General features: G+C 70.4%; 98 protein-coding genes. 24 read left to right on the top strand and 74 right to left on the bottom strand.

Features of this window, described 5'->3' with window-relative positions; translation table 11 throughout:
* The coding region (locus tag CIK71_RS17970; protein WP_245857326.1) for a hypothetical protein at positions 1-191 on the bottom strand (191 nt) is incomplete at its 3' end.
* Positions 192-303: 112 nt separating this feature from the next.
* Here CIK71_RS17970 and CIK71_RS05535 point away from each other — a divergent pair.
* The 4 genes from CIK71_RS05535 (at position 304) to CIK71_RS05520 (ending at position 4,837) form a co-directional block, all read left to right on the top strand.
* Positions 304-966, top strand: coding sequence for a TetR/AcrR family transcriptional regulator (locus CIK71_RS05535; protein WP_096164141.1), 663 nt, complete (start codon positions 304-306; stop codon positions 964-966).
* Positions 967-1,025: 59 nt separating this feature from the next.
* Entirely contained in the window at positions 1,026-1,247 is a 222-nt protein-coding gene (locus tag CIK71_RS05530) for a DUF3107 domain-containing protein (protein WP_096164140.1), read from the top strand.
* Between the two features lie 15 nt (positions 1,248-1,262).
* A complete protein-coding gene (locus CIK71_RS05525) occupies positions 1,263-2,912 on the top strand; it encodes a metallophosphoesterase (protein WP_158542070.1) in 1,650 nt (549 codons plus the stop codon).
* Positions 2,913-2,977: 65 nt separating this feature from the next.
* Positions 2,978-4,837: a DEAD/DEAH box helicase gene (locus CIK71_RS05520; RefSeq protein ID WP_096164139.1), complete on the top strand. Its 1,860-nt coding sequence runs from the start codon at positions 2,978-2,980 to the stop codon at positions 4,835-4,837.
* Positions 4,838-4,948: 111 nt separating this feature from the next.
* Here CIK71_RS05520 and CIK71_RS05515 read toward each other — a convergent pair whose 3' ends face one another.
* The gene (locus tag CIK71_RS05515) at positions 4,949-5,578 is read right to left on the bottom strand and encodes a MarC family protein (protein WP_096164138.1); all 630 of its coding nucleotides are present in this window, start codon (positions 5,576-5,578) and stop codon (positions 4,949-4,951) included.
* Positions 5,579-6,460: a PHP domain-containing protein gene (locus tag CIK71_RS05510; RefSeq protein WP_096164137.1), complete on the bottom strand. Its 882-nt coding sequence runs from the start codon at positions 6,458-6,460 to the stop codon at positions 5,579-5,581.
* 37 nt (positions 6,461-6,497) lie between these two features.
* On the opposite strand from CIK71_RS05510, the gene CIK71_RS05505 reads away from it, so the two are divergent.
* The 4 genes from CIK71_RS05505 (at position 6,498) to CIK71_RS05490 (ending at position 11,219) form a co-directional block, all read left to right on the top strand.
* Positions 6,498-8,063 (top strand): aminopeptidase P family protein, encoded by a 1,566-nt coding sequence (locus tag CIK71_RS05505; protein WP_096164136.1) that lies wholly within the window; start codon positions 6,498-6,500, stop codon positions 8,061-8,063.
* Entirely contained in the window at positions 8,060-9,385 is a 1,326-nt protein-coding gene (locus CIK71_RS05500; protein ID WP_176485550.1) for a magnesium transporter MgtE N-terminal domain-containing protein, read from the top strand. Before CIK71_RS05505 ends, CIK71_RS05500 begins: the two co-directional genes overlap by 4 nt.
* A gap of 2 nt (positions 9,386-9,387) precedes the next feature.
* A complete protein-coding gene (locus tag CIK71_RS05495; protein WP_096164135.1) occupies positions 9,388-10,026 on the top strand; it encodes a DUF1003 domain-containing protein in 639 nt (212 codons plus the stop codon).
* A gap of 80 nt (positions 10,027-10,106) precedes the next feature.
* Positions 10,107-11,219, top strand: a complete 1,113-nt coding sequence (locus CIK71_RS05490; protein WP_245857324.1) for a P-loop NTPase — start codon at positions 10,107-10,109, stop codon at positions 11,217-11,219.
* Between the two features lie 113 nt (positions 11,220-11,332).
* Here the strand turns inward: CIK71_RS05490 and CIK71_RS05485 are convergent, their stop codons facing one another.
* Complete coding sequence (locus tag CIK71_RS05485; protein WP_096164133.1) at positions 11,333-11,740, bottom strand: twin-arginine translocase TatA/TatE family subunit; 408 nt, start codon at positions 11,738-11,740, stop codon at positions 11,333-11,335.
* Positions 11,741-11,873: 133 nt separating this feature from the next.
* Between CIK71_RS05485 and CIK71_RS05480 the strand changes: the two genes are divergently transcribed.
* The gene (locus tag CIK71_RS05480; protein ID WP_096164132.1) at positions 11,874-12,524 is read left to right on the top strand and encodes an O-methyltransferase; all 651 of its coding nucleotides are present in this window, start codon (positions 11,874-11,876) and stop codon (positions 12,522-12,524) included.
* A 115-nt stretch (positions 12,525-12,639) separates the two neighbouring features.
* Here CIK71_RS05480 and CIK71_RS05475 read toward each other — a convergent pair whose 3' ends face one another.
* From CIK71_RS05475 to CIK71_RS05455, 5 genes are all read right to left on the bottom strand, one after another.
* Positions 12,640-12,810, bottom strand: a complete 171-nt coding sequence (locus tag CIK71_RS05475) for a DUF3117 domain-containing protein (protein WP_096164131.1) — start codon at positions 12,808-12,810, stop codon at positions 12,640-12,642.
* 78 nt (positions 12,811-12,888) lie between these two features.
* Positions 12,889-13,050 carry a hypothetical protein gene (locus tag CIK71_RS17660; protein ID WP_096164130.1) on the bottom strand — a complete coding sequence of 54 codons (162 nt, stop codon included), beginning with the start codon at positions 13,048-13,050 and terminating at the stop codon, positions 12,889-12,891.
* Complete coding sequence (locus CIK71_RS05465) at positions 13,047-13,784, bottom strand: LOG family protein (protein WP_096164261.1); 738 nt, start codon at positions 13,782-13,784, stop codon at positions 13,047-13,049. The genes CIK71_RS17660 and CIK71_RS05465 overlap by 4 nt, the downstream gene beginning before the upstream one ends.
* A gap of 75 nt (positions 13,785-13,859) precedes the next feature.
* Complete coding sequence (gene dapE, locus CIK71_RS05460; RefSeq protein WP_096164129.1) at positions 13,860-14,969, bottom strand: succinyl-diaminopimelate desuccinylase; 1,110 nt, start codon at positions 14,967-14,969, stop codon at positions 13,860-13,862.
* Positions 14,970-15,006: 37 nt separating this feature from the next.
* Positions 15,007-16,767: an FAD/NAD(P)-binding protein gene (locus tag CIK71_RS05455; protein ID WP_096164128.1), complete on the bottom strand. Its 1,761-nt coding sequence runs from the start codon at positions 16,765-16,767 to the stop codon at positions 15,007-15,009.
* Between the two features lie 63 nt (positions 16,768-16,830).
* Here CIK71_RS05455 and CIK71_RS05450 point away from each other — a divergent pair, with 63 nt between their 5' ends.
* The gene (locus CIK71_RS05450; RefSeq protein ID WP_176485549.1) at positions 16,831-17,778 is read left to right on the top strand and encodes a hypothetical protein; all 948 of its coding nucleotides are present in this window, start codon (positions 16,831-16,833) and stop codon (positions 17,776-17,778) included.
* Between the two features lie 42 nt (positions 17,779-17,820).
* Here CIK71_RS05450 and CIK71_RS05445 read toward each other — a convergent pair whose 3' ends face one another.
* Positions 17,821-19,092 carry an MFS transporter gene (locus CIK71_RS05445; RefSeq protein ID WP_096164127.1) on the bottom strand — a complete coding sequence of 424 codons (1,272 nt, stop codon included), beginning with the start codon at positions 19,090-19,092 and terminating at the stop codon, positions 17,821-17,823.
* A 103-nt stretch (positions 19,093-19,195) separates the two neighbouring features.
* Between CIK71_RS05445 and CIK71_RS05440 the strand changes: the two genes are divergently transcribed.
* The 4 genes from CIK71_RS05440 (at position 19,196) to CIK71_RS05425 (ending at position 22,817) form a co-directional block, all read left to right on the top strand.
* The gene (locus tag CIK71_RS05440) at positions 19,196-19,876 is read left to right on the top strand and encodes a winged helix-turn-helix domain-containing protein (RefSeq protein ID WP_096164126.1); all 681 of its coding nucleotides are present in this window, start codon (positions 19,196-19,198) and stop codon (positions 19,874-19,876) included.
* Positions 19,877-20,037: 161 nt separating this feature from the next.
* Positions 20,038-21,030 (top strand): 2,3,4,5-tetrahydropyridine-2,6-dicarboxylate N-succinyltransferase, encoded by a 993-nt coding sequence (dapD, locus tag CIK71_RS05435; protein WP_096164125.1) that lies wholly within the window; start codon positions 20,038-20,040, stop codon positions 21,028-21,030.
* Positions 21,031-21,048: 18 nt separating this feature from the next.
* Positions 21,049-21,984 carry a hypothetical protein gene (locus CIK71_RS05430; RefSeq protein WP_096164124.1) on the top strand — a complete coding sequence of 312 codons (936 nt, stop codon included), beginning with the start codon at positions 21,049-21,051 and terminating at the stop codon, positions 21,982-21,984.
* A 131-nt stretch (positions 21,985-22,115) separates the two neighbouring features.
* Complete coding sequence (locus CIK71_RS05425) at positions 22,116-22,817, top strand: glycerophosphodiester phosphodiesterase (protein WP_096164123.1); 702 nt, start codon at positions 22,116-22,118, stop codon at positions 22,815-22,817.
* Positions 22,818-22,898: 81 nt separating this feature from the next.
* Here the strand turns inward: CIK71_RS05425 and CIK71_RS05420 are convergent, their stop codons facing one another.
* Genes CIK71_RS05420 through fdxA form a run of 3 tightly spaced genes read right to left on the bottom strand, consistent with a single transcriptional unit; the run spans position 22,899 to position 25,845 of the window.
* Complete coding sequence (locus CIK71_RS05420; RefSeq protein ID WP_096164122.1) at positions 22,899-24,248, bottom strand: citrate synthase; 1,350 nt, start codon at positions 24,246-24,248, stop codon at positions 22,899-22,901.
* 52 nt (positions 24,249-24,300) lie between these two features.
* Positions 24,301-25,512: a succinyldiaminopimelate transaminase gene (dapC, locus tag CIK71_RS05415; RefSeq protein ID WP_096164121.1), complete on the bottom strand. Its 1,212-nt coding sequence runs from the start codon at positions 25,510-25,512 to the stop codon at positions 24,301-24,303.
* Between the two features lie 3 nt (positions 25,513-25,515).
* On the bottom strand, positions 25,516-25,845 hold the full coding sequence (gene fdxA / locus CIK71_RS05410; RefSeq protein ID WP_096164120.1) for a ferredoxin: 330 nt from the start codon (positions 25,843-25,845) through the stop codon (positions 25,516-25,518).
* Positions 25,846-25,994: 149 nt separating this feature from the next.
* Between fdxA and CIK71_RS05405 the strand changes: the two genes are divergently transcribed.
* Positions 25,995-26,267, top strand: a complete 273-nt coding sequence (locus tag CIK71_RS05405; RefSeq protein WP_096164119.1) for a putative acetyltransferase — start codon at positions 25,995-25,997, stop codon at positions 26,265-26,267.
* Here CIK71_RS05405 and CIK71_RS05400 read toward each other — a convergent pair.
* From CIK71_RS05400 to CIK71_RS05370, 7 genes are all read right to left on the bottom strand, one after another.
* Positions 26,206-26,787, bottom strand: coding sequence for a CDP-alcohol phosphatidyltransferase family protein (locus CIK71_RS05400; RefSeq protein WP_096164118.1), 582 nt, complete (start codon positions 26,785-26,787; stop codon positions 26,206-26,208). The genes CIK71_RS05405 and CIK71_RS05400 overlap by 62 nt on opposite strands.
* Entirely contained in the window at positions 26,784-27,266 is a 483-nt protein-coding gene (locus CIK71_RS05395) for a hypothetical protein (RefSeq protein WP_241964213.1), read from the bottom strand. Before CIK71_RS05395 ends, CIK71_RS05400 begins: the two co-directional genes overlap by 4 nt.
* Before the next feature lie 4 nt (positions 27,267-27,270).
* Complete coding sequence (gene typA, locus CIK71_RS05390) at positions 27,271-29,193, bottom strand: translational GTPase TypA (protein WP_096164117.1); 1,923 nt, start codon at positions 29,191-29,193, stop codon at positions 27,271-27,273.
* A gap of 286 nt (positions 29,194-29,479) precedes the next feature.
* Positions 29,480-31,369: a dipeptide ABC transporter ATP-binding protein gene (locus tag CIK71_RS05385; RefSeq protein WP_096164116.1), complete on the bottom strand. Its 1,890-nt coding sequence runs from the start codon at positions 31,367-31,369 to the stop codon at positions 29,480-29,482.
* Complete coding sequence (locus CIK71_RS05380) at positions 31,366-32,328, bottom strand: ABC transporter permease (RefSeq protein WP_096164115.1); 963 nt, start codon at positions 32,326-32,328, stop codon at positions 31,366-31,368. Before CIK71_RS05380 ends, CIK71_RS05385 begins: the two co-directional genes overlap by 4 nt.
* Positions 32,318-33,247 (bottom strand): ABC transporter permease, encoded by a 930-nt coding sequence (locus CIK71_RS05375; protein WP_096164259.1) that lies wholly within the window; start codon positions 33,245-33,247, stop codon positions 32,318-32,320. Before CIK71_RS05375 ends, CIK71_RS05380 begins: the two co-directional genes overlap by 11 nt.
* Before the next feature lie 132 nt (positions 33,248-33,379).
* On the bottom strand, positions 33,380-35,026 hold the full coding sequence (locus CIK71_RS05370) for a peptide ABC transporter substrate-binding protein (RefSeq protein WP_096164114.1): 1,647 nt from the start codon (positions 35,024-35,026) through the stop codon (positions 33,380-33,382).
* 203 nt (positions 35,027-35,229) lie between these two features.
* On the opposite strand from CIK71_RS05370, the gene pgi reads away from it, so the two are divergent.
* Entirely contained in the window at positions 35,230-36,924 is a 1,695-nt protein-coding gene (gene pgi / locus CIK71_RS05365; RefSeq protein WP_096164113.1) for a glucose-6-phosphate isomerase, read from the top strand.
* A gap of 106 nt (positions 36,925-37,030) precedes the next feature.
* Here the strand turns inward: pgi and CIK71_RS05360 are convergent, their stop codons facing one another.
* Positions 37,031-38,452 (bottom strand): MFS transporter, encoded by a 1,422-nt coding sequence (locus tag CIK71_RS05360; RefSeq protein ID WP_096164112.1) that lies wholly within the window; start codon positions 38,450-38,452, stop codon positions 37,031-37,033.
* Positions 38,453-38,627: 175 nt separating this feature from the next.
* Between CIK71_RS05360 and CIK71_RS05355 the strand changes: the two genes are divergently transcribed.
* Positions 38,628-40,187 (top strand): flotillin family protein, encoded by a 1,560-nt coding sequence (locus tag CIK71_RS05355; RefSeq protein ID WP_096164111.1) that lies wholly within the window; start codon positions 38,628-38,630, stop codon positions 40,185-40,187.
* A gap of 113 nt (positions 40,188-40,300) precedes the next feature.
* On the opposite strand, the gene CIK71_RS05350 is transcribed toward CIK71_RS05355, so the two are convergent.
* The 27 genes from CIK71_RS05350 to CIK71_RS05220 all read right to left on the bottom strand — a co-directional run bounded on the left by CIK71_RS05350 (position 40,301) and on the right by CIK71_RS05220 (position 72,046).
* The gene (locus tag CIK71_RS05350) at positions 40,301-41,575 is read right to left on the bottom strand and encodes an acyl-CoA dehydrogenase family protein (protein WP_096164110.1); all 1,275 of its coding nucleotides are present in this window, start codon (positions 41,573-41,575) and stop codon (positions 40,301-40,303) included.
* Between the two features lie 22 nt (positions 41,576-41,597).
* Positions 41,598-42,431, bottom strand: coding sequence for an endonuclease/exonuclease/phosphatase family protein (locus CIK71_RS05345; protein WP_245857299.1), 834 nt, complete (start codon positions 42,429-42,431; stop codon positions 41,598-41,600).
* Between the two features lies 1 nt (position 42,432).
* Complete coding sequence (dnaE, locus tag CIK71_RS05340) at positions 42,433-45,999, bottom strand: DNA polymerase III subunit alpha (RefSeq protein ID WP_096164109.1); 3,567 nt, start codon at positions 45,997-45,999, stop codon at positions 42,433-42,435.
* A 263-nt stretch (positions 46,000-46,262) separates the two neighbouring features.
* Entirely contained in the window at positions 46,263-47,315 is a 1,053-nt protein-coding gene (locus tag CIK71_RS05335) for a hypothetical protein (protein WP_096164108.1), read from the bottom strand.
* A gap of 42 nt (positions 47,316-47,357) precedes the next feature.
* Positions 47,358-48,140: a hypothetical protein gene (locus CIK71_RS05330; protein WP_245857298.1), complete on the bottom strand. Its 783-nt coding sequence runs from the start codon at positions 48,138-48,140 to the stop codon at positions 47,358-47,360.
* A 56-nt stretch (positions 48,141-48,196) separates the two neighbouring features.
* The gene (locus CIK71_RS05325) at positions 48,197-49,123 is read right to left on the bottom strand and encodes an RluA family pseudouridine synthase (RefSeq protein WP_096164107.1); all 927 of its coding nucleotides are present in this window, start codon (positions 49,121-49,123) and stop codon (positions 48,197-48,199) included.
* A complete protein-coding gene (lspA, locus tag CIK71_RS05320; protein WP_245857297.1) occupies positions 49,120-49,773 on the bottom strand; it encodes a signal peptidase II in 654 nt (217 codons plus the stop codon). The genes CIK71_RS05325 and lspA overlap by 4 nt, the downstream gene beginning before the upstream one ends.
* Entirely contained in the window at positions 49,770-50,474 is a 705-nt protein-coding gene (locus tag CIK71_RS05315) for a DivIVA domain-containing protein (protein WP_096164106.1), read from the bottom strand. Before CIK71_RS05315 ends, lspA begins: the two co-directional genes overlap by 4 nt.
* Positions 50,475-50,596: 122 nt before the next feature.
* Positions 50,597-50,887: a YggT family protein gene (locus CIK71_RS05310; RefSeq protein ID WP_096164105.1), complete on the bottom strand. Its 291-nt coding sequence runs from the start codon at positions 50,885-50,887 to the stop codon at positions 50,597-50,599.
* A gap of 6 nt (positions 50,888-50,893) precedes the next feature.
* Positions 50,894-51,382 carry a cell division protein SepF gene (locus CIK71_RS05305; protein WP_096164104.1) on the bottom strand — a complete coding sequence of 163 codons (489 nt, stop codon included), beginning with the start codon at positions 51,380-51,382 and terminating at the stop codon, positions 50,894-50,896.
* 145 nt (positions 51,383-51,527) lie between these two features.
* Positions 51,528-52,262, bottom strand: coding sequence for a peptidoglycan editing factor PgeF (gene pgeF / locus CIK71_RS05300; RefSeq protein WP_096164103.1), 735 nt, complete (start codon positions 52,260-52,262; stop codon positions 51,528-51,530).
* Positions 52,259-53,608 carry a cell division protein FtsZ gene (ftsZ, locus tag CIK71_RS05295; RefSeq protein WP_096164102.1) on the bottom strand — a complete coding sequence of 450 codons (1,350 nt, stop codon included), beginning with the start codon at positions 53,606-53,608 and terminating at the stop codon, positions 52,259-52,261. Before ftsZ ends, pgeF begins: the two co-directional genes overlap by 4 nt.
* Before the next feature lie 239 nt (positions 53,609-53,847).
* Positions 53,848-54,699: a cell division protein FtsQ/DivIB gene (locus tag CIK71_RS05290; protein WP_245857296.1), complete on the bottom strand. Its 852-nt coding sequence runs from the start codon at positions 54,697-54,699 to the stop codon at positions 53,848-53,850.
* Positions 54,700-55,019: 320 nt separating this feature from the next.
* Positions 55,020-56,567, bottom strand: a complete 1,548-nt coding sequence (gene murC / locus CIK71_RS05285) for a UDP-N-acetylmuramate--L-alanine ligase (protein ID WP_096164100.1) — start codon at positions 56,565-56,567, stop codon at positions 55,020-55,022.
* Between the two features lie 35 nt (positions 56,568-56,602).
* Positions 56,603-57,694, bottom strand: coding sequence for an undecaprenyldiphospho-muramoylpentapeptide beta-N-acetylglucosaminyltransferase (gene murG, locus CIK71_RS05280; RefSeq protein ID WP_096164099.1), 1,092 nt, complete (start codon positions 57,692-57,694; stop codon positions 56,603-56,605).
* A complete protein-coding gene (ftsW, locus tag CIK71_RS05275; protein WP_096164098.1) occupies positions 57,691-59,139 on the bottom strand; it encodes a putative lipid II flippase FtsW in 1,449 nt (482 codons plus the stop codon). Before ftsW ends, murG begins: the two co-directional genes overlap by 4 nt.
* Positions 59,136-60,656, bottom strand: coding sequence for a UDP-N-acetylmuramoyl-L-alanine--D-glutamate ligase (gene murD / locus CIK71_RS05270; protein WP_096164097.1), 1,521 nt, complete (start codon positions 60,654-60,656; stop codon positions 59,136-59,138). Before murD ends, ftsW begins: the two co-directional genes overlap by 4 nt.
* A complete protein-coding gene (gene mraY / locus CIK71_RS05265) occupies positions 60,653-61,753 on the bottom strand; it encodes a phospho-N-acetylmuramoyl-pentapeptide-transferase (RefSeq protein WP_096164096.1) in 1,101 nt (366 codons plus the stop codon). Before mraY ends, murD begins: the two co-directional genes overlap by 4 nt.
* The gene (locus CIK71_RS05260) at positions 61,750-63,228 is read right to left on the bottom strand and encodes a UDP-N-acetylmuramoyl-tripeptide--D-alanyl-D-alanine ligase (RefSeq protein ID WP_096164095.1); all 1,479 of its coding nucleotides are present in this window, start codon (positions 63,226-63,228) and stop codon (positions 61,750-61,752) included. The genes mraY and CIK71_RS05260 overlap by 4 nt, the downstream gene beginning before the upstream one ends.
* A 2-nt stretch (positions 63,229-63,230) precedes the next feature.
* Positions 63,231-64,745: a UDP-N-acetylmuramoyl-L-alanyl-D-glutamate--2,6-diaminopimelate ligase gene (locus CIK71_RS05255; RefSeq protein WP_245857295.1), complete on the bottom strand. Its 1,515-nt coding sequence runs from the start codon at positions 64,743-64,745 to the stop codon at positions 63,231-63,233.
* Positions 64,746-64,810: 65 nt separating this feature from the next.
* Complete coding sequence (locus tag CIK71_RS05250) at positions 64,811-66,496, bottom strand: peptidoglycan D,D-transpeptidase FtsI family protein (RefSeq protein ID WP_245857294.1); 1,686 nt, start codon at positions 66,494-66,496, stop codon at positions 64,811-64,813.
* A gap of 125 nt (positions 66,497-66,621) precedes the next feature.
* Positions 66,622-67,140, bottom strand: a complete 519-nt coding sequence (gene ftsL / locus CIK71_RS05245) for a cell division protein FtsL (protein ID WP_096164093.1) — start codon at positions 67,138-67,140, stop codon at positions 66,622-66,624.
* 1 nt (position 67,141) lies between these two features.
* On the bottom strand, positions 67,142-68,137 hold the full coding sequence (gene rsmH / locus CIK71_RS05240) for a 16S rRNA (cytosine(1402)-N(4))-methyltransferase RsmH (RefSeq protein WP_096164092.1): 996 nt from the start codon (positions 68,135-68,137) through the stop codon (positions 67,142-67,144).
* Positions 68,138-68,332: 195 nt separating this feature from the next.
* Positions 68,333-68,764: a division/cell wall cluster transcriptional repressor MraZ gene (gene mraZ / locus CIK71_RS05235; RefSeq protein ID WP_076810555.1), complete on the bottom strand. Its 432-nt coding sequence runs from the start codon at positions 68,762-68,764 to the stop codon at positions 68,333-68,335.
* Positions 68,765-69,456: 692 nt separating this feature from the next.
* Positions 69,457-69,855 (bottom strand): DUF3040 domain-containing protein, encoded by a 399-nt coding sequence (locus tag CIK71_RS05230; RefSeq protein WP_096164091.1) that lies wholly within the window; start codon positions 69,853-69,855, stop codon positions 69,457-69,459.
* 259 nt (positions 69,856-70,114) lie between these two features.
* Complete coding sequence (gene dinB, locus CIK71_RS05225; RefSeq protein WP_096164090.1) at positions 70,115-71,350, bottom strand: DNA polymerase IV; 1,236 nt, start codon at positions 71,348-71,350, stop codon at positions 70,115-70,117.
* A 213-nt stretch (positions 71,351-71,563) separates the two neighbouring features.
* Positions 71,564-72,046, bottom strand: coding sequence for an SAV_6107 family HEPN domain-containing protein (locus CIK71_RS05220; protein ID WP_096164089.1), 483 nt, complete (start codon positions 72,044-72,046; stop codon positions 71,564-71,566).
* Positions 72,047-72,283: 237 nt separating this feature from the next.
* Between CIK71_RS05220 and CIK71_RS05215 the strand changes: the two genes are divergently transcribed.
* Complete coding sequence (locus CIK71_RS05215) at positions 72,284-73,132, top strand: spermidine synthase (protein ID WP_096164088.1); 849 nt, start codon at positions 72,284-72,286, stop codon at positions 73,130-73,132.
* A 151-nt stretch (positions 73,133-73,283) separates the two neighbouring features.
* Here the strand turns inward: CIK71_RS05215 and CIK71_RS05210 are convergent, their stop codons facing one another.
* The gene (locus CIK71_RS05210) at positions 73,284-73,487 is read right to left on the bottom strand and encodes a cold-shock protein (RefSeq protein ID WP_096164087.1); all 204 of its coding nucleotides are present in this window, start codon (positions 73,485-73,487) and stop codon (positions 73,284-73,286) included.
* Positions 73,488-73,796: 309 nt separating this feature from the next.
* Entirely contained in the window at positions 73,797-74,777 is a 981-nt protein-coding gene (locus CIK71_RS05205) for a proteasome assembly chaperone family protein (protein WP_096164086.1), read from the bottom strand.
* Positions 74,778-74,930: 153 nt separating this feature from the next.
* Here CIK71_RS05205 and CIK71_RS05200 point away from each other — a divergent pair, with 153 nt between their 5' ends.
* The gene (locus tag CIK71_RS05200) at positions 74,931-77,177 is read left to right on the top strand and encodes a HelD family protein (protein WP_096164085.1); all 2,247 of its coding nucleotides are present in this window, start codon (positions 74,931-74,933) and stop codon (positions 77,175-77,177) included.
* A 191-nt stretch (positions 77,178-77,368) separates the two neighbouring features.
* Here the strand turns inward: CIK71_RS05200 and nrdR are convergent, their stop codons facing one another.
* Positions 77,369-77,827: a transcriptional regulator NrdR gene (gene nrdR / locus CIK71_RS05195; protein ID WP_096164084.1), complete on the bottom strand. Its 459-nt coding sequence runs from the start codon at positions 77,825-77,827 to the stop codon at positions 77,369-77,371.
* Between the two features lie 28 nt (positions 77,828-77,855).
* On the bottom strand, positions 77,856-78,251 hold the full coding sequence (locus CIK71_RS05190; RefSeq protein ID WP_096164083.1) for a LysM peptidoglycan-binding domain-containing protein: 396 nt from the start codon (positions 78,249-78,251) through the stop codon (positions 77,856-77,858).
* Positions 78,252-78,421: 170 nt separating this feature from the next.
* On the opposite strand from CIK71_RS05190, the gene lexA reads away from it, so the two are divergent.
* Complete coding sequence (gene lexA / locus CIK71_RS05185) at positions 78,422-79,117, top strand: transcriptional repressor LexA (protein WP_096164082.1); 696 nt, start codon at positions 78,422-78,424, stop codon at positions 79,115-79,117.
* A 39-nt stretch (positions 79,118-79,156) separates the two neighbouring features.
* On the opposite strand, the gene CIK71_RS05180 is transcribed toward lexA, so the two are convergent.
* A complete protein-coding gene (locus CIK71_RS05180; protein WP_096164081.1) occupies positions 79,157-81,187 on the bottom strand; it encodes an ATP-dependent DNA helicase in 2,031 nt (676 codons plus the stop codon).
* 35 nt (positions 81,188-81,222) lie between these two features.
* A complete protein-coding gene (gene hflX, locus CIK71_RS05175) occupies positions 81,223-82,806 on the bottom strand; it encodes a GTPase HflX (RefSeq protein ID WP_096164254.1) in 1,584 nt (527 codons plus the stop codon).
* Positions 82,807-82,998: 192 nt separating this feature from the next.
* On the opposite strand from hflX, the gene CIK71_RS05170 reads away from it, so the two are divergent.
* Entirely contained in the window at positions 82,999-83,613 is a 615-nt protein-coding gene (locus CIK71_RS05170; protein WP_096164253.1) for a class I SAM-dependent methyltransferase, read from the top strand.
* A 48-nt stretch (positions 83,614-83,661) separates the two neighbouring features.
* On the opposite strand, the gene dapF is transcribed toward CIK71_RS05170, so the two are convergent.
* Together dapF and miaA are read right to left on the bottom strand one after the other, a co-directional pair.
* Complete coding sequence (dapF, locus tag CIK71_RS05165) at positions 83,662-84,510, bottom strand: diaminopimelate epimerase (RefSeq protein ID WP_096164080.1); 849 nt, start codon at positions 84,508-84,510, stop codon at positions 83,662-83,664.
* A gap of 9 nt (positions 84,511-84,519) precedes the next feature.
* The gene (gene miaA, locus CIK71_RS05160; protein WP_096164079.1) at positions 84,520-85,539 is read right to left on the bottom strand and encodes a tRNA (adenosine(37)-N6)-dimethylallyltransferase MiaA; all 1,020 of its coding nucleotides are present in this window, start codon (positions 85,537-85,539) and stop codon (positions 84,520-84,522) included.
* Between the two features lie 177 nt (positions 85,540-85,716).
* On the opposite strand from miaA, the gene CIK71_RS05155 reads away from it, so the two are divergent.
* Entirely contained in the window at positions 85,717-86,202 is a 486-nt protein-coding gene (locus CIK71_RS05155; RefSeq protein ID WP_241964202.1) for a YbjN domain-containing protein, read from the top strand.
* A gap of 98 nt (positions 86,203-86,300) precedes the next feature.
* On the opposite strand, the gene miaB is transcribed toward CIK71_RS05155, so the two are convergent.
* The 12 genes from miaB to CIK71_RS05095 all read right to left on the bottom strand — a co-directional run bounded on the left by miaB (position 86,301) and on the right by CIK71_RS05095 (position 101,629).
* Positions 86,301-87,884: a tRNA (N6-isopentenyl adenosine(37)-C2)-methylthiotransferase MiaB gene (gene miaB, locus CIK71_RS05150; RefSeq protein WP_096164252.1), complete on the bottom strand. Its 1,584-nt coding sequence runs from the start codon at positions 87,882-87,884 to the stop codon at positions 86,301-86,303.
* A gap of 161 nt (positions 87,885-88,045) precedes the next feature.
* Complete coding sequence (locus tag CIK71_RS05145; protein WP_096164077.1) at positions 88,046-88,732, bottom strand: regulatory protein RecX; 687 nt, start codon at positions 88,730-88,732, stop codon at positions 88,046-88,048.
* Positions 88,733-88,735: 3 nt separating this feature from the next.
* Positions 88,736-89,863, bottom strand: coding sequence for a recombinase RecA (gene recA, locus CIK71_RS05140; RefSeq protein WP_096164076.1), 1,128 nt, complete (start codon positions 89,861-89,863; stop codon positions 88,736-88,738).
* A gap of 448 nt (positions 89,864-90,311) precedes the next feature.
* Positions 90,312-90,536, bottom strand: coding sequence for a DUF3046 domain-containing protein (locus CIK71_RS05135; protein ID WP_096164251.1), 225 nt, complete (start codon positions 90,534-90,536; stop codon positions 90,312-90,314).
* A gap of 1 nt (position 90,537) precedes the next feature.
* Positions 90,538-90,843, bottom strand: coding sequence for a helix-turn-helix domain-containing protein (locus tag CIK71_RS05130; protein WP_096164250.1), 306 nt, complete (start codon positions 90,841-90,843; stop codon positions 90,538-90,540).
* A 205-nt stretch (positions 90,844-91,048) separates the two neighbouring features.
* Positions 91,049-91,534 (bottom strand): CinA family protein, encoded by a 486-nt coding sequence (locus CIK71_RS05125; RefSeq protein WP_096164075.1) that lies wholly within the window; start codon positions 91,532-91,534, stop codon positions 91,049-91,051.
* Entirely contained in the window at positions 91,531-92,124 is a 594-nt protein-coding gene (gene pgsA / locus CIK71_RS05120) for a CDP-diacylglycerol--glycerol-3-phosphate 3-phosphatidyltransferase (protein ID WP_096164074.1), read from the bottom strand. The genes CIK71_RS05125 and pgsA overlap by 4 nt, the downstream gene beginning before the upstream one ends.
* Positions 92,125-92,229: 105 nt before the next feature.
* On the bottom strand, positions 92,230-95,043 hold the full coding sequence (locus tag CIK71_RS05115) for an FtsK/SpoIIIE family DNA translocase (RefSeq protein WP_241964201.1): 2,814 nt from the start codon (positions 95,041-95,043) through the stop codon (positions 92,230-92,232).
* Positions 95,044-95,267: 224 nt separating this feature from the next.
* The gene (locus CIK71_RS05110) at positions 95,268-96,962 is read right to left on the bottom strand and encodes a ribonuclease J (RefSeq protein WP_096164072.1); all 1,695 of its coding nucleotides are present in this window, start codon (positions 96,960-96,962) and stop codon (positions 95,268-95,270) included.
* Positions 96,959-97,897: a 4-hydroxy-tetrahydrodipicolinate synthase gene (gene dapA / locus CIK71_RS05105; RefSeq protein ID WP_096164071.1), complete on the bottom strand. Its 939-nt coding sequence runs from the start codon at positions 97,895-97,897 to the stop codon at positions 96,959-96,961. The genes CIK71_RS05110 and dapA overlap by 4 nt, the downstream gene beginning before the upstream one ends.
* 55 nt (positions 97,898-97,952) lie before the next feature.
* A complete protein-coding gene (gene asnB / locus CIK71_RS05100; RefSeq protein WP_096164070.1) occupies positions 97,953-100,736 on the bottom strand; it encodes an asparagine synthase (glutamine-hydrolyzing) in 2,784 nt (927 codons plus the stop codon).
* Positions 100,737-100,900: 164 nt separating this feature from the next.
* Complete coding sequence (locus tag CIK71_RS05095; RefSeq protein WP_096164069.1) at positions 100,901-101,629, bottom strand: HAD-IA family hydrolase; 729 nt, start codon at positions 101,627-101,629, stop codon at positions 100,901-100,903.
* A 74-nt stretch (positions 101,630-101,703) separates the two neighbouring features.
* Between CIK71_RS05095 and CIK71_RS05090 the strand changes: the two genes are divergently transcribed.
* Entirely contained in the window at positions 101,704-102,417 is a 714-nt protein-coding gene (locus tag CIK71_RS05090) for an AzlC family ABC transporter permease (RefSeq protein WP_096164068.1), read from the top strand.
* Positions 102,414-102,728 (top strand): AzlD domain-containing protein, encoded by a 315-nt coding sequence (locus tag CIK71_RS05085; protein ID WP_096164067.1) that lies wholly within the window; start codon positions 102,414-102,416, stop codon positions 102,726-102,728. Before CIK71_RS05090 ends, CIK71_RS05085 begins: the two co-directional genes overlap by 4 nt.
* A 27-nt stretch (positions 102,729-102,755) precedes the next feature.
* Here CIK71_RS05085 and CIK71_RS05080 read toward each other — a convergent pair whose 3' ends face one another.
* The 6 genes from CIK71_RS05080 to CIK71_RS05055 all read right to left on the bottom strand — a co-directional run bounded on the left by CIK71_RS05080 (position 102,756) and on the right by CIK71_RS05055 (position 109,631).
* Complete coding sequence (locus CIK71_RS05080; protein ID WP_096164066.1) at positions 102,756-103,202, bottom strand: hypothetical protein; 447 nt, start codon at positions 103,200-103,202, stop codon at positions 102,756-102,758.
* Between the two features lie 10 nt (positions 103,203-103,212).
* Entirely contained in the window at positions 103,213-103,980 is a 768-nt protein-coding gene (dapB, locus tag CIK71_RS05075) for a 4-hydroxy-tetrahydrodipicolinate reductase (protein WP_096164065.1), read from the bottom strand.
* Positions 103,981-104,107: 127 nt separating this feature from the next.
* Positions 104,108-105,442, bottom strand: a complete 1,335-nt coding sequence (locus tag CIK71_RS05070; protein ID WP_096164064.1) for a M16 family metallopeptidase — start codon at positions 105,440-105,442, stop codon at positions 104,108-104,110.
* Positions 105,443-105,721: 279 nt separating this feature from the next.
* Positions 105,722-107,983 carry a polyribonucleotide nucleotidyltransferase gene (locus CIK71_RS05065; protein ID WP_096164063.1) on the bottom strand — a complete coding sequence of 754 codons (2,262 nt, stop codon included), beginning with the start codon at positions 107,981-107,983 and terminating at the stop codon, positions 105,722-105,724.
* 206 nt (positions 107,984-108,189) lie between these two features.
* Positions 108,190-108,459, bottom strand: a complete 270-nt coding sequence (gene rpsO, locus CIK71_RS05060) for a 30S ribosomal protein S15 (RefSeq protein WP_096164062.1) — start codon at positions 108,457-108,459, stop codon at positions 108,190-108,192.
* A gap of 155 nt (positions 108,460-108,614) precedes the next feature.
* Positions 108,615-109,631: a bifunctional riboflavin kinase/FAD synthetase gene (locus CIK71_RS05055; RefSeq protein ID WP_096164061.1), complete on the bottom strand. Its 1,017-nt coding sequence runs from the start codon at positions 109,629-109,631 to the stop codon at positions 108,615-108,617.
* Positions 109,632-109,925 lie beyond the last annotated feature (294 nt).

Genomic DNA, 109,925 nt, shown 5'->3' with positions numbered 1-109,925 from the left:
GCGAGCGCGAGCGCGGTGCGCCCGCTGGACGGGCCGCCGTGGACGAGGACATCGGCTCCCGACTCGAACAGCTCGAGCGCACGGAGCTGGGTGGGGTCCAGCTCCTCCGGCTCGCGCACGTCGGGCAGCGCGGAGAGGTCGGGACCGAGCAGTCGGATCCCCTCGCCCGTTCGCGTGTATGCAGCTGCCATGGCTCCATTGCACCTCACCGGGCTGACAGCCGAACCCCGTCTGCGTGTCCGGCAGTCGCGGTAGAGTGCTCTGACTCACTACGAACCAGTCATCCGTCCGGAGGTCGGCCCCATGTCATCCTCAACCACCACCCGGATGCCGCGAGCGCAGCGGCGCTCCCAGCTGCTGGACCTCGCCACCCGTGTCTTCACCGAGCGGGGCTACCACGGGACCTCGATGGACGACATCGCCGGAGCGGCCGGGGTCACCAAGCCCGTGCTGTACCAGCACTTCAGCTCCAAGGAGACGCTGTACGTCGAGGTCATCGACATCATCGCGGACGAGCTGCTGGCGGGGGTCCGGGCGATCGGCGACTTCGAGGGGGAGACGACGGGGCGGGTGCGCTACGGACTCGAGCGGTTCTTCCACCTGGTCTCCGTGCAGAACTCGCTGCGCCTGTTCACCGGCAACGAGGCGATCTCCGACGCGGTGCACGAGCGCGCCGCCGAGGTGCTCGACCAGATGGCGGTCCAGCTCGCCGACGTCCTCATGGCCAGCCGCCGGATGAGCCCCACGCAGTCGCGGGTCATCGGCCGCGGCCTGCTCGCCGACACCCAGACCACCGCGCTGCTGCTGGACACCGCGACGGACGACGCCGAGCGCGAGGAGATCCTCCAGGTGATGACCAGCTACATGGTCCATGGACTGACCGGATTCGACCCGCTGGAGAATCCCCAGATCGGGGGCTCTGTGCTGGGAGCGGACGGCACCGCACGCACTGGTGCCGACGGGTAGACTTCCCAGCGCACAGCAACGGACGTCCCCGCCCTGGAGGCGGAGGGAAGGACATCGCCATGGAGATCCGCATCGGCATCCAGCACTCGCCCCGTGAGATCGTCATCGAGTCCGCGGAGAAGACCGACGAGCTGCTCGAGCGCCTCAGCACCGCCATCGCCGACGGCTCGCCCGTCACCCTGGTCGACGAGAAGGGCCGCACCGTGCTGGTCCCCGGAGCGAAGGTGGCCTTCGCCGAGCTCTCCACCGAGGAGCCCCGTCGCGTCGGCTTCCTGGGCTGACCGGACCGGCACTGCATGACCACGAAGACGGCCTCTGAGGAGGACTCTGCGCTGCGCCGCCGGCGGCGCCGTCGCAACGCCCGCATCCTCCACGTCACCACGACGGCGCTGGTCGCCATCCTGGGCGCGATCGTCGGGATCATGCTGGTCCCCGCGACGCGGGTCGACATCGGACCCCTGACCGCGAGCGTGCATCTGAAGCCCTCGCTGTCCTCGGAGACGGTCATGCTGCTGCCCCCGGTGGGCGAGGTCTCCTTCGACACCCACACCGCTCCCGTGCGCATCGAGGCGCGGGTGCAGGGCGTGGACATTGCCAAGGCCGAGGCCCTGTTCTACTCCGACACCGGCTTCTCCGAGCTCACGGAGACCGCGCCCGAGGCGATCACCGCGGCCGCCGCGAAGAACGCGACCCTCAATGCGCTGTTCGCGGCCGCCGGTGCCGGGCTCGCCGTCGGCCTGACCTTCCGTCGCGTCCGGCGCGCGCTGGTCGCCGGAGGCTGCACCGTCGCGCTGGTGGGAGTGAGCGTGGTCGCGACGTCGGTGACGTTCAAGCCGGAGTCGCTCTACCAGCCGAAGTTCGACGGCCTGCTCACCCAGGCGACCTATATCGCCGATCTCGGGCAGGCCACCGCTGCGGACTACCAGAGCTATCGCTCCACGCTCGCGGAGTTCGTGGGCCAGGTCTCCGCCCTGTACATCGCGGCGGACTCCCTGCCGGTGGGGCTGGACCAGGAGAATCTGCTGACGGTTCTCCATGTCTCGGACATCCATGACAACCCGCAGGCGTACGACGTCATCGAGCAGCTCAACTCCCAGTTCGCGATCGACCTGGTCATCGACACCGGCGACATCGTCTCGTGGGGCACCCCGGTGGAGACCCAGCAGCTCAGCGTGATCGGAGAGCTCGACGTCCCCTATGTGTTCGTCGCCGGCAACCATGACGGCGCCGCCGCCGAGGCGAAGATCGCCGAGCAGCCCAACGCGACCGTCGTGCAGAACGAGGTCGTCACGGTGGCCGGGCTGCGGATCGCCGGAATCGGTGACCCCCGCTTCGCGGCCGACGACGACTCCGACGCGGGCGGCTGGGAGGCCGGCACCGAGGCGATGGCCGCGAGCGGCTTCCAGCTGGGCGACACCATCACCGCCTATGACGAGGAGCACCCCGAGGCACCGGTCGACCTCGCGCTGATGCACGATCCGACCCAGCCGCAGGGCCTGGAGGGACGGGTGCCGCTGGTCCTGTCCGGCCACATGCACACCTCCAAGGTGGAGCTGGACCGGGACGGCTCGGGCACGGACTGGTTCACCGTCGGCTCCACCGGCGGTGCGCTCGCCTCGGGCGGGGTCGCCCCCGTGCTGCAGGGCGACGATCCGCTGGACCTCACCGCCCGGATGCTCTATTTCGACAAGAGCACCAGACGCCTCGTCGCCTACGACGACATCGTCATGGGCGGTCTGGGCCTGGTGTCGGTCTCCATCCAGCGCTCGCAGATGCCGCCCGAGGCTCCCGAGCTCGAGGTGCCCGAGGGCGCCGAGACCCCCGAGGCCCCGATCCCCGAGGAGCAGGAGGTCGAACCGGGCGAGGGACTGCCGGACGAGGAACGCGTCACGCCCACCACTCCGAGCAGTCCGCTGCCCGAGGTCAGCGACGGCGGAGAGGAATGATTCGGGGCCCCCGACGGGGCGGGGGCTACCATGGCAGTGCACATCCATGACCAGAGAGTTGAACGGTGCCTGAAACCATCCCGCACACCGAAGAGGCCGTGTCGGCCTCCCCCGCCGTCGAGCAGAGCTCCGGCACCCCGACCCCCGAGGCCGCCGCAGTCGTCGAGCCCCAGCAGACCTTCGCGGACTTCGACGTCCGCTCCGACATCATCGATGCCCTGGCGGCGAAGGGGATCATCCATCCCTTCCCGATCCAGTCGATGACCCTTCCCATCGCCCTGCGCGGTCGCGACATCATCGGTCAGGCGAAGACCGGCACGGGCAAGACGCTGGGCTTCGGCATCCCGCTGCTGCAGGCCGCGATCGCCCCCGGCGAGCCCAATCCGCACGATCGTCCGATCGGGAAGCCCCAGGCCCTCGTGGTGCTGCCGACCCGTGAACTCGCGGTCCAGGTGGCCGAGGATCTCATCGCCGCCTCGGCGAAGCGCCCCGTGCGCATCCTCACCGTCTACGGCGGCCGCGCCTACGAGCCGCAGATCGAGGCCCTCGAGAAGGGCGTCGAGGTGGTCGTGGGCACTCCGGGCCGTCTCATCGACCTGATGCGTCAGAAGTACCTGGACCTGTCCCAGGTGCGCACCGCCGTGCTCGACGAGGCCGACGAGATGCTCGATCTGGGCTTCCTCGAGGACATCGAGAAGCTCCTGCAGGCCGTGCCCACCACGCGCCAGACGATGCTCTTCTCCGCCACGATGCCCGGCCCGATCATGGCCCTGGCCCGTCGGTTCATGAGCCGTCCCACGCACATCCGTGCCCAGGACCCCGACGACGGCGCCCGCACCAAGGCCGACATCAAGCAGGTCGTCTACCGCGCCCACCAGCTCGACAAGATCGAGGTGATGGCCCGCATCCTGCAGGCCCGTGGCCGCGGTCTCTCGATCATCTTCATGCGCACCAAGCGCCAGGCCGACCGGGTCGCCGGCGACCTCGCGGACCGCGGCTTCGCCGCGGCACCGCTGCATGGCGACCTCGGCCAGGGCGCCCGCGAGCAGGCGCTGCGCGCCTTCCGCAACGGCAAGATCGATGTGCTGGTGGCGACCGATGTCGCCGCCCGCGGCATCGACGTCACCGACGTCACCCATGTCGTGAACTGGAACTGCCCGGACGACGACAAGACGTACCTCCACCGCACCGGCCGCACGGGCCGCGCGGGCAAGAAGGGCACCGCGGTGACCTTCGTGGACTGGGAGGACCTGGCGCGCTGGGGGCTCATCGCCCGCCAGCTGGGCCTGGAATCGGCCGAGGCCGTCGAGACCTATTCGACCTCGGATCACCTGTTCACCGATCTCGACATCCCCACCGAGGCCAAGGGCATGCTGCCCAAGGACAGGCGCACCCGTGACGGTCTGGATGCGGAGCGCCTCGAGGACCTCGGAGGTCCCGATTCGGGCCGCGGCGGTCGTGAGAGCGGCCGTGGCGGTCGCGACGGCGGCCGCAGCGGCAGCCGTGAAGGCGGTCGGGGCGGCAGCCGTGGAGGCCCTGACGGCGGCCGCGGTGGCCGCAGCTCCGCACCCCGTCAGGAGCGCGCCCCTCGTGAGAACCGCGCGCCCCGCGAGGAACGTGCACCTCGTGAGGACAGCGCTCCCCGTGAGGGTGCCGGCGAGGCGGCGCCGTCGCGCGAGGGTGCGAGCGATCGTCCCCGTCGCACCCGGTCGCGCTCGCGCACGCGTCGCGTGAACGGCGCGGTCGTCGACGAGTCGGGCTCGACGAGTTCGTCAGGAGCCCGCGCCCAGGGCAGCGAGTCGACCCGTGGCCAGGGCGGCGGTTCCGAGAGCTCCGGCGAGGACGGCCCCCGTCGTCGTCGTTCCCGTGGCGGCCGCAGCCGCAGCCGTGGCGGCGGCCAGCAGGGATCCGGCTCCGCTTCCTGATCCCCCTGACGACGGCGGCCCCGGCCCGAGCATCTGCTCGGGCCGGGGCCGCTCTCGTGCGCGGGACCCTCTCGTGCGCGGGGACCTCTCGTGCGCGAGGACCGGGCGAGGTCAGCCGGCGACGACGCCCCAGCTGATCAGGAAAGAATGGATCGCGTCGAAGATCATCTGAGTGCTGATCGCCGCCAGCAGCACGCCGGAGATCCGGGTGACCAGGGTGACGCCTCCGTCGCCGAGCACACGGGCGACCACGCCCGCGAAGCGCAGCGCGATGTACATCGTCGCGGCGATCAGCGCCATCGCGATCACCAGCGAGATGATGCGGGCGCTCTGTCCGCCGGTCTGCTGCACGAAGAGCATCACAGCCACGATCGCGCCGGGCCCGCCGAGCAGCGGCGTGCCCAGCGGCACCAGGGCGACGTTCACGCCCTCGTTCGCCGCCATCTCGCCCTCCTTGCCGGAGAGCAGCTGCAGCGCCACGATCAGCAGCAGCAGGCCGCCGGAGAACTGCAGCGCAGGCAGCGAGATGTGCATGTAGTCGAGGATGAAGCGCCCGAACAGGGCGAACACGGAGATGATCAGCATCGCCACGGCGACGGCCACGAGAGCCGCCCGCGACCGCTGCTTCGCGGCCATCGTGCTGGTCAGGGAGAGGAAGATCGGGACCGTTCCGGGAGGATCGGTGATGACGAAGAGGGTGACGAACACTCCCGTGAGGAAGCTCAGATCGACCAGGTTCACTTAACGGATGACCTCAGTGCTGCTCGTGGCGCGGTGGGTGATCGCTGCCAGGACGTCCGGCTGCGTGAGGTTCTCTCCGAGCCGGTTGGGTTTGCCGGCGCCATGGTAGTCGCTGCCGCCCGTGATCAGCAGGTCATGGCGGGCCGCGAAGTCGCGCAGACGGGCGCGTTCGGCCTCGTCGTGCTCGCGGTGATCGACCTCGATGCCGTCCAGCCCCGCCTCGACCATGGTCTCCAGCAGGTCCAGCGGCAGGGACGCATCCCGGGTGACCGAGCCGGGATGGGCGATGAGCGCGACGCCGCCGGCAGCATGGATCGCCTGCACCGCGTCCACCGGGGAGGGCGCGTAGTACGGCACGTAATACGGGCCCGAAGGGCTGAGGATCTCCCGGAAGGCCTCCGAGCGGTCCGGGATCGCCCCGTGCGCCACGAGGGCGTCGGCGATATGGGGGCGCCCGATCACGGTGGCGTCCCCCGCGGCCTGGGCGCGCACGTCCTCCCAGCTGATCGGATAGTCCTTCGCGATCAGTTCGACCATGTCCCGGGCACGGTCCACGCGAGAGTCCCGGGCACGCGCCATCTCGCGCGCCAGATCGCTGTGGGGATCAGGGTCGACCAGCAGCGCGAGCACGTGCACCGAGAGTCGCTCGTGCTCGCTGGAGACCTCGATGCCCGGCACCGCGGAGACACCGGTCGCGGCGACCGCTGCGGGCAGCTCTGCCCACCCGCCGACCGTGTCGTGGTCGGTGAGGGCCAGCACGTCCAGACCGGCATCCCGGGCCTGCTCGAACAGCCCTGCCACGTCGCAGGTGCCGTCCGACCAGCTGGTGTGCGAATGCAGGTCGATGCGCTCCGTGCTGTGGAAGATGGAACGCTCACTCATAGGCCCAGCGTAGTCGTCACCGTGAGATCATCGGAGGGTGAGCACCGAGAGCACCGAGAGCACCGATCAGAGCACGCACCGCACGAGCACCGGCAGCGCCGACGCCGAAGCCGTCCGGGACCTCGCGTCCCGCGGCGACTCGCGCAGCCAGCGCCCCACGAACTCCGAGTTCCGAGAATTCATCTCCTCGGGATGGGACGAGACCGTTCCCGACGCCGAGCGCCGTGAGGCCGCGGACTTCACGCCCGCCCGTCGTGATGCCCTCGTGCGCCGCCTGCCGGCATCTCGGCTGGTGCTGCCCGCCGGCGTGCTGAAGGTGCGCTCCAACGACACCGACTACCCCTTCCGTCCGGACACCGCGTTCGCGTACTACGCGGGGCTGGGCACCGATGAGGAGCCCGACAGCGTGCTCGTCGTCGAGCCGTCGGCCGAGGATCCCGACCGCGCGGAGGCGACCTACTTCTTCCGGCCCCGCGCCGGCTTCGACACCTCCGAGTTCTACGCCGACGCCCGCTACGGCGAGATGTGGGTGGGGCGTCGTCCCACCGTCGTCGAGGCCTCCCAGCGGCTGGGCATCGAGGTGCGCCACATCGACGAGCTGCGCGACCATCTCGCCAAGGACGTCGGCGCCCAGCTGTCGCTGTCGATCCTGCCCGGCGTGGACGCGACCGTCGAGTCGATGGTCCAGGAGATCCGCGCGCAGAACTCCCTGCCCGGCGGGGACGAGGCCGACGCGGAGTTCGCGCAGCTGAGGGAGGTCGCGAGCGAGCAGCGCCTGGTCAAGGACGAGTACGAGATCCGCCAGATGCGCGAGGCCGTCGCGGCCACGATCCGTGGCTTCGAGGACGTCATCGCGCGCCTGCCCGAGGCTGTCGGCCACTCCCGCGGCGAGCGCGTCATCGAGGGCGTCTTCGCAGCGGCCGCCCGGCTCGACGGCAACGGGGTCGGCTATGACACCATCGCCGCCGCCGGCGACCACGCCTGCACCCTGCACTGGACCCGCAACGACGGCGCCGTGAGCGCCGACGAGCTCGTGCTGATCGATGCCGGCGTCGAGATCGACTCCCTCTACACGGCCGACGTCACCCGCACGCTGCCCGTGTCCGGCACGTTCTCCCCGGTCCAGCGCCGGGTCTACGAGGCCGTGCTCGAAGCGGCCGACGCCGCCTTCGCGGTGGCCCGCCCGGGCCTGCTCTTCCGTGATCTGCACACCGCCGCGATGGAGGTCCTCGCAGCCCGCCTCGAGGAGTGGGGGCTGCTGCCCGGCACCGCCGCGCAGAGCCTCTCCCCCGAAGGCCAGTGGCACCGTCGCTGGATGCCGCACGGCACCAGCCATCATCTGGGCATGGACGTGCACGACTGCGCCCAGGCTCGCCGCGAGATGTACCTCGACGCGCAGCTCGAGCCCGGCATGGTCTTCACCATCGAGCCGGGGCTGTACTTCAAGGAGAACGACCTGCTGGTGCCCGAGGAGCTCCGCGGCATCGGGGTGCGCATCGAGGACGACGTGCTGGTCACGGCCGACGGCGTCGAGAACCTCTCGGCCGCGGCTCCGCGCACGGTCCAGGACGTCGAGCACTGGATCTCCGGACTGCGCCGGTGAGCAGCTCCGCGCAGCAGCGATTCTTCGCCGCGCGACTGATCGGGACGACCGTCTTCGACCCGATCGGGGACGTGGTGGCGAAGGTGCGCGACATCGTGGTGCTCCCCCAGGACCGCAGCCCGGCCCGTGCGGTCGGGCTCGTGGTCGAGGTGGCGGTCAAACGCCGCGTGTTCCTGCCCATCACCCGCGTCACGTCGATCTCGCCGGGCCAGGTGATCTCCACCGGAGTGCTCAACGTACGCCGTTTCGAGAAGCGCGCCGGGGAGCTGCTCGTGGTCGGCGACCTGCTGGATCGTGCGGTGACGATGCAGGACGGCACGGGTGAGGCGACCGTGCTGGACATCGCGCTGGACCAGAACCGGCACAAGGACTGGGAGGTCTCCCGGCTGCACCTGCGCCGTCGGCGCCGCGGCAGCTCGCTCAGCCGCCTGGTCACCCGCGGGGAGACCCTCACCGTGGAGCCGCACGAGGTGACGGGCCTGTACGGCACCCAGGCGGAGCAGTCCGCCCACCTGCTGGCCGCGTCCTACCAGGACCTCAACCCCGCCGACCTCGCCGAGATCATCCAGGAGCTCGAGCCCAAGCGCCGGATCGAGCTCGCCGGGGAGCTGGCCGACGAACGACTCGCGGATGCGCTCGAGGAGCTGCCCGAGGACATCCGGGTCGAGCTGGTGACCGGACTGGAGGCCAGACGTGCTGCGGACATCCTCGATGCGATGGACCCCGACGATGCCGCGGACCTCGTCCAGGAGCTGCCCGAGGACATCGCCGCCGAGCTGCTGAACCTCATGGAGCCGGAGGAGGCGGAGGATGTGCGCCGCCTCCTCGCCTACGACGAGTACACCGCCGGCGGCATGATGACCACGGAGCCGCTGATCGTGGCCCCGGAGACCCCGGTCGCGCACTGCCTGGCGATGATCAGCCGCGAGGCGCTGCACGCCGCGATGGCCTCGACGGTGCACGTGTGCCGCTCTCCGCTGGAGACGCCCAGCGGCAGGCTGCTGGGCATCGTCCACTTCCAGCAGCTGCTGCGCGAGCGCCCGGACCGTCCCGTGGGCGAGATCCTGGACAACGACAAGGTCGCCGTCGGCCCCACGGCCCCGCTCTCCGCGGTGACCCGCGAGATGGCGACCTACAATCTGGTCTCGATCCCGGTGATCGACGACGAGGGTCGCCTGCTCGGCGCGGTGACCGTCGACGACGTGCTCGACCACATGCTCCCGGACGACTGGCGCGAGCAGGACGAGCCGGTGCCCACGACCGGGCAGATCGATCTGACGGAGATCGCCCGGGCCGCCCGTGACAGCGCGAAGGAGGACTGAGGATGGCAGAGCGCAACCCCCCATCGCTCGACGATCCCGCGCCCCGTCGCGGTGCCGTCCTGCACAATCCGTTCCAGGGGGATGCCTTCGGGCGCGCCGCCGAGACCTTCGCCCGCATGATGGGCACCCCGGCCTTCCTGGTCGGGATGACGCTGTTCTGCGCCGTCTGGCTGAGCTGGAACTCGCTCATGCCGGTCTCCGCCCAGTTCGACCCGCGGGCGCTGAACTTCACCCTGCTCACGCTGATCCTGTCGCTGCAGGCCTCCTACGCCGCGCCGCTGCTGCTGCTCGCGCAGAACCGGCAGGACGACCGCGACCGGGTGCAGGTCGAGCAGGACCGGCAGTCCAACGAGCGCAACCACGCCACCACCGACTTCATCACCCGTGAGATCGCGTCGCTGCGCCTGGCGCTGAACGACGTCGCCACCCGCGACTTCGTGCGCGGCGAGCTGCGCGATCTCCTCGAGGAGCTCGACAGTCCCCCGGACACCGATGCCTCCGACCACCACGCGGCACCGGCCGCGGACCCGATGGATGCGAGCACGCTGCGGTCGATCCTCCGCGAGGAGATCGACTCCGTGCTGCGCGAGCGCGACCTGGCCGGTGCCCATGACCACCAGAAGGAGCAGGATCCCTCGTGACCAGCACCGAGAACTCCGAGACCCCGAGCGCCCCGAGCGCCCCGAGCGCCCCGACGGAGGACGCCGCCGTCGACACCCGCATCACCCGCATCCATGAAGCGCTGAACGGCGTGATCGACCCCGAGATCCATCGGCCGATCACCGAGCTCGGCATGGTCGACTCGGTGACGATCGACGCCGACGACGTCGCCCGCGTGCAGGTGCTGCTGACGATCGAGGGCTGCCCCATGCGTGGCCGCATCGAGCAGGACACCGCCGAGGCGACGGCGACCGTGCCGGGTCTCAGCCGCGTCGAGGTCTCCACCAGCGCCATGAACGAGGAGCAGCGCCGTGAGCTCACCAACCGCCTGCGCCAGGGCCGCCGTCAGATCCCCTTCAACCAGGCCGGTTCACTGACCCGCATCTATGCGATCTCGTCCGGCAAGGGCGGGGTGGGGAAGTCCACCGTCACCGCGAATCTCGCCGCCGCGATGGCGGCCGATGGCCTGCGCGTCGGAGTCATCGACGCCGACATCCACGGCTTCTCGATGCCCGGCATGTTCGGCATCACGGCTCAGCCCACCAAGGTCTCGGACCTGCTGATGCCTCCCGAGGCGCACGGCGTCGCGGTGATGAGCATCGGCATGTTCGTCCCGGAGGGGCAGGCCGTGGTGTGGCGCGGCCCGAAGATGCACCGCGCGATCGAGCAGTTCGCCTCCGACGTGTTCTGGGGCGATCTTGACGTGCTGCTGCTGGACCTCCCGCCGGGCACCGGCGACGTGGCGATCTCCGTGGCGCAGCTGCTGCCGAGCGCGCAGATGGTGGTGGTGACCACGCCCCAGCAGTCCGCGGCGACGGTCGCGGAGCGGGTCGGTTCGCTCGCGTCCTCGACGGAGCAGGAGATCGCCGGGGTCGTGGAGAACATGGCCGGGCTGACCCTGCCGGACGGCTCCGTGATGGATGTCTTCGGGGCGGGCGGTGGCGACCGGGTCGCGGCGACGCTCGCCGAGTCCGTCGGCCATGACGTGCCGGTGCTGGGGCGGGTCGGGCTCGATCCTGCGCTGCGGGAGGGCTCTGATCAGGGCGTCCCGCTGGTGGTCTCCCACCCGGACTCCCCCACCGCCATGGCGCTCAAGGGCGTGGCGCGTTCGCTGGTCCGCAAGCCGCGGGGCCTGACGGGGATGAAGCTGCCGCTCAGCGTCGCGAAGGGCTGACGACCCGAGCGGCCTGTGGTCCGGCGGCCGGCGGCGTCGTTGGTGGGCCGGCGGCGGCATGGTGCGTCGGCACCGCCGCGGTCAGATCGTCGCTGCGGTCGGGATGCTGCGGATCAGGTCGCCTCGGGATCGAAGGGGGCGCGCTGGGGCCCGTCGTCCTTCGTGCGCTTGCCGCTGCTCTTGGACTTCGAGCCGGCGGCGGCTCCGGCGGCGCCGGCGACCGTCAGGGACTCCTTGTCCGGGAGGAGCTCCTCGATGCCGGTGTCGTCCCAGGCCTCCCGGATGATGCGGCGCGGATCGTACTGGCGCGGGTCGTACTTCCTGAGGTCCTCGATGGCGATGCCCATCTCGTCCTCGACCGTGGAACGGGAATCCTCGACCCAGCGGCGGGCCTGGCGCACCCACTGCACCATCTGCCGCGTGAGGTCGGGGAGCCGCTGCGGTCCCACGATCACGAGGAACACCACGAGCAGGACGACGAACTCCCACCCGCCGAGTCCCATGAATCCGGTGCCGCCCATGTCCCACCTGTACGTGTAGTCCGCTGATAGCCAGTGCCATTATTGCATCGGGGACGGCCCGCGGGTCGCAGTCGTCACCGGATCCTGACATAGTCTGGGCCGGAACGTTCGTGTCCACGGAGAGGAAGCAGTCATGTCGTCGGGAAAGGTGGCCAGTTGGGCCCATGGCGAGGAGTTCGTCGACGAGTCGACGCTCTTCTCCGACGACGGCGTTCTCGCCCGGGCACGGGATCGGGGCAACGAGCTCGGCGCACCCCCGGTGCTGCCGGGTGCGGGTGCCCTGATGCGTGTGCTCGCCGCGGCGGTCCAGGCACGCTCGGCGGTCGAGATCGGCACCGGCAGCGGGGTCGGCTCGCTCTACCTGCTCTCCGGCATGCATCCGGACGGCGTGCTCACCACGATCGACTCCGAGGTCGAGAATCAACGGGCGGCGCGCCAGTCCTTCACCGAGGCGCAGATCCGCTCCTCGCGCGTGCGCACCATCGCCGGCACTCCGCGCGACGTCATCGGCCGCCTCACTGATCACGCCTACGACCTGGTGAGCTTCCCTGCGCAGGCACCGCACGCCCTGGACCTGCTGACCCATGCGAAACGGCTGCTGCGGCCGGGCGGTGTCCTGGTGATCCCCCACGCCCTCTTCCACGATCGCGTCGCCGATCCCACCGCGCGCGATGCGGACACCCGCTCGGTGCGCGCCGTGCTCAAGGCCGTCTCGGAGTCGGAGGATCTGGTCCCGATGCTCACCGGCAGCGGCGACGGCGTGCTCGCCGCCGTGCTGCGGTGAGCTCATACGTACCTCGTACGTAGCTCATACGCAGCTCAGACGGACCGCTCCCCGAGCACACGAATGCCCCGCACCATCACGGTGCGGGGCATTCCTGTGCGGGCGGGCCCGGCTGTCAGGACTTGATGACGCCCTCCAGGGCATCACGAAGCTCAGCGGCTTCCGACGCGGCGATCTCGACGACCAGCCGGCCGCCGCCCTCGAGCGGAACTCGCATGATGATGCTGCGTCCCTCTTCCACGACCTCGAGCGGACCGTCCCCGGTGCGCGGCTTCATAGCAGCCATGGCGTGCCTCCTTGATGGTGTCGCTGTCCAGAGTGGCTCCCCCGGACGGGGCCTCCGACAACGCGCGTACGGTGGCCATTATCTCAGGTCTCGCGACCGGTTCGTGCGATGGACCCTCCGGCGCCGCCGAGAGACCTCGATCCCGGCCCCGATCCGACGCGTCGCGACCAGCACCATGAGCACGGCGACGACCGCTGCGACCAGCAGCAGGAGCAGGACCATCGGGCTGTCGGCGGTCATCGACGAGCCGCCTCCCGCAGCACCTCGAGCGCTTCCTCCGCGGAGTCCACGACCCGCAGCAGGTCCACATCGCCAGGATTGATCGTGCCGCTGTCGAGAACAGCGCTGGTCAGCCAGTCGAGCAGCCCCTGCCAGTAGGCACGGCCCACGAGGACGACGGGGAACATGTCGATCTTGTGGGTCTGCATGAGGCACAGGGCCTCGAACAGCTCGTCCAGGGTGCCGAGCCCGCCCGGCATCACGACGAAGCCGCTGGAGTACTTCACGAACATCGTCTTGCGGGCGAAGAAGTACCGGAAGTCGACACCGAGGTCGACATACTCGTTCATCCCCTGCTCGTGCGGCAGCTCGATCCCGAGCCCGACGGAGACACCGCCGGCCTGCTTCGCCCCGCGGTTCCCGGCCTCCATGATGCCGGGGCCGCCGCCGGTGATGACGGCGTACCCGAGCTCCACGATGCCTGCGGCGATCTCGATCGCGCACTGGTACGTCGGATCGTCCTCCCCGAGCCGCGCGGAGCCGAACACGGAGATCGCCGGGCCGAGCTCGGCGAGCGCCCCGAAGCCCTCGACGAACTCGGACTGGATGCGCATCACCCGCCAGGGATCCGAATGGACCCAATCCCCGGGGCCGTCCTCCTCGAGCAGGCGCTGGTCCGTCGTGCGCTCGGGTCGCTGCGTGCCGCGCAGCGTGACGGGTCCCTTGCGGTGGCGATCTCGTTCCTCGGGTGTCATGGTGCGAGGGTAGTCGTGCAGATCAGCCCGCGGCGATCCGGGTGAGGTGCGCGTGCTCACGGCAGAGACCAGCGGTCATCGCGCCGGGACCTCCAGCCAGCGCCTGAGCCCCGCGAGTGCGACGCGGAGGTCCTCGAGCGGGACGTGCTCGTCATCGGTGTGGGCGAGCAGGGGGTCACCGGGCCCGAAGTTCACCGCCGGGGTGCCGAGCGTCGAGAAGCGGGCCACGTCGGTCCAGCCCTGCTTGGCGGCCACGGGCACGTCGCCGAGGGCGGCGAGGAAGTCGCGGGCGGCGGGCGCCGACAGGCCCGGCAGGGCGCCCGCGGCGGAGTCGGTCACCACGATGTCGAGGTCGAGTCCGTCGAGCACCTCGCGCACGTGCGTCTCGGCCTGCTCGGGCGAGGTGTCCGGCGCGAAACGGTAGTTCAGCAGGGCCGTGGCCCGGTCGGGGATCACGTTTCCGGCGATGCCGCCGGAGATCGAGACCACGTTGAGGCATTCGCGGTACTCGAGGCCGTCGATCACGGCCCGTCGGGCCTCGTAGCCCGCGAGACGGTCGAGCACGGGAGCGAGCTGATGGATGGCGTTGTCTCCCACCCAGTCGCGGGCGGAGTGCGCAGCGATGCCCCGAGCGGTGACCTCGAGCTTCATGGTGCCCTTGCAGCCGCCTTCGATGCCGGCCGAGGTGGGCTCCCCCAGGATCGCGAAGTCCGCTGCGAGCTGGTCGGGGTGCTCGGCGGCGAGGCGGGTCAGGGAGTTGTCCGCCGCGGCGACCTCCTCGTGGTCGTAGAAGATCCACGTGAGGTCCACAGGGGCCGCGTCGGCCTCGACGGCGAGCTTGAGGAACACCGCGACGCCGCCCTTCATATCGCAGCTGCCGCGGCCCACGAGCTCCTCACGTCCTTCACGGGTGCGGCGGGAGGAGGGGAGGTTGTCGGCTACGGGCACGGTGTCGAGATGGCCGGCCAGGAGCACGCGGCGGCCCAGGCCGCGATCGGTGCGGGCGATGACGGTGTCGCCGTCGCGGATCACCTCGAGGTGCCCGGCATGCTCGCGCAGCGCGGCGTCGACGGCGTCGGCCAGGGCCTTCTCGTTCCCGGAGACGGATTCGATGTCGACGAGCGCCGCGGTGAGGTCGACGATGTCGGCGTGGGGATCCAGAACAGGTGCGGGACTGGTGTGCATGCCGTCATTGTGCCCTCCCGCTCGGGGCCGAGAAGGATCAGTCTTCGCGCAGCGCTCCCCCGGCGCGGGCCAGCCGCACGGCGACGGCCTCGGCGTGGCGCAGCAGCTGGGCGGACGTGCCCGGCTCCGCGCTGATCGCGGAGCCCGGCTGGGCGGTGCTGACGGGCACGCCCACCAGCAGGCGCCGCTCGTAGACGGTCTCGTCCAGGCCGACGGGCGCATAGAGGCCGTCCACCGCGATGGAGCCGGTCAGCATCCGTCGACGACTGCCGCGGGAGGCCCAGGAGTCCTTCTGCACCTCGCCGCGCTCCCGCCAGGCGCCCAGCAGGGGGCTGCGATACGCGGGAAGATCCACCGGGGGCAGATGGGCCTCGAGCACGCCGTCGCACAGAGCGGTGGAGCCGTCGGCGCCGCGCACCGCATAGCGGCCGGCCTCCTCGTCGATGTCCAGGTGCATGCGGGGGCCTGCGAAGCGCAGCAGACCGGCCTCCTCGAGGGCGAGCGCCTGGCGGGCGCGCTGCAGGGGCGGGCCGGAGGCCCAGGAGGCGAAGGCATTGCGCACGTGCCCGTCGATGTCGCCCCGCACCGACTCGGTCGTATACGCACCGAGATCGACCAGACGGTTGACCTGGGTGCGCAGGGTGATGAGCACTCGGTAGACCAGCAGCCAGGCGGGATCCGGATCAGCCGCGGCCCGCACCGACCGGCGCAGCACGTCCCGGGTGCGTCGATGGGCGTCGTGGCTCTCGCCTCCGCTGCGGCCGAAGGGGAACAGCAGGGGCACGAGGGCGTCGTCGTGCGCGAGCTGCTCATGGCCCGCCTCGGCGAGCGCTCGGCGCAGCTCGGCGAACATCAGCGGCAGGACGTCCCGCTCGTGGTCGACACCGGCCGAGCGCACGGCGAGCTCGAGCACGCGCTCCCCGGTGAGGACCTGTGGGACGTACGGGGCGGGCAGCTCGGCGCCGAGGTCGGGCTTGGGCCGGTACACCATCCCAGAGCGGGAGCCGACGTGCAGGACGGGCTCTGCCCCGCCGGGCAGGTAGCGCAGCCCCGAGGGTGCATCGGCGTCCGGCTCGAAGCGTCCCCCGGCGACGGAGGTGAGCATCCCGATCGCGTCGTAGAAGTTCAGGCCCATCCCCTGCACGGCGACGGCTCCTCGGCCCAGCAGGGACGCATAGTCGACATCGAGGGGATTGGCCGGTCCCAGGTGCACCAGTCCGTAACGGTCGGCCGCGTCGGCCAGCTGCTGGGAGCGCGGTCCCAGCGCGGTGGGCAGATGTCCCAGTGCCAGGGCGACCGCGTCGGCGGTCAGCACCCGGCTGTCGGACAGCCGCACTCGCTGGGCCCCGTCAGCCGGGCCCGTGACGTCGATGGCCTCGGCGGCGTGCTGCACGATCCGCAGGCGATCGGGATCGGCGTCGGCCTCGGCGCGCGCGAGCACGTGGGCGAGGTAGCGGCCGTGGGCGGCGCGCGGGGCGTAATCGCTCGCCCGGAACCCTTCGGAGGCGAGATGGTCGGCGAGGCTCTCGGCGCGGGCCGCGGGCAGCAGCGGATGGCAGCTGGCATCGGGATACATCGTGGTCTGGCAGGTGGTGGTGTTCATCAGCAGCACGTCGGGCTGGTCATGGCGCCAGACCGCTCCGCCGCGGCCCACCTGCGGATCGATCAGGTGCACGGTGAGCGGGCTCTGCCACTCCTCCAGCTGCGAGGCGGCGACCAGACGCTCGATGATCGCTGTGCCCCGCGGGCCCGCTCCGATGACGGCGACGGTGCGTGCGGGCTCGGTGCTGGCGATCATCGCTCCAGTATGGCGTGAGCCGCTCCCCTGCCCGGCCCACCGCCGTCTGGGAGCATATGTGTCATGCCGAACACCCCGACGCCGCCGCCGAGACCGCTGCAGCACGGAGCACCCGCCTTCTCCGCGGGCCCGTTCGCCGGGAGGCACGCCGCCCGCATCCGGGCGATCGCGAACTCCAGCCAGCTTCCCGAGGAGCGCGCGCTCGCGGACTCGATGGTGATGACCGCGTGGCTCAGCGCCGCGCAGCGCGAGACCTATGCGGAGCAGCTGCGCGCTCGGCCCGACGCGGAGGACTTCGTGGAACGCCTGGCCGAGGAGCGCCGCGTCGTGCTCGTCGAGGGCGCCGATCCGGTGTCCGACGAGCTGGAATCCGCTGCCCAGGCGGAACACGATGCCCGCCAGATCCCGCTGCGGATCCTCGAGGCCGCGCTGCTGCTCGGGGCGGGGGCCTGCTTCGCCGTGGCCGTCCTGCGCACCGAGTTCTCCACGTTCGCGGCGGGCCTGTCCTCACGGGCTCTGCCCGAGGGCGCCCTGGCGCTGTTGATCGTCCTCGCCGTCTGCCTGGTCGCGGCGGCCGTCGTGGGCACGATCGCGACCCGCCGACGAGACCGTCTGCTGCTGGACTGGGCCGTCTCGCGCCCGGGCCAGATGGGGCGCGGACTCCCGGTGCGCAGGGCGCTGCAGGGCGGTTCGGCGGGCCCGGCCGTCCTGCGCGGACTGGGCCCCGCGGTCCTGGTGGGCGCCGGGATCCTCGCGATCTGCGTCGGGGCGGCCATCCTGCTGATCACCCTGCTCAGCGGTGAGGACCCCGCCGCCACCCGGCTCGCGCTGTGGCTGCTGGGAGGGGGCATGGTCTCCCTGCTGCTGGCGGTCATCGCGGTGCAGTTGCGATCCCGCCGCATCGTGCAGATCGTGCGCCGAGCCCGGGCCGCGGAATGGTTCGGAGACCAGGGGCAGCAGGGCCCCCAGCAAGGACCGGGACTGCTGGACGACACCGTCCTCGGGGAGTGACGCGCTGGGCCCGGCGCCACGGCGCGTCGCGTCCGCCGCCCCTCATCCCTCACTGCTCAGCCCCTCGGCACGGGCGTAGCTCTCCCATCGCGCTGCGGCAGGGACCCGGCGCAGGTCCCTGCCCAGCAGCACCACCAGCGCACCGGCGACGAGGATGCCCGAGAACAGCAGCATGGTCGGCAGGGGGCCCACGAGATCGAGGCCCCAGCCGGCCGCTGCGGGCGCCAACGGCATGAACCCCATCGCGATCGTTCCCATCAGCGCGCCGATCCGCCCCTGCATCGCGACCGGGGTGATGTGGAGCAGGAAACCCTGGGTGCCGGCGTTCAAGGGCGCGATGCCGATCCCCATCACCGCATAGGCCGCAGCGATCGCGAGCATCCCGGGAGCGAACGGGAGGAACGCGGCGGCCGCCGCCATGATGAGGATCGGCCCGGTGACCAGAACTCCCGTCGGGACCTTCTCGACCAGGCGCGGGGCGAGGACGGCGCCCAGCAGGATCGACCCCGCCAGCACCGTGTTCAGCAGGCCTATGCGTCCGGCCGGGACCCCGCTCGCCGTGAGGTGCAGCAGCACGGTGAGGAGGAGGCCGTTCGAGCCGAGGTTGACCAGTGTGGCGACAGCCAGGAGCTGGACCCGCACCCGCTGCGAGAGGGCCCAGACCACGGCCTCCCGCAGGTCGTCACGGACCCGGGTGGACGCCGCCTCGACGGCACGGGGCAGGTAGCGGCCGCGCATCCGCCAGGTGGCCAGCACGGAGCCCAGGTTCCCCAGCAGCTGCGCGAGCGGCGGGAAGGCCACGGCGAGGCCGAAGAGCACTCCGCCGAGCGGCCCGGCGATCATCTCGACCGCAGCGTCTCGACCCTGGTTGACGGAGACGGCGCGCGACAGCTGGGCCGGCGGCACCAGCTGCTTGAGCATCGCGTCCGAGGCGGCCCCCAGCAGGCCGGCCCGGAAACGATCGAAGAAGGCGATCGTCGCGAGCACCAGCACGCTCCCCCAGCCGGCCATGAGCACCACGATCAGCACGGCCTGCAGGAGCGTTCCGGTCGAGCCGGCGAGCAGCCGCAGTCGGCGCCTGCCGAACCGGTCGGCGAGGAGGCCTCCGGGCACCATCCCCACGAGGCCCCCGATCCCCTGGATCATCCCGACCAGGCCCGTCGCGCCGAGGGATCCGGTGACGGCATAGGTCACGAGCGGGAAGGCGAACGTCCCGATGCCGGTGCCCAGCTCCAGGCAGACGTCGCCGAGCAGCCAGCGGCGGTACTCGGCGTTGCGACGCAAGGGCTGCGGAGCCGAGGCAGTGGTCGTCATGGCCGGAACACTAGTCGCACACGACTTGTTGCGCAACAGATCTTGCGCAAGGGGTGGTGCGCAGCAAATGGATCAGGCGCGGGGCGCTCCGTAGACTCACCGCATGAGCAGCACTGCACCGGATGACGACTCGACCTCTCCCCCGACGCACGCCACCCAGGAGCAGCTGCGCGCACTGGCCCATCCCCTGCGGCTCGACATCGTCCATCGCGTGGGGCATCGAGGCACGGCCCGGGCGGCGGACCTCGCCGCCGACCTGTCGATCCCCGCGAACTCCGTGAGCTACCACCTGCGCATCCTGGCTCGCGGAGGAGTGATCGAGGAGGCTCCCGAAGCGGCACGAGACCGGCGGGACCGCGTGTGGAGGCTGACCCAGACCTCCTTCTACTTCGGCAACGGCACGCGTTCGGCCGATGGCACCGATGGCGCCGACGGTGACTACCTCGCCGCGTCCGGGGCCGCATCGCTCGCGGCCTTCGACCGGATGCGTTCCGCATGGGCCGCGCGACTCTCCCGGCAGTCCACCGGCCCGGACGTCGACGACGACGAGCTCAGCTCCCTGTACGCGTCGGACCTCCGCATCTCCGCGGCACAGGTGCGGGAGCTGAACTCGCTCATCCAGACCACGCTCGCCGAGTACAACGCGCTCAACCGTGATGACCAGGGCGTCGAGATCCCAGGCGACCCGGATTCCGAGGACGCCGCCTTCACCTATCAGGTCCTGTGGGCCGCCACCGCCCACCGGGCGTCCGCTGAGGGGTCCTCGTCCCCGCGCGACGACTGATCGGGCACGGGCCCCTGATCCGCGATCCGCCCGCGCCCGGTTCCGCCCTCCTCTGCTGCTCTCTGCTGGCCTCCGCTGCGACGGACCCCGGGGATGTGCTGTTCATCCTGGGCGGTGAGCAGGACCGGCGTTCTCCCGGCTCGGCTTCGTAGACTCCTCCCATGACCACGACGACCACGGACGCGCCCGCGACCCATGCATGGGGCATCGGCCTCGCGACCGTCGCTGCCGACGGCTCCACCCTCGACACCTGGTATCCCGCGCCCCAGCTCGGCCGGGCCCCGGGCTCCCCGGAATCCGCGCCGCTCCATGCCCGGCTCGCCGCCGCCACCCGCGCCGACGAGGTGCGTGGAACCACCCAGGAGGTCGTGGTGCGCGCGGTCGACCTCAGCGCCGCCCCGGCCGACGCCCCGGACGCCTACCTGCGCCTGCACCTGCTCTCCCACCGCCTGGTCCTGCCCCATGCCCAGAACCTCGACGGGCTGTTCGGCACGCTCACCAACGTCGTGTGGACCTCCGAGGGCCCCTGCGCCGTGGCCGGCTTCGAGGAGACCCGCCTGGCCCTGATCTCCGCCGGTCGCACGCCGAGCGTCTTCGGGGTCGACAAGTTCCCCCGCATGGTGGACTACGTGCTGCCCTCCGGCGTGCGCATCGGCGACGCCGACCGCGTGCGCCTGGGCGCTCATCTCGCCGAGGGCACCACCGTCATGCACGAGGGCTTCGTCAACTACAACGCAGGCACCCTGGGCACGTCCATGGTCGAGGGCCGCATCTCCCAGGGCGTCATCGTCGAGGACGGCTCCGATGTGGGAGGGGGCGCGTCCACGATGGGCACGCTCTCCGGGGGCGGCACCGAGCGAGTGCGCATCGGCAAGCGCGCTCTCGTGGGCGCCGAGGCCGGCATCGGCATCGCGCTCGGCGACGACAGCGTGGTCGAGGCGGGTCTCTACCTGACCGCCTCCGCCAAGGTCGTCGTCGTGGGCGAGAAGGGTCGGCGCAGCGGAGGCAGCGAGGACGAGCACGTGGTCAAGGCCCGCGACCTCTCGGGGGTGCCGAACCTGCTGTTCCGCCGCAACTCGCTGAGCGGCGCGATCGAGGCGGTGGCCCGCGAGGGCCAGACCGTCGAGCTCAACGCCGCCCTGCACGCGAACTGACAGGACGGAGAGCTGGAGATGGCAGGTCGCGCACGGGCGAGGGGCTCCGTCGGCCGACACCTCGTGATCCCCCTGGTCATGGTGCTGGCGTGCGCGGGGATCGCCGGGGGCTCCTACGTCGCCCTGCAGCGCTACGGCTCCCCCGCGCACGTGGGCACCTGCACCGCCCACGGGCTGGGCACCAGCCACCGCTACAGCACCGATCGAGCAGAGAACGCGGCACTGATCAGCGCCATCGCGGTGGATCGGGGCCTGCCTCCACGGGCGGCGTCGATCGCGCTCGCGACCGCCTACCAGGAGTCCCAGCTGCAGAACATCGAGCACGGGGATCGTGACTCCCTGGGCCTGTTCCAGCAGCGGCCCTCGCAGGGCTGGGGCACCGAGGATGAGGTCCAGGACCCGATCTACTCCACGAACGCCTTCTACGACGCGCTCGAGACGGTCAGCGCCTACGAGAGCGGGGACATCAACGACGTGGCCCAGGAGGTCCAGCGCTCCGGCCACCCCGAGGCGTATCGCGACCACGAGACCGAAGGACGCCTGTACGCCTCCGCCCTGACCGGGCAGTCCGGCGCGAACCTGGTGTGCACGCTCGACGAGGTCGGCTCGACCACCTCGCCCGAGCAGCTGCGCGGGGAGCTCGCGGGGCAGTTCCCGCGCCTGACCGAATCCGGCGGGATCGCCTCGTCGCTGCGTCCAGCGGGCTCCGTGGCCCCGCAGCGGCCCGACGGCTCCGGGGCGACCGCGCTGGTCATCGACACCGGTGGGGACACCACCCGCGGATGGGCGCTCGCGAACTGGGCCGTCGCCCGCGCCGCGCAGGACGGCGTGGTCCAGGTGTCCTACCAGGGCCGAGTATGGGACCGCTCCCTGCGCCGTGAGGAGGCCGAGACCTGGGGCAGCGTCGACGGCGGCGAAGCAGACTCGGTGGTCGTGCTGGTCAGCGGCGGCTGAGACCGCGAGCGCAGGACGGGCCAGACGCCCGGACAGGCGGGCTGGTGGTCTGGCGGTCTGGCGGTCTGGCGGTCTGGCGGGCAGGCGGGCTGTTGGTCTGGTGGTATGGCGAGCAGGGTAGCGTCGCGCTCATGCGCACCGCGCCCCTGCAGCTGGTCGCCCACCGCGGCGATCCCGTGCACGAGATCGAGAACACCCTGGCGGCGGTGCGCCGCGCCCGGGCCGACGGCGCCGCGCTCATCGAGGTGGATCTGCGGCGCACGGCCGACGGGGAGTGCGTGCTGCTGCACGACCCGACGTCGCTGCGCCTGTGGGGCGTGGACCGACCGGTGCGCGAGCAGCGCACCGCGGAGCTCGCACCGGGAATTCCGCTGCTGCGCGACGCCCTCGTGGAGGCCGCGCCGAGCGCCCTCCTCCTGGACCTGCCCGATGACGGTCCCGACCCCCTCCTCGCACACGCCGTGGTCGACACCGTCCGTGCCGTGCGCGCAGCCGATCCGTCCGTTCCTGCCCCGTCCTACTGCGGAGGGCTCACCGCGATGCGCGCCGTGCGTGCGTCGGAGCCGTCGGCCGAGATCCGGCTGACGTGGAAGGTGCCCGAGCCGATCCCGGACGAGATCCTGGTCGAGCTGCGACCCCGCTCCTGGAATCCGCCGCACGAGCTGGTGGACGCGGCATCGATCGCCTGGGCCCGTGCCCACGGGCTCGAGGTCACCTGCTGGACGGTGGATGACGCCCGGCGGGCGGAGGAGCTCGCGGTGCTCGGCGTCGACGCGATCACCTCGAACCGGGCCGGTGCTCTCAGGCGGGAGCTGGGGATCCGCGCGCGGTGACGGACGGCAGAAGGCCCTGGCCGGGTGAACCTCCGTGGGAGGTCTCTCGGGCCAGGGCCTTCTCGATGCGTGGTGACGCGGTCAGTCGCGGTTGTCGAGCTCTGCCTTCAGCTCGGCCAGGCGCAGCTCGCTGGTGCCCGTGCGGTCCTCCATGGGAACGTACGGGCGCTCGGCGTGACCGGTGTAGATCTGGCGCGGCCGCCCGATCTTGGTCTCCGGGTCGTGGACCATCTCCTGCCACTGGGCGATCCAGCCCGGCAGGCGACCGATCGCGAACAGGACAGTGAACATCTCGGTCGGGAAGCCGATCGCCTTGTAGATGAGGCCGGTGTAGAAGTCGACGTTCGGGTAGAGCTTGCGCTCGACGAAGTAGTCGTCCTGCAGGGCGATCTCCTCGAGCTTCATCGCGAGCTCGAGACGCTCGTCATGGACGCCGAGGCGCTCGAGGACGTTGTCCGCGATCTTCTTCACGATGCGGGCGCGCGGATCGTAGTTCTTGTAGACCCGGTGGCCGAAGCCCATGAGGCGGATCCCGTCCTCCTTGTTCTTCACCTTCTCCATGAAGTCGCGGGGGTCCATGTTCTCGGTCTGGATCTGGTCGAGCATGTCCATCACCGCGGCGTTCGCGCCGCCGTGGGCCGGTCCGGAGAGGGCGCCGATGCCGGCGGAGATCGACGTGAACAGGTTTGCCTGAGCGGAGCCCACCAGGCGCACGGCCGAGGTCGAGCAGTTCTGCTCGTGGTCGGCGTGCAGGATCAGCAGCTGTTCCATCGCCCGCACCACGACTGGATCGGCGATGTAGTCCTCGACCGGGAACCCGAAGGTCAGGCGCAGGAAGTTCTCGATCAGGGAGAGGCGGTTGTCCGGGTACAGCAGCGCATGGCCCTGGGCCAGGCGGTGGGCGTAGGCGGCCATCGTCGGCATCTTCGCGAGCAGCCGCACCGTCGACAGACGGGTCTGCTCCTCGTCGAAGGGGTCCAGCGAATCCTGGTAGAAGGTCGAGAGTCCGGAGACCCCGGCCTGCAGGACGGCCATCGGGTGGGCGTCGCGGGGGTATCCGTCGAACATGCGCTTGAAGCGCTCGTCGAGCAGGGTGCGCCGCTCCACCTGGGCGACGAAGTTGTCGAGCTGGCCCGTGGTGGGCAGCTCGCCGTTGATCAGCAGGTACGAGACCTCCAGGAAGGAGGAGTTCTCGGCGAGCTGCTCGATCGGGTATCCGCGATAGCGCAGGATGCCCTCGTCACCGTCGATGTAGGTGATCGACGACTTCGCGTTGGCGGTGTTCATGAAGCCGGGGTCGTAGGTGACCTCACCGGTCTCCTTGCGCAGCGGGCCGATCGAGATGCCCGAGTTCCCCTCGACCGAGGGGACGATCGGGAGATCGAGGGATTTCTCCCCGAGCGTGAGCTGAGCAGACGTAGCGTGATCCATGGGCTCTCCGTTGTGCAGTGTCGGATCGGTGGGTGCGCGCGAGGCGCAGGTATCAGGAGCGCTCGAGGCGCTGGGCGGCGGCGGCGATCCGCTCATCGGTCGAGGTGAGCGCGACGCGGACGAAACGCCCGCCACCCTCACCATAGAACATCCCGGGAGCGACCAGGATCCCGAGGGCAGCGAGGCGATCCACACTGCTCATCGCGTCCTCGTCGAAGGTTGTCCACAGGTACAGACCGGCTTGCGAGCCGTGGATCGCGCCTCCGGCTCCCCGCAGCGCTGGCTCCAGGATCGCGCGGCGTGCACGATAGGTCTCGCGCTGCGTCGCCACGGCATCGTCGTCGCCGAGGGCGACGGTCATCGCCGCCTGGATCGGCGCCGGGAGCATCATGCCGGCCTGCTTGCGCACCGCCAGCAGCTCGCCCACCACGGACGGGTCCCCCGCGACGAACGCCGCCCGGTAGCCCGCCAGGTTGGACTGCTTGGACAGCGAGTAGACGCACAGCACGCCGTCCAGCGAGCCGCCGTTCACGCGCGGGTCCAGCACCGAGGAGACCTCGTCGACGGTCCAGGGCAGCAGGGCGTAGCACTCGTCGGAGGCGACCACGATGCCCCGTTCCCGGGCCCAGCGCACGATCGCCGCCATCTGCTCCGCGGTGAGCACCTCACCGGTGGGGTTCGACGGGGAGTTCAGCCACAGCAGACGGATGCGGGAGGCGGCCGACGGGTCAGGCAGTGCCGCCTCCCCGTCGGCGGCGAGCGCCGCCATGTCCAGCGGCAGCGCCTCGGCGCCGACGAAGCGCGCGCCCATGTCGTAGGTCGGGTACGCGACGTCCGGGAAGGCGACGACGTCGCCCGCGCCGATCCCGAGCTGGAAGGGCAGGTGCGCGACGAGCTCCTTGGAGCCGACGGTGGGCAGCACGCCGTCCACGTCGAGCGCCGCGGGTGCGCCGCGATGACGGCGCACGAAGTCCACCAGGGCCTCGCGCAGAGCGGGCGTGCCGACGGTGGTGGGGTAGCCGGGGCGATCGGCCGCGGCCGCCAGCGCCCGCTGCACGGAGGCAGGGGTCGGATCCACCGGGGTCCCGACGGAGAGATCGACGAGGCCTCCCTGGTGCGCGCTCGCGCGCTGCGCCGCGCCGGCGAGGGCATCCCACGGAAAAGCGGGCAGGCGGGCGGCGAGCCCGCGACGGCTCGAGCGGTCAGCGCTGGCTGAGATGTCAGAGATGCCGGAGGTGCCCGAGGTGTCAGCTGCTGTGGCCATGGCTCAGACCAACGGGTTCGGCTGCGGGGGCAGCGCCTCGACGAGAGGATGGTCCTTCTCGATGACGCCCATCTTCGCGGCGCCGCCGGGAGCTCCCAGATCGTCGAAGAACTCGACGTTGGCCTTGTAGTAGTCGGCCCACTGATCCGGGGTGTCGTCCTCGTAGAAGATCGCCTCCACCGGGCAGACGGGTTCGCAGGCGCCACAGTCCACGCACTCGTCGGGCTGGATGTACAGCATCCGGCTGCCCTCGTAGATGCAGTCCACGGGGCATTCATCGACGCAGGCGCGGTCCTTCACGTCGACGCAGGGGAGGGCGATGACGTACGTCATGAACAACATCCTTCCGGCAGGGAGACGGTTCCATCCTCTCATCCCCGCCCCTGGCGGACCTCCCTCTCCGGGGCCGCCGCAGCGTACGTGACACGACGAACATCCTGGCGGGTGCGACCAACGGCCGCGAAGACGACTAGCCTCGCGCCATGACACTGCGTGACGAGCATCGGGTGCGCGCCGGCTGGGCGCCGTTCCTGCAACCGGGGGTGCGCGTGGTCCTGCGCTACGCGATCAACCGCGAGAGCTCCCCGCATGGGGAGTCGATGAGCGATGCGCTGGGCACCATTCTCGCGGCCGACGATTCCGAGGTGCGGGTGATGACCCGGCGCGGCCAGGTACGGGTGCCGCGACCGCTGGTCATCGCGGCGAAGGAGGTGCCTCCCCCGCCGGTGCGCCGGCCCCGGCCCGAGTCGCCCTGAGGATGTAGTCGGCGCCGGAGATCACGTGCAGCGCCACGGCGATCCACAGCAGCACTCGCACGGCCGGCACCAGGTCCGGTGCCCACGCGGCCACCACGACCAGTCCGAACACGGACGTCATGAGCAAGAAGGTGCGTACCTTCCCGAGTCGGGACACGGCGATGCGCCCGCCGAGCGCGGCCCGTGTGGCCAGCAGCACCATCGCGACGTCCACCACCACGATGATCACCAGCGCCGCCCAGGGCAGGAGGTCGGCGACGGCGAGCGATGCCACGATCGCCGCCAGGCCGATCCGATCCGCGATCGGGTCGATGATCTCGCCCGTGCGGCTGGTCTGGTCCAGCGCACGGGCCAGCACCCCGTCGATCCAGTCCGTGCTGGCCCACGCCAGCAGCAGCACCACGGCGAGGGTGTCCGGGCCGTCCAGCAGCAGCGCGCACACCGGAGCGAGCAGCGCGAAGCGCGCGAGCGTGACCAGGTTCGGGATCGTCGCCCAGTCGGGACGGCGACGCTGCGTCATGCTGCGTCGCGCCGGGCGGGAGGCCGGCTGCTGCCACGGCTGCGTCGGCCGTCACGGCGTCGTCGGCCGAGAGTGACGGCGAGCACCCCGAGGAACGGGATGCCGATCCCCAGGGCCTGCACGATCCACCCGGAGTACTGTGCCTTCCCTGCGATCACGGCGGGCATCAGCACACCGCCTCCCGCCCCGTTGCCGAGGAAGGGGATCGCGACCAGCGCCCACAGGGAGCCGACCACCACGAGCGGCAGGCGCGAGCCCGTCGAGGCATACAGGAACACCGTGACGACCACCTGGAACAGGGCTCCGAAGAGCAGCCCGGCGGGAAGATCGATCCCGAGCAGCTCCAGCTGCATCCGATGCGTGGTGATCATCAGCAGCACCGAGACGATGGTCAGCACGACCCCCATCACCACCTGGGCGACCCGGGAGGGGAGGGAGGTCGTGTCGACCGTCGTGGCGCGACGGTGCGCGTCCGTCACGGGATCACTTCCCGGACTTGGCCTTCGACCGTGCGCGGTTGCGCTCGGTGGCGTCCAGGAGCACCTTGCGGATGCGGATGACCTCCGGGGTGACCTCGACGCACTCGTCGTCGTTGGTGAACTCGAGGGACTCCTCGAGGGTCAGCCGGCGCGGCGGCACCAGGTTCTCGAAGGAGTCCGAGGAGGCCGCACGCATGTTCGTCAGCTTCTTCTCCTTCGTGATGTTCACGTCCATGTCCTCGTTGCGAGAGTTCTCGCCGACGATCTGGCCCGCGTAGACCTCGGAGGTGGGCTCGACGAAGAACGAGCCGCGCTCCTGGAGGTTGATCATCGCGAAGGGGGTCACGGTGCCGGCACGGTCGGCGACCAGCGAGCCGGTGGCGCGGAACTCGATGTGTCCCATCCAGGGCTCGAAGCCGTCGGCGTAGGACGAGGCGATGCCGTTGCCGCGGGTCTCGGTCATGAACCGGGTGCGGAAGCCGATCAGGCCGCGGGAGGGTACGGTGAACTCCATGCGCACCCAGCCGGAGCCGTGGTTGCTCATCGTCTCCATGCGGCCCTTGCGCGAGGCCATCAGCTGGGTGACGGTGCCGAGGTACTCCTCGGGCACGTCGATGGTCATGCGCTCGACGGGCTCGTGCTTGTGGCCGTCGATCTCGCGGGTGAGGACCTTCGGCTTGCCGACGGTGAGCTCGAAGCCCTCACGGCGCATCTGCTCGACCAGGATCGACAGCGCCAGCTCACCGCGGCCCTGCACCTCCCAGGCGTCGGGGCGCTCCGTGGGCAGCACCTTGAGCGACACGTTGCCGACCAGCTCCTGGTCCAGCCGGTCCTTGACCTGGCGGGCGGTGAGCTTGTGGCCCTTCCCGTTCTTCCCGGCCAGCGGAGAGGTGTTGATGCCGATGGTCATCGAGATCGCGGGATCGTCGATGGTGATCAGCGGCAGCGGGCGCGGGTCCGCGAGATCGGCAAGGGTCTCGCCGATCATGATCTCGGGGATGCCGGCCACGGCGACGATGTCGCCCGGGCGGGCGGTGCCGGTCATGGGCACGCGGGTGAGGCCCTTGGTCTCGAGCAGCTCGGTGATCTTGACCTGCTTGGTGGTGCCGTTCTGGGTGCACCAGGCGACCTGCTGGCCCTTGCTCAGCTCGCCGTTCTTGATGCGCAGCAGCGCGAGACGGCCGAGGAACGGCGAGGCGTCGAGGTTGGTGACGTGCGCCTGCAGGGGCACCTCGTCATCGTAGGTCGGCGCGGGAATGGACTCGAGGATCGTCTTGAACAGCGGCTCGACGGTCTCCTCCTCGGGGAGGGTGCCGTCGGCCGGCTGAGTGGTCGAGGCGCGGCCGGCCTTGCCGGAGGCGTAGACCACCGGCACGTCCAGGACGGCGTCGAGATCGATGTCGGGCATCTCCTCGGACAGGTCCGACGCGAGGCCCAGCAGCAGGTCGGTGGCCTCGCCGACGACCTCCTCGATGCGGGCGTCGGGGCGATCGACCTTGTTGACCACGAGGATCACCGGGAGCTTCGCGGCGAGCGCCTTGCGCAGCACGAAGCGGGTCTGCGGCAGCGGGCCCTCGGAGGAGTCCACCAGCAGCACGACACCGTCGACCATGGACAGTCCGCGCTCGACCTCGCCGCCGAAGTCGGCGTGCCCGGGGGTGTCGATGACGTTGATGGTGATGCCGTCGGGCTCACCGATCTCCGCAGCCGACGGGCCGACATAGCGGATCGCCGTGTTCTTCGCGAGGATGGTGATGCCCTTCTCGCGCTCCAGCTCGCCCGAGTCCATCGCCCGCTCGTCGTGCTTGTCGTGGTCGCTGAAGGCGCCACCCTGGGTCAGCATGGCGTCGACCAGGGTGGTCTTGCCATGGTCGACGTGGGCGACGATGGCGACGTTTCGCAGGTCGTTGCGGAGGCGGAGAGTCATACGCGAAGGCTCGTTTCAAGTTGCTCGGCGGGGCGGGGACCGAGCAGCGCCCGGTCGCACGGAGAGGTGCGACCCGCTCCAGGGCCTTGGCGAGTCTATCGGCAAGCAGCGCAAAGGTCAGCGGTCTGTCGATGAGATGTTCGACGCGGTGTCGGCCGATGGTCGGCGCCGACCGTCGAGACGGAGCGCGGCGGGCCCGGACGCAGACCGCGCTCGGACCGATTCCTCGGCCCGAGCGCGATGCTCGGAGGTGGCCCACGGGACGGTGGGCGCGTCGCTCATGAGATCAAACGTGTCCGGCCTCGGAGAAGGGATCGATGACCCCGCCGTCGTCCTGCGGGCCGTCCGCCTCCGCGTCCTCCACCACCGGGGCGGGTGCCTCGACATCGATGGTCTCGGCCCCCGCGAGCGGGATGGAGCCGCCGGGGATCGCCGCCAGCAGACGCTTGGTGTAGTCCTCCTGCGGGGAGTGGAACACCTGATCGGTGGTCCCCTGCTCGACGACCCTCCCCTTCTCCATGACCAGCGTGCGATCGGCGATCTGCCGCACCACCGCGAGGTCGTGCGTGATGAAGAGGTAGGAGAGCCCGAGCTCGGACTGCAGATCGTTGAGCAGCTCCAGGACCTGGGCCTGGACCAGCACGTCGAGCGCGGAGACCGCCTCGTCGCAGATCACGACCTCCGGGTCGAGCGCCAGGGCGCGAGCGATCGCGATGCGCTGACGCTGCCCGCCCGAGAGCTCGTTGGGATAGCGCCGCATCATCTCCGCGGGCAGCGCGACCTTGTCCAGCAGGTCACGTACCTTGGCCTCCCGGCTCTTCGCATCGCCGATGCCGTGCAGGCGCAGCGGCTCCTCGATCGTGCTGTAGATCGAGTACATCGGGTCGAGGGTGCCGTAGGGGTTCTGGAAGATCGGCTGCACGCGGCGGCGCAGCGACTTCAGCTCCTTGCCCTTGTACGTGGTGACGTCCTTGCCCTCGAAGAGCACGCGGCCCGACGTCGGGTCCAGGAGCTTCAGCACCATCTGCGCGACCGTGGACTTGCCCGACCCGGACTCCCCCACGATCGCCGTGGTGGTGCCGCGCTCGATCGCGAAGGAGACGCGGTCCACAGCGGTGAAGGGGGTCGACCTCCACGGGACGCTGCCCCGGATCGGGAACTCCTTGGTGAGGTCCTGGACCTGGATCACTGCGTGCGGATCGGTCTCGCCGTACCCGAACTCCGGGGCCGCGCCGTCCGCCTGCCGGGCGGGCGCCGCCGGTGCTCCCGTCGCCGCTGCCCTCTCCGGCGCGGCGGTCGTCCGCTCCTGCCGGGGCCTCTCGCTCACCTCGGCCCGTCCCGCGCCGGAGCCCAGTCGCCGGGAGGCGAGGGAGGGCGCCGCGCCGATGAGCCGCTTGGTGTACGGGTGCTGCGGATTCTGCAGCAGCTCGATCGCCGGCCCGGACTCGACGATCCGGCCCTTGTACATGACGACCAGATGCTGGGCGCGTTCGGCGGCCAGTCCGAGGTCGTGGGTGATCAGCAGGACCGCCACCCCGAGCTCCTCGGTGAGGGTGTCGAGGTGGTCGAGGATCTGCTGCTGCACGGTGACATCGAGCGCGCTGGTGGGCTCGTCGGCGATCAGCAGCTTCGGCCGGGCGGCGAGTCCCATCGCGATCAGGGCTCGCTGCTTCATGCCGCCGGAGAACTCGTGCGGGTACTGGCCGGCGCGGCGCGCCGCATCGGGCAGTCCGGCCTCCTCCAGCAGCTCCACCGCGCGTCTGTTCGCCGCGGCACCGCGCGCCATCCCGTTGGCCGAGAGCGCCTCCTTGATCTGCGTCCCCACCTTCCACATGGGGTTGAGGTTGCTCATCGGATCCTGCGGGACCAGGCCGATCTCGCTTCCGCGCAGCGCGAGGATCTCGCGGGTGGGGACGGACGTGATGTCCTTCCCGGCGAAGCGGATGCTGCCTCCGGTGACCGCGCCGTTCTTCGGCAGCAGACGGGCGATGCTCATCGCCGTGGTGGACTTCCCGGAGCCTGATTCGCCGACGATCGCGACCGTCTCGCCCGGGTAGACGGACAGGTTCGCACCGCGGACGGCGCGCACCGGACCGTTGGTCGTGCCGAAGGTGATCTCGAGATCGGAGATCTCCAGCAGCGGTTCGTCGCTCGAGGTGTGGGTGGAGGTGGTCATCGCTTCCTCGCCTTCGGGTCGAGGGCGTCGCGCACGGCGTCCCCGAGCATGATGAAGCTCAGCACGGTGATCGCGAGCGCCATCGACGGGTAGAACAGCATCATCGGCTGGGTGCGCAGCGCGGGCTGGGCGTCGGAGATGTCCCCGCCCCAGGAGACGGAGGCGGAGGGGAGGCCCACGCCCAGGAAGGACAGCGTGGCCTCGGCGACGATGTACACGCCGAGGTTCACGGTCGCGGTGACGATCACCGGGGCGATCGCATTGGGGACCACGTGCTTGACGAGGTTGATCACCGGGTTCGCGCCCAGTGCGGTCGAGGCGGTCACGAAGTCCTGGTTCTTCACCGAGATCACCGAGCCGCGCATGATGCGCGCGACGTTGGTCCATCCGAAGACGCCGAGGACCAGGATCACCATCGGCACGTTCATCGAGTCGGCACGGTTGGCGATCACGATCGCGCCGAGGATCAGCGGGATCGCGAAGAAGATGTCCGTGATGCGGGAAAGGACCGCATCGAAGATCCCGCCCACGTAGCCGGCCAGAGCGCCCAGGATGCCGCCGATGAGCGTCGCCAGGATCATCGTGAAGAAGCCGACCATCACCGAGGTGCGGGTCCCGTACAGCACACGGGCCAGGACGTCGTAGCCCTGCCGGGTGGTGCCGAAGGGGTGCTCTCCGCTCGGTGGCTGGTTGGACGCCGTGATGTCGCCGTAGTTCGGATCCTGGCTGGTGAACAGGCTCGGGAACGCCGCGATGACCAGGATGATGAGGATCAGGACCGCCGAGATGACGAACACGGGGTTCCGGATCAGGCTGCGGCCCGCCTCGGCCCACATCGAGCGCGGCGCGGAGGTGGTGTCGACCGCGTCGACGGCGCCCAGAGGCGTCTCGTCCAGCGGGGCGACGACGTGCTCGGCGCTGGGACGCAGGGTTCGGGAGTGGCGGGGTTCACTTCGCATAGCGGATCCTCGGGTCGAGCACGGCGTAGAGCAGGTCCACGATCAAGTTGGCGATCAGGAAGATGATCACCAGCAGCGTCACCACCGACACGATCATCGGGCTCTCGCCGTCGTTGATGGCCCGGAAGAGCAGCGAGCCGATGCCGTTGATGTTGAAGATGCCCTCGGTGACGATCGCGCCGCCCATGAGGGCACCCAGGTCCGCGCCGATGAAGGTGACCACAGGGATCAGGGAGTTGCGCAGGATGTGCTTGGAGACGACGCCGCCGCGGGAGAGCCCCTTGGCGGTCGCCGTGCGCACATGGTCAGCGGTCGCGACCTCGGCGATCGAGGTGCGGGTCAGGCGCAGCACGTAGGCGAAGGAGACGGCGCCGAGCACCACTCCGGGCACCAGGAGGTTCTGCCACGACGGATCACGCCCCACGTTGACCGGGGCGATCCCGAGCTTCACGCCGAGCCCGAACTGCGCGACGAAACCGATGACGAAGGTCGGCACGGCGATGACCAGCAGCGACACCATCAGCAGCGTGGTGTCGATCAGGGTGCCCTTCCTCAGGCCCGAGATCACGCCGGCGACCACTCCGAAGACGGTCTCGATCACGATCGCGATGATCGCGAGCCGGAAGGTGACAGGGAACGCGGCCTTGATCTGGTCGATGATCGGACGGCCGTTGAACCCGATGCCGAAGTCGCCCTGGAAGAGATTGCCCAGGTAGATCAGCCACTGGATGACGACAGGCTTGTCGAGGTTGTACTGCGCGCGCAGCTTGTCGGCCACGGCCGGGGAGATCGGCTTGTCACCCGCGATCGCCGCGATGGGGTCCCCGGAGGAGACGAAGGCCATCAGATAGACGATGAGGGTGGCGCCGAGGAACACGGGGATCATCTGCAGCAGTCGCCGCCCGATGTACCAGATCACGTCGGTCACCTTCGGTTTGAGGGAGCACGGGGCGTCGGAGGATGGCCGCTCGTCCATGGCCCCGGCAGATGGACGTGCGACGGCGGGAGACGGCACCAGGGCCGCCTCCCGCCGGGGGACAAGGTCAGACGATCACTTGGTGATCGCGTAGTACAGCGGCACGGTGTCCCAGCCGTACTCCACGTTCGAGACCAGATCCGAGTATCCGCCGAAGGTGTTCTGGTACCACAGCGGAATCGCCGGCAGGTCCTCCATGAGGATGGCCTCCGCGGCGTGGAACTTCTCGTTCGCGGCGTCGATGTCCGGCGCGGCAAGGCCCTCCTTGAGCAGGTCGTCGAACTCCGGGTTCTTGTAGTCGCCGTCGTTGCTGCCCTTGCCGTCCGCCGCGGCGGAGGAGTAGATCGGGCCGAGGAAGTTGAACACGGAGGGGTAGTCCGCCTGCCAGCCCGAGCGGAAGGCACCCTCCATCGTGCGCGCCGTGATCTGCTCGCGGAACTCGCCGAAGGCCGGGAACGGGTTCGGCGACGCCTCGATGCCGAGGGTGTTCTTGATCGAGTTGCACACGGCCTCGACCCAGTCCTTGTGCGGGGCGTCCGCGTTGTACGCCAGCGTGAAGGGGCCCTTGAAGGGCTCCATCTCCTCCGCCTTGTCCCACAGCTCCTTGGCCTTCGCCTCGTCGAACGTGAGCACCTCGGCGCCGGGGATGTCGGTGGCCCCGCCGCCGTCGATCACCGGAGCGACGAAGTCCGTCGCGGGGCTGCGGGTGCCGTAGAAGAGCGAGTCGCAGATCGCCTTGCGATCGATCGCGTAGGAGATCGCCTGACGGCGCAGCTTGCCCGCCTCGCCGGTGAAGTCGGGGTCCTCCTGGTGGATGGTGAAGGACTGGAACACCGCGCCCGGGGCGTTGACGGCACGGTCTCCGAGCTCGTCCTCGAAGGTCGACAGCGCTCCCGTGGGGATGATGTCCGAGACGTCGACGTTGCCCGAGAGCATGTCGTTGTAGAGCGTCTCGTCCTTCGCGTAGACGACGAAGGTGACGCCGGCGTTCTGGGCGGCGCGGGGACCGTCGTACTCCGGGTTCGGGACCAGCACGATCTCGGAGTCGTGGGTCCAGGAATCGACCATGTAGGGGCCGTTGCCGATGGGGGCCTCGCCGAAGGCGTCGATGTCGTCGAAGGCGGAGGGCGGCATCGGCGAGTATGCCGAGTAGCCCAGGCGGGAGGAGAAATCGGCCTGCGTGGAGACCAGCTTGACGGTGAAGGTCGTGTCATCGACGACCTTCAGGCCCGACAGCGTGAGGTCCTCGGTGGCGTCATCGGCGGCGACCTCGGCGAAGCCCTCGATGGGCTCGAAGAAGGACTGGCTCTTCTGGGCGTTCGCGGTGTTCGCACCGAAGTTCCACGCGTCCACGAAGTTCTGTGCGGTCAGCTCGGTGCCGTCGGAGAACTTCAGGCCCTCGCGGATCGTGATCGTCCAGGTCTGGTTGTCCTCGGACTCGATGGACTCCGCGACCTCGTTCTCGACCTTGCCGTCCGCGGTGTAGTACACGAGCCCGGAGAAGACCGAGGTGATGACGCGACCGCCGCCGACCTCACTGGTGTTGGTCGGGATCAGCGGGTTCTCCGGCTCGGTGCCGTTGGCGAGGATGGGCTCGCCGGAGCCGCCGCCGTCGCTGCTTCCGGATCCGCTGTCCCCATCGCTCGAGCAGGCGGCGAGGGTGAGGGCAGCGGCTCCGCCGGCAGCACTGCCGAGCATCATGGAACGTCGCGTAATGGCCATGGATTCTCCTGGACGACTAGGGCTGGGTCCGTCGCGCTCCGTTGCGCACGACGCATCCCTCAGTCTGCACCCTCGCCTGTCAAGAACAATCCATCCTGCGGTCACAAATCGGTCTCGGGCCTTTTTCAACCACTTCGGCGGGAGCACGTGCAACACGCTGACCGGGCACGACGTTCCTCGCCGGAAGGGTGTTCAATGGCTGTATGACTGCTTCGAACACGTCCTCCGCTCCCCTCGATCCCACGTCCACGGACGCCTGGGCCTCCCTCGAGGCGCACAACCTCGAGATCGCCGGCTCCCTGCGCGAGTGGTTCGATGCCGATCCGCAGCGTGCCGAGCGCTTCAGCCGCACCGCTGCGGACCTCCGCGTCGATCTCTCGAAGAACCTGATCACCGCCGAGACCATGGAGCTGCTCCTGCAGCTCTCCCGTGAGGTCGGCGTCGAGGAGCGCCGCGACGCCATGTTCTCCGGTGCCCACCTCAACACCACCGAGGACCGCGCGGTGCTCCACACCGCGCTCCGTCGCCCCGAGGGCGCCGCGCCGGCGCTCGAGGTCGACGGCCAGCAGATCGACGCGGACGTCCACGAGACGCTGCAGCGCGTCTACGACTTCGCGGACTCGGTGCGCTCCGGTGAGTGGACCGGCGTGACCGGGAAGAAGATCGAGACGGTCGTGAACATCGGCATCGGCGGCAGCGACCTCGGACCGGTCATGGTCTACGAGGCGCTGAAGCCCCTCGCGCAGGACGGGCTGTCCGCCCGGTTCCTCTCCAACATCGACCCCACCGATGCGCACGAGACCACCCGCGACCTCGATCCCGAGACCACGCTGGTGATCGTCGCGTCGAAGACCTTCACCACGCTCGAGACCCTCACCAACGCGCGCCTGGTGCGCGAGTGGCTGCTGGCCGGGCTGCGCGAGAACGCCGGTCTCACGGTCGAGCAGGAGACGGAGGCCGTGGCGAAGCACTTCGTCGCCGTCTCCACCGCGCTGGACAAGGTGGAGGCCTTCGGCATCGACCCGAAGAACGCCTTCGGCTTCTGGGACTGGGTCGGCGGCCGCTACAGCGTGGATTCCGCGATCGGCACCGTGCTGGCCACCGTGCTGGGCCCGGACGTCTTCGAGGAGCTGCTGGCCGGCTTCCACGCGATGGACGAGCACTTCCGCACCGCCCCCGCGGAGGACAACGTGCCGCTGCTGATGGGGCTGCTGAACGTCTGGAACGTGAACTTCCTGGAGGCGGAGACCCATGCGGTGCTCCCCTACTCCCAGTACCTCCACCGCTTCCCCGCCTACCTCCAGCAGCTCACCATGGAGTCCAACGGCAAGTCGGTGCGCTGGGACGGATCGCTCGCGACCACCGAGACCGGCGAGGTCTTCTGGGGCGAGCCGGGCACCAACGGCCAGCACGCCTTCTACCAGCTGATCCACCAGGGCACTCGGGTGATCCCGGCGGACTTCATCGCCTTCGCAACCCCGAACCACGCCCTCGCGGACGGCGACCAGGACGTGCACGAGCTGTTCCTCGCGAACTTCTTCGCGCAGACCAAGGCGCTCGCCTTCGGCAAGACCGCCGCGGAGGTGCGCGCCGAGGGCACCGAGGGCTCGCTCGTGGCGGCCCGCGAGTTCTCCGGCGACCGCCCCACCACGTCGATCATGGCCCCGAAGCTCACCGCCTCGGTGCTGGGCCAGCTGATCGCCCTGTACGAGCACATCACCTTCGTGCAGGGCACGGTCTGGGGAATCAACTCCTTCGACCAGTGGGGCGTCGAGCTCGGCAAGCAGCTCGCGAAGGACCTCGCCGGCGCCGTCGCGGGCGACGACGAGAAGATCTCCGCGGAGGACTCCTCGACCGCCGCGCTGATCCGCTACTACCGCGAGCATCGCGAGGGCTGAGCGGACCGCGCCCGGGAGGATCTCCCGGGCGGTCCGGACGCACCGCCGGACAGACGAGAAGGGCGGCCCCCATGGGGGCCGCCCTTCTCCATGTCAGGAGGACGTCTCAGGCCAGGAAGTCGACCTCGCGGGTCTCCTTGCCGATCAGCAGCGCGACGATCGTGATGACCGCGGCGAGGGTCAGGTAACCGCCCACGAGCCACAGCGGTCCGTCCAGCAGCTGCCACAGAGCGATCATCGCGTACGGCGCGGGCGCCGCACCGATCACGGAGGCCATGTTGTAGCTGACCGCGCTGCCGGTGTAGCGCACGTCGGACGCGAACATCTCGGGCAGGTAGGCCGCCATCGGGCCGAAGGTGAGGCCCATGAGCGTGAAGCCGATGATCAGCGTCGCCATCGCACCGGCCGTGCCGGCCTGCACCATCGGCTCGATGAGGAGCCCGAAGATGCCGATGCCGACGGTGACGCCGAGCAGCAGCTTGCGGCGGCCCATGCGGTCCGCGAGCGGGCCGGAGACCAGGGTGAAGATGCCGAAGAACACGACGCCGATGATCAGCATGGTGAGGAACTGCGGGCGCTCGAAGCCGAGACCGGGAGCGAACCCGGCGGCGTCGAACGGCTTCCCGGCCGCCTCCGCGGCCGCGCGCGCAGTCTCCTCGTCGGCTGCGGTGGTGCCGACCACCATGAGGAAGGCCGTCATGAGATAGAAGAGGACATAGGTGGCGACCATGGCGATCGTGGCGAGGATCAGCGGCTTCCACGCCGTGCGGAACACGCGGGCGATCGGGACTGCGGCCACGCGCTGCTCGTCGATCACCTTCTGGAAGGCAGGGCTCTCCATCAGCTTCAGGCGCACCCACAGGCCCACGATCACCAGGATCGAGGAGAGCAGGAACGGCAGACGCCACCCCCACGACATGAACTGCGCGTCGGTCAGCTGCACGCTGAGGACCACGAACAGCAGGTTCGACAGGATGAACCCGATGGGCGCGCCGAGCTGCGGGAACGTGCCGTAGAGGGCTCGCTTGCCGGGAGGGGCGTTCTCGGTGGCGAGCAGGGCCGCACCGGACCATTCGCCGCCCAGACCGATGCCCTGGCAGAAGCGCAGCAGCACCAGGATCGCGGGCGCCAGCACCGTGAAGCCGGGGGTCGAGGCGGTGGGCAGCACGCCGATGAGGAAGGTCGCGATGCCCATCACCAGCAGGCTCGCGACCAGGGTGGTCTTACGGCCCACCCGGTCACCGAAGTGGCCGAAGATGAGCGAGCCCAGCGGGCGGGCGACGAAGGCGACGCCGAAGATCGCGAACGAGCTCAGCAGCTGGTTCGCCGGCGTCTGCGTCGGGAAGAACAGTGCCGGGAAGACCAGGGAGGCCGCTGTCGCATAGGCGTAGAAGTCGAAGAACTCGATCGTCGTGCCGACCATCGAGGCGGTGATGACGCGACCGCGGGTGTTCGCGGGGGCTGCGGCCGGGGCCGACGTGGTGGGGGCTGGTGCTGTACTCACGTCGGCCGACCCTAGTCCCGTCATTCCGGCATGCGGACAGGACGGACACATCGTGAGATGCCGACCGTCTCCCCCGGCGTTCCGGGCCGGTCCCGTGCGCTCCGGGTCACAGCGGGGCCTCGGTTCTGGACTCCGGTGTCACGTCAGGCTGCGCGATGGGAGACTGGTGCAACATTCCACAGAAGTTCGAGGGGAACCCATGGAAGCACTGATACCGCTGGCGATCGGCGTCGCCGCCGTCGTCGTCGTCCTGCTGATCCTGCTGCTCATCCTGATGCGCAGCTACCGGATCGCCGCGCCCAACGAGGCGCTCATCATCACCGGTCGCAATGCGAAGACCAGCCCGACCGGGGACATCGACCTCGAATCCGGCAGCGCCCGCGTGATCATCGGCGGCCGCGCCATCGTGCGACCGATCGTGGACCGGGCCTTCGTGCTGAGCCTGAGCTCGCGCCAGATCCCGGTCGAGGTCGAGGGCTACTCGATGAACGGCATCTTCCTGCGGCTGCGCGGTGTGGCGCAGGTCAAGGTGGGCGGCAACATCGACGACGTCCGCAAGGCCTCGCAGCGCTTCCTCGATCAGCAGCAGCAGATCGACCATTACACGCAGGAGATCCTCTCGGGCACGCTACGCGCGGTGGTCGGCACGCTGAGCGTCGAGCAGATCATCCGCGACCGTGCGTCGTTCGCGAGCCAGGTCCAGGCCGAGGCCGAGCACTCGATGAACAACCAGGGTCTGGTCATCGACACCTTCCAGATCTCCGCGATCGAGGACGACGGCTCCTACCTGCGCGACTGGGGCCGCCCCGAGGCCGCGCTGGTGGCCAAGCGCGCCGCGATCGCCGAGTCGGACGCCAACCGTGAGTCCACGCAGGCGACGAACATGAACCTCCAGCAGGAGGCGGAGTCGAAGCAGGCCTTCGACATCCGCAATGCGGAGATCAAGGAGGAGACCGACGCCCGTCAGGCCGTCGCGGACGCCTCCGGCCCGCTCGCCCGTGCCGCTCAGCAGCAGCGGATCATCGAGCAGGAAGAGCTCATCGCGGTCCGCAACAACGACCTGCGCGAGAAGCAGCTGATCGCCGAGGTTCACAAGCCGGCCGAGGCCAAGCGCTACGCCGAGCAGCAGGATGCGGACTCCAAGAAGTACGCGCACATCGCCGAGTCGGAGGCCCAGCTGCAGGACGAGCGCAACCGCGCCGAGTCCCGCAAGGTCACCGCGGACGCCGAGGCGCATGCCATCGAGGCCCGTGGTCGGGCCGAGGCCGAGATCGAGCTGCAGCGCCGCTCGAAGGACGCCGAGGCAGTCCGCCTCGAGGGTCAGGCCGAGGCCGATGCCCTGCGTGCCAAGGGTGAGGCCGAGGGGTCGGCGATCCGTGCCAAGGGCGACGCCGAGGCGGAGACCACCCGCGCCCGCGCCGAGGCCTACAAGCAGTTCAACGACGCCGCGGTGCTCAACCAGGTGCTCGAGGTGCTGCCGACGGTCGCCAACGAGCTGGCGGCGCCCTACTCGAACATCTCCAACCTGTCGGTGTTCTCCACCGACGGCGAGGCGAAGATCGGCCAGAACATCTCGGTCGGCCTCGCCCAGGTGCTCGACATGGTCAAGTCCACCACTGGTGTCGATTTCCAGGACACCCTCAAGCGTGCCGCCGATGGCGGCCGCGAGGTGCGCGAGCAGGCCGAGCTGACGCCGTCCGCCGCCGAGAGCTCGTCCGCGGACAGCTCCTCGGCCGACGACAGCAGTGACGACGCCTGAGTCCGGCCCGTCACCACAAGAACGCCCCGGTCCTCCCCGCAGGGAGGGCCGGGGCGTTCTGCATGCTGCTGGAGGGGATGGGGGCGCAGGCGTGGCCGTCCCCGGGCCCCGCTCTACGCCGTCTCTGCGGTCTCGCCGCTCTGTCCGATCTCACCGAGCAGCGCCTTCGCGTACGAGGCGTGCACGGACTCCTCGTCTGAGGGGTGGTACATCCCGGCGCGCACATCCCGGGAGAGTCGTTCCAGCTCGCTGCGGCGGAAGTACTGGGACCCGCCGCTGGCGCGCAGCACCTGGTCCACGGCGGCGATCGCGGCCTCGGTCGCCCGGGACTTCACCCCGGAGAAGTGCAGGAACCATCGCGGCCCGTGATCGGTGATCCCTGCGCCGCTCTCCCCCGTCCCGAGGGCGTCGAGGTCCGCGAGCACCTTCTCGATCTGCAGCACGGCGCCGTCGAGCCCGATCGCGGCATCGGCCAGGCGCCACCGGATGTCGGGGTCGTCGGCGTGGGCGATGCCCTTGGTGACACTGCGGCGGGTGGTGGCGATCCCTGCGCCGACGGCGACCGCCCGTTCGGCGATCCCGGTGTAGACGGAGGCGATCAGCAGCTCGAAGGTGCCGAAGATCCCCATCACGAAGGGGTCGGGATTCGGGCCGACGGGCGTGTGCGTCAGCACCCGTTCCGGCGCGATCCGTGCGCCGTGCAGACGGGTGGTGCAGGACTGCGAGGGACGCATGCCGTGGGTGTCCCAGTCGTCCAGGGTCTCGACGTCGTCGGTGCGCTCCAGCACGCCGAACACCAGGCGGGGGTCCTCCGGGACGGGGCCGGCGGCAGAGCCGTCCGCAGCACCGTCGCCCGAGCCGTCGGCGGGATCCTGGACGAGTCCGTGCACGACCAGGCGGTCCCAGACCGGCGCCAGGGAGGTGAAGATCTTGGTGCCGGTGAGGCGGTACCCGCCGTCGGCTTCCGTGTCGGCGCTGGTGCCGGAGTCGAAGAGCATGGCGTCGTTGCCCGCCTCTGAGATCCCGAAGGCGAACAGCCTGCCCTCGGCGGCGTCCCCGAGGATCGAGCACACGCTCTCCACGCCGAGGCGGTGGGCGTGCAGTGCGGCGCCGGTGACCACGAGGTGCATGTTCATCGACAGCGCAGTCGCCGGCGCGGCCTGGGCGAGGCGTCGTTGGATCCGGCTCGCCTGCAGCAGGCTCGCCCCGAGGCCTCCCAGCTCGGTCGGCACCAGCAGGCGCAGGTATCCGGCGGCGCGGAGATCCGCGAGATCGTCCGTGGGGAAGGTGTTCTCGCGGTCATGTCTCGCCGCACGGTCCCGGAAGGTGCTCAGCAGGGCATCGGAGAGGAAGATCGCGGGGTCCGCGACGGCATCAGCAGCAGTCATGTCCCCACGATAGTGGGACTGCTCAGGAACCGGCCCGGAGCCGCTGGAAGGTCGCGAGCAGGGGCCGATGATCCGAGGCGTGACTGGCCCCCACCTCGAGACCGGTCGCCTCGAGCGCGCCGCGCGACCAGATCGAATCGATCCGCAGCAGGGGCAGCCGCGAAGGGAAGGTCGCGCGCCCCGGGGAGCGTCCGAACGGGAGCGCTGCGGCGAACTTCGCGGTGACCGGCGAGCGCGGCATCGCCCCGCGCAGGTCCACGGCGGCCTCCCGCCATCCGCCTGCGGACAGGGGGCCGAGCTCTGCGGCGGAGGGATCGGCGTTCAGATCCCCGAGCAGCAGGGCCGGCCCGTCCAGCGCCGAGGTGTGCTCGAGGATCCGCAGCACCTGGGCGGTGCGGTGGCCGCGATGCTCGTGATCGAGGTGGGTGACGTGCACCTGCAGGGGTTCCTGGCCCGCCGGATGCACGGTCGCGGACAGCAGCCCGCGCGGCTCGCGCAGCGGCCCCAGGGCAGGGTGGCCGGGCAGCTGCCGCATCCGGTGCGCGGTGATCTCGTGCGGGGTCAGCAGCGCGAGCCCGTACTGCCGTCGGTGTTGCTCACCACGAGCCGGCCCGTCGTCCGCCGCGTGGTCGATCGCGGCGCCGAAGCATCCGCGCAGCCCGAGCATCTCCGCCAGGCCCGCGGCCTGGTCCTCGAACGCGGAGCGCGCCCCGAAGGCCACGTCCACCTCCTGCAGGCCGATGACGTCGGCCCTCAGCCCGGCGAGCGTCTCGGCGATGCGTGCCAGATCGAGCCGGTCGCGGCCGTCGGCCCCGTGGTGGATGTTGTAGGTCGCGACCCGCAGCTGAGCGCTCACGTCACTGCAGGCAGCTGGGTCCGAGCAGCGTCTTGAGCGAGGCGTACAGAGCGGCCGACGGGTTCACGGAGAGGCGCTTGTCCAGCTGCATGAGCGTGCTGCGGCCGGGCTCCTGGAGTCGCAGGCGCACCTCGCTCGACCCGGGGTTGTCCTCGAGCACCTCCCGCAGCTTCTCGGCGACCTTGGTGGTCGCGCGCATCGCCGGCAGCGCGATCACGACCGGACCGTCGGGACCGCCTCCGGTCTCCGGGATCGTCATCTCCATGACGCGCAGCTCGGGCATGCCCTTGGAGATGTCCACCCGCCCCTTCATCGAGACGATGAGATCCTCGGCCAGCTCCGTGGCGACGGTCTGGTACGTCGAGGGGAACATGAGGCAGTCGATCGAGCCCTCGAGGTCCTCCACGGTGGCGATCGCCCACATGTCGCCCTTCTTGGTGGTCTTGCGCTGCAGGCTCGTGATGAGACCGGCGATGGTGACCATGGTGCCGTCCTGGATCGCACCGTCGTCGGCCAGGGCGCTGATCGAGGTCGAGGAGTTCTGTGCGATGACGTGCTCGAGGCCGTACAGCGGGTGGTCCGAGACGTACAGCCCCAGCATGTTGCGCTCGAAGGCGAGCTTCTCCTTGCGATCCCATTCGGGCAGATCGGGGATCACGATGGTCGCCGCGGAGCCGGAGGCGACGTCGTCTCCCCCGGCAGCGCCGAACACGTCTCCGAACAGGTCGTACTGTCCCTGGGCCTCCTTGCGCTTGACGTCCACGACGGAGTCGACGGCGTCCTCGTGGATCAGCACCAGGGAGCGACGGTTGGCGCCGATGGAGTCGAAGGCGCCGCCCTTGATGAGCGACTCGATGGTGCGCTTGTTGCACACCGACAGCGGGACCTTGTCCAGGAAGTCCGTGAAGGAGGTGAAGGCCCCCTTCTCCTCGCGGGTCTTGATGATCTCCTCGACCACGTGCGCGCCGACGTTGCGGATCGCCGAGAGCCCGAAGCGGATGTCGTCGCCGACGGCCGAGAAGTACAGATCCGACTCGTTGACGTCGGGCGGGAGCACGGTGATGCCGCGGTGGCGGCAGTCGCCGAGATAGAGGCCCAGACGGTCGCGGTTCTCCTGGGTGGAGGTCAGCAGCGCGGCCATGTACTCGGTGGGATGGTTCGCCTTGAGGTAGCCGGTCCAGTAGGAGACCACGCCGTAGGCGGCGGAGTGCGATTTGTTGAAGGCGTAGTCCGCGAAGGGCATCAGCGTCTCCCACAGCGCCGTCACGGCGCCCGCGGAGTAGCCGTTGTCCTTCATGCCGGCCTCGAAGGACGCGAACTGCTTGTCCAGCTCCGCCTTCTTCTTCTTGCCCATGGCGCGCCGCAGGATGTCCGCCTGGCCCAGGCTGTAGCCGGCGACCTTCTGCGCCGTCTGCATGACCTGCTCCTGGTAGACCAGCACGCCGTAGGTCTCGCCGAGGATCTCCGAGAGCGGCTCCTCGAGCTCGGGATGGATCGGCGTGATCTCCTGCAGCCCGTTCTTGCGCAGCGCGTAGTTGGTGTGGGAGTTCATGCCCATCGGGCCGGGTCGGTACAGCGCCGAGACGGCGGTGATGTCCCCGAACTGGTCGGGCTTCATCTGCCGCAGCAGAGTGCGCATGCCCGAGCCGTCCAGCTGGAACACGCCGAGGGTGTCGCCGCGCTGGAGGAGCTCATAGGTCTTCTCGTCGTCGAAGGGCAGCATCTCAAGATCCGGAGGGGTCTTGCCGTTGCGCTCCATGTTCGCCACCGCGTCCGAGAGCACGGTGAGGTTCCTCAGCCCCAGGAAGTCCATCTTCAGCAGGCCGAGGGTCTCCAGCGTCGGGTACTCGAACTGGGTGATGATCTGACCGTCCGAGGGGCGGCGCATCATCGGCACGATGTCGACCAGCGGGTGGCTGGACATGATCACGGCGCAGGCGTGCACGCCCCAGCCTCGGGTGAGGCCCTCGACGCCCTTGGCGATCTCGACGACCTTCTGGACGTCGGGGTCCTCGTCGTGGATCCGACGGAACTCCCCCGCCTCCGCGTAGCGCTTGTCCTCGGGGTCGAAGATCCCCTTGATGGAGATGTCCTTGCCCATCACCGTCGGCGGGAGCGCCTTGGAGAGGCGGTCGCCCATGGCATAGGGGTAGTCCAGGACGCGGGAGGCGTCCTTGAGGGAGTTCTTGGTCTTCATGACGCCGTAGGTGATGACCTGCGCGATGCGGTCGTCGCCGTACTTGCGCTCGACGTACTCGATGACCTCGCCGCGGCGGCGATCATCGAAGTCGACGTCGAAGTCGGGCATGGACACGCGGTCCGGGTTCAGGAACCGCTCGAACAGCAGACCGTGCTCGAGAGGATCGAGATCGGTGATGCGCATGGCATAGGCGACCATCGAACCGGCACCGGAGCCACGGCCCGGCCCCACGCGGATGTCCTGCTCCTTGGCCCACTTGATGTAGTCCGACACGACCAGGAAGTAGCCCGGGAAGCCCATCTGCAGGATGACGCCGACCTCGTAGTCGGCCCGCTTCTGGACATCGTCGGGGATCCCGGCGGGATAGCGGTACTGCAGGCCGCGCTGAACCTCCTTGACGAACCAGGACTCCTCGTCCTCCCCCGGAGGCGTCGGGAAGTTGGGCATGTAGTTCGCGCCCTCGTCGGTGGTGCGGAACTCGACCTCGCTCATCTCGGCGATGCGCAGGGTGTTGTCGCAGGCCTCGGGGAACTCGCGGAAGAGCTCGCGCATCTGCTGCGCGGACTTCAGGAAGTAGCCGGAGCCGCCGAACTTGAAGCGGTCGGGGTCGTTCAGGCGCGAGCCGGAGTTGATGCACAGCAGGACGTCCTGGATGGTCGCATCCTGCTCGGTGACGTAGTGGAGGTCGTTGGTGGCGACCAGCGGCGCGCCGACGGCCCGGGAGACCTCGATGAGGTCCTTGGTCACGCGCTTCTCGATGTCGAGCCCATGGTCCATGAGCTCGATGAAGTAGTTCTCCTTGCCGAACATGTCCTGGAACTCGCCGGCGGCCTTCACGGCCTCGTCGAACTGGCCCAGTCGCAGGCGGGTCTGCACCTCGCCCGACGGGCACCCGGAGGTCGCGATCAGACCCTCGGAGTACTGCGAGAGGATCTCGCGGTCCATGCGGGGCCACTTGCCCATCTGCCCCTCGAGCGAGGCGGCCGAGCCGAGCCGGAACAGGTTGTGCATGCCCTCGGTGGAGCGCGACAGCAGGGTCATGTGGGTGTACGCGCCACGGGCGGAGACGTCGTCGCCGGCCAGCTGCTGCTCGCGGGTGCCCCACTGCACGCGGGTGCGGTCGTGGCGGCTGGTCCCCGGCGTCACATAGGCCTCGATGCCGATGATCGGCTTGATGCCCGCGGCCTTGGCGGTCCGGTAGAACTCGTAGGCGCCGAAGAGGTAGCCGTGGTCGGTGATCGCCACGGCCTTCTGCCCTTGTCGCACGGTCTCGTCGACCAGTTTGTCGATCTTCGCGGCCCCGTCCAGGAGCGAGTAGTCCGTGTGGACGTGGAGGTGCACAAAGTCTTCGGAGTCCGCGGGAGCCATGCCGTCCAGACTAGCCAGTCCCGGCGGCAGACATGCCATCCGCCAGCGTCGGGGAGGTCACCCGGCGCGTCCCGGCGCGTCGGCTCGACGGGCGGGGACCGCGGGACCGGCATGCCCCGGAGCACCGGCCCGGTGCTGACGGGTGCCGGCCGGTGCAGGCCGGTGCAGGCCGGTGCAGGCGGGGGCAGGCCAGCGCCAGCCGGTGCAGGTGGGTGCCGACCGGTGCCAGCCGGTGCCAGCCGGTGCAGGCAGGTGCTGCGGAGTCAGCGGCGGGGTGCGGCGACCTCGGCGTGCGTGCGCAGGATCGCCTCCGTGCTGCCATGGGGCGCACGACCGATGCCGCACTCGGTGGCGACGCCGTAGCCCTGACGGACCACCTCGGAGGCCGCGGCGATGCGACGCTGCGCGCCCTCGGCGCCGTCCTCACGATGGATCAGGCCGAGGTAGAGCTCGGGGACCTCGGTGAGCTCGGCGAGCGGTGCGAAGTACGCGTGGTCATCACGGTCGATCGGCACCGGCAGGTGCAGCCAGGACAGCTCGCGGCCGCTCGCATCGAGCACGGCATCCGCGACCCGCACGAGGGTCGCGGTGTCGGTCGGCTCGACGAAGTGCTTCTCCCCCGCGTCGCCGTAGCAGAGGTGCATCCCGACCTCGACGCCGGTCGGGACGGCATCGACCAGGGCGGCCAGGCGCGAGATGACGCCCTCGAGCACGTCCCCGGCCCACCAGTGGTCCATGAGGGCCCCGTAGCCGGAGGCGCCCTCGAGAATCCCCATCTCGCTGGCCACGTCCCATTGGATCGCGAGGTCCTCGTGCGGGATCGCCTCGAGGACGTCGTCGAGCTCCTCGAGCATCGCCTCGGTGTAGACGGGTTCGATGGCCGCTCTGTCCTCGCCGCTGAAGAATGAGGAGATCACGGCGACCGGTGTGGGCAGGGAGATCTGGAAGCGCACCCCGGCGGGGACCACGCCCTCCTCGCGGAGCCGGGTGAAGATCGCGTAGGACTCCGCCGCAGCGGCTCCGTACCCGAGCGCCGGGAGCGTGATGCTGCGGGCGTCGATGCCCTCGGCCAGGCGCAGGGGGCGGGCGTCGATGCCGGCGGGGAACGGGATCGGCTCGTCCCCCACCCGTTCGATGCCGTCGGCCTGTGCGAGCACGTCGGGCTGGAACATGATCCAGTGGAATCGCTTCCCGACCTCTCCGTCGGGGATCCGCGACACGTGCGCGCCGAGGATCTCGGCGACCGTGCGCATCGTCGTCTCGGCGTCGTCGTAGTTCACGCTGCCGGTGAGCAGGGCACCCTGGGGCTGAGTCATGCGCTCAGCGTACGACAGGCCCGCCTCGCACCGGCCGACCGGTCAGCGGTCGTCCCCCTCGGCCTCCGCCTCGTGCTGGCGGCGGGTCTCCGCCAGCAGCATGTCCAGGTAGTCGTGGACGTCCTCGTAGCTCAGCGAGCGCTCGTCGCGCCGGGGCGGGATCCCGCCCACGAAGGCGCCTCCGTGCCAGGCCATCGAGTCGTCCGGCAGGGACGGGTCGTCATCACGCCACAGGTCGATCGGGATCGCATGGGCGGCGAGGTCGCGCGCGATCTCGTCCGCCTGAGCGGGAGGCCCGGACCGCTGGAGCACCGCGACCAGCAGCGACTGCGCCGCCCAGGCCACGGCATCGTCGCGGGAGTCCTCGCCGGGGTCCACGGACTCCTGCACCAGGGCGATGTAGCTGCCGGCCAGCTCGTCGGCGCCGTCCTCGTAGTGATCCTTGGCGACCCGCAGGGCGACCCGGGGCACCAGATCGCGGGCCTCCCACAGCACTGCGGCGCCGACCAGCGCCATGCCCACGCCGGTCGGGAAGTCGGGGTCCCTCCCCATCGCGGTCGTGGGGGCTCGACCGGCGCGCAGCTCGTCGTCGGCTGCGAGATACTCCTGCACGCTGCGGGCGATGGCGTCACGGGCCGCGCCGTCATCGCGCAGCACCAGCTCGGCGTCGGCCGGGTCGATGCCCAGGCGTCGGGCGACACGGAGGTAGGGAAAATCCTGACGGTCCAGGGCGGCATCGCGAGCAGGGCTCAGCGCACTGGGATTCTGCGCACCGGGGTCCTGCGGGCTGGGGATCTGCGCGCTGGGGATCTGCTCGTCGCTCATGACACGACCGTAGTCGTTCGCGACGCAGTCCCGCCCGCGCCTCCGGCGGGCCGGGATCAGACCGTGCGCAGGGAGTCGAGAGAGTCCTGCAGATCACGCGGGTACTGCGACGTGTAGGTGACGGGATCCCCGGTGGCGGGATGGAGGAAGGTGAGCTCCATCGCGTGCAGCCACTGCCGGATCAGCCCCACCTTCTCAGCGAGAGTGGGATCGGCGCCGTAGAGCGGATCGCCCACCAGCGGGTGGTGGAGGGCCGACATGTGCACGCGGATCTGGTGGGTGCGTCCGGTCTCGAGCTGGATCCGCAGGAGCGTCGCGCCGTGCAGCGCCTCCAGCGTCGAGTAGTGGGTCACCGAATGCTTGCCGTCCCGGCGCACAGCGAACTTGTAGTCGTGGTGCGGGGACCGCCCGATGGGGGCTTCGATGGTGCCCTCGGGCTGGTCCGGGGCGCCCTGGCAGACGGCGTGGTAGACCTTGCCGACCTCCCGCGCTCGGAAAGCGTCCTTGAGGGTCGTGTAGGCACGCTCCGTGCGCGCCACCACCATCAGTCCGCTGGTGCCGACATCGAGCCGGCTGACGATCCCCTGCCGGTCGGGATCGCCGGAGGTGCGGATGCTCACTCCGGCTGCGGCCAGGTGACCGAGCACGGTGGGGCCGGACCATCCGGTGCTGGGATGAGCGGCCACGCCCACGGGCTTGTCGATCACCACGATGTCGTCGTCCTGGTGGACGAGGCTCATCCCCTCGGCGATCTGGGGGCGCACCGAGGCGGTGGGCTTCTCGTCGGGCAGCTCCACGAAGATCATCGCGCCGGGTTCGAGCCGCGTGGAGCGGGCAGGGGCCTGGCCCTCGATGAGGACATGACCGGCGCTCACGAGATCGGCGGCACGGGTGCGCGAGAGGCCGAGCATCCGGGAGATGCCGACGTCCACCCGCTCACCGGCCAGGCCGTCGGGGACCATCAGGGTGCGGGAAGAGCTCACCGGGTCCCCTTCGGCGACTCGGGGTCGTCGGGCGACGCCACGGAGTCCGTGGGGCTCTCGCCCTGCGCCCGCGCTTCTGCTTCTGCTTCTGCTTCTGCATCCACCTCGGCCGGATCAGCGGCGTGGCCGATCACGCCGAGCAGCACGATGAGGAGCGCCCCGCCCACGACGGCCATGTCCGCCACGTTGAACACGGGCCAGTGCGGCAGCTCGAGGAAGTCCACGACCTCCCCGTGGAACGGGCCGGGCGGCCGCAGCAGGCGATCGTGGATGTTGCCCAGGGCGCCACCGAGGACCAGTCCGAGGGCGAGCGTGTACCAGGGTGAGCGCACGGCACGCACGGCGAAGACGATCACACCGATGACGATCGCCACCTGCAGGCAGGTGACGACCGGGGTGATCCCCGAGCCCATCCCCCAGGCCGCCCCGGAGTTGTACAGCAGGGTCAGCTGCAGGAACTCTCCGAGGAACGGCTGCGGCACGAGCTCGTGGAGGTTCGCCTCGGCCCAGTTCTTCGTGAGCTGGTCGGCGACCGCGAGGGCGCCTCCCACCAGGAGCATGCCGCCGAGCACACCGCCTCGGGGCAGACGGCGACGAGCGCCGGACCCCGAGGGCCCGGCGCTCGTCGGCGTGGTGTCAGCGTGGCTCACAGACCGAAGTTCGCCTGCTTGTCCTGCGTCTCGCTGGTGTCGAGATCGCGGAGCTGGTTCTCCAGGTAGTTGCGCAGCCGGTTGCGGTAATCGCGCTCGAAGGTCCGCAGGCCCTCGAGCGTCTTCTCGAGCTCGGCCTTCTTGGTCTCGAGATCGGCCAGCGTGGTCCGGGACTTCTCCTCGGCCTCGCCGATGATGCGCGTGTGCTCCTCGTTCGCCTCGGAGATGAGGCGATCGCGCTCGTCCTCGCCGTTCTTGACGTACTCGTCGTGCAGACGGTTCGCCAGGGCGATGATGCCGGCCGCGGACTGATCCGGGGCCTGCTGGACGGGGGCTGCGGTCTCCGCAGCGGTCTCCTCGGCGGGAACGTCCTCGACAGCGGTCTGCGGGCTCGTCGCCTCGGGGTCCTGTGCCGCGGGCACGGCGGCGGCGGTGGCCGGGGTCTCCTCGACGAGGTCGTCGGTCGCGGAGCCCTCCGCGGCGACGGGCGCCTCGGCGGCCGGGGCGGAGTCGAGCTCGGCGATGCGATGGTGCGCCTCCTCGAGCTCCTTGGTCAGTCGATTGTTCTCGTCGATCAGCTCTTGGAGGCGCGGCAGGATGTCGTTATCGAGGTAGTTGTCCACCTCGTCCATGTCATAGCCCTCGGAGAACCGAACCGGGGTGAACCGCTTGGACAGCAGGTCATCGGGCATCAGAGCCATGGGTCACCTTCTCGTCAGTCTGGGGTCGTGGTGCGCGTGGGGCGCGGTGCCGACAGCCTAGCGGATGTTGGGACCGCTCATGACGGCCGGCCGCACCGGCCATCGCGAAGTCAGATGCGCGGTCAGCTCGCGAGGGAGGACAGCACGGAGAGCAGGATCCAGCCCGCGACGAGCAGGATCATGAGGCTCAGATCGAGGACGATCGCGCCCAGGCGCAGCGGTGGGATCAGGCGCCGCAGCCCTTTCACGGGCGGGTCGGTCAGCGTGTAGACGACCTCGAACAGCACCAGCACGATCCCGCTGGGGCGGTACTCACGCGCGTAGGACTGGATCCACTCCAGGACCAGACGCCCGATGAGCACGATCATGTACAGCAGAAGTGCGAGGTACAGCACTCCGGCGACGAGCTGCATGGAGGGTCAGCTCTGGTTGTAGAAGCTGCCCTCGTCGGCAGAGGTGTCTCCGTCGACCTGGACGAACTCCGGCGAGAGGAGGAAGACCTTGGACGTGACGCGCTCGATGCTGCCGCGCAGACCGAAGACGAGGCCGGCACAGAAGTCGACCATGCGCTTGGCATCGCCGTCCTGCATGTCGGAGAGGTTCACGATGACGGGGATCCCGTCGCGGAACGACTCGCCGATGGCCTTCGCGTCGTTGTAGGAACGCGGATGGATCGTGGTGATGCGGTGCATCGACTCCTCCACTGCTGGGGCCATGGCCACGACGTTCGAGCGCTGGCGGATCGGAGTCACCTGTGCCTCCCGTTCGGGTGCGGGCTCAGGGCCTCGCTCCGTGCGGCGAGTCGGAGCGGCGACCTCGTCCTGACGGTACCGCTCGTCCTCGTAGAATTCGTCGTCGACCTCGTTGGCGAGGCCGAGCGCGACCATGGCGTTGCGCCAGTTACCCATCGCGGATCTCCCAGATTGTTGTTCACGCTGACCTGGACTCCGGGGAAGCACGGGGAGTGCGCGAGAGTCCTTGGGTTCGAAAGTACCGCAGGGATTTCCACGGGTACGGGATGTCGTCGGCGTGTCGCCACCGTGTCGTGCCCGCTCAGAGGCGCCGGATCACTCCCGCGAAGCGGCCCGTGCGGGCCTGGCGACGGTAGGAGAAGTAGGCCTCGTCCTCGAGAGTGCAGGGATGCTCGGCGTCGATCGCCTCCGCAGGGACGCCGGCCCGTGCGAGCAGGTCGACGGCACCGGCGCGCAGGTCCAGGGAGAGTGTCCCCCACCGGGTGCTCGATCTCGTGGCGGGCAGCACGGCGGCGGCGTCCTCTCGCATCGAGCCCGGCACCTCGTAGCACTGCCCGCAGATCGAGGGCCCGATCGCCGCGGTGGTGCCCTCCGGCGTCGCGCCGAGGTCGCCCATCGCCTCCAGGGTCCTCTCGAGCACCCCGCCGAGGAGCCCGGCCCGGCCCGCATGGGCCGCGGCGATCACGCCTGCGGACGGGTCGGACAGCAGCACCGGCAGGCAGTCCGCGACCATGATCGCGAGGGCGGTATCCGTGCGCCGGGTCACGGTCGCATCGGCGGTGACCACGGGCACCGGGCCCTGCGCGGGCAGGACATGCACCGTCGCGGAGTGCACCTGGTCCACGAACACCAGCGGGGCGCCGATCCGCTCCCCGACGAGCTCCCGGTTGCGCTCGACGACCGCGTCGTCGTCACCCACGTGCCGCGCGAGGTTCAGCGAGGCGAAGTCGCCCGTCCCCGCTCCTCCCGCGCGACCCGTGAACAGGGCGCGGGCCCCGCGAAGCCGCGGGGCCCGCGCCAGGGAGGCAGACGTCACTTCAGGAAGGACGGCAGATCGAGGTCGTCATCGTCCGACGGCGGCTCCTCGATGCGCGGGGGGCGCACCGGCTCCGGCTCCGGGGCGCGGGGCGCCTGCTGCGGCGGGACCTGCGACTGCTGGGGCCCGGTGTGCTCGTCCTCCACGTCCGCGGAGTCCAGGACCTCGGTCTCGGGCTCGCCCGATCCCGGGCGGGACGGCGAGAAGGTCTGCTGCGGCAGGCCCCAGGCACCGGGAGCGCCGGGGGCACCCGCACCGGCACCGCCGGCGGAGGCCTGACGCTGCGCACCGGTCGCGGCGGGACGCGGCTCGACCGCTGCCGGCCGCGGCGCGGGGGTCGACTGCTCCTGGCGCGGAGCAGGTCGCTGCTGCGGCGCGACCTCCTGGCGAGGCGCGGGGCCGCCGTTCTCGAAGCCGGCGGCGATGACGGTCACGCGGACCTCGTCGCCCAGGGCGTCGTCGATGACGGAGCCGAAGATGATGTTCGCGTCGGGGTGCGCGGCCTCCTGGACCAGACGGGCCGCCTCGGAGACCTCGTACAGGCCGAGGTCGCTGCCGCCCTGGATGGACAGCAGCACGCCGTAGGCGCCGTCGATCGAGGCCTCGAGCAGCGGGCTGGAGACGGCGAGCTCCGCCGCCTGGAGGGCGCGGTCCTCCCCGCGCGCCGACCCGATGCCCATCAGGGCGCTGCCGGCGCCCTGCATCACGGACTTGACGTCCGCGAAGTCGAGGTTGATCAGGCCTGGTGTGGTGATCAGATCCGTGATGCCCTGCACACCGGACAGGAGCACCTGGTCGGCGCTCTTGAAGGCGTCGAGCATCGAGACCTGCTTGTCCGCGATGGACAGCAGGCGATCGTTCGGGATCACGATGAGGGTGTCGACCTCGGCCTGCAGCGAGGCGATGCCGGACTCGGCCTGGGTCGAGCGGCGCCGGCCCTCGAAGGTGAAGGGACGGGTGACCACGCCGATGGTCAGCGCGCCGAGGCTGCGAGCGATCTTGGCGACGACGGGTGCGCCACCGGTGCCGGTGCCGCCGCCCTCGCCGGCCGTCACGAAGACCATGTCGGCCCCGCGGAGGACCTCCTCGATCTCCTCGGCGTGATCCTCGGTGGCGCGCTTGCCGACCTCGGGGTCGGCGCCGGCGCCGAGACCACGGGTGATCTCCTTGCCGACGTCGAGCTTGACGTCGGCGTCGGACATCAGCAGCGCCTGGGCATCGGTGTTGATCGCGATGAACTCGACGCCCTTGAGTCCGGACTCGATCATGCGGTTGACAGCATTGACACCTCCGCCGCCGACGCCGACGACCTTGATGACTGCTAGGGAGATCTGGGTTCCGGCCACGTTTGGGGTCCTTGCTCTTGTCGTTCTCCTGCGAAAGGGGCCTGCGTCGCGCCTGGTCGCCGACTGCCGAAACCCTCAACCTCGTCTCGAGGTTCAGACTTCGGGGCTCCCCTTCTTTCCTTTGACGCTAGGGACGTGGGCATCCCTACGCAAACACCGAGGGCGCGTGTCGGCCTCGGAGCGCGGAAAGGAGGATGATCCGTGCTGCCGCCCACGTCACCGGTGGGTTCACCGGCGTGTCACCGCGTGACGGGAGCCACCGGTGAGGAGACGTCGATCTCGGAGCCGGGCTGGTCGAGCAGCGCCTCGACCACCTCCGCCTTGAGCTCGGCATCGGCCGAGTCTCCCCAGACCACGGACTTGGTGCCGCCGTCCTCGAGCGTGAGCACGAGGTTCACGTCGCTCGCGCTCGAGGCCGTCGCCTCCTTCACGGAACCGCGCAGCGAGTCGGGGATGTTCGCCAGGACCTCGCGCATGGCCGTCGCTGCTCCCTCCGGATCGATCGCGCCGGGCTCGACGGTCAGCGGCACGAGGGTCTCCCCCTCCGCCGCGGCCTCGGGGAGCTCCTCGCCCTCCGCACCGATCACGACGGTGGAGCCGTCGGTGGTGGTGAGCAGACCGACCGGAGTCGATTCGGTGACCGTCACCTCGACGCCATCGGGCCAGTTGCGCTCCACCTGGACGTCGTGGACCCCGGGGACGTCGGAGACGCGTTCGGCGATGTCCGCGGTGGGCAGCAGCACCATGCTGTCCCCGACATCCGAGGAGACGGCGCCGCGCACCTCGTCCTCGTCGACGTAGCCGAGACCGGAGACCGAGATCTCCCGGAGCTGCAGCGCCGGCAGGAAGATCGCGGTGACGGCGAGCGCCACCAGGACCGCCACGACGCCCGCCGCGACCGCGAGTATCAGGCGTCGGCGTCGCCGCCAGGGTCGCCCCGCCACGAGCTCGCGGAAACGACCTGCGGCGTGGACCACGCGGCCGCCGCCCGGCGCGGTGTCCTCCCCCGTGGGGGCGGTCGTCGTGGACGGCCGTCCGACAGCGCGCCCGGGTCGTGCGGGGGCGGACGGCGAGGACGAGGGGGCCGACACGACAGTGGAGCCGATCCTCGAGGCGGGACGGGGGTTCCGGGGAGTCGCCCCCGGGCTCGCGGGCGAGGCGGCGGACGGGGCGGACGCCGCAGTGCCCGCGGACGCCGCAGCATCTGCGGACGCAGCACCCGGCGACGCTGCTGAGCGCGCGGACGCAGGACGCCTCGCAGGCGCGCCCGACCGAGCGGTCGGTGCGGACGGTGCGGACCGCGCCGACCCGTCGGCCGGAGCGGTGCGCGGCGGCATCGGCGGGCGCGCGTCCCCCGGGGCGAGCCGGCGGGAGGCGGTGCGAGGCCTCGGCGTGGTCGGGCGGCGTGCCATCAGGCCTGCCCCGCTGCAGTGCCGAGCGCGGTGAGCACGGCGGGAGTGGTCTCCACGATGTCCCCGGCACCGAGCATGAGCACCATATCCCCGTCGCGGGCCTGCTCGGACACGCGGACGGACACGGAATCGTCCGCGTCGAGGGGCTGGACGCTGCCGCCCGGCAGCTGGCCGGTGATGGTCCGGGCGTCCACGCTCGGGTCCGGATCCTCCCGGGCGGCGTACACGGGCAGCACCCAGGCGAGATCGGCGGCGGAGAGCGCCGAGGCGAACTCGGAGGCGAAGCTGCGCGTGCGGGAGAACAGGTGCGGCTGGAAGACCACGAGGACGCGTCCCCCCTGGCCCTGGCTCTCGACGATGCCCCGGGCGGCGGCGATCGTCGCAGAGACTTCGCGCGGGTGATGGGCGTAGTCGTCGACCACCGTCACACCGCTCACGGTGCCGGCGACGTCGAAGCGGCGAGAGGCGCCCGTGAACACCGACAGCCCCGCGGCGAGCGCGGAGAGCTCGGCGTCAGGCACGGCAGCGGAGGCTGCGGCCAGGGCGCCGAGCGCGTTGAGCACGTTGTGGTGCCCCGCCACCGAGAGCGTCGTGGAGAGCCGGCCGTGCGGAGTCCCGATCTCGAGCCGGGTGCCGCCGGCGGACCCCTCCTCGACGAGCACGCGCCAGTCGGCGCCGGCCTCGGCACCGTAGGTGGTCACGAGGACGCCGTGCTGCGCGGCGCGCTCCCCCAGGGCGCGGGCCCCGGGATCGTCGCGGCACACCACGAGATGGCCGTCGGGGACGATCTGTCCGATCAGCGCATCGAACCCGGCGGTGAGGGTCCGCTCGTCCCCGTGGAAATCGAGGTGATCGGGCTCGAGGTTCGTGACCACGAGGGAGGTCGGGGCGAAGGCGAGGAAGGAGCCGTCGGACTCGTCGGCCTCGATCACCGCCGCCGCCGCGCGGTCGGCCGCCTCCGTCTCATGCCCGGCCGAGGGGGTGGGGTCAGCGCGGAAGCCCGCATTGCGGCCGAGATCCGGGACGGCCGCTCCGAGCGCCCACGCCGGATCGAGTCCCGCACCCCGCAGCGCCATGACGGCCATGCCGGTGGTCGAGGTCTTGCCGTGGGTGCCGGCCACGGCCACCAGCTCCCGCCCCGCGAGCAGGCCGGCCAGGGCCGCTGCGCGGTGGACGACGGGGACGCCGCGCTCGCGGGCGGCGATCACCTCCGGATTGTCTGCTCGCACCGCCGTGGAGACGACGACCACGTCGACATCATCGGCCAGCAGCGTCGCGTCGAAGCCGATGCCGATGCGGGCGCCGGCCGCGCGCAGCGGGGCGATGAACTGGCCGTCCTGGGAATCCGAGCCGCTCACGGCCAGGCCCGCCTCGAGCGCGAGGCGGGCGACCGCGGACATGCCTGCGCCGCCGATGCGCACGACGTGCACCGAGCGCACCGGGCCGCCCGACGGCCAGCCGGCCTGGGTGATGACCGTGCCGGGGTGCAGGATCGTGCGGGGGGCGGGCTGGTGCGAGGGGCCGTTCGAGGCGGCGGCTGAGGTCATGGTGTCACCGTAGTCGGGTCGCCGGGACAGCCGGGTCAGGCTCGGCGTGCGACGCCGGTCACGACGTCGGCCAGCACCTCGGCGGCATCGGCGATGCCGAAGGCCCGCGCGGCATCGGCCATCGCGCCCAGGCGCGTCGGGTCCTGGAGCAGCGGGAGCACCTGGCCCCGGAGATGGGCGGCGTCGAGCTCGGCGTCGGGCACCATCTGCGCACCGCCCGCGGCGACGACCTCCTGCCCGTTCAGCGCCTGCTCGCCGTTCCCGATCGGCAGCGGGACGAGCACCGCGGGCAAGCCCACGGCGGTGAGCTCGCTGACGGTGCCGGCGCCGGAGCGGGTCAGGGCCAGGTCCGCGGCGGCGTAGGCGTCCTCCATCGCGCTCACGTACTCCACCACACGGTATCCGGGGATCTCCGTGATCCCCTCGGACTTGCCGCGACCGGTCACGTGCAGGATCTGCACGTCCGCCGCAGTGAAGCTCGCCGCCGCCTCGGTCACCGCGGTGTTCAGTCGCAGCGCACCCAGCGAGCCGCCCGTGGCCAGCAGCACCGGACGCTCGGGATCGAGTCCGAAGCCGGCGATGGCGTCGGCACGGCGCGCCGCACGGTCCAGGTGCGCGATGCCGTCGCGCATGGGCATTCCGATGCGTCGCGCACCCGGCAGGGTCGAGCCGTCGAAGGCGGTGAGCACGGCGGCCGCGCGTCGCGCCCCGAGCCTGTTGGCCATTCCCGGCCGGCGGTTCGCCTCGTGGACCACCACGGGGAGGCGGGCGGAGAACGCCGCGAGATAGGCGGGAGGGCAGACATATCCGCCGAAGCCGGCGACCACGTCGATCTCCCGCTCGCGCAGGATCCCGCGCACCTCGCGGAGGGTGCCGACGAATCGGACCGGGAAGCGCAGTGCCGCCCCGTCGGGGCGACGGGGGAAGGGGACCTTGTCGATCGTGAGCAGCTCGAAGCCGGCGGCCGGGACGAGATCGGCCTCGAGCCCGTCGGGAGTGCCGAGCACGAGCACCTCGGCGTCGGGGGTGCGCTGCACGATCTGCGCAGCGGTGGCCAGCAGCGGCGAGACGTGCCCGGCGCTGCCGCCTCCGGCCAGGAGGATGCGGGGCGGCGTCGTGGTGGTCATCGGGTCCTTCGGGATGTGGGGCGCTCGGCGGCGCGGCGCGACGTGCGGGAGGTGCGGGTCGTGCCCGATCGGGTGGAGGCGCCGGAGCTGCGGGACGCGTCGGCCCCGCGGGAGGCCCGGGAGCTGCTCGGGCGCGACCGCCCCGAGCCGGAGCTCGATGTCGCATCGCGCGGGGCGGGATGCACGCTGATCGAACGACGCACCGAGGCCATCCTCGCGGTGATGGCCTCCGGGGCGCCGGGCTCCCGGCGCGCGAACGACATCAGCACGCCGAGCGCGGCCATCGACGCGAGCAGGGCGGAGCCGCCCGAGGAGATGAAGGGCAGGGGCACGCCGATCACCGGCAGCAGGCCGGTCACGACCATCATGTTCACGAAGGCCTGACCCAGCAGCCAGGCGCTGATGCCGGCGATGGTGATCTGCATGAAGTGATCGTCGATCCGGGTGATCATGCGGAACATTATCAGCGCCAGCAGGCCGAAGAGGGCGAGGACGCCGAGGGTGCCGATGAGCCCGAGCTCCTCACCGATGATGGCGAAGATGTAGTCGTCCTCCGCAGCGGGCAGGCGCCCCCACTTCTGGCGCGACTCGCCGAGGCCCACTCCCCACCATCCGCCTTCCGCGAGACCCATGAGGCCCTGATCGGCCTGGTAGCAGGAGTCGCCCTCGCAGATCCCGTGGAACCAGTTGCCGATGCGGGCCATGCGGTTCGCGCTGCTCACCGTGAGCCCGATGATGCCGAGGAGGCCCGCGGTGCCCGCGATCATGAACCAGCGCCGGGGGACGCCGGCGACCCACACGGCTCCGGCGACGAGCATGGCCATGATCATCATGGTGCCGAGGTCGTGCCCCAGCATCACCAGACCGAGGGCGAGGAGCGCTCCGGGGATCAGGGGGAAGAGCAGGTGCCCCGGCTTGTGCAGGAGCGGCCTCTTGGTGGCCAGCAGGGCTCCCAGCCAGACGGCGAGCGCCAGTTTGAGGAACTCCGAGGGCTGGAGGGTCTGCCCGGCGATGCGGACCCAGTTCTGGTTGCCGTCCGCCGCCACGCCCAGGCCGGGGACGAACACCAGGCACTGGAGCGCGACGCCGAGGCCGAGCAGGGGCCAGGCCGCACGCCGGTAGAAGCCTGGCGGCATCACCGCCGCGACGACGAGCAGCACCAGACCCATGACGGCGAACGTGCCCTGGCGGAACAGGCCGGCGTAGCCGGAGTTGCCGCGGGAGATGTTCAGCACCGCTGAGGAGGACAGCACCATGACCAGACCCAGGCTGACGAGCAGGGCTCCGATCACGACGAGCGCATAGAAGTCCAGGGCCGGCGATCTGAGCCAGGAGCCGACGCCGTCGCGCACTCGGGAGCCGATGTTGCCGAGAGGCTGGTCATCTTCAGGGCGGACGACATCGGTGGACCGACGGGGGCCCCGGCGGGTGTCCTCGATCGTCATGTGTGCGCTCCTGGCAGTCGGCTGACGGCCGCCGCGAACAGATCCCCCCGTTCCGCGTAGTCACGGAACTGGTCCATGGAGGCGGCTGCCGGTGCCAGCAGCACCACATCCCCTGCCGTGGCGAGGGATCGTGCGGCCTGCACCGCCTGCTCCATGAGTCGGGAACGTCCGGCGACGTCCACAGTGTCACCCGGATCGATGCGGCGGACGGGGACCTCGGGGGCGTGTCGGTCCAACGCGGAGGTGAAGGGTTCGGGGTCCTCGCCCAGCAGGACCACGCCGACCAGCCGGTCGTGACTGGCCTCGACCAGCTGGCTGATGTCGGCTCCCTTGGTGAGCCCGCCGGCGATCCAGACGATCCGCTCTGCGGTGCGCAGGGAGGCGGCGGCGGCGGCCGGGTTGGTGGCCTTGGTGTCGTCGACGTAGGAGACCCCGTCGACGGTAGCGAGCTGCTGGGCGCGGTGGGCCCCCAGGCGGTAGGCCCGCAGTCCGTCGCGCACAGCGTGCGCCGGGACCCCGTGGGCCCGGGCGAGCGCAGCGGCGGCGAGGGCGTCGAGCACGATGTGCGGGCCCGCGCCGTGCGGCCCCAGGTGGGCGAGGTCCTCGAGGCTCGCGAGCTCGGCGGCGGCCGTGCGGCGCTCGTCGAGGAACGCGCGGTCCGCGAGCAGGCCGTCGATGACTCCGACCTCCGAGAGTGCCGGAGCGACCAGGGAGATGCCGACGGCGCGGGCGCCCTCGACGACGTCCGCCTCCTCGACCAGACGCCGGGTGGCCTCGTCGGCGACGTTGTAGATGCAGGCGCGGTGGACACCCTCGAAGATGCGGCCCTTGGCGCGGGCGTACTGTGCGGCGCCGCCGTGCCAGTCCAGATGGTCGGCGCTGATGTTCAGCACGGCCGCGGCCTCGCAGTCCAGGTGCTCGGTCCAGTGCAGCTGGAAGCTGGAGAGCTCGAGGGCGAGCACGTCGAAGCCCTCGGGGTCCAAGGCCGCCTCGATCACGGGCAGACCCACGTTCCCGCAGGCGACAGCCCGCAGGCCGGCATGCTGGAGGATCGATTCGAGCATGGTGACGGCGGTGGTCTTGCCGTTTGTCCCGGTGACGGCGAGCCACTGGGGGCCGTCGGAGGCCTGCATGCGGCGCGCGAGCTCCACCTCGCTCCACACCGGGATCCCGGCCTGCGCGGCGGCGGCCAGGAGCGGCTGATCCGGGCGCCAGCCCGGGGAGGTGATCACCAGGTCGATCTCTCGGTCTGCGGGCAGGGAGAGGGTGTGCTCCTCGCCCAGGCGCACCTCGACCCCGAGGACCTCGAGGACGGTGGTGCGCTCGCGGATCTCCGGGGTGTCGGAGCCGTCGACCACGAGGACGCGGGCACCGCGCTGCATGGTCTGATCGGCGACGGCATAGCCGGAGACGCCGAACCCGGCGACCAGGATGCGAAGTCCCGAGACGTCCAGCCCCGGCCAGGGCAGGTGCTCGACGTCGATGCGGCCCGGGCCCCGGGGGGCGGAGGCGGTCATGAGGTGAGCCTCGGCAGCGCATCGAGGTAGAACACGCCCAGGCCGAGGCCGGCGAGCACGCCGGCGACGATCCAGAAGCGCACCACGATGGTGACCTCGTTCCAGCCCTTGAGCTCGAAGTGGTGCTGCAGCGGTGCCATCCGGAACACGCGCTTGCCGGTGAGCTTGAAGCTCCCCACCTGGATGATCACCGACAGCGAGATGACCACGAACAGGCCGCCGATGATCGCGCCGAGCACTTCGGTGCGGGTGACGATGGTCAGTCCGGCGATCGCGCCGCCGAGGGCGAGGGAACCGGTATCGCCCATGAAGATCTTCGCGGGCGAGGTGTTCCACCACAGGAAGCCGACGCAGGCACCGATGATCGCCGCGCACAGCACGGCCGCATCCAGCGGGTCGCGGGTGTCGTAGCAGTGCACCAGGCCGCCGGCGTCGAGGTCCACGTTGCACACCTGGCGCCACTGCCAGAAGGCGATCACCAGGTAGGTGGCGGTGAAGATGATGGTCGCGCCGCTGGCGAGGCCGTCGAGGCCGTCGGTGAGGTTCACGCCGTTGGACCAGGCGGCGACCAGGAAGTTGGCCCAGATCGCGAAGAGGACGAAACCGACGATGGTGCCGCCGAACGCGAGGTCCAGCCACGGGATGTCGCGCACGAAGGAGATCTTCGTGGAGGCCGGAGCACTGCCGCTGCCGTCCGGGAACAGCAGGGCGAGCACGGCGAAGGCCGTGGCGACCAGGAACTGTCCCAGCAGCTTCGCGCGCGGGCGCAGACCCAGGCTGCGCTGCTGCGAGATCTTCAGGTAGTCGTCGAGGAACCCGACCACCCCGAGACCGACCATGAGGAACAGCACCAGCAGGACCGAGATGCTGGGAGACGTCAGCAGGAAGAGGTGGGAGAGCCCGTAGCCGAGCACGGTCGCCAGGATGATCGCGACGCCGCCCATGGTGGGCGTGCCGCGCTTGGTGGCGTGCGAGGTGGGGCCGTCGTCCCGGATGAACTGCCCGTAGCTCTTGCGCACCAGCAGCTTGATGAACAGCGGGGTGCCGACGATGGACAGCAGGAAGGCGGCGGCTCCCGCGATGATGATCGCGATCATGCGTCGTCTCCTCCGTGGGGCGGGTGCTCGGGGCGAGCAGCATCCGGACGGTCCAGGTGCTCGATCAGTGGGCCGGCGATCTGCCGGAGGCCGGAGTCGCGCGAGGACTTCAGCAGCACGACGTCACCGGGCACCACGGTCCGTTCTAGCACAGCGAGCGCGTCGTCGACCGTGTCGAGATATTCCGACTCCCCGCCGAAGCTGCCCTCGAGGCTCGCACCGTGGTGGATGGGTGCCGCCCCGTCGCCGACCACGTAGAGCTGGCTGATGTTCAACCGCACCACGAGGCGACCGATCTCGTCGTGCAGCCGCACGGTGTCGGGCCCCATCTCCAGCATCTCGCCGAGCACCGCGATGGTGCGATGGCCCCGGCCGAGATGCGCGAGGGTCTTCAGCGCCTGGCGCATCGAGTCGGGGTTGGCGTTGTAGGCGTCGTTGATGACGAGCGCACCGCCGGCGCGCAGCGCCTCCATGCGCTGTCCGGAGGCGAGCTTCGCGCCCTCGAGGGCGTGCGCCGCAGCAGCCGGGTCGACGCCCGCGCTGACGGCGGCCGCCAGGGCTGCCAGGGCATTGGCAGCCTGATGCTCGCCGAGCAGGTCGGGCCGCACCGGGAAGCGACCGGCCGGAACGGCCCCGCCGCGCAGCGTGGTCACGCCCTCGGGCACGGCCAGGGTGAAGCTCACGCGGGCGTCGTCGTCCAGGGCTAGATCCTCGCCGCGCAGGTCGCCGGTGGTGATTCCCCAGCTGAGCACGGGGGCGGCGCTGCGGTCGGCCATGCCGAGCACGAGGCGGTCCTCGGCGTTCAGGATCGCGCGGCCATCGGAGGTGAGCGCGTCGACCAGCTCCCCCTTCGCCTGCGCGATCGCCTCGACGCTCCCGAACTCGCCGAGGTGGGCGCTGCCCACGTTCAGCACGAGGGCGACATCGGGACGGGCGACGTCGGTGAGCTGGGCGATGTGGCCGACCCCCCGTGCGCCCATCTCGAGGACGAGGAAGCGGGTGGTGGCGACCAGGCGCAGCACGGTCAGCGGCAGACCGAGCTCGTTGTTCAGGGAGCCGACGGGGGCGATGGTCTCGCCCTGGGCTCGCAGGATGGTGCCGAGCAGGTCCTTGGCGCCGGTCTTGCCGGCACTGCCCGTGATCGCGAACACCGTGAGCTCCGGGTTCTCCCGCCGGGCGCGGGCCAGCTGTGCCCGGGCGAGGTCCCACAGGGCGGTGCGCACGTCGTCGACGAGGACCGCCGGACGGCCGAGATCGCGCGAGACGAGGGCGAGGGGAGCCCCGGACCCCTGCGCGGAGGCGACGTACTCGTGACCGTCGGTGTGCTCCCCGACGAAGGCGGCGAAGAGGTCGCCGCTCTCCACCCTCCGGGAGTCGATCCGAGCCGTCCCGGTGACGAGCTCGTCACCGGTCGCCCCACCCACGAGTCGGCCGCCGGTCAGTCCAGCGATCTCCCCAGCCGTGGTCTGCAGCATGGTCAGCGTTCTCCGTCCGTGTCGTCGGCGCCCGCGGGTCCGCGGCCGGTCAGCGCATCGCGCAGCCGGAGGCGGTCATCGAACGGATGGACGATACCGCCGATCTGCTGTCCGGTCTCGGCGCCCTTGCCGGCAACGAGGATGGTGTCGGACACGTCAGCGAGGGAAGCGGCCAGCTCGATCGCCGCGCCGCGCCCATCCACCTCGTGGACCTGCGCGTTCGTCGTCTCCGGGATGCCCGAGCGCACGGCGCGGCGGATCTCGGCGGGATCCTCCGTACGAGGGTTGTCATCCGTGATGATGACCACGTCCGCGAGGCGTGCGACGACTTCGCCCATCGCCGATCGCTTCGAGCGGTCACGGTCGCCTCCGGCGCCCATCACCACCAGCAGGCGACGGGTCCCGGGCACCGCGCGCAGGGTCACGAGCGCCTGCTCGAGGGCGTCGGCGGTGTGCGAGAAGTCCACGACCCCGCGCACCGGCGAGCTCGCGACGAGCTCCATCCTGCCCGGCACGGTGCCGGCCGCACCGAGCACGCGGGCGACCTCGGGGCCGGTGCGCCCGATGGCTGCCAGGAGCAGTTCCGCGGCGAGGGTGTTGGCGACGTAGTGGCGGCCCGGCAGCGCGGCGTGCAGGGAGCGGGGCCCCGCCGGTCCGTCCACCGTGAACGTGCTGCCGTACTCCTCCGCCCGGATGTCGCGGGCGCGATGGTCGGCCTCGATCCCGGGCAGCGTCGAGTAGGTCGTCACCGGCACGCTCGCCTCACGGGCCAGGCGTCGGCCCCATTCGTCATCCACGCAGACGATGCCGCGAACGGAATGGGCGGGGGTGAACAGCTCGCGCTTCGCCTCGTAGTAGGCCTCCATCGTGCCGTGGAAGTCGAGGTGGTCCTGGCTGAGGTTCGTGAAGCAGGCGACGTCGACGACGACCTCGTCGGCCCGATGCAGCACGAGCGCGTGGCTGGAGATCTCCATCGACGCGACCTGCACGCCGTCCTCGACCATGCGGGCGAGGATCCCGTGCAGCTCGGGCGACTCCGGAGTGGTGCGCACGGTGCCGATCCCGTGGGCGGCGCCGGCGGCGTCACGGTAGGCGGTGCCACTGGTGCCGACGACCCCGGCAGGCACGGCCAGCTCATCGAGCACGCGGGTGAGCACGGTCGTCACGGAGGTCTTCCCGTTGGTGCCGGTCACGCCGATCGTGCGCAGGCGCTCGGCCGGACGGCCCAGGACGAGCGCGGCCGCGGTCGCGGTCGCGCCACGGGGGTCCTCGACCACGAGCACGGGCAGGCCGGCATCGAGGCAGGCCCTCTCCCCCGCGCTGTCCGTGAGTGCGAGGACCGCACCGAGCGAACGCGCCTGCTCGGCGAACTGCGCACCGTGCGCATTCGCGCCGGGCAGCGCGCTCCAGAGGTCCCCTGGCCGGACGCTGCGGGAGTCGAGGGTGACCCCGGTCAGTCGCACGTCCTCGGCCGGCGCGGGGGCCCCGAGGGCGGCGGCGAGCTCCACCGCCCCCATGCCGAGGGGGTGGCGCGGACGTGCCGGCTCCGGAGTGGGTGTGCTCGTAGCGATCACCGCGTTGTTCACCATTCGTTCTCGAGTTCACGACCGGCCACGCCGGTCGGGGCGATGCCCTGGTTCTGCAGGGCGAAGGTCGTCAGCTCCGAGAAGGCCGGTGCCGCAGCACGGCTGCCGGAGATGAAGGTGTCGAGTCCGTACACGAACACCCCGACCACGAGATCCGGGTCGTCCGCCGGAGCGAAGCCGATGAAGGATGCCGTGTAGGTCTCCTTGCCGCCCTCCGCCGCCTGGGCCGTGCCGGTCTTGCCGGCGGTCGCGTAGCCGGTGACCGCGGCGCTGGAATCCTCATCGACGTCGTTGTCCATGAGAGCACGCATCGTCGCCGCGGTCTCGCTGGAGACGACGCGGGTGCTCTCGGGCTGGCCGAGGGGACGCAGCGTGCCGTCGGAGCCCTTCACCCCGGAGATCAGCGAGGGCTGGACCCTCACACCGTCGTTGGCGAACGTGCCCACCGCGGAGACCATCTGCAGGGCGTTCACGCTGTATCCCTGGCCGAAGGCCGTGGTGTACCGGGTACGGCCGGTCCAGTCCTCGGCGGGGTGCACGACGCCGGCCGACTCCGCGGGCAGCTGGACTCCCGTGGGCTCGCCGAGGCCGAAGGCTCGCAGATAGTCGTAGCGGACCTCCGGGCTGAGCTGCTCGGAGACCTGCACCGTGCCGACGTTGGAGCTGTTCTTCAGCACGCCCGCGAGCGTGAGCTTCTGATCGGGATGGTGGTGGGAGTCCTTGATCCGCTCCCCGTCGAAGTACATCTCGTAGGGGATCTCGTACTCCGACTCGGGGGTCGCGGTGCCCTCCTCGAGCGCGGTCGCCATGGTGAACAGCTTGCCGGTGGAGCCCGGCTCGAACACGTTGGAGATCGACCGGTTCCCGAGGAACTCGCTGCCGTCCTGCTTGATCTCGTTGGGGTCGTAGGACGGGTATTCCGCCATCGCGAGCACCTCGCCGGTGCTCGGCTTGAGCACGACGGCGCTGCCGCCTTCCGCTCCCCACTTGTCGACGGCGCCCGCGACGATCTGCTGCGCCTTCCACTGCAGGTCACGATCGACGGTCAGCACCAGGTCGCTGCCGTCGACGGCAGGAGTGGTCTGCTGCTTGCCGGTGGGGATGATCTGACCGCCCGCACCGCGCTCGTAGCTGGTCTCGCCGTCGGTGCCGCTGAGCTCGTCGTCGAAGGAGAGCTCGGTGCCGGCCAGCGCGGAGCCGTCCGCCCCGACGAAGCCGAGGATGTTCCCGCCGACCGAGCCGGCCGGGTAGATGCGGTCGGCGACGCGATCGGCGCCGATCCCGGGGATCTTCAGCGCGAGCGCGGCGTCGCGCACCTTCGGCTCCACGTTCTTCTGCAGGTAGACGAAGCCGCGGTCACCGGTGAGGGCCTTCTCGGTGTCGCTGACGGACAGTCCGAGCACCGGGGCCAGCTCCTGCGCGGCGGCGTCGATCCCCGTGACCTCGGCGTCCTTCGACCCCTTGCGGTACTGGTCCACCTGGAGCTGGTTGACCCACAGGTCATAGCGCTCCACCGAGTGGGCCATCGTGGTGCTGTTGCGATCCAGGATGTCGCCGCGCAGCGCTGGAATGTCTCGAGTGACCGTGCGCTGGGCGACGGCCTCCTGGGCACGGGCGCTCGCGTCGAGACCCTGCACCCAGATCAGGCGCCCGGACAGCAGCAGCACCCCCACCATGATCATGCAGATCAGGAGGCGGTGGCGGACCGCGGGTGCACCGACCCGAGCGCGAGGGACGCGGAGCATCGGTGCGCCGGTGCGCGGTCGGCGGCTGCCGGTGGTACGGGTCGAGCGTGACCGGGCCATGGTCAGACTCCCTCGTTGCCCATGCCGTGGTAGGTCGTGGGCTGGTCGTAGATCTGAGCCGGCGGGACGGCGACCTCTGCGGGCACGTCTGCCAGCTCCGGATTGACCTCAGTCTGCGCTGTCGGAGACGTCTCTCCGATGACCTCGCCCGTGTCGAGGTCGATATATGCCGGATCAGTGACGGGAACCATCCCGATCTCGCGCGCCTGGCGCTCGAGCTCCTGCGGCGTGCCCAGACGCTCGTCGGTCTCGACCAGCGCCTGCTTCTCCTCGGTCAGACGCTGCGACTGGCTCTGGAGACGAGTGATCTCGTAGCTCGTGTCGGACATCTGGATGTTCAGGTACAGCAGCGCTGCGAGGGTCGCGGTCACGATGAGCGTGCACAGGATCGTGAACGGCATCGAGCTGCCGCTGGTCTTCGGCGCCGCGACGACGGTCAGCCGCGGCCGGGCGGTGGGTGCGGTGCGCGGCCCGCGGACCGGACGGACCGCGGGGGCGTGAACGGCGGACGTGCTGGCCATCTCAGTGAGCTCTCTCGGCGAGTCGGGTACGGGTCAGGGCGCGCAGGCGGACCGAGGCGGCGCGGGTGTTGGTGCCCCGCTCTGCCTCGTCGGCCTGCAGGGCGCCGCGGACGATCGGGGAGAACGTCGGCTTGTGCTCCTCGAGCTCGACCGGCAGTCCCGGAGGCGCCGAGGATCTGGTGCGGCGGGCGAACGCGGTCTTGACCAGACGGTCCTCGCCGGAGTGGTAGGACTCCACGACGATGCGGCCGCCCACGTGCAGGCAGTCGAGGGCCGACTCGATCGCGGAGGCGAGGATCTCGAGCTCCTCGTTGACGGCGATCCGCAGAGCCTGGAAGGTCCGCTTGGCGGGATGCCCGCCGCTCGCCTTCGAGGAGTTCGGGATCGCCGAGTCCAGCAGCGCAACGAGCTCGCCGCTGCGGGTCAGCGGGACGGTCTCGCGCTGCGCGACGATGCGGCGGGCGATCCGACGGGCGAAGCGCTCGTCACCGAGGTCGTGGAGGATGCGGGAGATCTCCGCCTCCGGCAGGTCCCGCAGAAGGTCCGCGGCGGTGGGCCCGCCCGAGGCGGTGTCCATGCGCATGTCCAACGGGGCGTCCACGGAGTAGGAGAAGCCGCGGTCGGCGGTGTCGATCTGGAAGCTCGACAGACCGAGGTCCATCATCACGCCGTGCGCGCCGGGCAGGCCGAGCTCCTCGAGCACCTCGGGGATCTCGTCGTAGGTCGCGTGGACCAGAGTGACGCGATCGCCGACGCCCTCGCGGTCCAGGCGCTCCCGTGCCAGCTCGAGCGCAGCGCTGTCGCGGTCGATGCCGACCAGGCGAGCCTGAGGTGCGGCACGCAGCACGGCGGTGGCGTGACCCCCCATGCCGAGTGTCGCGTCGACGTAGATCGATCCCGGCTCCTGGAGTGCCGGGGCGAGCAGCTCGACGGAGGTGCCGAGGAGGACGGGCACATGCCGATCCTCTGCCGGCCGGTCGTGCTGCGTCGGATCCATGTCGCCTCCCCTGGGTGGTTCGTGTGCTGTTCGTTCTGATCGGTCGTCCCGATCGGTGGGGTCCTGCCGGCTCCGCCTTCTGGTCGCGGTGCCGTCCTGCCAGATTCCTCGTCGTTCCCGACCCGCCACCGGGGAAGTTGCATCGGGGCGGGAACGACGAGAGGTCTCACAGGACGGAGATCCGTCGAGCCGAGCTCAGAACAGGCCCGGGACCACCTCCTCGGAGGTCTCGGCGAAGCCCTCCTCCTTCTGTTCGAGATAGGTCTCCCAAGCCGGGAGCGACCAGATCTCGAGCCGGTCCAGTGCGCCGATGACGGCGCACTCCCGGTCCAGATCCGCGTATCCACGCAGATGGCCCGGAATGGTGATGCGGCCCTGCTTGTCCGGGATGACGTCCTCCGCGCCGGAGAGCAGCACGCGCAGGTAGTCGCGTGTGCGCCGATCGGTGGTGGGCGCCCGACGGGCCTCCTCGAGCTTCTGGCGGAACTCGGCGAGCGGATACACGGCGATGCAGTGCTCCTGCCCACGAGTCATGACCAGTCCCGAAGCGAGCTCGTCACGGAACTTCGCCGGGAAGATCAGGCGCCCCTTGTCGTCGAGCTTGGGCGTGAAGGTGCCGAGGAACATCCAGGCCCTCCTTCACTCGCCGAGACTCGCGACTGGAAACCATCTCCTCCCAACGCGCCCCACTTTACCCCACTACTCCCCACCTTTCACTACTGATTCCCCCGATCTGCCCCGCATGCCGTACGTCACTGCAGGTCAACGGCGGGGAGGGAGGTGGAGGGAATCTGCGTGCGGCGCGTCGATCCGGCCTCTGCACAGCGCTCCGACAGGGCTGTTCCCGCTGCGCACCATCGATGACCAGACAGCATGTGAGCAGGTCAGAGCCCCTTGCTGCTCAGGCGAGGTGCTGCCGGAGTGCAAGTGGAGCGAAAGGGAGGGCCCGCGTGGAGCGAAGTGGGGAATGGAGCGGATCACGACAGCCCGGGCCGCCGTGACGGGCCTGCCGGAGCTCCTGCGAGGACGTCGTCGTGCGATCCTCGGAGAAGTCGGGGCCTGACCGCATGGTCGGAACACGGCCCCGGAGGGCACAGAGGGCACCGGGCCGAGTCGGCGAAGGCGACTGGGGATCACCGGGCCCGAGTCGGCGAAGGCGACTGGGGATCACCGGGCGCGGCCGCCGGGGCCCGAGGGCCGCTGCGCCCAGGGCCGACGGAAGCGACGTCCACGAGGAGCAGGACGACATGCAGAAGCCCCGGCTCTCTGAGCCGGGGCTTCGGTGTTCGTAGGCGGGAGAGGGAGGCTGCCGCGTCGCGTCAGCGCCGGGGGTCGTCCCCGGAGCGCTTCTCCCAGCGCTGCTCGAGCTTGCGCATGAACGTCCCGCCGTTGTCGTCGCGCGGCGCACTGGGACCCGTGCCCCCGCCGCCGTCGTCCGGCCCCTCCTGCGAGGAGGAGTTCGGAGTGGTCACTGCGTACACCGCGCCGGCGAGCATCCCCAGGAAGGCGATGACCCCCAGCCAGACGGCCGGCAGCGAGACGGCCAGCACGAGGACACCAAGGCACACGAGGACTCCCCCGAGGCCGATGATGACCCGACGACCACTGCGCCGCGAGTTCTTCGTCGGCGCGAAAGCTCGTGCGAGGTGCGGATCGTCGGCGAACAGCTGACGTTCCATCTCGTCGAGCATCTTCTGCTCGTGTTCAGACAGCGGCATGGTCCCGCTCCTTGTCCCCGGTCCTCACGCGCCCTACCGGCGCCCGACCACCGATCGAGTTCCGTTGCCCTCATCGGCGGTTCACCCAGTTTAGAGCCAGTTCCTGGGGAATGGGAACACTCCGGGGAGAGCATCACGTCGAACGCCCCGCGCAGCGCACCGGACACGATGCCCCGACCGTGCGACGGCGGCTCTCCACGCTCTGTCTCACCCCGTCTCACGCGGGGACCCCCGCGATGCTCAGCGGCGATCGTGGCGGTCAGCGACCATCAGGGTCTTCCGTGCGCTGGGCCCCGTCGGACGCCGGGCCCAGGGTGGAGCCGCGGCTGAGGCTCGCGGCGCCGAAACGACTCGTCGCCTGGTCCATCGCCGTCTCCAGATCCCTCCACAGCGTCGAGCGCGAAGCCAGCTCGTGCTGGACCGGCGCGGTGCCCGAGGACTCGAGATGGGTGACGCGCACTCCGGCGAGACGGATCCGTCGCAGCCGATGCCGCTCGCGCTCCCACAGTGCGACCACGTGCTCCCGCAGACGCTCCCCGCTCGCGGTGGGCTGGTCCAGCGTCGAGGAACGAGTGATGGTGGTGCCGTCAGGGCTGCGCAGCTTGAGCACGACAGTGCGTGCGACGGTCCCCTCCTGGCGCAGCTGCCGAGCGACGTCGTCGGCCATCATCGTGATTCGGCGACGCACCTCGTCGCCGTCCGTGAGGTCCTCGTCCCAGGTGCGCTCGGTCCCCAGCGACCTCTCGCGCACCTGACGTCCCAGCCCTGTGCGATCGCTGCCCTCAGCGAGCCGACGGATCTCCGGAGCACGAGGACCGAGCACCCGCGCCAGCGCATTCGGCGGGATGTCACGGATCTCCCCGATCCGGTGCACCCCGATCTTCTCCAGCGCGGCGACGGCCTTGGGGCCGATCCCGGACACAGCGGAGACGGGCAGCGGAGCCAGGAACTCCGCGGTGCCGGCCGCCGGGACGATCAGCTGCCCGTCGGGCTTCGCGTGCGCGGAGGCGATCTTGGCCACGGCGCGAGAGACCGATCCCCCCACTGAGCTGGGAAGTCCAAGCTCGTCGCGGATTCGCCGGCGCAGCAGAGCGGCGATCTGCTCCGGTTCCCCGAAGAGCCGACGGGCCCCGCGGACGTCGAGGAAGGCCTCGTCGATGCTGAGCTGTTCGACGTCCGCGACGACGGAGTTCAGGATCGTCATCACCTGCGCCGAGATCATCCGGTAGTGGTCACCGCGCGGGGGGACGATGAGGAGATCCGGGGCGAGACGCCGGGCAGTCGCCATCGGCATCGCCGAGCGGATGCCGCGCGTCCGGGCCGGATAGCTGGCGGCGGCCACGACTCCGCGTGCGCCGGCGCCGCCGACGACGACGGGAAGTCCTCGCAGGCTCGGGTCGTCACGGATCTCCACCGAGGCGAAGAAGGCGTCCATGTCCAGATGGAGGATCCCGGGGATCTCCACCTGCTCCTGCGACCCGCCGTCGGCTCCCACGGGACCTCCTTCTGCTCCGAGCCGCACTGTACTCGGCCCCTCCGCAGGCCCTCGGGCTGCACCGCCGGGCCCATGAGAACTGTTCGTGGCCGGACTCCGCGGCATCCGAGGCAAGGGTCGTGCGGGCGGGCTCGCCCGGCGGGGAGCTCGGGTGTCGGGCCGTCGGAACCCTCGAAATCCGCGGAGCCTCCGGAATCCGCGGAATTCTCGGAATCAGCCCGCCAGCGCAGTCATGGAATCTGGCAGGTCGCTGAGCACCCTCTCGGAGACGCTCTGGAGGTGCTGCGCGGTCTGCTCGATGTGGTGCTGCAGCAGGTGCGGATCGGGCTGCGCCGTGCTGTCACGGTCCAACCTCCCGCGCTCCGTCACGAACGGCGCGAGCTCGAGTGCGCGACGTGCGTCCTCCTCGTCGAGCCTTTCCAATGCGGTCCACACGTTCAGCGGCAGCTTCCGACGGCGATCGCGGTTCGCGCGGGCCACCAGGATGCCCGCGCCGCGCAGGGCGGCGCGGTGCACCAGCTCGAACGCCTCACGGGGGTCGTCCTCGAGGGAGGCTCGGCCGAGCTGGAGCAGTTGGCGGGCGCGCTCGAGATCGGCCTGGTCCTGATCCAGATGCGCCAGACGCAGGCGGATGCTGCGGGCGTCAGCGGGCAGCGAGGCGGCGCTCCCCCGGTGGCGGGATGTGGTGGTGTTCATCGCTGCTCCTCCTGTCCGATCTCCGCGGCGGGCCTCGGGTCCTCCCTGCCTGGTTCATGAACCGTAGGACCCGGCACTGACAGACGACGGGCCGCGGTGGCCGTGGTGGACGAGTGGGGCCTGGGGAGGAACGGTGGCCGACTCGGGTCCGTGTCGACGGACGCCCAGGTAGGTGCCCCGGCCGCAGAGGGCGGTCATCGGGCGCGGAGGGAGCGTGCCGTCTCCTAGAGTGGGCGGATGTCCCGCCGCGAGCGTGCGCGCCACGCCCCTTTCGAGCACCTCGGTCCGCTCGACGTCCACATCCCGATCTCCACCGGTACCGCACGTCTCACCCTGGAGAACGACGGTTCCGTGCTGCTCGACGTCAACGGGGTGCCGTCCTCGCACCTGCATCCGGATCCGGAGCATCTCGTCTTCGAGTACATGCGATGGATGCTGATCGCGATCGATCAGCATCTCGGCATCGATGCCGATGCGACGCCCCGGGACACGGGATCCGGCGCGCAGCTCGCGCATCTGGGCGGTGGGGGCTGTTCGCTGCCCCGGGCGATCGCTGCCCGGCGCCCCCGTTCCCGGCAGATCGTGGTCGAGCTCGATGAGCTCCTGGCCGATTCAGTGCGCGGCTGGTTCGATCTGCCTCGGTCCCCTCAGCTTCGGCTGCGGATCGAGGACGCTCTCAGCGCCCTGGTCTCCTGGCGCGACGATCGGTTCGACGTCCTGGTGCGCGATGTGTTCTCGGGGTCGCTGACGCCGCCGGAACTGATCACGCGGTCGGCCGCCGAGCATGCGGCCCGGGTGCTGAAGCCTGGGGGCCTCTACCTCGCCAACTGCGCGGCCCCTCCCGGAACCGGACTCATGGCTGACGAAGTCGCGACGCTCAGTGCGGTCTTCGCGCACGTCGGCGTGATCGCCGAGCCTGCCCACCTGTCCGGCAAACGACGGGGCAACTGCGTGCTCCTGGCCTCGGACCGTCCGCTGCCCGAGGGCATCGACCGCGACCTGCGCTCGGATGCCGTCTCCGTGCGCCTCGCCCGGAGCACGCAGGTCCAGGCGCTCGCGAGGGCAGGACGAGTGCTCGGCGGCTGAGCTCGGCAACGGCGACAACCTCCAGCTCCAGCTCCGACAGCCTCCCGCACCGTCCCACCGGCATCGCGTCGGTCGACACCTCCCCGTACGACGACGGACCGGCCAGGAGCTGACGCTCCTGACCGGTCCGTGAGATTGACGAAGTCGTCGATCAGAGGGGACGAACCTGCTCGGCCTGCGGGCCCTTGTCTCCCTGCGTGACCTCGAACTCCACGCGCTGACCCTCGTCGAGGGCGCGGTAGCCGTCCATGTCGATCTTGCTGTGATGCACGAAGACGTCAGCGCCGCCTCCGTCGATCTCGATGAATCCGAAGCCCTTTTCGGCGTTGAACCACTTGACCGAGCCCTGTGCCATACCTGTCACCTTCTGTGTCGTCCATCAACGATCGCGGAAAAGCGATCGCGCTGCCGCGTGAAGCTGTCCCCGCCGGAGCGGTTGGCGTGACGTGCATTCCGTCTTCCAGCTGCCGAGGCACCTGGGACGGACCGTCCAACCGGACCTGCAACTACGCAACACCGCCATTCTGTCATAGCAGTGTCCTCGTTCACACTGCGATGACGGACGGGCGGTCACGAACAGGTAACGACATGACGCGGATCACGGCAGGGTCGCGTCGAGAGCGCCTGATGGCGACGCGCGTCGAGCCCCAGCGGCCCACGTCGCTCAGAGCTGCGGCGCATCCCCGGGCCCCTCGCCGTCGTGATCGGCGAGGAAGCGCTCGAAGTGCTCACCCAGCTCCTCGGCGGTGGGCAGATCCATCGTGGTCGTCAGCGGGGAATCGTCCGCTCCCTCGTTCATCGAGTCGTACTGCTCCTCGAGCGCGCTGACGATCTGGCCGACCTCGGCGTTCTGCGCGATGGTGCCCTGCAGCGCGACGGTGGCCGCATCCGTGAGATCGCCGAGATGCACCAGCGGCAGGTCCAGACCCGCCGCCTCGCTGACCCGGCGCAGGAGCGCGAGGGCCCCGGCCGGGAAGTCGGTCCGGGTCAGGTAGTGAGGGATCTGCGCCGCGTAGCCCATCGACGCGTGATCGGCGCGGCCGAGCTGGAGCTCGAGCAGCGCACCGAAAGCGGCGGGCACCACGATCTCCGCGGAGTCCTCGTCCTCGTCCGATCCGAGCGTCGTGCCCGGAGCCGGCGTCGGGCGCGTATTCGGTCGGCCGAGCAGATCGGGATCGTTCGCATGTGCGAACAGTCCGATCGGTCGGGTGTGCGGCACCGCCATCGGCACGGCCTGCATCCCGACCACCCGTTCGACGTCGAAGAACTCGACGAGGTCGATGAGCGCCTCCGCGAGCCGGCGCCATTGGAGGTCGGGCTCGGGTCCGTCGAGGAAGAGGAACGGCCGGTCCGACTCGTCGTACATGAGCGAGAGCGTGAGCTCGGGGATGTCGACGCTCGCGTAGGAGGTCCCGTCGAAGACGGCCTGCGGGCGCGACCCGCGATAGTCCAACAGCTCGTCCATGTCGAAGCTGACCAGGCGCAGGTGCCGCAGTTCGTCCCGCAGATAGGTCGACGCGATGCGGCAGGCGTTGCCGGCATCGACCAGTCCGGGCAGGGCGTGCACGAGGGTCAGCCCGGTGCGCGGGACCGCCGCCAGGACGTCCGCGGATTCGAAGCGGTACAGATCACGCGGATCACGCATCAGCGTCTCCTCCCTCGCAGCCGGTTGGACGTCACTCGCGCGATGGCACGCGTCTCCAGGCCTGTCCACCATAATGGACCACTGTGCTCTGCCGATCCTGGGTCCATTCCCAGAGGTGCGGCGAGAGGATCCATCGTCAGAGGGAGCAGGTCCGTGGACGACGCCGAGGGACAGATCGCCCGGGAGATCGCACGTGAGCAGGCGTACGCAGACCGCCTCTACGCGCGGCTCGACGAGCTGATCATCCAGGTGCAGAGCAATCTGGACGACATCCAGGGCTCGCAGCACGCTTCGACACATCAGAACAGGTCCGAACGCGACTCGTTCATGGCGCTGTACGAGGACCGCCTGGCGCTGCTGCGCTCGGTCGCCCGCAGCGTGGTGTTCGGCCGCCTGGACATGGACGACACCGCCCGCCACTACATCGGCCGGATCGGATTGTTCACGGCGGATCGCGAGCAGCTGCTGGTGGACTGGAGAGCCCCCGCGGCAGCAGCGTTCTACCAGGCGACCAGCACCCAGCGACTGGACGTGCGGCTGCGGCGCCATCTCATCAGTCGTGGGCGCGCCGTGGTCGGGCTCGAGGACGACGTCCTGGACCAGTCCGTGCTCGAGACCGCCGGCGAGGACGTGGTGCTGCAGGGCGAGGGTGCGCTGCTCGCGGCCGTCTCCGGCCAGCGCACGGGCCGAATGGGCGACATCGTCGCGACGATCCAGTCCGAGCAGGACCGCATCATCCGCTCCGAGAACCGCGGCGTGCTGGTCGTCCAGGGCGGCCCGGGCACCGGCAAGACCGCGGTCGCGCTGCACCGCGCCGCCTACCTGCTCTACACGCATCGTCGCCGCCTCGAGCACACGGGGGTGCTGATCATGGCTCCGACCCCGGGATTCCTGCGATACATCGAGCGCGTCCTGCCGAGCCTCGGCGAATCCGGTGTGGTCATGCTGACCCCGGGAGAGCTGTTCCCTCGCATCGAGACCTTCCTGCATGACGGGGACGAGGTGGCGAGCCTGAAGGGCGACGTCGCGATGGCGGAGCTGATCTCCCGTGCCGTGGCGCAGCGGCAGGTGCTGCCGCAGGAAGACATCCGCCTGCGCATCGACGGGACTCCGCTGACCCTGACGCGCTCGATGCTCAGAGCTGCGCGCCGGGACGCCCGCGCCAGCCACAAGCCCCACAACACCGCTCGCACCGTGTTCGTGCGCGCGGCGCTGGAGCGGCTCGTGGAGGCCTACGAGAAGGCGCTCCTCGCCGAAGGGCAGACCATCATCCCCGAGGACCGGCCCGATCTGCTCTCGGACCTGCGCAACAACGCGGAGATCAAGCGGCAGCTGAATCTCGCCTGGCTGCCCTACGCCCCGCAGGGGTTCCTGCGCATCCTGATGTCCCGGCCTGATCGACTCCGGGCCGCCGCCCCGGCCGCGCTCGCGGACCGCGTGCACCTGCTGGTCCGTGACAAGGACGCACCCTGGACCGTCGAGGACATCCCGCTGCTGGACGAGGCCGCCGAGCTCCTCGGCGAGGACTCAGCGCCCGCGGAGGCCCGCGCCCGCGAGGCGGCGACCCGCCGAGAGGCGGACGTCGACTATGCACGCAAGGTCATCGAGAACGTCGACACCTCGGGGATGATCCGTGCCGAGGACCTCGCCGACCAGGTCAGCCAGATCCGAGATGGCCGCACCCTCGCCGAGCGCGCCTCCTCCGAGCGCAGCTGGACCTATGGCCATGTCGTGGTCGATGAGGCACAGGAGCATTCCCCCATGAGCTGGCGAGCACTCATGCGAAGGGCCCCCACCAAGTCCTTCACGGTCGTGGGCGACGTCGCGCAGACCTCGTCGGCCGGGGGCACGCATTCGTGGACGCAGGCGCTGAGCCCCTACATCCAGGATCGTCTCCAGGTCGAGCACCTCACCGTCAACTACCGCACGCCCAGCCGGATCATGGACCGGGCCGTGGCGATGGCGCAGGCGCACCAGCTGCCCGTGACCGAGGTCAGCTCGGTGCGGGAGGGGGACCGGGATCCGCGGATCGAGCGCTCCTCCCCGAGCGACCTCGCTCTTCGCACCGCCGAGGCCGTGGCCGCGGTGCATCACGAGGGCGTGGGGCGCCTCGCCGTCATCGTCGCGCAGGAGCGGATCGCCGACGTGCTCGGCCGGCTGCGCTCACGCTCGGACCTGCCGACGGTGGGAGCGGGATCCTCCGGGGTGGACGACTCGATCGCCGTCATGACCGCACAGGACGCGAAGGGGCTCGAGTTCGACGGGGTCGTCATCGTGGAGCCTGCGGAGCTGGTGGAGGCGCATGGTGCCGGGGATCTCTACGTGGCGATGACCCGGGCGACGCGCCACCTCGGCGTGGTGCACGCACGGGACCTGCCGGCGGGGATCGAACCCGCCTGAGACGGCGATCGGCGGCCGCGGCTTCCCCTCCGCGACCGCCGATCTGGTGTGCACTGCGTGAGTGCACGAGGGACATCTTATGCACACCGACGAGCGGTCCTGAACTTTATCCACAGAATCGTCGCAAACCGGCTCCGCGATCGCCTCCGAACCCGGCGACGAGGCCCGTGCCGGCGTCCTCGCGGCAGGCCTCAGGCGGTGCCGGCCGACTCCGAGCGCAGCCGCACGATCGCGGCCTCGAAGTCGTCGAGCGATTCGAAATCCTGGTAGACGCTCGCGAAGCGGAGGTAGGCCACGAGGTCGAGCTCCTGGAGCGGGTGCAGGATCGACAGACCCACCTGATGAGCATCGATCTCGGCCTGGCCGCTCGAACGGATGTCCTCCTCGACGCGCTGGGCGAGCATCGCGAGCTGGTCATCGGTGACCGGGCGTCCCTGGCAGGCCTTGCGCACACCGGAGATCACCTTCGCCCGACTGAACGGCTCACTCACACCGGAGCGCTTGTGCACCGAGAGGGAGGCCGTCTCGGACGTCGAGAAGCGCCGGGAGCAGTTCGGGCACTGACGACGGCGCCGGATGGTCGCGCCGTCGTCGGACGTACGCGAATCCACGACCCGGGAGTCAGGATGGCGGCAGAACGGGCAGTGCATCCGCACAGGATAGCGGCCCGCTCGCGAATCAGTGCGATGCGCCCTCGAGGGCCGGGAGCTCGATCAGCTGGCCGGCGGTGACCCGCGGCGTCGTGAGGTGGTTGAGGCTGCGCACCTCGGAGACGAACTCCTGCTCGCTCATGCCGTCGGGGGCGAACTCGTCGGCATAGCCCCACAGGGTGTCGCCCGCTTCGACGGTGAGGGTCACGGGCTCCTCGGCTCCCCCGCCCGCCAGTGCGGAGGGCACCTCGAACATCAGCAGCAGCGCGGCGGCGACGAGCAGTCCGAGCAGGAACGCCAGAGCCGTGAGGACGACCCGGCCCCGCCGGGTGGCCTTGAGTCGAACGCCCGCTCGATCAGACTGCGCGGCGCGCTCGTCACGATGCTGCGAGAAGGGAAGGACCGTGGCCGTTTCCGTATGCATATCCGAACTCCTGTTCGATCGAATGTCTGTGCGACTGTAGCCCGACGGTCACGCGACACGCAAGGCCGATCTCGAACACATGTTTGGCATCCGGTGCGTGCCGCCCTACGCTGGGTGACATCACTACGGAACCTCGAGGGTCCGACAGACGAAGCCAGGAGGCCTCCACGATGACGCCGAGCACGCCCAAGCCGATACGCTCCCGCGGCGACGCGCCGGTCGACTCCGCGACCACCGGCCTCACCCGTCGTCAGCACCTGGTCCTGGAGACCATCAATTCCGCGATCGCCGCGCACGGCTATCCGCCCACGATGCGCGAGATCGGCGATGCTGTGGGCCTGACCTCGTCCTCGTCGGTCTCCCATCAGCTGCAGGCGCTCGAACGCAAGGGCTTCCTGCGCCGGGACCCGAAGCGCCCCCGTGCCATGGAGATCGTCATGCCGGGAGACGACGGCGCCCCGGAGGCACCCGCCGAGCCCGACATCAGCCCGAACTCGGTGACCGTCCCGCTGCTCGGCCGCATCGCCGCGGGCGTGCCGATCACCGCCGAGGAGCAGATCGAGGACGTCTTCACCCTGCCCTCGCGCCTGGTGGGCGACGGGGACCTCTTCCTCCTGCAGGTGGTCGGCGACTCGATGATCGACGCCGCCATCTGCGACGGCGACTGGGTCGTCGTGCGCAGCCAGAAGGAAGCCCAGAAGGGCGAGATCGTCGCGGCCATGATCGACGGCGAGGCGACGGTGAAGACCTTCGTCCAGCGGGACGACCATGTCTGGCTGATGCCTCACAACCCGGCCTTCGCCCCGATCCTGGGAGATCATGCCGAGATCCTCGGCAAGATCGTCGCGGTGCTGCGCTCGGTCTGATCCGGCGCAGCCCGGGGCGACGGCGCCCACCGGCCGAGCTCAGGAGGTCGAGAGCCTCCGCAGCGCGCCGAGAGCGATCTCGGGATCCGACGTCGGCCACAGCGGCGGCATCGCCTCCCGCAGGAAGCTGCCGTACCGCGCCGTCGCGAGCCGCGGATCCAGCACGGCCACCATGCCGCGGTCCTCATGGGAGCGGATCAGGCGCCCCGCCCCCTGAGCGAGCAGCAGTGCGGCGTGCTGGGCCGAGATGCCCATGAAGCCGTTGCCGCCCTTCTGGGCGATCCGCTCCTGGCGCGCGGAGACCAGCGGATCGTCCGGGCGCGGGAACGGGATCCGGTCAATGGTGACCAGTCGCAGCGAGGGTCCGGAGACATCCACCCCCTGCCACAGTGTGAGCGTGCCGAACAGAGAAGCATCCTCGTCGTCGCGGAACTTCCGCACCAGGTTCGCCATCGAGTCCTCACCCTGCACCTCGATGGTGAGGTCCAGGCGGGCCCGCACATGCTCGGCCGCGAGCTCGGCGCCCCGACGCGAGGAGAACAGGCACAGCGCCCCGCCGTGCGAGGCCTCGACCAGTTCGGTGAGATGGTCGAGCATGGCCGTCGACGGGCCCTCGCGGCCGGGCTGGGGAAGGTGCCGGGCCGTGTACAGGATCCCCTGGCTCCGGTAGGCGAAAGGGCTGCCCACGTCGAGGCCCGCCCAGGCGCTCCTGTCCTCGCGCGGCGGCGTGGACTCCGGGCCCATGCGATCTGCCCGCGCGAGGCCCACCTCGCCCGCTGCCGGCTCGAAACGGCCGCCGAGAGCAAGAGTCGCCGAGGTCAGCACGGCGGTACGGCTCTCCAGAATCGCTCCGCGCATCGCGCCAGCGACACTGAGCGGCGCCACCTGGATGCTCGAGCGTCCCGTGGCCTGGGAATGCGAGACCGAGACGACATCCTCATCGGCCGGAGCGCCGAGACGCTCGCACACCTCGATGATCTCCTGCAGGTTCGCGCGGACCGCTTTGCGCGATCCGGCGGTGCCGACGGTGGCGTCGTCCCCGGCGTCCTTCGCATCGGAGTGCGCCGTGCGGGCCTCGACCCGCAGCTGCTGGACGGCGTCGCCGAGGCGCTCCGGCAAGGCACCGATCACGCGGCCGTCGGGGGCGAGCTCGAGCGCCTCGCGCAGCTCCTCGGCGGCATCGTCCAGGGCGGTGGCAGCGACGCCGAGGCCGCGCAGATCCCTCACCGTCCCTCGGAGCATCCCGGGGTTCAGGGATTCGGTGACGGCGCTGGTGACGCGCCCGGAGAGATCGTGGGCCTCGTCGAAGACGACCACGTCGTGGTCAGGGATGATTCCCAGGGAATCGAAGGAGTCGATCGCCATCAGTGCGTGGTTCGTGACCACGAGGTCCACCTCGCGGGCCAGTTCGCGGCTGCGCTCGGCGAAGCAGGACTCCAGCATCGGACAGGAGCTTCCGATGCACTGCGACCCGGTCACCGAGACCTGGCGCCAGGCGCGATCCGAGACCGGGTCCTCGAGCGAGTCGCGGTCTCCGCTGTCGGTCTCCTCGGCCCATTCCCGCAGCCGCTTGACCTGGTCCCCGAGCCGTTCGCTGCCGGTGCGGGCCGGATCTGTGGACGCCTCCGAGAAGAGCGCGCCAGGGTCGATGTCCATCGGGTACCCGCCGTCGATCTTGTGTCGACAGAGATAGTTCGCACGGCCCTTGAGCAGGGCGAAGGTGGGCGTGCGTGGCAGATGCGGGGCCAGCGCCTCCACGAGACGCGGCAGGTCCTTGCGCACGATCTGGGTCTGCAGGGCGATGGTCGCGGTGGACACCACGACCGGGCGGCCGCTGACCAGCGCATGGCGCAGCGCGGGCACCAGGTACGCAAGCGATTTGCCGGTGCCTGTGCCCGCCTGGACGAGCAGATGACGGTTCGCGGTCATGGCGGTGTCGACCGCCTCCGCCATGGCCTGCTGGCCGGGCCGCACGGCGCCGCCGATCGCCGAGACCGCCGCATCCATGAGGGTCGACAGCTGGATGCCGGCGGCCCCTGGGGCGGCCTCGTGATCGGTGGCGGTGGTCATCGCTCCAGCGTATCCGCGCTGGATCCGAGGACCTCTCAGGCCGCGCCGTGGAGCTCTGCGGCGAGCGCCTCATCCACCCGGGCATGGAGCTTGGTGCCCTCCATGACGTGCTCCTCCGCGAGCACCTCGCCCGTCGTGTGAGCACGCGCGATGAGATCCCCTCGCGAGTACGGGACCAGCACGTCGACCTCGACCGCCGGGCGCGGCAGGCGATCGGCGATCAGGTCCCTCAGCTCGTCCATGCCCGCCCCGGTGCGTGCGGAGACCACGACGGAGTTCTCGACCTGGCTGCGCAGGCGGGCGATCGTCTCGGGTTCGGCGAGGTCTGCCTTGTTCAGCACGACGACCTCGGGCACATCGAAGCCTTCGATCTCGCCGAGCACGGTGCGCACTGCACGGATCTGGCCCTCGGGGTCGGGATGGGAGGCGTCGACGACATGCAGCAGCAGGTCGGAATCGCCCACCTCCTCGAGAGTCGACCGGAATGCCTCGACCAGCTGGGTGGGCAGATGCCGCACGAAGCCGACGGTGTCGGCGTAGGTGAACTCCCGCCCGTCGGGCGTGGTGGAGCGCCGGACCGTCGGGTCCAGCGTCGCGAACAAGGCGTTCTCGACCAGGACGCCGGCTCCGGTGAGCCGATTCAGCAGCGAGGACTTGCCGGCGTTCGTGTAGCCCGCGATCGCGACCGCGGGGACCTGGTTGCGCCGCCGGTCGGCGCGCTGGGCGACGCGTCCCGGGGCCATCGCCTTGATCTCCCGGCGCAGCTTGGACATGCGGTCACGGATGCGCCGACGATCCAGCTCGATCTTGGTCTCGCCGGGTCCGCGCGATCCCATTCCGGCACCGCCCGCGGCGATGCGCCCGCCCGCCTGCCGGGACATCGACTCGCCCCAGCCGCGCAGCCGGGGCAGCAGGTACTCGAGCTGCGCGAGCTCGACCTGTGCCTTGCCCTCGCGGGACTTGGCGTGCTGGGCGAAGATGTCGAGGATCAGCGCGGTGCGGTCGATGACCTTGACCTTGACGATGTCCTCGAGCGCGCGTCGCTGCCCGGGGCCCAGCTCGCCGTCCGCGATCACAGTGTCGGCGCCGTTCTCGGCGATGATCCCTGCGAGCTCCGCCGCCTTGCCCTTGCCGAAGAACGTGGCGGGGTCGGGATGCGCACGGCGCTGGAGGAGGCCGTCGAGCACCTCCGAACCCGCGGTCTCGGCGAGAGCGGCGAGTTCGAGTAGGCTCGTCTCCGCCTCAGCGGCATTGCCCGAGGTGTAGAGGCCTGCGAGCACCACTCGCTCCAGTCGGAGCTGGCGGTACTCGACCTCGGAGACGTCCTCGAGCTCGGTGGACATTCCTGCCACGCGCCGCAGCGCCTGGCGGTCGGCGAGGTCGTACTGCTCGCCGTCGCTGCTCTGGCCGGGGGCGTCCTGGGCGGCGGCGCTGCTGCGGGAGAGGATCCGCTCGGTCAGCGGGTCACGGCGACGGGCCGCCGGGCTCGGGTCCGCGGGAGATCCGGCCGACGGGTCTTCGTGCGTCCCCTCGGTGTGCGGCGCGCCAACGGTCCCCCCGGTGGTGGTCCCGTCGACATCGGCGTCGGAGGCGGGTTCGGGATGGAAAGCGATGGGCACGGTCGGGGTACTCCTCAGGTAGGGGACGATCTGTTCCACCAGAGTCCCACGCCGATCCTCCGGGGTCGAGGGATTTTGCGGTGGGCGGATACCGGAGTGATCGGGCCGACGAGCCGCGGCGGACGTGCCCGGGCGGACGGGCCGGTGGGGCTCACCGTCCGCCGGCACGCTCCGGGTCCGTATCCTTCTGGGGTGGACGAGCACTACTTCACCCCTTCCCCCGCGACCGATGCCCGGCGTTTCCCGCTGCGAGTGCGCCTCGCCGGTCGGGATCTCGATCTGGTCTCCAGCGCCTCCGTGTTCAGCGGGCACGGCCTGGACAAGGCCACCGCAGTGCTGCTGAACCGCCTCGATGAGATCTCCGAGCCGCCCGCGGACGCGCGGATCCTCGACCTGGGCTGCGGATGGGGGCCGATCTCGCTCACCGCCGCGCTCACCCATCCCGCCGCCGAGGTGTGGGCCGTGGACGTGAGCGAACGAGCCCGCGAGCTCACCGCGGAGAACGCCGAACGCGCAGGGATCACCTCCCTCCGCGTGGTGGCGCCGGACGAGGTCCCCGAGGATCTCCGCTTCGACGCGATCTGGTCGAATCCTCCGATCAGGATCGGCAAGCCCGCCCTGCACGAGCTGCTGCTGCAATGGACCGCGCGGCTGACTGCGGAGGGCACCGCCGCCCTCGTGGTGGGCAAGAACCTCGGCGCGGACCCGCTCGCGCGATGGCTCGGTGAGCAGCTTCCCGAGCGTGACGTCGCGAAGGTCGCCAGCGCCAAGGGCTTCCGGGTGCTCGAGGTGGGCCCGGCGCGCTGAACTCCACCCGGTGTCGGCCCGATGCCGGCCCCGGTGTCAGGCCCGGTGTCAGACCAAGGTGGCGCCGTCGGCCACGAGCTGTGCCGGACCGGTCAGGGTGACCTCCCCGGTCGCGGTCCAGCCCACCTGCAGGCGGCCGCCGGGGACGTCCACCGTCCACGGCTGTCCGGTGTCGTCCCCGGCGCGCAGCGCTGCGGCGACCGCCACGGCGGCGACACCCGTGCCGCAGGAGCGGGTCTCCCCCACGCCGCGTTCGAACACCCTCATCACCACGTGCCTCTGGCCGAGCTCGACGACCAGCTCGATGTTCGCGCCGTCGACCGGCTCAGGATCCAGCGCGGGGCGGCGGGTGAGGTCGAGCTCCTCGAGGGCGAGCCCGGAGGGCAGGAAGGCGACGGTGTGGGGATTGCCCATGTCCACATCGGTCGCGCTGAGCATATGACCTGCCACCTCGACGGTGCGGGCGTTCCGCGTGCTGCGGCTCTCCCCCATTCCGAGCCTCACCGACCACGTCCCGCCGTGCGAGGGGGGACGCTGCAGGATCGCGACGGTGCGGGCTCCAGCGCGGGTCCACACGGCGAACTCGTCCTCGCGGACGTGACCGGCGCGCTGCAGGTGCGCGGCCAGAACGCGCACCCCGTTGCCGCACATCTCGGCGATCGAGCCGTCGGCGTTGCGATAGTCCATGAACCATTCGGGAGCATCCGCGGGTGCTTCGATGCCGGCGCGGCGCGTGCGCACTGCGCGGATCACGCCGTCTCCGCCGATGCCGGCGCGGCGGTCCGCGAGGGCGGCGACCGTGGCGGCGTCGAGCTCCAGCGCACCATCGGGGTCATCGAGGATGACGAAGTCGTTCTCGGTGCCGTGGCCCTTGGTGAAGTGGATCCTGTCGTTCATGCCGTGAGCCTATGCCGCCGGATCATGGCCCGTGCTTCCGCCGTCACGCAGCGCGTCCAGAGCGCGGCCGGTCACGTCCTGCGTCGAGGCGTCGAGCCACCGCACGCGGGCATCGCGTCGGAACCAGGTGTCCTGCTTGCGCACCAGGCGTCGGGTGCCGACGACCGTGGCCTCGATCGCGTCGGCGCAGCTCATCCTCCCCTCGAGCACGGCGATGCCCTGCTCGTAGCCGATCGCTCGTCGCGCCGTGAGGCCACGGTCCAGGCCCCGCTCGCGGAGCCCTCGGATCTCGTCGAGCAGCCCGAGCTCGACCATGCGCTGCACGCGCAGGGCGATCCGGTCGTGCAGCACCGGGCGTTCGAGCCGCAGACCGATCTGCACCGTGCGGGGGTCGGCGTACAGGGGTCGCGGCAGGAATGCGCTGAAGGGACGCCCGGTCAGCTCCCCGACCTCGAGGGCGCGCACGATGCGCCGCGTGTCTCCGGCACCGATCGTGCGCGCGGCCTCCGGGTCGGAGTCGGCGAGCTCGGCGTGCAGAGCGGCGGGCCCGCGCGTCGCGGCCTCCCTCTCGAGACGCGCTCGAATGCTCGGGTCGGTGGGTGGGAACTCGATCTGATCGAGCACCGCTCGCACGTACAGCCCTGATCCGCCGACGAGGATCGGGGTGCGGCCGCGGGAGCGGATGGCCGCGATGGCCGTACGGGCCTCGTCCCGGTACACCGAGACGCTCGCCTCCTCGGTCACATCCAGCACGTCCAACTGATGATGCGGCACTTCCGTGCGCTCGGTGGCTGTCACCTTCGCGGTGCCGATATCCATGCCGCGGTAGAGCTGCAGCGCATCGGCGTTCACCACCTCGCCGTCCAGCTCACGGGCCAGGGCGATGGCGAGATCGGACTTGCCGGTGGCGGTCGCTCCGACCACGGCGACCAGAGGGATGTCGCGGGGAGCGCGGGCGCTGGGCGCGGCCGCGTCGCCCGTCGCCGCCGCCTCGCGCGCGGTGGTGCTCTCGGGCAGCGGATCGTCCATGCGCGGAACTTTACCCGCGCCGCTGTGCGGGTCGCTCCGGCGGGCGGTGAGGCGCTGGTTCGAGGGTCGGACGGATCACCCCTGGTGGCAGGCCGACATCGTGAGCGAGGGAGTAGTGTGGGCCGTCCCGGAACCCCGGACCGTTGTCTTCGTCTACTGCAATGCATGAGGTTGGAAGTGACTGCACCGAACGAGTCCCCTGCACTCCCGGACTCGGCCGATCGCCTGGCCCCGATGTCCTTGAGCAGGGTCGAGGAGAGCCTCTCTCGCCTCGGATATGCCTTCGTCGAGGACGATGAGCACCCGGAGATCCTCCGCGCACGCTTCGACGACTACCGATTCCAGTTCATGGTCTCCGGCGAGGAGCGGGCTGTGATGCAGACCCGCGGCCGCTGGAGCCATTCGGTCGATTTCTCCCGCAAGGTCGAGATGATCAAGCTCTGCAACGAGTGGAACATGAACCGGGTGTGGCCGAAGGTCTACGTGCGCCGTGAGTCCGAGGGCCTGCTGGGCGTGTACGGCGAGCTCGCTGCGGATTTCCGTGCCGGCGCTCTGGACACCCAGGTCGACAGCGCGATCAAGTGCGGTCTGAGCACCGTGATCGCCTTCTTCCACAGCCTCGAGGAGCGCCTCGGCGCAGAGCTCGACGAGCTCGACGTCTGAGGCACACTCCGCGGCCCCGGCTGCGGATACGCAGAACGGCCGGCACCTGCGGGGTGTCGGCCGTTCTGCGTCGTCCTGTTGTGTGTCGGGTCCGCTGCTCAGGGGCGGCGCAGGCTCGGCATGCCGAGGGTGACGAGGCCCGACGGAGCAGTTGCCCCGGTCCCGCAGGACGACCCCGCGTCCAGGCCGCTCTCCCCCGCTTCCCACGCGTCTCCGGAGCGGGTGCGTCGCACCGAGAACTGCTCGCGCGTCGGGCTCACGCCGGGTGCGGCCTCCCGGGCGCTGTCCGCGATCAGGTAGAACGGCGCGGCCCGGGTGACGGTTGCGGTGACCATGTCCCCGGGACGCGGCATGTCTGCGCTCTCCAGCCCCTCCGGCACCGCCAGGTGCACCAGGCGGTGATCCCGCGAGCGGCCCGAGATGCGGTGCGTGGTCTCGTCCCGGGTCCCCTCCCCCTCGGCCACGAGGACCTCGACGACGCGCCCCTCGAGCTTCTGGTTCTCCTCGTAGGTGATGCGGTCCTGCAGCGCGGTGAGCCGTTCGTAGCGCTCCTGGACGACCTCATTGGGGACCTGTCCCTCCATCGTCGCCGCAGGTGTCCCGGGGCGGATCGAGTACTGGAAGGTGAAGGCGCTCGCGAAGCGAGAGGCCTCGACCACGTCGAGCGTGCGCTGGAAGTCCTCCTCCGTCTCCCCGGGGAACCCGACGATGATGTCGGTGGTGATGGCCGCCTCGGGGATCCGCTCTCGCACCCTGTCGAGGATGCCCAGGAACTTCTTGGAGCGGTACGAGCGCTTCATCCGGCGCAGCACGTCATCGGAGCCCGACTGCAGCGGCATGTGCAGCTGGGGCATGACGTTGTCGGTCTCGGCCATCGCTGCGATGACGTCGTCGGTGAACATCGCCGGGTGCGGGGAGGTGAAGCGCACGCGCTCGAGATCCTCGATGTCGCCGCAGGAGCGCAGCAGCTTGGCGAAGGCTCCTCGATCGCCGAACTCGACACCGTAGGAGTTCACGTTCTGTCCCAGCAGCGTCACCTCGAGAGCGCCGGTATCCACCACGTCACGCACCTCGGCGAGGATGTCGCCCGGGCGGCGGTCCTTCTCCTTGCCGCGCAGCGAGGGCACGATGCAGAAGGTGCAGGTGTTGTTGCAGCCCACGCTGATCGAGACCCAGGCGGCGTAGGAGGACTCGCGCCGTGTGGGAAGCGTGGACGGGAACACTTCGAGCGATTCGAGGATCTCCACCTGCGCCTCCGCGCGGTGCCGAGCACGGTCCAGCATCACCGGCAGTGCACCGATGTTGTGCGTGCCGAAGACGACGTCGACCCACGGAGCACGGTCGACGATCGTGGAACGGTCCTTCTGCGCGAGGCAGCCCCCGACGGCGATCTGCATGCTCGGATTCGCGTCCTTCGCGGGACGCAGCGCGCCGAGAGTGCCGTACAGCTTCTTGTCCGCGTTCTCCCTCACCGCACAGGTGTTGAAGACGACGACGTCGACCTCGCCGCGACGGGCGTCGGCATCGTCCGGCGCCGCCACGAAGCCGGACTCTTCGAGCAGGCCGGTCAGGCGCTCGGAGTCGTGGACGTTCATCTGGCACCCGAAGGTGCGCACCTGATAGGTGCCGCGCGGGGTGCTCAGGGCGCCGGCTGACGTCGCGGCGTCGGTATCGGTGGTCATGGGATCGAGAGCGGAGATGCGGGAGGACATAGTGCCCGTAAGAATACTGGCCGATGCCTCCACAGCCGTTCCCCGCCGCGTTCGCGACGGAGGCAGGCTGGCGGCGCTCGTCGTCGGCCCCCGGCCCCGGCCCAGGCCCCGTCAGCATGCGTCAGCGTGCGTCAGCTCTCCGGATCGTGCGAGGCCTCGCGCAGCTCACCCGCGATGACGTGGACGGCGAGACTCCCCGGGTAACCCTTGCGGGTCAGGAGGGCGTCCAGGCGGCGGGAGAGCCGACGGCGGTGGGCGCCGTCCCGTTCGGTGCGCAGGCGCTCCCGATCCCGGACACCGATCCGGGAGCGCACCAGCTCACGGCAGCGCACCTCTTCGTCGCTCTCCCCGGTCTCCAGCGCCGCATCGATCAGCGGGGCGTCCACCCGGCGTCTGCTCAGCTCACGGCGCAGTGCTTCATCACCGAGGGCGCGCAGGGAACGTCGCTGCTGCACCCACTCGTGGGCGAAGGCGGCGTCGTCGACGAGATCGGCGCGGATGATCCGCGCCATCACCTCGTGAGCGATGTCCGCGGGGACCTCCCGCTCGGCGAGCCGCTGACGCATCTCCCCTTCCGACCGGCGGCGCGTCGACAGCAGCCTCATCAGATACCGGCACTCGTGCACCACGGCCTTCTCCCGCGCGACGGCCTCGGGGTCCGGCGCCTCACGGGTGGCCTCAAGGATCTGCCGGGTGCGACCGGACAGGTCCGCCCGGATCTCCGAGGCGGTGCGCGGTCCGTCGTCCGCCGTCACGGGAGCGGCGGCGACGACCTCATGGTCGCCGCCGCCGCTCCCGTCGGACTGCGTGCCCGTCATCTCTCAGATGGTGGCCGGGACGTCGTCGTCGAGGAACTCGTCCTCACCGAGAGGCGCCTCGACGGCACCGGCCTCCGGTTCCGCCTGCTCGAGGGCGTACTTGCCGACGCCCAGGGTGCGCAGGATCTTGTCCTCGATCTCGACCGCCAGGTCCGGGTTGTCCTTGAGGAACTGGCGCGAGTTCTCCTTGCCCTGGCCGAGCTGGTCCCCCTCGTAGGTGAACCACGCACCGGACTTGCGGACCACGCCGTGCTCGACGCCGAGGTCGATCAGGCCACCCTCGCGGGAGATGCCCTCCCCGTAGAGGATGTCGAACTCGGCCTGTTTGAAGGGCGGGGCCATCTTGTTCTTCACGACCTTGACGCGGGTGCGGTTGCCCACGGAGTCCGTGCCGGACTTGAGGGTCTCGATGCGGCGGATGTCCATGCGCACGGAGGCGTAGAACTTCAGCGCCTTGCCGCCGGTGGTCGTCTCGGGGCTGCCGAAGAAGACACCGATCTTCTCGCGCAGCTGGTTGATGAAGATCGCGGTGGTCCCCGAGGAGGAGAGCGCGCCAGCGAGCTTGCGCAGCGCCTGGGACATCAGACGCGCCTGGAGGCCGACGTGGGAGTCGCCCATCTCGCCCTCGATCTCGGCCTTGGGCACCAGCGCGGCGACGGAGTCGATCACGACGACGTCCAGCGCGCCGGAGCGGATCAGCATGTCCGTGATCTCGAGGGCCTGCTCACCGGTGTCCGGCTGGGAGACCAGCAGGGCATCGGTGTCGACGCCGAGCTTCTTGGCGTACTCCGGGTCCATTGCGTGCTCGGCATCGATGAAGGCGGCGATACCGCCGTTGCGCTGGGCGTTGGCGACGGCATGCAGGGCCAACGTGGTCTTGCCGGAAGATTCCGGGCCGTAGACCTCGACGATGCGGCCGCGCGGCAGCCCACCGATGCCGAGAGCAGCATCCAGGGCGACCGAGCCTGTGGGGATGACCTCGACCGGAGGCCGCGTGTCGTCGCCCAGCCGCATGATCGATCCCTTGCCGAACTGGCGGTCGATCTGGGCCAGGGCGTTGTCGAGCGACGACTCGCGGGTCTTCTCCGTCGAACGCGTGACGGGGGGCTTCGACGATTTCGGTGCAGCCATGTGCTTGGTTCCTTCCAGTGGGCCGGGCGAGCCGACTCGATGACAGTGAGGCCACACTAGGCGCGGCCTCCGACACTCGTCGCCGCCCCGGGCCGCTTGTGGATGACACGCGACTGGGGAGGAAGGACGAGAACGGGGACGTCGGGCCGGGGGACCATTCCACCCCACTGTACCGAACATGCGTTCGAACGAGGGCTCTGCGGGGCGTGTCGCGGCGTGTCGATATCGCGCGGCCCCTCGGGGCGCGACGCTAAGGGGTCCCGAGAGAGAAATAGACAGCCAGTGATCCTCCGAGGGAGTGCGCGACCCCGCGACCCCGCGACCCCGCGAGGGACGGAGAGGGGAAGCCGCCCGACGGATCGCGTCGACCACCCCGAACGCGTCCACCACGACCACACCGGCGAGGGTCGACCTCTGCCGGCCGAGCTCTCCTGCCGGAGCACCGCGGTCAGCGGCGTCGCTGCTCCGGCGGGACTTCCCAGCGCTGGGACTCCGGGACGTCCATCGAGTCGCACAGGGCCGTCCAGACCTGGCGCACGGCGACCCCGTGCTCGAGGGCCTGCTCGGCGGTCAGACCGCCGACGCCCTCGAGCACGAGGTCACGGGTGTAGGTGCGGGCGAGGACCGGGCCGAACACGTGGTCGGCCAGCTCCGAGAACTCGCTGCGCCTCACCTCAGTGCGCACCGACCAGCGGGCTCGCCTCCTCGGCGAGGCCCTCGGGCACGGTGTCGGGGATGCTGATGTTCTCGGCGACGGCGATCCGGTCGGACACCTCACGCAGCACGAACGACAGCGGGAGGCCCAGGGCATCGGTCACGGAGGACAGCAGCTCGCTGGAGGCCTCCTTCTGGCCGCGCTCGATCTCGCTGAGGTAGCCCAGGGACACGCGGGCATCGGAGGACACCTGACGCAGGGTGCGACCCTGGTTGCGTCGTGCATCACGCAGGACATCACCGAGCTCCTGACGGAACAGGACCATGGCCTTGCCTCCCTTCCTCTGGTTGAACTGGTGGAACACCTCGGGGGTGCGGTGCGTCGAAGTCATCACGACAAGCACAACGCGCCGACCCTCGGAAGTGTTCCCCAGAGTGTAGTGGCCCCCATCCTCGGGATGCCTGGGAACTGTGCACGACGAGACGGTGGGGAGGAAGGCTGCGCTCCCCTGCGCTGACCTGCGGGGTCGTTCAGGACTCGAGCATCTCGACGAGCAGCGAGAGCGCGGCGTCGACGGTCCGGGAGCGGATCGTCGGGCGGTCGCCGCTGAGATGCAGTTCACGCGTGAGGGTCTCGCCGTCCCGTCGGGCGATCCCCAGCCAGACGGTTCCTTCCGCCGTTCCGCGGGCGTCGGGCCCGGGGCCGGCCACGCCGGTGGTGGAGACGGCGAGGTCCGCGGCGTACAGGTCGAGGGCGCCCTCGGCCATGGCCGCCGCGACCTCCCTGGTCACAGCACCGGTGCGCTCCAGCAGATCGGCGTCGATCCCGAGCACGCGGGTCTTGGCCGCAAAGGAGTAGCAGGCCGCTCCCCCCGCGATCGCGGCGCTGGACCCGGGGACGTCCACCAGGCGGGCCACCAGGGCCCCTGCGGTGAGCGATTCCGCGGTCGCGAGCATCAGCCCGCGCTGCGCGGCTCGGGAGATCACGAGCTGCGGGCTCGTGGCGCCCGTGGTCATGCAGCGCCACCGGCCAGTGCCTCACGACGCAGCCGCAGCCCGTCCTTGAGGTTCACGAGGCCGGACCATACGGTCAGCACGACGGCCAGGGCCACCAGCGCCAGGCCGATCCAGCGCGCGGGCTCCCACCACAGCTCGAACGGGATCAGGCAGAAGGTGATGGCGATCGTCTGCACCATCGTCTTGGCCTTGCCCGCCATGTTCGCCGGCAGGGCCCCGTACTTGAGGATCGTGAAACGCATGACCGTGATGCCGAACTCGCGCACCAGGATCAGGATCGTCATCCACCACGGCACGTACTCCCAGACCGACAGCATGATCAGTGCCGCGCCCGTCATCGCCTTGTCGGCGATGGGATCGACGATCTTGCCGAAGTCCGTGATGAGGTTCCGGCTGCGGGCGAGGTGGCCGTCCAGGAAGTCCGTGATCATCGCGACCACGAACACGGCGGCGACCAGGATGCGCCCCGGGATCGAGTCCGGGTAGATGATCGCGAGCACCACCAGCACCGGGACCATCGCACACCGCACCATCGTGAGGATGTTGGCGATGTTCCAGAGCGGGACGGGCTCCGTGCGGGGTGTGGTCATCGGGACTCCTGAGCTCCGGCGGAATGAGGGACGTGCGGTGGAACGGACGGGACGAGGGGGCGGAGCGGGGTGGTGTGTGACGCCGCCGTCGCGGACCGGTCAGGGTCAGCGGCCGGTGAGGCTCCATGCATCCTCGCCGTCCTGGTCGTCCTCGTCGTCGTAGTAGTCGGTGGCGGGTTCGGTGCCGTCGTCGGCGAGCGGATCGGTGCCGTAGCGGTCCTCCCCGTTCTCCGAGGAGGCGGCTGCCTCGGAGTGATCCGGTGCCTCCGGCGCCGGGGCGCTCTCGAGTTCGACGGCCTGATCGGCCCCGTACGGTTCCTCGGCCTCGCCGCCCGGCGGCGCCTCGCCGCGGATCAGGGCGATCGCGGTGCCGAGCTCGTCCGGATGGACGAGCACGTCGCGCGCCTTGGACCCCTCGGAGGGCCCGACGATCTCGCGGGATTCCAGCAGATCCATGAGCCGGCCGGCCTTGGCGAAGCCCACGCGGAGCTTGCGCTGCAGCATCGAGGTCGAGCCGAACTGCGTGGTGACCACGAGCTCGGCCGCTTGCAGCAGGACGTCGAGATCGTCGCCGATGTCGTCGTCGATCTGCTTCTTGGCCGCGACGACCTGGACGTCCTCGCGGTAGTTCGGCTTCATCTGCGTCTTGACGTGGTCGACGACCTGGTGGATCTCGGACTCGTTGACCCACGCGCCCTGCACGCGCATCGGCTTGGCCTTGCCCATCGGGTGGAACAGGGCATCGCCCTGGCCGATGAGCTTCTCCGCGCCGACGGAGTCGAGGATCACCCGCGAGTCCTGCAGCGAGGAGGTCGAGAAGGCGAGGCGGCTGGGCACGTTGGCCTTGATGATGCCGGTGACCACGTCGACCGAGGGGCGCTGCGTCGCGAGGATCAGGTGGATCCCGGCGGCACGTGCCAGCTGCGTGATGCGCTGGATCGAGGCCTCGACGTCCCGCGGCGCGACCATCATCAGGTCCGCGAGCTCGTCGACCACGACCAGGAGGTACGGGTAGGGCGCGAGGCGTCGCTCGCTGCCCGCGGGCAGCTGCACCTCTCCGGCGCGCACCGCCTTGTTGAAATCGTCGACGTGCTTGTACCCGAAGGCGGCGAGGTCGTCGTAGCGGGCGTCCATCTCCTTCACCACCCACTCGAGGGCCTCCGCGGCCTTCTTGGGGTTGGTGATGATCGGGGTGATCAGGTGCGGGATGCCCTCGTAGATGCTGAGCTCGACGCGCTTGGGATCGACCAGCACCATGCGCACCTCTTCAGGAGTTGCGCGCATGAGGATCGACGTGATCATCGAGTTCACGAAGACCGACTTGCCGGCACCGGTGGCGCCGGCGACGAGCAGGTGCGGCATCTTGGCGAGGTTCGCGACGACGTAGCCGCCCTCGACGTCCTTGCCCACGCCCATCACCAGCGGATGCTCCGTGCGACGGGCGACGGAGCTGCGCAGCACGTCGCCGAGGACGACGGTCTCGCGATCGGTGTTGGGGATCTCGATCCCGATGGCCTTCTTGCCGGGGATCGGCGAGAGGATGCGCACGTCGGAGCTCGCCACGGCATACGAGATGTTCTTGTCCAGGGCCGTGACCTTCTCGACCTTGGTGCCTGGGGCGAGCTCGACCTCGTAGCGCGTGACCGTCGGCCCGCGGGAGAAGTCGACCACCTTGGCATTGACGTTGAACTGCTCGAAGACCTCCTCGAGCGCAGCGACCACCTGGTCGTTCACCTCGGAGCGCGTCTTGTGCGGTGCGCCCTCCAGGAGGAACGAGGAGTCAGGCAGCGTGTACACGACGTCGCCGGCCAGCTCGAGCTGCTCCCCGGCGCGCGGCAGGTCACCCATCGGCGGGTGCACGAGGTCGGGCTTCGCCTCCTCGGACTGCTTGGCCGGCACGGCTCGGGTCGGCGCGGGCTTGCTCGCGGGCGACGCCTTCGCCGCAGCGGCCGTCGGCATCGGGGTGGTCGCACCGGCGGCGTCCCCCTTGCCGGGGAAGGTCTTGGCCCGATTGTTCTCATCCTCGACGACGTCGAAGACCTCGGTGGAATCGGCCTTCGCGGCTCGCTTCGCCCGGGACGCACGGCCCTTCTTCGAGCCGGCCCCCGCGGCCTCCTCGGCGCTGACGCCCTGCTGGAAGGCCTCGTCGCCGGCATAGCCGAAGCTCTCGTGATCGCGGTCCTCCGCTGCCTCGGCCGCGGCCTTCTCACGCCGGCTGCGGCGCCGCGGACGCCCGGCGGGCTGGGCCTCGGTCGCCTGCTCGTGGACCTCAGGATCCCGGCGGCGCGGGCGCAGGCCGAACGCGACGCGCTCCTCGTCCTCCTCCTCGCTGTTGCCGACCATCACGTCGTACACCCCGCGCACCCGTGAGGGGATCGACTCCACCGGGGTCGCGGTGAGGACGAGCACGCCGAAGGCGATCAGCACGGAGTGGATCACCACGACGGCCACGGGCGGCAGCAGGGCCTCCAGGGGTGCGGCGGCCAGGTAGCCGAGCACCCCTCCCCCGCGCGCCAGCGCGTCGATGCCGTCCGCCGGTGCGGGCAGGCGTGCCGAGACCGAGGCGATCGCGGAGATCGCGGTGAGCAGCACGAGGATGCCGATCGCGATCCGGCTGTTGGCGCGCACCTGGTCGGGGCGGCGGAACATGCGCATCGACCAGCCGGCCGCGAGCAGCGGGATCAGCATCGAGGAGATGCCGAAGGTGCCTGCCACGACGGTGTGCACGGCCCCGAAGACGGGGCCGGCCGACTGCCACCACTCGACGACGGCCACTAGGGCCGCGATGAGCAGGAGGAACAGGGCATAGCCGTCCCGACGCTGGTCCGGGGCCACCTCCCAGCGGGCCACGCCGATCGAGCGGATCAGTCCGCCGACCATGCGAGCGATCGCGAGATAGCCGGTGCGCACTGCGCGCACCGGAAGAGGGAGCGTCGAGGGGTCGTTCGCCGCGGCGCCGGCCGTGCGGGACGTACCTGCAGCCGAGCTCCGGGACGAGCCTTTCGACGCACGTGCGGGGGAAGACGTACGTGTCGCCATGGGTCATAGGGTACCGCCCGGTGCCACTGCGGCCCGGGAGGCGGAGCGCCCGGGCCCGTCGTACCGGATCCATCTCACGCCCCGAGGCGGGCTCGTGGAACGGGTCAGGCCTCGAGCACGAGCGGGACGATCATCGGCCGACGGCGCAGGCGCTGGGAGACATAGCGTCCGATCACGCGTCGCATGACCTGCTGCAGCTGATGGGCATCGCGGCGGTTCGCGGGGTCGGCGACCGCTTCCTCGAGGGCTTTGATGATCTCGGGCCGGACCTTCTCGAACACGGCGGCGTCCTCCGCCACACCGCGGGCGCGGATCTCCGGGCCCGCGAGGAGCGCGCCGGTGGCCGTGTCGACCACGGCGAACAGCGAGATGAAGCCCTCGTCACCGAGGATGCGACGATCCTTGAGGTCCGCCTCGGAGATCTCTCCGACGCTCAAGCCGTCGACATACACGTAGCTGGTGGGGACCTCTCCGACCACCTGCGCGACGCCGTCCCGGAGATCGACCACATGGCCGTCCTGGGCCAGGACGACTCGCTCGCGCGGGACACCGGTGGCCTCGGCGAGACGGCCGTTGGCCAGGAGATGGCGCACCTCGCCGTGGATCGGCATGACGTTCTTCGGTCGCACGATGTTGTAGCAGTACAGCAGCTCACCAGCGCTCGCGTGGCCCGAGGTGTGGACCTTGGCCGTCCCCTTGTGGACCACCTCCGCGCCGAGCGCCATGAGGCCGTTGACCACGCTGAACACCGCGTTCTCGTTGCCGGGGATGAGGGACGAGGCGAGGATGACGACGTCGCCGGGGCCCACGCTGACGCGATGGTCGCCCTGGGCGATCCGTCCCAGTGCGGCCATCGGCTCGCCCTGGCTGCCCGTGCACATGAGCACGACCTGCTCATCGGGGATCGTGGTGATCGCCTTCGCGTCGATCAGGGTGCGCTCGGGCACGCGGAGATATCCCAGCTCCGAGGCGATGCCCATGTTGCGGACCATCGAACGGCCGACGAAGGCCACCTTGCGGCCGTGCGCCGCGGCCGCGTCGAGCACCTGCTGCACGCGGTGGACGTGGCTGGAGAACGAGGCGACCACGATCTTCTGCGTCGCCCGGGCGAAGATCGCCTCCAGCGTGGGGCCGATCTCCTGCTCACCGACCGTGAAGCCGGGCACCTCGGCGTTGGTCGAGTCCGTCATGAACAGGTCCACCCCGGCCTCCCCGAGGCGGGCGAAGGCGCGCAGATCCGTGATGCGTCCGTCCAGGGGCAGCTGGTCCATCTTGAAGTCGCCGGTGTGCAGCACCGTGCCGGCCTCGGTGGAGAGGTGCACCGCCAGGGCGTCCGGGATCGAGTGGTTGACCGCGACGAACTCGCAGTCGAAGGGGCCGAAGCTCTCCTTACGGCCCTCCTCCACCGCGATCGTGGTCGGCGTGATCCGGTGCTCCCTGAGCTTCGCCGTGAGGAAGGCGAGGGTCAGCGTGCTGCCGACCAGCGGGATGTCGTTCTTCATCCGCAGCAGGTAGGGCACGCCACCGATGTGGTCCTCGTGGCCGTGCGTGAGCACGATCGCCTCGATGTCGTCGAGCCGGTCACGGATCGCGTCGAAGTCCGGCAGGATCAGGTCCACGCCGGGCTGGGCGTCCTCGGGGAACAGCACCCCGCAGTCGACGATCAGCAGGCGCCCGTCGATCTCGAACACGGTCATGTTCCGCCCGACGTCGCCGAGACCGCCCAGCGGGGTGATCCTCAGCGTGCCGCGGGCCGGCTCCGGGGCCGGGCCGGACGCCTGGAAGAACCCGGTGGTCATACCGAGGCGCGGGTGGGGTCGCACGAGGGAATGCCGTCGGCCGCGTCGATCGCGTCCGCGAGCGCACGCAGCTGGTCGGTGTCCGCCGGGACATGCGGCCCGCGCATCGCGGCGTGCGGCAGCACGCCCTGCAGGGCCAGGGCGGCCTTCGCCGCCACGGCGCCGGGCATCTTGGCCATGATCGCGTCGACCAGCGGGACGAGGCGACGGTGGGCGTCGAGCGCACCGGCGAGATCGGAACGGTCCACAGCATCGAGCATGAGACGCTCGAGCTCGCCGGCGACCTGACCGACCACGGAGACGAGGCCGGCGGCGCCGATCGTGAGCCACGGGAGGTTCAGGGCGTCCTCGCCGGAGTAGTACGCCAGGCCCGTCTCGGCCATGATCCGGCTGGCCTGCTGCAGGTCGCCCTTGGCATCCTTCACCGCGAGGATCCGGTCGTGCTCACCGAGCCGCAGCAGCGTCTCGTAGGACAATGCGGTGCCCGTCCGGCTCGGGATGTCGTAGAGCATCACCGGCAGGTCGGTGGAGTCGGCGATCGCGGTGGTGTGAGCGATCACCCCGGCCTGGCTGGGCTTGGAGTAGTACGGGGTGACGACCAGCAGCCCGTCCAGGCCCAGATCCGCATGGGCGCGGGCGAGATCGATCGAATGCGCGGTGTCGTAGGTGCCCACGCCGGCGACCACCCGCACCTCGGGGCCGACGGCATCGCGTACGGCCCGGGAGAGCTCGATCTTCTCCACGTCCGTGAGCGTAGGGGCCTCGCCTGTGGTGCCGGAGACCACGATGAGGTCGTTGCCGTGCTCGCTCACGTGCACGGCGAGCTGCTGGGAGGCGTCGAGGTCCACTCCGTGGCCGTCCTCGGTCAACGGGGTGACCACAGCGGTCCCCACCGCGCCGAAGGGCCGCGCGGGGCGCAGGTCGGTGCTGGTCATGGTCTCCTCCCGGAACTGTCCTGATCCCTGGAGCCTAATGCAGGCTCCGGCCGGCTCAGCGCCGTGTCGCGGGTCCGAGATCGACGAGGATCGCGAGCGGCGTGCGCTGGCGGCCCTGGCCGAGGGGATTGTCCGCGAACGTCGCCTCGAGCCGAGCGTTCTCCGTGGCGACGTCCGATCCCAGGACGTTGCGACCGATGTCGTTCGCATCCATCACGACAGTGCCCACGAAGGCATCGCGCAGCGCTGCCGGGATGTCCGCCCCGCGGATCGCCGCGGAGATCTTCGCGGAGACCGCGTCCGGGTCCTTCGGGGGCAGCTTCGCGGAGACGTTCGAGGGGAACGCCGAGTACGGCGTCGGACCGTCGATCGCGCGCACGTTCGCCCCCACGACCTCGTAGAACAGGCCCCGCTTGCCGATCACCTTGCCGGCCGCACCGGCCGCCGAGGCGGCGACCACGCGCGGGAGGCCGACCTCCTGGATGGCGAGCTCCATCGTGGTCGGATCGCCCAGACCGATGCCGGCCGGGGTGCGGGTGACGAAGCGGCTGAGCACCTTCGCGGACCGGCGGGGCCTGATCTCCCAGGTGAACCAGGACCGGCCCTGCGTGATCGCGATGATCTTCTCGCTGATCACGAAGTACCACTGCGCACCGACGGGCACGGTGCCTTCGGGCAGGGACGCGGCGAAGCGCTCGACGCGTTCGCGGACCAGGGAGACGATGTCGTCCTCACGGGAGACCAGCTCGGTCTGCAGCGGCAGGCGGCGCCAGGTGCGGCCGTCGGCCTCGGAGACCAGGTCGAGCTCCTTGCCGGGATTGGCGACATAGTCGCTCTTGGGCTCGACGACATCGCTCGCGGAACTCGTGTCGGCGTCGGTGCCGGCGACCTGGGCCACCGGTACGCTCAGCGCCGCCTGCTCCTGCGCGGCCGCGTCATCGCTCAGCGCCCGCGAGGAGTTCTCGGCGTCGTCGAAGAAGGTGCGCATCCACAGCTCGACGTTCAGCAGGCGCCAGAACATCATCGTGCCGTGGTTGCCGGGGTTCTCGATGTAGTCCTCGAACAGCGCCACGACGCTGGGGGCGTCGAAGTAGGGGCGGCTCGCGAAGGACTCCGAGGTGAAGATCTCCATGAGGTGCGGGGCGATCGTGCGGAACCATTCCCCCTCGGGGGTGGTGAAGCCGATCTTGTTGCGACGCTTGGAGATCATGTCGGGCAGGATCCCGTCCATCGACTCGCGCAGGATCCGCTTGTTCCAGCCGTCGTGGATGATCGCGGATTCGTCCAGCGAGAACAGGAACTTCAGCAGCTCCTTGTCCACGAACGGCACGCGACCCTCGATGCTGAAGCGCATCGTGTTCTTGTCCTCGTAGCGCAGCAGCGAGGGCAGGGAGTGGCGGAAGGTGTCCTCCAGCAGACGCTCCTTGAGGTCGTCCTGGACGGAGGAGACCTTCTCGGAGCTGTGCTCGGCCACGAAACCGGAGTTCAGGAGCGCCTCGATCGGCACCGAGGTGCGACCGGAGTACTTCGACTTCGCGAGCTTGCGCAGGATGTCGCGCGAGCCCACGACCTCGCTGGCGAGATCCTTGAACCGCTTCTGCCGACGCAGCTGGCGCAGGTAGACGTAGAAGTACGGGTTGTACCCGGCCATCATCTCGTCGGCGCCCTGGCCGTCCAGCAGCACGGTGACGTGCTGGCTGGCCTCGCGCATCACCGCATACTGGGCGTACGGGCCGGTGGAGATGATCGGCTCCTCCTGGGTGCGCACGAAGTCGCGCAGGTCCTCGAGGAACGCCTCCGGCTGAGGGTGGATCTTGTGGGCGGTGATCTGGCCGGCGTTGTCGTCGAGCAGCTTGTCGACGTACGCCTCCTCGTCGTTCGAGGAGTTCGGGAAGACGGCCGAGAAGGTGTTCTGGCGGCTGCCGACGGCGCTGAAGCTCTCGTCCTGCGGCTGCTCGCGCAGCTGACGCGCGATCACGGCGGCGACCGCGGAGGAGTCCAGACCGCCGGAGAGCGAGGTGCCCACGGGGACCTCGGACTGCAGGCGCATCCGGATCGACTCGTGGAAGCGCTCGCGGTACTCGTCCACGACCTGCTCGCTGTAGGGGCGGCTGGGGCGCGCGGCGATCTCGCGCAGCTCCTCCTGCAGGCGGGTGAAGGGGGCGACCCGGGTGCCGTCGGGGCGGATCTCGAGGATCTCGCCGGCCATGAGCCGCCGCACGCCGCGGAAGAAGGTCTGGGAGTCGTCGTCCTGGACGCGGAACTTCAGATAGCGGTAGACGGCGCGGTCGTCCGGCGCGGCCTCGAACTGGCCTGCCGCCAGCAGCGAGCGGATCTCGGAGCCGAAGAGCACCTTGGGGCCCACTGCCTCAGCGTCAGCGTCTTCGTGCTCATCGATCCAGTAGTACAGGGGCTTGATGCCGAAGTGGTCGCGGGCGATGGTGACGGTCCCGGTCTGCGCATCGTGGATCGCGAAGGCGAACATGCCGTTGAACCGGTCGTAGGCGGCGGTCCCCCACTCGGCGTGCGCCTCGAGCAGCACCTCGGTATCCGAGTCGGTGCGGAAGGTGTGGCCGAGGGCCTCGAGCTCGTCGCGCAGCTCGAGGTAGTTGTAGGTCTCGCCGTTGTACACGATCGTGTAGCGGCCGTCGGCGCTCGTCATCGGCTGTGCGCCGCCGGCGACGTCGATGATCGCCAGGCGACGATGGGCGAGACCAGTCTCCCCGTCGACGAAGATCCCTTCACCGTCCGGGCCCCGATGGGCCAGGGCGCTGTTCATCCGGCGGGCGATGCCCTCGGTGTCAGCGCCGAATCCGTAGCTGCCGGAGATTCCGCACATGGGACGAGTCCTTTCGAGGGGGACGGCTGCGATCCACGGTGGAGACGCGTCTGGTCGACGCGGGCACCGGAGCCTCTGGGCACCCGTGAGATCGCGCGGCACGGGATCGGCCGCCCGAGCTTATCAACGCGATCAGGCGCTGATCGACAGGCGCGGCGTGAGGTTCAGCTACCTCGGCGGGAGAGGACCAGATCCTCGCCGTCGACAGTGATCTCCAGGTCATCCAGGGATGTGACCAGGGCATCCGCGAGCGGAGCGAGATCGGCGGCGGGAGTGGTGCTGGTCACCGCGATGGTGCGGGCCCCGGCTGCGGCCCCGGAGTGCAGACCGCCCACCGAGTCCTCGATGACGATCGTCCGCTCGGGAGCGACACCAAGACGCTCGGCGCCCAGCAGGTACGGCTCGGGATCGGGCTTCCCGTGGGTGACCTGATCGGCCGTGACCCTCTGCGCGGGCGCCGGGAGCCCCGTGGTGGCCCATCGGGCCTCGAACAGCCCAGCGGTGCAGGAGGTGACGATGGTCCAGGTGGGACGGTTGAGCTGCTCGGCGGCGGCGTCGAGCTCCCGCAGCAGGCGCTCGGTGCCCGGGAGGGTGAGGATCGCGTCGACGTCCGCGATCTCGAGGGCTTCGATCCGGTCGTGCGCCCGCGCCAGCTGCTCCTCATCGAGCTCGGGCATCAGCTCGGCGAGGACCTGGCGAGCAGGCCGGCCGTGCTGTGCCGCGCCGAACGTGAGATCCGTGCCGAGCTCGCGCAGCAGCGTGTTCCAGGCGCGTTCGACCGCCGGGCCGGAGTCGATGAGGGTCCCGTCCATGTCGAGCAGGAGGGTGGTCGTGCGCAGTGGGAGGGCGTCGGTGGGCGCGGACGCGTCAGGGGAGTCCGGAATGGCCGTCATGCCCTTACGTTCTCACATCGCAGGACGGACGTGGAAGCCGCGTCCTCCCTGGTGACCGTACAGTGGGAACCATCATGACCAGCGTTTCCCCGAACCTCGGCCACGCGGGCGGGAGCATCCCGGACGGGGTGCGCACGATCCGTCGCACGGGCTTCGCCATCGGCGTCGCGACCGGCCTGTACGGCATCTCCTTCGGCGCCCTGGCGACGGCCTCCGGACTGGACGTGTGGCAGGCGATGGTCCTCTCCGCGGTGATGTTCACCGGAGGGAGCCAGTTCGCGTTCATCGGGGTCGTCGGCGGGGGCGGGTCCGCCCTCGGTGCGGCCCTCGCGGCGGCCCTCCTCGGCGTGCGCAACACGCTGTACGGACTGATCCTCGCACCGTCCCTCCCCCGCACCGGATGGCGCAGCGTGCTGCGCGCTCACCTCACGATCGACGAATCGGCGGCGCTCGCAGCCGGCGGACGGGACGAGGCGGAGAAGCGCGCCGGGTTCTGGGCGGCCGGGGTCTGGGTGTTCGTGTTCTGGAACCTGTTCTCCCTGGTCGGCGCCCTCGCCGGCCAGTTCGTGGCCGACCCTGCGGCGTGGGGTCTCGATGCCGCCGCCGCAGCCGCTTTCCTGGCTCTGCTGTGGCCGCGCCTGCGCAGCCGGGATGCGGTGGCGATCGCGGTCGCGGCCGCCTTCGTCGCCCTGCTGACCACCCCGGTGCTTCCCGCCGGGCTGCCCGTGCTCGCGGCCGCGCTGGTCGCCGTCGTCGTCGGGGTGCTGCCGAGGAGGGGCCGACGATGAGCATGCTGTGGATCGCGGTGATCGCCGCATCGGTGCTCTCCTTCGGGCAGAAGTGGCTCGGCTACCAGGCGCCGCCCGACGCGCTCGACCGTCCACGGATCTCCCGGACCACGACGCTGCTGCCGATCGCCCTGCTCGGAGCGCTGGTCGCGACGCAGACCGCGACCAGCGGCACGGAGATCGTGCTGGACGCACGGCTCGCGGCGCTCGGGGTGGCCGTGGCGCTGCTGCTGGCCCGGGCCCCGTTCCTGGTGGTCGTGATCGGCGCGGCGGCCGCCGCGGCCGTCCTGCGAGCCCTCGGCTGGGCCTGAGGACTGCTCAGCGTCCTGAGGGACTGCTCAGCGTCGCGCCGCCCGCCGGGCGTCGATCGCACGACGCGTCGCCATCCGGGCGTTCTTCCGATCCCGCAGCGCGTCGTACGCCAGGGCGAGCCGGAACCAGCCGGCCCAGTCGCGGGACTCGGCGTGCCCGGGGGATCCCGTCCCCTGCCGGGCGTCGTCGTCCTGCAGCGCGGCCCGGGCGGCCTCGAACTCGGCGCGAGGATCGTCCTGGATCGCGTCGGCGGGAGGCGCGTAGCGCCGCGCGAGGTCCCCGGCGGCGGCGCCGAACAGCACCTCGCGCCAGGTCACCCAGACGGTCAGCGCCAGCAGGATCACGACGCCGACCGCGAGGCCGTAGCCCACCGCGCTCCCGGCGCGCACGAAGCCCCAGGCGATCCAGCCCAGGCCCCAGCAGTACGCCGCGGTGATCAGCACCAGCAGGGCGACGAAGAGCTTCTGACGCACGGCGGGCCGCTCAGTCGAGCTCGAGGTAGCCGTCCAGGCCCACCGTCAGGCCTGGATGGGAGGAGACGGCACGGACGCCCAGGAGCACGCCGGGCATGAAGCTGGCACGGTCGAAGGAGTCGTGGCGGATCTGGAACTGCTCCCCCGGCCCGCCGAACTGGACCACCTCGTGGGCGACCAGCCCGCGCTGACGCACCGCGTGCACATGGACCCCGTCGACGATCGCGCCGCGCGCGCCCTCGGGATCCTTCTCGGTCGCGTCCGGGACCGGTCCGAGCCCGCCGGCCGCCCGGCCGCGCGCGATCGCGGCGGCGGTGTGGCGGGCCGTGCCCGAGGGGGCGTCGACCTTGTTCGGGTGATGCATCTCGATGATCTCGGCGCTCTCGTAGTAGCGCGCGGCAGTTTCGGCGAAGCGCATCGCCAGCACGGCTCCGATCGCGAAGTTCGGGGCGATCAGCACGCCCACGCCGTCCGCTCCCGCCAACTGCTCGCGCAGGGCATCCAGGCCCTCCTCCGTCCACCCGGTGGTCCCCACCACGGCGTGGATACCGTGCTCGACCAGCCAGCGCACGTTCTCGGCGGTGACAGAGGGGACGGTGAGGTCCACGGCGACCTGCGCTCCTGCCTCTGTGATGAGGTCCAGGGCGTCTCCGCGGCCGAGCTCCGCCACCAGCTCGAGGTCAGGGGCCGCCTCGACGGCGCGGCAGGCTTCGGCGCCCATGCGTCCGGCGGCTCCGATCACGGCGACGCGCAGGGGGGACTGTTCAGCAGCTGTCATGGGGTGCTCCTCGATCGTGGGGTGGTGCGGGCTGGGACGGGATGGAGGTCGAGAGGGCCGGAGGCGACGGCGCCCGGACTCGGCTCGTCGGGAGCCGCGTCGTTCTCTCCTCCCGCTCCCGCCGGCCTCAGTAGTCGGGGCCGACCTCGACCCGGGTGGTGAAGGATCCGGCCAGGCGCGCGGCGAGATCGCGGACGTCGTCGGGACCGACCCGGCCGATCTTCTCCAGGGTCTCGTCGACGCTCGTGTACGTGCCGTGGACCAGCTCGATCGTACCGAGGCGACCCATCCTGCTGCTGGTGTCCTCCAGTCCGAGCGCGAAGGAGCCGGTGATCTGTCCCTTCGCGCGGGACAGCTCCTCCTCGTCGATGCCCCGCTCCCCCATTCGTGCGAGCTCGGCGGCGAGCAGCTCGACCACCTGGGAGGTGCGGCCCGGGCGGCAGGCGGCGTACATGCCAAACAGCCCGGCGTCGCGATACCCGCCGCTGAAGGAGTACACGGAGTAGGCCAGGCCACGCTGCTCGCGGATGTTCTGGAAGAGACGCGAGGACATGCCCCCGCCCAGCACAGACATCAGGACGGACAGGGCGTGGCGATCCTCGCTGAGGGCGGTGAGCCCGTGGCCCCCGAGGTAGATGTGGTTCTGCTCGGTGGTGCGCGAGAGTCGATGGGGCGCGATCCGGGTGACGTCCGGCACGGCGGGCACCGCCGACGTGGAGAGGTCGACACCGCGGGGCCGACGGGCGGGGAGCCGGCCGTCCTCGAGCGTCCATCCGCCTCGACGCAGTCCGGCTCGTATCAGCTCGGCCAGTCCGTCGTGGTCGAGGTCCCCGACCGCGGTGATCACGAGGTTGTCGGGCCGGTAATGCTCGGCCCAGTGCGCGCGGACGTCCTCGATGCTGAGGGAGTTCACGCTCTGCGCGGTACCGCCGACGGGGCGACCGATCGGGGTGTCCGGCCCCAGCACATCGGCCAGGAACGTCTCATAACCGACGTCGTTCGGGTCGTCCTCGGCCATGGCGAGCTCCTCGAGGATGACCTCGCGCTCGGTGGCCAGGGCGTCCTGCTCGAGCAGGCTGCCGGTGATCATGTCCGTGAGAACGTCGACCGCCATCGGCACATCGGCCGAGCGCACCCGGCCGTAGTAGAGGGTGTGCTCCTTGGCGGTGATGGCGTTGGAGTCCCCTCCCACCTCGTCGAAGGCCGTGGCGATGTCCATCGCCGAGCGTCGAGAGGTCCCCTTGAACATCAAGTGCTCGAGCACGTGGGTGGAACCGGCGTGCTCGGGGGCCTCGTCCCGGGAGCCGACGGGCAGCCACAGGCCGATGGCGGCGCTGCGCACGCTGCGGTCGGTCTGGGTCAGCAGCCGCACGCCCCCGGGAAGAATGCTGCGCCGCACGCCGGTGGCCGGGTCGAGCATCACATCGGAGGACGGATCGTCGAAAGCGAGATCGGAAGGCATCACTCGATTGTTCCACGCCGGGGGTGGCGGGACGCCGTGGCACCCGTCACCGCACCGGGGGTGCCACCAACGTCACTCCCCCGTCGGCCCGACCCACCGTGGAGCCGGCCATGGACAGAGGCGCGGCCAGCAGAGGTCGGGCGGCCGGATCAGGAAGGGCCCGGGCGCAGGATCAGGATGGGTCCGGGCACCGGATCAGGAAGGGACCGGACGCGGGAAGGGCAGGCACTCGGGAATGCCTGCCCTTCCTGCTGCGGCGGCCTCAGGCCGCCGAGAGGATCACTTGTCCTCGGAGGATCCCTCGTCGGAGCCGCTCTCGTCGTCCACGGTCACAGCCAGGGAGATCTTCCCGCGGGCGTCGACCTCACGGATCTCCACCTCGATCTTCTGACCGACCTTGGCCACGTCCTCGACGTTCTCGACCCGCTTGCCGTCGTTCAGCTTGCGCAGCTGGGTGACGTGGAGCAGTCCGTCCTTGCCCGGGGTGAGCGAGACGAACGCGCCGAAGTCGACCACGCGCACCACGGTGCCGAGGTAGCGCTCGCCGACCTCGGGGACCTGCGGGTTGGCGATGGCGTTGACCGCGGAACGAGCAGCCTCGGCCGAGGGGCCGTCGGTGGCGCCGATGTAGACGGTGCCGTCGTCCTCGATCGTGATGTCCGCGCCCGTGTCGTCCTGGATCTGGTTGATCATCTGCCCCTTCGGGCCGATGACCGCACCGATCTTGTCGACGGGGACGGTGACCGCGATGACGCGCGGGGCGTACGGGCTCATCTCGTCCGGGGCGTCGATCGCCTCGTGCAGCACGCCGAGGATCGCCAGGCGAGCCTCCTTGGCCTGCGAGAGCGCGCCGCCGAGCACCGAGGCCGGGAGGCCGTCGAGCTTGGTGTCGAGCTGGATCGCGGTGATGAACTCGCTGGTCCCGGCGACCTTGAAGTCCATGTCGCCGAAGGCGTCCTCGGCACCGAGGATGTCGGTCAGAGCCGCGTAGCGGGTCTCGCCGTCCACGGTGTCGGAGATCAGGCCCATGGCGATGCCGGCGACCGGGGCGCGCAGCGGCACACCGGCGTTGAGCAGTGCCAGGGTCGAGGCGCACACCGAGCCCATCGAGGTGGAGCCGTTGGACCCGAGGGCCTCGGACACCTGACGGATCGCGTAGGGGAACTCCTCGCGGCTGGGCAGGACCGGCACCAGCGCGCGCTCGGCGAGCATGCCGTGGCCGACCTCGCGGCGCTTCGGGGAGCCGACCCGCCCGGTCTCGCCGGTGGAGTACGGCGGGAAGTTGTAGTGGTGCACGTAGCGCTTGTGGTGCACGGGCGACAGCGAATCGATCTGCTGCTCCATCTTGAGCATGTTCAGCGTGGTGACACCCATGATCTGGGTCTCGCCGCGCTGGAACAGCGCCGAGCCGTGCACCCGCGGGAGCACCTCGACCTCGGCGGAGAGCGCACGGATGTCACGCAGCCCACGGCCGTCGATGCGGACGCCGTCGGTCAGCACCTTCTTGCGCACGACCTGCTTGGTCAGTGCACGGAAGGCACCGGTGACCTCCTTCTCGCGGCCTTCGAGCTGAGCGCCCTCACCGGCGAGCTCCTCGGTCAGCTCACCGAGCAGCTGCTCGGTGCGCTCCTCGCGCTCGGTCTTCGCGGCGATGGACATGACCTCCGCGAGACGCTCGGCGGCGGCGGTCTCGACGATGTCGTAGGCGTCGTCCTGGAAGTCCAGGAACAGCGGGAACTCGCGCACCGGCTTGGCGGCGGTGGCCGCCAGCTCCTGCTGGGCCACGCACAGGCTGCGGATGAAGACCTTGGCGGCCTCCAGACCCTCGGCCACGACGGACTCGGTGGGAGCGATGGCGCCCTGCTCGGTGATGAGCGTCCAGGCGTTGTCGGTGGCCTCTGCCTCGACCATCATGATCGCGACGTCCTGGTTCCCCTGCTCGTCCTCGACCATGCGACCGGCGACGACCATCGAGAAGACGGCCTCGTCGAGCTGCGAGAAGGTGGGGAAGGCGACCCACTGGCCGCCCTGGGCGGTCGGCATGAGCGCGATGCGCACGGCGCCGATCGGACCCGAGAAGGGCAGCCCGGAGATCTGGGTGGAGGCCGAGGCGCCGTTGATGCCGACGACGTCGTACGCGTCATCGGGACCGCTGGACATGACGGTCAGGACGACCTGGACCTCGTTGCGCAGGCCCTTGACGAACGCAGGGCGCAGCGGACGGTCGGTGAGGCGGGCGGCGAGGATCGCGTCGGTGCCGGGACGGCCCTCACGACGGAAGAACGAGCCCGGGATGCGGCCCGCGGCGTACATCCGCTCCTCGACGTCGATCGTGAGCGGGAAGAAGTCGAAGTGATCCTTGGGGCGGTTCGAGACCGCGGTGGCGGACAGCACCATCGTGTCGTCGTCGAGGTAGACGGCGACGGCGCCGGCGGCCTGCTGGGCGAGACGACCGGTCTCGAAGCGGACCTCGCGACGGCCGAAGGAGCCGTTGTCGATGACTGCGGTGGTCGCGGTGATTTCAGGGCCTTCCATGGCCATGTGCATCTCCTTGGGTAGGGGGTTGCCCTGCCGGTGCGGCTCTCGCCAGTCACGCGCGGTCCGTGGCGGACTCCGAGGAGCCGGATGCCGAGGGACCGCAGGTCACTGCCGAGGACCGAACCTGGTCGGGGCGGGATTCTGGGGCGCCCGCACGGGCGGGCAGATGAAACCGCCGCCCGCCCGTGAGGGGCGAGCGGCGGACAGGATCAGCGGCGGATGCCGAGGCGCTGGATCAGGTCTCGGTAACGCGTGATGTCGCTGGCTGCCAGGTACTTCAGCAGGCGCTTGCGCTGGCCGACCAGGAGCATGAGACCGCGGCGCGAGTGGTGATCGTGCTTGTGGGTCTTCAGGTGCTCGGTCAGGTACTTGATGCGGTGCGTGAGGAGCGCGGCCTGGACCTCGGGCGAACCGGTGTCACCCTCGGCGGTCGCGTATTCCTTGATGATCTCCTGCTTGGTGGCGGTGTCGAAGGCCATGGTTCTCCTGTGGTCGTTGCGCGGCGCTCCGGGACCTGGTGTCCCGGGCTCTCTGGGCGAGCCGCGACCCGCCGATGCCGCGCTCGTCCGAGGACAGGTGCTGCAGGTGGGGCGGACTGGCTCTCCGCGGCCGAATTCACGGCCTGTGCAGGATATCAGGCAGGTGACGGCGCGAGGGGCTGCCCGCTCCCGAGAGTGCGACGGGTCACCTCGACGTCGCGCTCCATCTGCTCGATGAGCTCCTCGATCGAGTCGAACTTGAGCGTGGGCCGCTGGAAGGCGACGACCTCGAGACGCACGGTGTCCCCGTACAGATCCAGATCGTGGGCACCGTGGACGTAGGCCTCGACGGTGCGGCGCGGCGCGCCGTCGATCTCGAACGTCGGGTTCGTGCCGATCGAGATGGTTGCGGCGGCGCCGATCAGGGGCTCGGTGCCGGTGTGCGCGACGTCCTGCTCGAGCACGGTGAGATAGCCGGCGTAGACGCCGTCGGCCGGGATCAGCCCGGCGGGCGTCGGGCCCAGGTTCGCGGTGGGGAAGCCCAGCTCGCGGCCGCGCTGGAACCCGTGGCGCACCGTGTCGGTCACGGTGTGGAAGCGGCCGAGCCCCTCGGTCGCGACGTCGATGTCCCCGGTGAGCAGAGCAGCACGGATCGCGGAGGACGAGATGCGGCCGGTCCCGGCGCCCTCGGGCCCCAGGTCCGAGACGGTCACCACCTCGAAGTCGTACTTCCGGCCGAGCTCGCGCATCGTCTCGATGGTCCCGGCGTTGGCCCGTCCGAACAGGGCATCCTCGCCGAGCACCACGCACTTCATCCCGAGCGCCTCGACGAGGAAGACGCGCACGAAGTCCTCCGGCGAGTAGAGAGCGAACTCCCGCGTGAACTCGAGGTCCAGCACCCCGTGCACCCCGGCGAGCAGCAGCAGACGGTCACGGTCCTCGTGACCGGTCAGCAGCGGCGGCTCGCCCGGCGTGCCCATCACATGCCGGGGGTGCGGCCAGAAGGTCAGGGCCACGGGCGTGAGCGAGCGGGCCTCCGCATGGCTCACCAGCTGGTCGAGCACGTAGCGGTGACCGCGGTGGATCCCGTCGTAGTTCCCGATCGAGACCGCCGTCGCCCCGAGATCGGCAGGCACGTCCTGCACGGAGTGCCAGATGGGGGTGCGGGTCACGGCGCGGTCATGTCCTTCCAGGGCCGGGCGCACACTGGCGCCCTCGAGCGATAACACCGATCCGGCGGCGAGCCGGGACGGCGGACGTCCGTCGACGCGCACGCACCGACGGCCGAGGAACACTGTAACGCCCGGCCGCCTCCCCTCAGTCCCGTCGGTCCCGCACCGCACTGCGCAGCGGACGGCAGCGGACGTCGCCGTCCGGTCGGACGTGACCCAGCTGTGACGAAGCTCGGCCTCGAGGTCATATTGCCGAGCACCCCTCCTCCGTTACCCTGAACGACAAGGCGGCGC

Source organism: Brachybacterium alimentarium, assembly GCF_002332425.1.
GTDB lineage: Bacteria > Actinomycetota > Actinomycetes > Actinomycetales > Dermabacteraceae > Brachybacterium > Brachybacterium alimentarium.
This window is presented reverse-complemented; position numbering and strand designations above follow the sequence as displayed.

Excerpts from the sequence above, each read along its gene's own strand:
- CIK71_RS05535 (WP_096164141.1), top strand. The coding sequence starts at position 304 with ATGTCATCCTCAACCACCACCCGGATGCCGCGAGCGCAGCGGCGCTCC.
- CIK71_RS05530 (WP_096164140.1), top strand. The coding sequence starts at position 1,026 with ATGGAGATCCGCATCGGCATCCAGCACTCGCCCCGTGAGATCGTCATC.
- CIK71_RS05525 (WP_158542070.1), top strand. The coding sequence starts at position 1,263 with ATGACCACGAAGACGGCCTCTGAGGAGGACTCTGCGCTGCGCCGCCGG.
- CIK71_RS05510 (WP_096164137.1), bottom strand. The coding sequence starts at position 6,460 with ATGAGTGAGCGTTCCATCTTCCACAGCACGGAGCGCATCGACCTGCAT.
- CIK71_RS05495 (WP_096164135.1), top strand. The coding sequence starts at position 9,388 with ATGGCAGAGCGCAACCCCCCATCGCTCGACGATCCCGCGCCCCGTCGC.
- CIK71_RS05485 (WP_096164133.1), bottom strand. The coding sequence starts at position 11,740 with ATGGGCGGCACCGGATTCATGGGACTCGGCGGGTGGGAGTTCGTCGTC.
- CIK71_RS05480 (WP_096164132.1), top strand. The coding sequence starts at position 11,874 with ATGTCGTCGGGAAAGGTGGCCAGTTGGGCCCATGGCGAGGAGTTCGTC.
- CIK71_RS05475 (WP_096164131.1), bottom strand. The coding sequence starts at position 12,810 with ATGGCTGCTATGAAGCCGCGCACCGGGGACGGTCCGCTCGAGGTCGTG.
- CIK71_RS17660 (WP_096164130.1), bottom strand. The coding sequence starts at position 13,050 with ATGACCGCCGACAGCCCGATGGTCCTGCTCCTGCTGCTGGTCGCAGCG.
- CIK71_RS05465 (WP_096164261.1), bottom strand. The coding sequence starts at position 13,784 with ATGACACCCGAGGAACGAGATCGCCACCGCAAGGGACCCGTCACGCTG.
- dapE (WP_096164129.1), bottom strand. The coding sequence starts at position 14,969 with ATGCACACCAGTCCCGCACCTGTTCTGGATCCCCACGCCGACATCGTC.
- CIK71_RS05455 (WP_096164128.1), bottom strand. The coding sequence starts at position 16,767 with ATGATCGCCAGCACCGAGCCCGCACGCACCGTCGCCGTCATCGGAGCG.
- CIK71_RS05450 (WP_176485549.1), top strand. The coding sequence starts at position 16,831 with ATGCCGAACACCCCGACGCCGCCGCCGAGACCGCTGCAGCACGGAGCA.
- CIK71_RS05445 (WP_096164127.1), bottom strand. The coding sequence starts at position 19,092 with ATGACGACCACTGCCTCGGCTCCGCAGCCCTTGCGTCGCAACGCCGAG.
- CIK71_RS05440 (WP_096164126.1), top strand. The coding sequence starts at position 19,196 with ATGAGCAGCACTGCACCGGATGACGACTCGACCTCTCCCCCGACGCAC.
- dapD (WP_096164125.1), top strand. The coding sequence starts at position 20,038 with ATGACCACGACGACCACGGACGCGCCCGCGACCCATGCATGGGGCATC.
- CIK71_RS05430 (WP_096164124.1), top strand. The coding sequence starts at position 21,049 with ATGGCAGGTCGCGCACGGGCGAGGGGCTCCGTCGGCCGACACCTCGTG.
- CIK71_RS05425 (WP_096164123.1), top strand. The coding sequence starts at position 22,116 with ATGCGCACCGCGCCCCTGCAGCTGGTCGCCCACCGCGGCGATCCCGTG.
- CIK71_RS05420 (WP_096164122.1), bottom strand. The coding sequence starts at position 24,248 with ATGGATCACGCTACGTCTGCTCAGCTCACGCTCGGGGAGAAATCCCTC.
- dapC (WP_096164121.1), bottom strand. The coding sequence starts at position 25,512 with ATGGCCACAGCAGCTGACACCTCGGGCACCTCCGGCATCTCTGACATC.
- fdxA (WP_096164120.1), bottom strand. The coding sequence starts at position 25,845 with ATGACGTACGTCATCGCCCTCCCCTGCGTCGACGTGAAGGACCGCGCC.
- CIK71_RS05405 (WP_096164119.1), top strand. The coding sequence starts at position 25,995 with ATGACACTGCGTGACGAGCATCGGGTGCGCGCCGGCTGGGCGCCGTTC.
- CIK71_RS05400 (WP_096164118.1), bottom strand. The coding sequence starts at position 26,787 with ATGACGCAGCGTCGCCGTCCCGACTGGGCGACGATCCCGAACCTGGTC.
- typA (WP_096164117.1), bottom strand. The coding sequence starts at position 29,193 with ATGACTCTCCGCCTCCGCAACGACCTGCGAAACGTCGCCATCGTCGCC.
- CIK71_RS05385 (WP_096164116.1), bottom strand. The coding sequence starts at position 31,369 with ATGACCACCTCCACCCACACCTCGAGCGACGAACCGCTGCTGGAGATC.
- CIK71_RS05380 (WP_096164115.1), bottom strand. The coding sequence starts at position 32,328 with ATGCGAAGTGAACCCCGCCACTCCCGAACCCTGCGTCCCAGCGCCGAG.
- CIK71_RS05370 (WP_096164114.1), bottom strand. The coding sequence starts at position 35,026 with ATGGCCATTACGCGACGTTCCATGATGCTCGGCAGTGCTGCCGGCGGA.
- pgi (WP_096164113.1), top strand. The coding sequence starts at position 35,230 with ATGACTGCTTCGAACACGTCCTCCGCTCCCCTCGATCCCACGTCCACG.
- CIK71_RS05360 (WP_096164112.1), bottom strand. The coding sequence starts at position 38,452 with ATGACGGGACTAGGGTCGGCCGACGTGAGTACAGCACCAGCCCCCACC.
- CIK71_RS05355 (WP_096164111.1), top strand. The coding sequence starts at position 38,628 with ATGGAAGCACTGATACCGCTGGCGATCGGCGTCGCCGCCGTCGTCGTC.
- CIK71_RS05350 (WP_096164110.1), bottom strand. The coding sequence starts at position 41,575 with ATGACTGCTGCTGATGCCGTCGCGGACCCCGCGATCTTCCTCTCCGAT.
- dnaE (WP_096164109.1), bottom strand. The coding sequence starts at position 45,999 with ATGGCTCCCGCGGACTCCGAAGACTTTGTGCACCTCCACGTCCACACG.
- CIK71_RS05335 (WP_096164108.1), bottom strand. The coding sequence starts at position 47,315 with ATGACTCAGCCCCAGGGTGCCCTGCTCACCGGCAGCGTGAACTACGAC.
- CIK71_RS05330 (WP_245857298.1), bottom strand. The coding sequence starts at position 48,140 with ATGAGCGACGAGCAGATCCCCAGCGCGCAGATCCCCAGCCCGCAGGAC.
- CIK71_RS05315 (WP_096164106.1), bottom strand. The coding sequence starts at position 50,474 with ATGGCTCTGATGCCCGATGACCTGCTGTCCAAGCGGTTCACCCCGGTT.
- CIK71_RS05310 (WP_096164105.1), bottom strand. The coding sequence starts at position 50,887 with ATGCAGCTCGTCGCCGGAGTGCTGTACCTCGCACTTCTGCTGTACATG.
- CIK71_RS05305 (WP_096164104.1), bottom strand. The coding sequence starts at position 51,382 with ATGGGTAACTGGCGCAACGCCATGGTCGCGCTCGGCCTCGCCAACGAG.
- murC (WP_096164100.1), bottom strand. The coding sequence starts at position 56,567 with ATGACCTCAGCCGCCGCCTCGAACGGCCCCTCGCACCAGCCCGCCCCC.
- murG (WP_096164099.1), bottom strand. The coding sequence starts at position 57,694 with ATGACCACCACGACGCCGCCCCGCATCCTCCTGGCCGGAGGCGGCAGC.
- ftsW (WP_096164098.1), bottom strand. The coding sequence starts at position 59,139 with ATGACGATCGAGGACACCCGCCGGGGCCCCCGTCGGTCCACCGATGTC.
- murD (WP_096164097.1), bottom strand. The coding sequence starts at position 60,656 with ATGACCGCCTCCGCCCCCCGGGGCCCGGGCCGCATCGACGTCGAGCAC.
- mraY (WP_096164096.1), bottom strand. The coding sequence starts at position 61,753 with ATGATCGCGATCATCATCGCGGGAGCCGCCGCCTTCCTGCTGTCCATC.
- CIK71_RS05260 (WP_096164095.1), bottom strand. The coding sequence starts at position 63,228 with ATGCTGCAGACCACGGCTGGGGAGATCGCTGGACTGACCGGCGGCCGA.
- CIK71_RS05255 (WP_245857295.1), bottom strand. The coding sequence starts at position 64,745 with ATGGGGGCGGTGGAGCTCGCCGCCGCCCTCGGGGCCCCCGCGCCGGCC.
- CIK71_RS05250 (WP_245857294.1), bottom strand. The coding sequence starts at position 66,496 with ATGATCATGGTGGGGGTGCTGCTGCTGTCCGGGCGCCTGATCTGGGTG.
- ftsL (WP_096164093.1), bottom strand. The coding sequence starts at position 67,140 with ATGGCCAGCACGTCCGCCGTTCACGCCCCCGCGGTCCGTCCGGTCCGC.
- rsmH (WP_096164092.1), bottom strand. The coding sequence starts at position 68,137 with ATGGATCCGACGCAGCACGACCGGCCGGCAGAGGATCGGCATGTGCCC.
- mraZ (WP_076810555.1), bottom strand. The coding sequence starts at position 68,764 with ATGTTCCTCGGCACCTTCACGCCCAAGCTCGACGACAAGGGGCGCCTG.
- CIK71_RS05230 (WP_096164091.1), bottom strand. The coding sequence starts at position 69,855 with ATGCCGCTGTCTGAACACGAGCAGAAGATGCTCGACGAGATGGAACGT.
- CIK71_RS05220 (WP_096164089.1), bottom strand. The coding sequence starts at position 72,046 with ATGAACACCACCACATCCCGCCACCGGGGGAGCGCCGCCTCGCTGCCC.
- CIK71_RS05215 (WP_096164088.1), top strand. The coding sequence starts at position 72,284 with ATGTCCCGCCGCGAGCGTGCGCGCCACGCCCCTTTCGAGCACCTCGGT.
- CIK71_RS05210 (WP_096164087.1), bottom strand. The coding sequence starts at position 73,487 with ATGGCACAGGGCTCGGTCAAGTGGTTCAACGCCGAAAAGGGCTTCGGA.
- CIK71_RS05205 (WP_096164086.1), bottom strand. The coding sequence starts at position 74,777 with ATGCGTGATCCGCGTGATCTGTACCGCTTCGAATCCGCGGACGTCCTG.
- nrdR (WP_096164084.1), bottom strand. The coding sequence starts at position 77,827 with ATGCACTGCCCGTTCTGCCGCCATCCTGACTCCCGGGTCGTGGATTCG.
- CIK71_RS05190 (WP_096164083.1), bottom strand. The coding sequence starts at position 78,251 with ATGCATACGGAAACGGCCACGGTCCTTCCCTTCTCGCAGCATCGTGAC.
- lexA (WP_096164082.1), top strand. The coding sequence starts at position 78,422 with ATGACGCCGAGCACGCCCAAGCCGATACGCTCCCGCGGCGACGCGCCG.
- CIK71_RS05180 (WP_096164081.1), bottom strand. The coding sequence starts at position 81,187 with ATGACCACCGCCACCGATCACGAGGCCGCCCCAGGGGCCGCCGGCATC.
- dapF (WP_096164080.1), bottom strand. The coding sequence starts at position 84,510 with ATGAACGACAGGATCCACTTCACCAAGGGCCACGGCACCGAGAACGAC.
- miaA (WP_096164079.1), bottom strand. The coding sequence starts at position 85,539 with ATGGACGATCCGCTGCCCGAGAGCACCACCGCGCGCGAGGCGGCGGCG.
- miaB (WP_096164252.1), bottom strand. The coding sequence starts at position 87,884 with ATGACCACCGATACCGACGCCGCGACGTCAGCCGGCGCCCTGAGCACC.
- CIK71_RS05145 (WP_096164077.1), bottom strand. The coding sequence starts at position 88,732 with ATGACGGGCACGCAGTCCGACGGGAGCGGCGGCGGCGACCATGAGGTC.
- recA (WP_096164076.1), bottom strand. The coding sequence starts at position 89,863 with ATGGCTGCACCGAAATCGTCGAAGCCCCCCGTCACGCGTTCGACGGAG.
- CIK71_RS05130 (WP_096164250.1), bottom strand. The coding sequence starts at position 90,843 with ATGGTCCTGTTCCGTCAGGAGCTCGGTGATGTCCTGCGTGATGCACGA.
- CIK71_RS05125 (WP_096164075.1), bottom strand. The coding sequence starts at position 91,534 with ATGACCACGGGCGCCACGAGCCCGCAGCTCGTGATCTCCCGAGCCGCG.
- pgsA (WP_096164074.1), bottom strand. The coding sequence starts at position 92,124 with ATGACCACACCCCGCACGGAGCCCGTCCCGCTCTGGAACATCGCCAAC.
- CIK71_RS05110 (WP_096164072.1), bottom strand. The coding sequence starts at position 96,962 with ATGACCACCGGGTTCTTCCAGGCGTCCGGCCCGGCCCCGGAGCCGGCC.
- dapA (WP_096164071.1), bottom strand. The coding sequence starts at position 97,897 with ATGACCAGCACCGACCTGCGCCCCGCGCGGCCCTTCGGCGCGGTGGGG.
- asnB (WP_096164070.1), bottom strand. The coding sequence starts at position 100,736 with ATGTGCGGAATCTCCGGCAGCTACGGATTCGGCGCTGACACCGAGGGC.
- CIK71_RS05095 (WP_096164069.1), bottom strand. The coding sequence starts at position 101,629 with ATGACGGCCATTCCGGACTCCCCTGACGCGTCCGCGCCCACCGACGCC.
- CIK71_RS05090 (WP_096164068.1), top strand. The coding sequence starts at position 101,704 with ATGACCAGCGTTTCCCCGAACCTCGGCCACGCGGGCGGGAGCATCCCG.
- CIK71_RS05085 (WP_096164067.1), top strand. The coding sequence starts at position 102,414 with ATGAGCATGCTGTGGATCGCGGTGATCGCCGCATCGGTGCTCTCCTTC.
- dapB (WP_096164065.1), bottom strand. The coding sequence starts at position 103,980 with ATGACAGCTGCTGAACAGTCCCCCCTGCGCGTCGCCGTGATCGGAGCC.
- CIK71_RS05070 (WP_096164064.1), bottom strand. The coding sequence starts at position 105,442 with ATGCCTTCCGATCTCGCTTTCGACGATCCGTCCTCCGATGTGATGCTC.
- CIK71_RS05065 (WP_096164063.1), bottom strand. The coding sequence starts at position 107,983 with ATGGCCATGGAAGGCCCTGAAATCACCGCGACCACCGCAGTCATCGAC.
- rpsO (WP_096164062.1), bottom strand. The coding sequence starts at position 108,459 with ATGGCCTTCGACACCGCCACCAAGCAGGAGATCATCAAGGAATACGCG.